The 100,980-nt window shown below is 60.3% G+C and carries 90 protein-coding genes and 2 pseudogenes; 43 read left to right on the top strand and 49 right to left on the bottom strand.

The features are described 5' to 3' along the window. Window positions 1-40: 40 nt before the first annotated feature. Genes HCU66_RS15980 through HCU66_RS15945 form a run of 8 tightly spaced genes read right to left on the bottom strand, consistent with a single transcriptional unit; the run spans window position 41 to window position 9,029 of the window. The gene (locus tag HCU66_RS15980) at window positions 41-1,171 is read right to left on the bottom strand and encodes a glycosyltransferase family 4 protein (RefSeq protein ID WP_205889390.1); all 1,131 of its coding nucleotides are present in this window, start codon (window positions 1,169-1,171) and stop codon (window positions 41-43) included. Beyond that, window positions 1,172-2,302 (bottom strand): glycosyltransferase family 4 protein, encoded by a 1,131-nt coding sequence (locus HCU66_RS15975; RefSeq protein ID WP_205889389.1) that lies wholly within the window; start codon window positions 2,300-2,302, stop codon window positions 1,172-1,174. Next, window positions 2,286-3,653, bottom strand: coding sequence for a glycosyltransferase family 4 protein (locus tag HCU66_RS15970; protein ID WP_205889388.1), 1,368 nt, complete (start codon window positions 3,651-3,653; stop codon window positions 2,286-2,288). Before HCU66_RS15970 ends, HCU66_RS15975 begins: the two co-directional genes overlap by 17 nt. Next, window positions 3,650-4,903, bottom strand: coding sequence for an ABC transporter ATP-binding protein (locus tag HCU66_RS15965; RefSeq protein ID WP_205889387.1), 1,254 nt, complete (start codon window positions 4,901-4,903; stop codon window positions 3,650-3,652). The genes HCU66_RS15970 and HCU66_RS15965 overlap by 4 nt, the downstream gene beginning before the upstream one ends. Then, on the bottom strand, window positions 4,903-5,700 hold the full coding sequence (locus HCU66_RS15960) for an ABC transporter permease (protein ID WP_205889386.1): 798 nt from the start codon (window positions 5,698-5,700) through the stop codon (window positions 4,903-4,905). Before HCU66_RS15960 ends, HCU66_RS15965 begins: the two co-directional genes overlap by 1 nt. Then, a complete protein-coding gene (locus tag HCU66_RS15955; RefSeq protein WP_205889385.1) occupies window positions 5,701-7,143 on the bottom strand; it encodes a mannose-1-phosphate guanylyltransferase/mannose-6-phosphate isomerase in 1,443 nt (480 codons plus the stop codon). A gap of 3 nt (window positions 7,144-7,146) precedes the next feature. Then, on the bottom strand, window positions 7,147-8,118 hold the full coding sequence (gene gmd, locus HCU66_RS15950; RefSeq protein WP_205889384.1) for a GDP-mannose 4,6-dehydratase: 972 nt from the start codon (window positions 8,116-8,118) through the stop codon (window positions 7,147-7,149). Continuing rightward, window positions 8,115-9,029, bottom strand: coding sequence for a GDP-mannose 4,6-dehydratase (locus HCU66_RS15945; protein ID WP_205889383.1), 915 nt, complete (start codon window positions 9,027-9,029; stop codon window positions 8,115-8,117). The genes gmd and HCU66_RS15945 overlap by 4 nt, the downstream gene beginning before the upstream one ends. A 429-nt stretch (window positions 9,030-9,458) precedes the next feature. Here HCU66_RS15945 and HCU66_RS15940 point away from each other — a divergent pair, with 429 nt between their 5' ends. The 7 genes from HCU66_RS15940 (at window position 9,459) to HCU66_RS15910 (ending at window position 18,574) form a co-directional block, all read left to right on the top strand. After that, window positions 9,459-11,024 carry a glycosyltransferase gene (locus tag HCU66_RS15940; protein WP_241015514.1) on the top strand — a complete coding sequence of 522 codons (1,566 nt, stop codon included), beginning with the start codon at window positions 9,459-9,461 and terminating at the stop codon, window positions 11,022-11,024. Next, entirely contained in the window at window positions 11,018-12,322 is a 1,305-nt protein-coding gene (locus HCU66_RS15935; RefSeq protein WP_205889381.1) for a glycosyltransferase, read from the top strand. Before HCU66_RS15940 ends, HCU66_RS15935 begins: the two co-directional genes overlap by 7 nt. Further along, window positions 12,319-13,212: a class I SAM-dependent methyltransferase gene (locus HCU66_RS15930; protein WP_205889380.1), complete on the top strand. Its 894-nt coding sequence runs from the start codon at window positions 12,319-12,321 to the stop codon at window positions 13,210-13,212. The genes HCU66_RS15935 and HCU66_RS15930 overlap by 4 nt, the downstream gene beginning before the upstream one ends. Further along, the gene (locus tag HCU66_RS15925; RefSeq protein ID WP_205889379.1) at window positions 13,209-14,363 is read left to right on the top strand and encodes an acyltransferase family protein; all 1,155 of its coding nucleotides are present in this window, start codon (window positions 13,209-13,211) and stop codon (window positions 14,361-14,363) included. Before HCU66_RS15930 ends, HCU66_RS15925 begins: the two co-directional genes overlap by 4 nt. Next, window positions 14,357-15,196 carry a class I SAM-dependent methyltransferase gene (locus tag HCU66_RS15920; RefSeq protein ID WP_205889378.1) on the top strand — a complete coding sequence of 280 codons (840 nt, stop codon included), beginning with the start codon at window positions 14,357-14,359 and terminating at the stop codon, window positions 15,194-15,196. The genes HCU66_RS15925 and HCU66_RS15920 overlap by 7 nt, the downstream gene beginning before the upstream one ends. A gap of 65 nt (window positions 15,197-15,261) precedes the next feature. Further along, a complete protein-coding gene (locus tag HCU66_RS15915) occupies window positions 15,262-16,455 on the top strand; it encodes a DUF3142 domain-containing protein (RefSeq protein ID WP_205889377.1) in 1,194 nt (397 codons plus the stop codon). Next, the gene (locus tag HCU66_RS15910) at window positions 16,442-18,574 is read left to right on the top strand and encodes a hypothetical protein (RefSeq protein ID WP_205889376.1); all 2,133 of its coding nucleotides are present in this window, start codon (window positions 16,442-16,444) and stop codon (window positions 18,572-18,574) included. The genes HCU66_RS15915 and HCU66_RS15910 overlap by 14 nt, the downstream gene beginning before the upstream one ends. A gap of 3 nt (window positions 18,575-18,577) precedes the next feature. Here the strand turns inward: HCU66_RS15910 and HCU66_RS15905 are convergent, their stop codons facing one another. Then, the gene (locus HCU66_RS15905) at window positions 18,578-19,207 is read right to left on the bottom strand and encodes a LysE family translocator (protein WP_205889375.1); all 630 of its coding nucleotides are present in this window, start codon (window positions 19,205-19,207) and stop codon (window positions 18,578-18,580) included. 144 nt (window positions 19,208-19,351) lie between these two features. On the opposite strand from HCU66_RS15905, the gene HCU66_RS15900 reads away from it, so the two are divergent. Next, window positions 19,352-19,825 (top strand): Lrp/AsnC family transcriptional regulator, encoded by a 474-nt coding sequence (locus HCU66_RS15900; protein ID WP_205889374.1) that lies wholly within the window; start codon window positions 19,352-19,354, stop codon window positions 19,823-19,825. Between the two features lie 25 nt (window positions 19,826-19,850). On the opposite strand, the pseudogene HCU66_RS27520 reads toward HCU66_RS15900, so the two are convergent. After that, window positions 19,851-19,930, bottom strand: a pseudogene (locus HCU66_RS27520) (hypothetical protein); the annotation flags it as partial. 160 nt (window positions 19,931-20,090) lie between these two features. Between HCU66_RS27520 and hflK (HCU66_RS15895) the strand changes: the two are divergent. The 5 genes from hflK (HCU66_RS15895) to cfaB all read left to right on the top strand — a co-directional run bounded on the left by hflK (HCU66_RS15895) (window position 20,091) and on the right by cfaB (window position 27,449). After that, window positions 20,091-22,052: a protease modulator HflK gene (hflK, locus tag HCU66_RS15895; RefSeq protein ID WP_205889393.1), complete on the top strand. Its 1,962-nt coding sequence runs from the start codon at window positions 20,091-20,093 to the stop codon at window positions 22,050-22,052. Then, window positions 22,049-23,104, top strand: coding sequence for a protease modulator HflC (gene hflC, locus HCU66_RS15890; protein ID WP_205889373.1), 1,056 nt, complete (start codon window positions 22,049-22,051; stop codon window positions 23,102-23,104). Before hflK (HCU66_RS15895) ends, hflC begins: the two co-directional genes overlap by 4 nt. After that, entirely contained in the window at window positions 23,101-24,159 is a 1,059-nt protein-coding gene (gene hflK / locus HCU66_RS15885; RefSeq protein ID WP_205889372.1) for a protease modulator HflK, read from the top strand. The genes hflC and hflK (HCU66_RS15885) overlap by 4 nt, the downstream gene beginning before the upstream one ends. Then, window positions 24,156-26,066 (top strand): cation-translocating P-type ATPase, encoded by a 1,911-nt coding sequence (locus HCU66_RS15880; RefSeq protein WP_205889371.1) that lies wholly within the window; start codon window positions 24,156-24,158, stop codon window positions 26,064-26,066. The genes hflK (HCU66_RS15885) and HCU66_RS15880 overlap by 4 nt, the downstream gene beginning before the upstream one ends. Before the next feature lie 201 nt (window positions 26,067-26,267). Next, window positions 26,268-27,449, top strand: a complete 1,182-nt coding sequence (cfaB, locus tag HCU66_RS15875) for a C17 cyclopropane fatty acid synthase CfaB (protein WP_205889370.1) — start codon at window positions 26,268-26,270, stop codon at window positions 27,447-27,449. Here cfaB and cls read toward each other — a convergent pair. Further along, window positions 27,446-28,885, bottom strand: a complete 1,440-nt coding sequence (cls, locus tag HCU66_RS15870; RefSeq protein ID WP_205889369.1) for a cardiolipin synthase — start codon at window positions 28,883-28,885, stop codon at window positions 27,446-27,448. The genes cfaB and cls overlap by 4 nt on opposite strands. Before the next feature lie 133 nt (window positions 28,886-29,018). On the opposite strand from cls, the gene HCU66_RS15865 reads away from it, so the two are divergent. Further along, window positions 29,019-29,540 carry a DUF3617 domain-containing protein gene (locus HCU66_RS15865; protein ID WP_205889368.1) on the top strand — a complete coding sequence of 174 codons (522 nt, stop codon included), beginning with the start codon at window positions 29,019-29,021 and terminating at the stop codon, window positions 29,538-29,540. Window positions 29,541-29,618: 78 nt separating this feature from the next. Here the strand turns inward: HCU66_RS15865 and HCU66_RS15860 are convergent. The 8 genes and pseudogenes from HCU66_RS15860 to HCU66_RS15825 all read right to left on the bottom strand — a co-directional run. Further along, a pseudogene (locus HCU66_RS15860) lies at window positions 29,619-30,132 on the bottom strand (His/Gly/Thr/Pro-type tRNA ligase C-terminal domain-containing protein); the annotation flags it as partial. 68 nt (window positions 30,133-30,200) lie between these two features. After that, on the bottom strand, window positions 30,201-31,538 hold the full coding sequence (locus HCU66_RS15855) for a dihydroorotase (RefSeq protein WP_205889367.1): 1,338 nt from the start codon (window positions 31,536-31,538) through the stop codon (window positions 30,201-30,203). Window positions 31,539-31,540: 2 nt separating this feature from the next. After that, on the bottom strand, window positions 31,541-32,101 hold the full coding sequence (locus tag HCU66_RS15850; RefSeq protein ID WP_205889366.1) for a gamma carbonic anhydrase family protein: 561 nt from the start codon (window positions 32,099-32,101) through the stop codon (window positions 31,541-31,543). Next, entirely contained in the window at window positions 32,098-32,973 is an 876-nt protein-coding gene (locus tag HCU66_RS15845) for a metal ABC transporter substrate-binding protein (RefSeq protein WP_205889365.1), read from the bottom strand. The genes HCU66_RS15850 and HCU66_RS15845 overlap by 4 nt, the downstream gene beginning before the upstream one ends. 11 nt (window positions 32,974-32,984) lie before the next feature. Continuing rightward, window positions 32,985-33,851, bottom strand: a complete 867-nt coding sequence (locus HCU66_RS15840) for a metal ABC transporter permease (RefSeq protein WP_205889364.1) — start codon at window positions 33,849-33,851, stop codon at window positions 32,985-32,987. Continuing rightward, window positions 33,848-34,516 carry a metal ABC transporter ATP-binding protein gene (locus HCU66_RS15835; RefSeq protein WP_205889363.1) on the bottom strand — a complete coding sequence of 223 codons (669 nt, stop codon included), beginning with the start codon at window positions 34,514-34,516 and terminating at the stop codon, window positions 33,848-33,850. Before HCU66_RS15835 ends, HCU66_RS15840 begins: the two co-directional genes overlap by 4 nt. Beyond that, the gene (gene folE2 / locus HCU66_RS15830; RefSeq protein ID WP_205889362.1) at window positions 34,513-35,409 is read right to left on the bottom strand and encodes a GTP cyclohydrolase FolE2; all 897 of its coding nucleotides are present in this window, start codon (window positions 35,407-35,409) and stop codon (window positions 34,513-34,515) included. The genes HCU66_RS15835 and folE2 overlap by 4 nt, the downstream gene beginning before the upstream one ends. A gap of 128 nt (window positions 35,410-35,537) precedes the next feature. Next, window positions 35,538-35,915 (bottom strand): glutamine synthetase, encoded by a 378-nt coding sequence (locus tag HCU66_RS15825; RefSeq protein ID WP_205889361.1) that lies wholly within the window; start codon window positions 35,913-35,915, stop codon window positions 35,538-35,540. Between the two features lie 142 nt (window positions 35,916-36,057). Between HCU66_RS15825 and zigA the strand changes: the two genes are divergently transcribed. Next, on the top strand, window positions 36,058-37,266 hold the full coding sequence (gene zigA, locus HCU66_RS15820) for a zinc metallochaperone GTPase ZigA (protein WP_205889360.1): 1,209 nt from the start codon (window positions 36,058-36,060) through the stop codon (window positions 37,264-37,266). Continuing rightward, window positions 37,266-37,916 carry a DUF1826 domain-containing protein gene (locus tag HCU66_RS15815; protein WP_205889359.1) on the top strand — a complete coding sequence of 217 codons (651 nt, stop codon included), beginning with the start codon at window positions 37,266-37,268 and terminating at the stop codon, window positions 37,914-37,916. Before zigA ends, HCU66_RS15815 begins: the two co-directional genes overlap by 1 nt. Before the next feature lie 4 nt (window positions 37,917-37,920). Here the strand turns inward: HCU66_RS15815 and HCU66_RS15810 are convergent, their stop codons facing one another. Beyond that, the gene (locus tag HCU66_RS15810; RefSeq protein ID WP_205889358.1) at window positions 37,921-38,277 is read right to left on the bottom strand and encodes an NADH:ubiquinone oxidoreductase; all 357 of its coding nucleotides are present in this window, start codon (window positions 38,275-38,277) and stop codon (window positions 37,921-37,923) included. Window positions 38,278-38,304: 27 nt separating this feature from the next. Between HCU66_RS15810 and HCU66_RS15805 the strand changes: the two genes are divergently transcribed. Beyond that, on the top strand, window positions 38,305-39,270 hold the full coding sequence (locus HCU66_RS15805; RefSeq protein ID WP_205889357.1) for a CobW family GTP-binding protein: 966 nt from the start codon (window positions 38,305-38,307) through the stop codon (window positions 39,268-39,270). A 62-nt stretch (window positions 39,271-39,332) separates the two neighbouring features. On the opposite strand, the gene HCU66_RS15800 is transcribed toward HCU66_RS15805, so the two are convergent. Further along, entirely contained in the window at window positions 39,333-39,746 is a 414-nt protein-coding gene (locus tag HCU66_RS15800; protein ID WP_205889356.1) for a DUF3301 domain-containing protein, read from the bottom strand. 119 nt (window positions 39,747-39,865) lie between these two features. Here HCU66_RS15800 and pdxY point away from each other — a divergent pair, with 119 nt between their 5' ends. Next, window positions 39,866-40,738 (top strand): pyridoxal kinase PdxY, encoded by an 873-nt coding sequence (pdxY, locus tag HCU66_RS15795; protein WP_205889355.1) that lies wholly within the window; start codon window positions 39,866-39,868, stop codon window positions 40,736-40,738. A 60-nt stretch (window positions 40,739-40,798) separates the two neighbouring features. Here pdxY and HCU66_RS15790 read toward each other — a convergent pair whose 3' ends face one another. Continuing rightward, window positions 40,799-41,281, bottom strand: coding sequence for an acyl-CoA thioesterase (locus HCU66_RS15790; protein WP_007896533.1), 483 nt, complete (start codon window positions 41,279-41,281; stop codon window positions 40,799-40,801). 204 nt (window positions 41,282-41,485) lie between these two features. On the opposite strand from HCU66_RS15790, the gene HCU66_RS15785 reads away from it, so the two are divergent. Beyond that, window positions 41,486-43,249: a cation:proton antiporter gene (locus tag HCU66_RS15785; protein ID WP_205889354.1), complete on the top strand. Its 1,764-nt coding sequence runs from the start codon at window positions 41,486-41,488 to the stop codon at window positions 43,247-43,249. A 23-nt stretch (window positions 43,250-43,272) separates the two neighbouring features. Here HCU66_RS15785 and HCU66_RS15780 read toward each other — a convergent pair whose 3' ends face one another. The 3 genes from HCU66_RS15780 to uvrD all read right to left on the bottom strand — a co-directional run bounded on the left by HCU66_RS15780 (window position 43,273) and on the right by uvrD (window position 47,112). Further along, window positions 43,273-43,680 carry an SMI1/KNR4 family protein gene (locus HCU66_RS15780; RefSeq protein WP_205889353.1) on the bottom strand — a complete coding sequence of 136 codons (408 nt, stop codon included), beginning with the start codon at window positions 43,678-43,680 and terminating at the stop codon, window positions 43,273-43,275. 136 nt (window positions 43,681-43,816) lie between these two features. Beyond that, the gene (locus HCU66_RS15775) at window positions 43,817-44,692 is read right to left on the bottom strand and encodes a Tim44 domain-containing protein (RefSeq protein WP_205889352.1); all 876 of its coding nucleotides are present in this window, start codon (window positions 44,690-44,692) and stop codon (window positions 43,817-43,819) included. A gap of 236 nt (window positions 44,693-44,928) precedes the next feature. Then, a complete protein-coding gene (gene uvrD / locus HCU66_RS15770; protein ID WP_205889351.1) occupies window positions 44,929-47,112 on the bottom strand; it encodes a DNA helicase II in 2,184 nt (727 codons plus the stop codon). A gap of 259 nt (window positions 47,113-47,371) precedes the next feature. Between uvrD and HCU66_RS15765 the strand changes: the two genes are divergently transcribed. From HCU66_RS15765 to HCU66_RS15755, 3 genes are all read left to right on the top strand, one after another. Next, the gene (locus HCU66_RS15765; protein WP_205889350.1) at window positions 47,372-50,245 is read left to right on the top strand and encodes an EAL domain-containing protein; all 2,874 of its coding nucleotides are present in this window, start codon (window positions 47,372-47,374) and stop codon (window positions 50,243-50,245) included. A 134-nt stretch (window positions 50,246-50,379) separates the two neighbouring features. Then, the gene (gene hexR / locus HCU66_RS15760; protein ID WP_003187110.1) at window positions 50,380-51,246 is read left to right on the top strand and encodes a transcriptional regulator HexR; all 867 of its coding nucleotides are present in this window, start codon (window positions 50,380-50,382) and stop codon (window positions 51,244-51,246) included. 175 nt (window positions 51,247-51,421) lie between these two features. After that, window positions 51,422-51,634 carry a PA3496 family putative envelope integrity protein gene (locus HCU66_RS15755; protein ID WP_007934450.1) on the top strand — a complete coding sequence of 71 codons (213 nt, stop codon included), beginning with the start codon at window positions 51,422-51,424 and terminating at the stop codon, window positions 51,632-51,634. Here the strand turns inward: HCU66_RS15755 and HCU66_RS15750 are convergent. After that, window positions 51,576-52,538: a LysR family transcriptional regulator gene (locus tag HCU66_RS15750; protein ID WP_205889349.1), complete on the bottom strand. Its 963-nt coding sequence runs from the start codon at window positions 52,536-52,538 to the stop codon at window positions 51,576-51,578. The two genes, HCU66_RS15755 and HCU66_RS15750, sit on opposite strands and share 59 nt — an antisense overlap. A gap of 190 nt (window positions 52,539-52,728) precedes the next feature. On the opposite strand from HCU66_RS15750, the gene HCU66_RS15745 reads away from it, so the two are divergent. Further along, on the top strand, window positions 52,729-54,144 hold the full coding sequence (locus tag HCU66_RS15745) for an acetyl-CoA carboxylase biotin carboxylase subunit (RefSeq protein ID WP_205889348.1): 1,416 nt from the start codon (window positions 52,729-52,731) through the stop codon (window positions 54,142-54,144). An 11-nt stretch (window positions 54,145-54,155) separates the two neighbouring features. After that, a complete protein-coding gene (gene oadA / locus HCU66_RS15740) occupies window positions 54,156-55,964 on the top strand; it encodes a sodium-extruding oxaloacetate decarboxylase subunit alpha (RefSeq protein WP_205889347.1) in 1,809 nt (602 codons plus the stop codon). 143 nt (window positions 55,965-56,107) lie between these two features. On the opposite strand, the gene HCU66_RS15735 is transcribed toward oadA, so the two are convergent. The 3 genes from HCU66_RS15735 to HCU66_RS15725 all read right to left on the bottom strand — a co-directional run bounded on the left by HCU66_RS15735 (window position 56,108) and on the right by HCU66_RS15725 (window position 60,123). Continuing rightward, entirely contained in the window at window positions 56,108-58,132 is a 2,025-nt protein-coding gene (locus tag HCU66_RS15735; RefSeq protein WP_338136429.1) for an autotransporter family protein, read from the bottom strand. 312 nt (window positions 58,133-58,444) lie between these two features. Then, window positions 58,445-59,305, bottom strand: coding sequence for an amino acid ABC transporter permease (locus tag HCU66_RS15730; RefSeq protein ID WP_205889346.1), 861 nt, complete (start codon window positions 59,303-59,305; stop codon window positions 58,445-58,447). Further along, window positions 59,302-60,123 carry a transporter substrate-binding domain-containing protein gene (locus tag HCU66_RS15725; protein ID WP_205889345.1) on the bottom strand — a complete coding sequence of 274 codons (822 nt, stop codon included), beginning with the start codon at window positions 60,121-60,123 and terminating at the stop codon, window positions 59,302-59,304. The genes HCU66_RS15730 and HCU66_RS15725 overlap by 4 nt, the downstream gene beginning before the upstream one ends. Before the next feature lie 111 nt (window positions 60,124-60,234). Between HCU66_RS15725 and HCU66_RS15720 the strand changes: the two genes are divergently transcribed. Continuing rightward, entirely contained in the window at window positions 60,235-61,131 is an 897-nt protein-coding gene (locus HCU66_RS15720; RefSeq protein WP_205889344.1) for a homocysteine S-methyltransferase family protein, read from the top strand. Window positions 61,132-61,251: 120 nt separating this feature from the next. Here the strand turns inward: HCU66_RS15720 and HCU66_RS15715 are convergent, their stop codons facing one another. Genes HCU66_RS15715 through HCU66_RS15705 form a run of 3 tightly spaced genes read right to left on the bottom strand, consistent with a single transcriptional unit; the run spans window position 61,252 to window position 63,020 of the window. Continuing rightward, complete coding sequence (locus HCU66_RS15715) at window positions 61,252-61,923, bottom strand: GNAT family N-acetyltransferase (RefSeq protein ID WP_205889343.1); 672 nt, start codon at window positions 61,921-61,923, stop codon at window positions 61,252-61,254. Window positions 61,924-61,940: 17 nt separating this feature from the next. Further along, entirely contained in the window at window positions 61,941-62,387 is a 447-nt protein-coding gene (locus tag HCU66_RS15710) for a GNAT family N-acetyltransferase (protein ID WP_205889342.1), read from the bottom strand. 9 nt (window positions 62,388-62,396) lie between these two features. Continuing rightward, window positions 62,397-63,020 carry an FMN-binding negative transcriptional regulator gene (locus HCU66_RS15705; RefSeq protein WP_205889341.1) on the bottom strand — a complete coding sequence of 208 codons (624 nt, stop codon included), beginning with the start codon at window positions 63,018-63,020 and terminating at the stop codon, window positions 62,397-62,399. Window positions 63,021-63,110: 90 nt separating this feature from the next. Between HCU66_RS15705 and pdxR the strand changes: the two genes are divergently transcribed. Beyond that, complete coding sequence (gene pdxR, locus HCU66_RS15700; RefSeq protein WP_205889340.1) at window positions 63,111-64,661, top strand: MocR-like pyridoxine biosynthesis transcription factor PdxR; 1,551 nt, start codon at window positions 63,111-63,113, stop codon at window positions 64,659-64,661. Between the two features lie 18 nt (window positions 64,662-64,679). Here pdxR and HCU66_RS15695 read toward each other — a convergent pair whose 3' ends face one another. The 6 genes from HCU66_RS15695 to aspA all read right to left on the bottom strand — a co-directional run bounded on the left by HCU66_RS15695 (window position 64,680) and on the right by aspA (window position 72,656). Beyond that, the gene (locus HCU66_RS15695) at window positions 64,680-65,780 is read right to left on the bottom strand and encodes a polyamine ABC transporter substrate-binding protein (RefSeq protein WP_205889339.1); all 1,101 of its coding nucleotides are present in this window, start codon (window positions 65,778-65,780) and stop codon (window positions 64,680-64,682) included. Between the two features lie 11 nt (window positions 65,781-65,791). Next, a complete protein-coding gene (locus HCU66_RS15690) occupies window positions 65,792-66,823 on the bottom strand; it encodes a histone deacetylase family protein (RefSeq protein WP_205889338.1) in 1,032 nt (343 codons plus the stop codon). A gap of 182 nt (window positions 66,824-67,005) precedes the next feature. Then, window positions 67,006-67,998: an AraC family transcriptional regulator gene (locus HCU66_RS15685; RefSeq protein WP_205889337.1), complete on the bottom strand. Its 993-nt coding sequence runs from the start codon at window positions 67,996-67,998 to the stop codon at window positions 67,006-67,008. Between the two features lie 141 nt (window positions 67,999-68,139). Continuing rightward, a complete protein-coding gene (locus HCU66_RS15680) occupies window positions 68,140-69,144 on the bottom strand; it encodes an asparaginase (protein WP_205889336.1) in 1,005 nt (334 codons plus the stop codon). Window positions 69,145-69,293: 149 nt separating this feature from the next. Continuing rightward, the gene (locus HCU66_RS15675) at window positions 69,294-70,745 is read right to left on the bottom strand and encodes an alanine/glycine:cation symporter family protein (protein ID WP_205889335.1); all 1,452 of its coding nucleotides are present in this window, start codon (window positions 70,743-70,745) and stop codon (window positions 69,294-69,296) included. A 486-nt stretch (window positions 70,746-71,231) separates the two neighbouring features. Next, window positions 71,232-72,656, bottom strand: a complete 1,425-nt coding sequence (aspA, locus tag HCU66_RS15670; RefSeq protein ID WP_205889334.1) for an aspartate ammonia-lyase — start codon at window positions 72,654-72,656, stop codon at window positions 71,232-71,234. Between the two features lie 180 nt (window positions 72,657-72,836). On the opposite strand from aspA, the gene HCU66_RS15665 reads away from it, so the two are divergent. The 5 genes from HCU66_RS15665 to HCU66_RS15645 all read left to right on the top strand — a co-directional run bounded on the left by HCU66_RS15665 (window position 72,837) and on the right by HCU66_RS15645 (window position 76,583). Beyond that, window positions 72,837-73,754, top strand: coding sequence for a LysR substrate-binding domain-containing protein (locus HCU66_RS15665; protein WP_205889333.1), 918 nt, complete (start codon window positions 72,837-72,839; stop codon window positions 73,752-73,754). A gap of 268 nt (window positions 73,755-74,022) precedes the next feature. Continuing rightward, complete coding sequence (gene purE, locus HCU66_RS15660; protein WP_003196369.1) at window positions 74,023-74,514, top strand: 5-(carboxyamino)imidazole ribonucleotide mutase; 492 nt, start codon at window positions 74,023-74,025, stop codon at window positions 74,512-74,514. A gap of 11 nt (window positions 74,515-74,525) precedes the next feature. Continuing rightward, complete coding sequence (locus HCU66_RS15655; protein WP_205889332.1) at window positions 74,526-75,608, top strand: 5-(carboxyamino)imidazole ribonucleotide synthase; 1,083 nt, start codon at window positions 74,526-74,528, stop codon at window positions 75,606-75,608. Window positions 75,609-75,709: 101 nt separating this feature from the next. Further along, window positions 75,710-75,958, top strand: a complete 249-nt coding sequence (locus HCU66_RS15650; protein ID WP_205889331.1) for a GlsB/YeaQ/YmgE family stress response membrane protein — start codon at window positions 75,710-75,712, stop codon at window positions 75,956-75,958. Between the two features lie 88 nt (window positions 75,959-76,046). Beyond that, complete coding sequence (locus HCU66_RS15645; RefSeq protein ID WP_205889330.1) at window positions 76,047-76,583, top strand: DUF3299 domain-containing protein; 537 nt, start codon at window positions 76,047-76,049, stop codon at window positions 76,581-76,583. An 83-nt stretch (window positions 76,584-76,666) separates the two neighbouring features. Here the strand turns inward: HCU66_RS15645 and HCU66_RS15640 are convergent, their stop codons facing one another. Together HCU66_RS15640 and HCU66_RS15635 are read right to left on the bottom strand one after the other, a co-directional pair. Then, the gene (locus HCU66_RS15640) at window positions 76,667-77,566 is read right to left on the bottom strand and encodes a D-hexose-6-phosphate mutarotase (protein WP_205889329.1); all 900 of its coding nucleotides are present in this window, start codon (window positions 77,564-77,566) and stop codon (window positions 76,667-76,669) included. A 56-nt stretch (window positions 77,567-77,622) separates the two neighbouring features. After that, the gene (locus tag HCU66_RS15635) at window positions 77,623-78,027 is read right to left on the bottom strand and encodes an acyl-CoA thioesterase (protein WP_003177184.1); all 405 of its coding nucleotides are present in this window, start codon (window positions 78,025-78,027) and stop codon (window positions 77,623-77,625) included. Between the two features lie 364 nt (window positions 78,028-78,391). Between HCU66_RS15635 and HCU66_RS15630 the strand changes: the two genes are divergently transcribed. The 8 genes from HCU66_RS15630 to HCU66_RS15595 all read left to right on the top strand — a co-directional run bounded on the left by HCU66_RS15630 (window position 78,392) and on the right by HCU66_RS15595 (window position 89,074). Beyond that, window positions 78,392-79,690, top strand: coding sequence for an MFS transporter (locus tag HCU66_RS15630; protein WP_205889328.1), 1,299 nt, complete (start codon window positions 78,392-78,394; stop codon window positions 79,688-79,690). Window positions 79,691-79,931: 241 nt separating this feature from the next. Beyond that, complete coding sequence (locus tag HCU66_RS15625) at window positions 79,932-80,930, top strand: phosphate ABC transporter substrate-binding protein PstS (protein WP_205889327.1); 999 nt, start codon at window positions 79,932-79,934, stop codon at window positions 80,928-80,930. A gap of 472 nt (window positions 80,931-81,402) precedes the next feature. Beyond that, window positions 81,403-83,436 (top strand): ABC transporter permease subunit, encoded by a 2,034-nt coding sequence (locus HCU66_RS15620; protein WP_205889391.1) that lies wholly within the window; start codon window positions 81,403-81,405, stop codon window positions 83,434-83,436. Between the two features lie 15 nt (window positions 83,437-83,451). After that, window positions 83,452-85,122: a phosphate ABC transporter permease PstA gene (pstA, locus tag HCU66_RS15615; RefSeq protein WP_205889326.1), complete on the top strand. Its 1,671-nt coding sequence runs from the start codon at window positions 83,452-83,454 to the stop codon at window positions 85,120-85,122. A gap of 158 nt (window positions 85,123-85,280) precedes the next feature. Beyond that, window positions 85,281-86,114: a phosphate ABC transporter ATP-binding protein PstB gene (gene pstB / locus HCU66_RS15610; protein WP_205889325.1), complete on the top strand. Its 834-nt coding sequence runs from the start codon at window positions 85,281-85,283 to the stop codon at window positions 86,112-86,114. A 68-nt stretch (window positions 86,115-86,182) separates the two neighbouring features. Further along, complete coding sequence (gene phoU / locus HCU66_RS15605; protein WP_205889324.1) at window positions 86,183-86,944, top strand: phosphate signaling complex protein PhoU; 762 nt, start codon at window positions 86,183-86,185, stop codon at window positions 86,942-86,944. A 165-nt stretch (window positions 86,945-87,109) separates the two neighbouring features. Next, complete coding sequence (locus HCU66_RS15600) at window positions 87,110-88,030, top strand: response regulator (protein WP_205889323.1); 921 nt, start codon at window positions 87,110-87,112, stop codon at window positions 88,028-88,030. A 123-nt stretch (window positions 88,031-88,153) separates the two neighbouring features. After that, window positions 88,154-89,074: a peptidoglycan DD-metalloendopeptidase family protein gene (locus HCU66_RS15595; RefSeq protein ID WP_205889322.1), complete on the top strand. Its 921-nt coding sequence runs from the start codon at window positions 88,154-88,156 to the stop codon at window positions 89,072-89,074. 66 nt (window positions 89,075-89,140) lie between these two features. On the opposite strand, the gene HCU66_RS15590 is transcribed toward HCU66_RS15595, so the two are convergent. From HCU66_RS15590 to phoB, 3 genes are all read right to left on the bottom strand, one after another. Further along, window positions 89,141-90,481, bottom strand: coding sequence for a hemolysin family protein (locus tag HCU66_RS15590; RefSeq protein ID WP_205889321.1), 1,341 nt, complete (start codon window positions 90,479-90,481; stop codon window positions 89,141-89,143). A gap of 123 nt (window positions 90,482-90,604) precedes the next feature. Then, window positions 90,605-91,891, bottom strand: a complete 1,287-nt coding sequence (phoR, locus tag HCU66_RS15585) for a phosphate regulon sensor histidine kinase PhoR (RefSeq protein WP_241015515.1) — start codon at window positions 91,889-91,891, stop codon at window positions 90,605-90,607. Window positions 91,892-91,966: 75 nt separating this feature from the next. Further along, window positions 91,967-92,656 carry a phosphate regulon transcriptional regulator PhoB gene (phoB, locus tag HCU66_RS15580; protein WP_003229608.1) on the bottom strand — a complete coding sequence of 230 codons (690 nt, stop codon included), beginning with the start codon at window positions 92,654-92,656 and terminating at the stop codon, window positions 91,967-91,969. 152 nt (window positions 92,657-92,808) lie between these two features. Here phoB and HCU66_RS15575 point away from each other — a divergent pair, with 152 nt between their 5' ends. Next, window positions 92,809-93,186, top strand: coding sequence for a COG4315 family predicted lipoprotein (locus HCU66_RS15575; RefSeq protein WP_205889319.1), 378 nt, complete (start codon window positions 92,809-92,811; stop codon window positions 93,184-93,186). A 79-nt stretch (window positions 93,187-93,265) separates the two neighbouring features. Here the strand turns inward: HCU66_RS15575 and ubiA are convergent, their stop codons facing one another. Further along, on the bottom strand, window positions 93,266-94,156 hold the full coding sequence (gene ubiA, locus HCU66_RS15570) for a 4-hydroxybenzoate octaprenyltransferase (RefSeq protein ID WP_205889318.1): 891 nt from the start codon (window positions 94,154-94,156) through the stop codon (window positions 93,266-93,268). Then, on the bottom strand, window positions 94,156-94,692 hold the full coding sequence (locus HCU66_RS15565; RefSeq protein WP_241015512.1) for a chorismate--pyruvate lyase family protein: 537 nt from the start codon (window positions 94,690-94,692) through the stop codon (window positions 94,156-94,158). The genes ubiA and HCU66_RS15565 overlap by 1 nt, the downstream gene beginning before the upstream one ends. Before the next feature lie 226 nt (window positions 94,693-94,918). Here HCU66_RS15565 and HCU66_RS15560 point away from each other — a divergent pair, with 226 nt between their 5' ends. The 3 genes from HCU66_RS15560 (at window position 94,919) to HCU66_RS15550 (ending at window position 96,722) form a co-directional block, all read left to right on the top strand. After that, complete coding sequence (locus tag HCU66_RS15560) at window positions 94,919-95,086, top strand: rubredoxin (protein ID WP_007896465.1); 168 nt, start codon at window positions 94,919-94,921, stop codon at window positions 95,084-95,086. Between the two features lie 19 nt (window positions 95,087-95,105). Then, the gene (locus HCU66_RS15555; protein WP_205889316.1) at window positions 95,106-96,254 is read left to right on the top strand and encodes an NAD(P)/FAD-dependent oxidoreductase; all 1,149 of its coding nucleotides are present in this window, start codon (window positions 95,106-95,108) and stop codon (window positions 96,252-96,254) included. Window positions 96,255-96,446: 192 nt separating this feature from the next. Continuing rightward, the gene (locus tag HCU66_RS15550; RefSeq protein WP_003213368.1) at window positions 96,447-96,722 is read left to right on the top strand and encodes an HU family DNA-binding protein; all 276 of its coding nucleotides are present in this window, start codon (window positions 96,447-96,449) and stop codon (window positions 96,720-96,722) included. 88 nt (window positions 96,723-96,810) lie between these two features. On the opposite strand, the gene HCU66_RS15545 is transcribed toward HCU66_RS15550, so the two are convergent. From HCU66_RS15545 to HCU66_RS15530, 4 genes are all read right to left on the bottom strand, one after another. Then, a complete protein-coding gene (locus tag HCU66_RS15545; protein ID WP_026286521.1) occupies window positions 96,811-97,206 on the bottom strand; it encodes a DUF6124 family protein in 396 nt (131 codons plus the stop codon). A 620-nt stretch (window positions 97,207-97,826) separates the two neighbouring features. Then, window positions 97,827-98,273 (bottom strand): hypothetical protein, encoded by a 447-nt coding sequence (locus tag HCU66_RS15540; protein WP_205889315.1) that lies wholly within the window; start codon window positions 98,271-98,273, stop codon window positions 97,827-97,829. A gap of 103 nt (window positions 98,274-98,376) precedes the next feature. After that, window positions 98,377-98,664: a hypothetical protein gene (locus tag HCU66_RS15535; protein WP_205889314.1), complete on the bottom strand. Its 288-nt coding sequence runs from the start codon at window positions 98,662-98,664 to the stop codon at window positions 98,377-98,379. A 3-nt stretch (window positions 98,665-98,667) separates the two neighbouring features. Then, the coding region (locus HCU66_RS15530) for an RHS repeat-associated core domain-containing protein (RefSeq protein WP_205889313.1) at window positions 98,668-100,980 on the bottom strand (2,313 nt) is incomplete at its 5' end.

Genomic DNA, 100,980 nt, shown 5'->3' with positions numbered 1-100,980 from the left:
TACCGACGTCTTCGCGGGCAAGCCCGCTCCTGCAAAGGTGTTAGGCGTAGGACAGGGATTTCTCTTCCAGCAGGTCCTGATACAACTGCGTCCACTTGCGACCCATTTCGTCAGCCGTGAATAACTGCCGATAACGGGCTTCAGCCTTAACCCCCATTTGCGCCGTCAGCGTCGGGTTTTCCCACAGGGTGCGCATGGCTTCACGAAATGCCTGTGGATGACTCGGCGGCACCACCAGCCCGGTTTCGTTGTGGATGTTGATGTAGCTGGTGCCGGTGCCGATTTCGCTGGAGATCATCGGTTTGCCGTACATCGCGCCTTCGAGCAGCGAGATGCCGAACGCTTCGGAGCGCAAATGCGACGGAAACACGATGGCGTAACTCAGGTGCAGCAGCGCGACTTTGTCTTCGTCCCCCAGACGCCCGAGAAAATGAATATTGCGCAAACCCAACGCCGCGGCCTGGGCGTGCAGTTCGGCTTCCAGCGGTCCGGCGCCGACGATGACCACCGGGTAATCCACGCCTTTCAAGGCATCGAGCAGGATGTGCAGGCCTTTGTAATAGCGCATCACGCCCACGAACAGGAAAAACTTATCCCCAAGGGTTTGCCGCCAATGGGCCATGCGTTCGCTGTCGGCCTGTGGATAACCGGCCTTGTTCAGGCCGTAGGGGATAACTCGGGTCTTGTCCTGAAACTGCTGCAACACATCACTGGTGTGCAGGTAGTTGGGGGAGGCGGCGACGATCCGGTCGGCGCTGGCGAGAAAGCGGTTCATCAGTGGCCGGTAAAGTTTGAGCAGGTGTTTCTGGCGAATGATGTCCGAGTGGTAGGTCACCACGCTCGGCTTGTTCATGCCATTGAGGAAATGCACCAGGTCCATGAATGGCCACGGGAAGTGGTAATTGACCACGTCTGCCTCGGCGGCCATTTCGCGAAACTGCTTGAAGACACTGTAGGAAAAACCCGTGGAAGCGAACTGAATGTCGAGTTTGGCCCGATGGACTTCGTGCTTGCCGAGTTGCACCACCGGCGGCGTTGGATCGGCACTGAGGGTCAGCACCTGGCCTTCAATGCCATGCTCGGCGCCGCTTTCGCATAACTGGAAGATCACTTGTTCGATCCCGCCGACCGAGTCAGGCAGGTACGTCTTGAAGAAATGAAGAACTCGCATTCAACCTCCCATGGCCTGACGGTAGGCGCGGGCCGTGACCTTCGCGCAACGCTTCCAGGAAAAAAGCTTCGCTTGTTGCAACCCGGCATCCGAGCATGCCTGCCAATGCGTTTGATCGTCGATCAGACGGCGCATCGCATCGCGCAAGCCGTCTGGATCGTCAGGTTCAATATAGTTGCCCGCGACGCCTGCGACCTCGGGCATGGCCGAGCGTTGGGTCAGGATCACCGGCGTGCCGCTGGCCATGGCTTCCAGCACGGGGAGGCCGAAGCCTTCATAGAGCGACGGAAAAATCAGCGCTCGAGCGCCGGCCAACATTTGTGCGACCTGCTCGTCAGGCAGATAACCGAGCAAACACACATGACCGCTGGCCAATGCCTGATGCAGCTCCTCGCTGAATTGCTCGCGCTGCCAGCCGGCCATGCCGACGATCAGCAGCGGGAAACGCTGACGTAGCGCTTGAGGTAGTTGGGCATGAGCGCGCAGGGCCAGGGTCAGGTTCTTGCGTGGCTCCAGAGTGCCAACGCAGAGAAAGTACTCCCGCATCTCGACCCCATGGGCCTTGAGTACCGCATCGATGGCCTCGGGTTCGCGCGGGTGGAAACGCGCGGCCACGCCCAGCGGAGCGACCACAAAGCGTTCGGCCGGCAGTGCGAAATAAGCCTGAGCTTCGTCGGCGATGTACTGCGAATCGGTGAGAATCAGCCGCGCCTGTTGCACGCCCTCGGCCAGTCGCCGTTCGATTTCTCGCAGGCGTGCCGGTGGTTGCGTGTCGGGGTAGTGCAGGTGCGTCAGGTCATGCAGGGTGATGACTGTCGGGCCGTCGAACGACAGCGGCCACAGACTGGGTTCGTGATACAGGTCGATCGCCCGGGAGCGGCCTTGATCGAAACGTTTCTGTGTCAGCCAGCGTCGCGCCTGATATGCCCCGGGAATCTGCCGCAGCAATGGCGTCAGTCGTGAGTACCCCGGCATCGCTGCTTCAGGCAGCGATGAACTCCAGCCCCAGCCATGGAACAGCGACAACTCGACGTCCGGCTCATCGACCAGGGCGCTCACCAGCTCGGCGACGTAATGGCCGATGCCGGTGCGCGGGGCCTGGAGGATTCGGGCGTTAAGGGCAATTCGCATGTTGCCTCTCTTGCGCCACGGGTGTTTGCCCAAGGTTGCGCAGGGTCCGTTCGGCCAGTTGCGCGCTGGCTTCACGCCAGCCGATCCAGCGCCAGTCCGCTACATTGCGGGTGGCCGGGAATTGCCCGCTGCTCTCGAATCGAGCAACAAGGTCGGCCAGGCTTTGTGGTTCGGCCAGATCGAAGTACGCCATGAATTCACCGCCTATTTCGCGGAAGACCGGAATATCGCTGCCCATGGCCGGCAAGCCGCGCTGCATGGCTTCCACCAGGGGCAGGCCGAAGCCTTCGACGTAGGACGCAAATACCAGCGCACTGGCGTGGGAGTAGGCATGTTCGAGGCTGGTGTCGCTCAGGTCGTTAAACATGAACAGCCGCCTGTTCAGCTCCGGGTGATTGCGCACCCGGGCGAGCAGGGCATCGCACTTCCAGCCAATGCGCCCGGCGATGCACAGACGGGCGGTGGAACCTGCGGCCCAGGCGAGTTCAAAGGCGTCCAGCAAGTAGTCATGGTTCTTGCGCGGCTCGATGGTGCTGACCATCAGGAACACCGGTTCCGGGGTATCGAACAGCCGTGCCAGGCGCGATTCGACGGCGGCGGTTTCTTCGTGCAGGTCCAGCTCTGAGCCCAGGTGGAAATAGTCGAACCACAAGGTGTCGGCCTTGGCAGGACCCATCCGATGGCACAACTCATCTCGTACCTGATCGCGCACCGTGGCGGAAATCGCTACGTAGCCGTCGGCGGTTTGGGTGATCCAGTCGAACCACTCGTTGAAAATCTGCACCAGTCGCGTGTCGTAGAACTGCGGATGGGTCAGGGGAATCAGGTCGTAGATCACCGAGACAATACCGACGCCTTCGCGTTTGAGTTGCTCCACCAATGGGAAGGTGTCGGCATGCCAGGACGAATCCAGCAGCACTAACTGATCGCCAGGTAGATGTTGCAACGGCGAGCAACGTTTGGGCAGCTGATATTGGTTGATCCGATCGATCAGGCGCAGCGGCACGCTCAAGCCCGCCAGCGTTGTGAGACGGTAGGCCGCATACAGCGCACGCCGGGTCCATTGCGATGTGCAGCGTCTATCGAGGCGCTGGTGCAGTTGCCAGAAACGATGGGCCAAACGCTCCAGCTGCCCACCGAAGGTCATCAATCCATCAAAAAACGGTATGTTCAAAGGGCCCAGCTGCAATACACGGTAGAGCTTGCCCTTGAGCATCACCACAGGAATACACGGTGTGCCGTCGACGTTTTCCGGCAATTCATTGACGACGTTACGCACCACTCGTTGGATGCCCGAATTGACCTTTGGGTGCTGGAACACATGGGTGCATTCCACCAGAAGACGCGTCATGGGGTGTCCTCCGAGACAGTCGATTCGGCCGAACGAGTAATGCTGGTTTTCGCCCCCAGCCATGAGCAGCCGACGAAGTCTTCGTGTCGGTTGTTGATCACATGGAACACCAGGCCGTAGTCGCGCCATTCGAAATTGCGGTCCAGATGCGAGTCCAGTCGCGACAGGCTCAGGGCCACGGAGTAGTTGCCCTTGCCCAGGCCCATGACAAAGGCAAAGCGGTAGGTCACCCGCTCGCCTGCTTGCAGGTCGGTGAGGGCGAGGTCCTGACGATGGGTGTTGATGCCGTACATGGCCTGGCCCAGGCGATCCTTGATCATGAAACCCAGCACCAGCCGTTCGATGTCCTGGCGCACTTGGACTTGCACCTCAAGTACCACCGGCTGGCCGACTTCGGCGGCGTCGATGGCGCGTTCGCGCTCATCCAGCAGACGCACGCTGAGGATCCCGGCTTCACCGGTGCCGGAAACGGTTTGCACCTGGCCGCCGGCGAGCATTTCCTGACGCACCGTCTGGCCCTCACGCTCGGCGAGCAGGGCATTGTAGTAATCCATCACGGCTTCGGGCTTGCCGTGCATGGCCATGCGGCCGTTTTCCAGGAGGATCGCCGAGTCGCAAATCGACTGGATCGCCGAGCGGTCGTGGGACACGATCAGCAAGGTGGTGCCGGCCTTGCGGAAGCAGCGGATGCGGTCGAAGCTCTTGTGCTGGAAGTAGGCGTCACCCACCGACAACGCTTCGTCGACGATCAGAATGTCCGGGCGCCGGGCGGTGGCCACGCTGAACGCCAGGCGCATCTGCATGCCGCTGGAGTAGGTGCGCACCGGGTGGTCGATGGCTTCGCCGATTTCCGCGAAGTGTTCGATTTCCGGCATCAGGTTTTCGATTTCTTCGACCTGCATGCCCAGCAATTGCCCGGCCATGACTGCGTTTTGCCGGCCGGTGAAATCCGGGTGAAAGCCCATGCCCAGTTCCAGCAGTGCGGCGACCCGGCCTTCGAGCTGGATCTGCCCACAGGTGGGTTGGGTGGTGCCGGTGATCATCTTCAGCAAGGTACTTTTGCCAGCGCCGTTGACCCCGACGATGCCCACCGCTTCACCGGGAGCGATCTCGAACGTCACGTCTTGCAGCACCCAGTGCTGGCGATGACGGATCGGCGAAAACGGAATCAGCCACTCGGCCAGTCGGCTCCAGCGCGTGGCGTATTGCTTGTAGGCCTTGCCCAGGCCGGTCACGCGTATATGCCCCATCAGAGTTCATCCACCATTTCGCCGACCCGCTGACGGAACAACCGCAGCCCGATCACGCAGAACAACAGACCGATCACGAAGATCGGCAGCAGGGAACTCCAGACCGGCCATTGGCCGTAGAGGAACAGGTTCTGGTAGCTGCCAATCAGATTGGTCAGCGGGTTGAGTTGCAATAACCGCTGTACCCACTCGGGCAGGATGCTCAGCGGGTACACGATCGGCGTCAGCCAGAACCAGAATTGCAGGCAGATGCCGAAGAGTTGCCCGACATCGCGAAAGAACACGTTCAGCACGCCGAGGATCATCCCCAGCCCGGCGCAGAACATCACCTGTAGCGCCAGCAGCGGCAGCAACGCCAGCAGGGCCATGCCCGGCAGGCGTCCGGTGATCAGCAGAAAGCCCAGGAACAGCCCGATGATGATCGCGAAGTTGATGCCGGCGTTGAACAGTACGATCACCGGCAGGCAGATTCTCGGGAAGCTGATTTTCTTCAGCAGGTTGGCGTTTTCCAGAAACATGTTCTGGCTGCGCAGGGTGATTTCCGAGAACAGGCCCCAGGTCAGCAGCCCGGCGCAGAGGTAGATGCTGTAGGCCATGCCATCGTCCACACCCGGCAAGCGGGCGCGCATGATGTGGGAAAAAATCACCGTGTAGACAACGATCATCGACAGCGGGTTGAGCACGGTCCATAGGGCACCGAACAGCGAATTGCGATAACGCGCTTGAAACTCTCGCTTGACGCTACCGAGGATGAAACCTCGATAGCTCCACAGCGAGCGATACAGGGAAAGCAGCATTCAAACCGTCCTGCCGTATTGGTCTTCGAAGCGGACGATATCGTCCTCCCCCAGGTATTCGCCGCTTTGCACTTCAATGATCACCAGGTCGATCACGCCGGGGTTTTCCAGGCGGTGCTTGTGCCCGGCGGCAATGAACGTCGATTCGTTCTTGGCCACCAGGTGCGAACCGGAGCCGTTGTTGGTGACCTTGGCCATGCCTTCGACCACCACCCAGTGTTCGTTGCGGTGATGGTGCATCTGCAGCGACAACTTGGCGCCGGGTTTGACCACGATGCGTTTGATCTTGAAGCGCGGGCCTTCCTCGAGCACGGTATAGGTGCCCCAGGGGCGGCTGACCGTGCGGTGCAGGCGATAGGCTTCGTGCTTTTCGTCCTTGAGCCGCCGGGCTACCCGGCGTACGTCCTGGGCGCGGTCGGCGTGGGCCACCAGCACCGCATCAGCGGTATCGATGATGATCAGGTTATCCACACCCACCGCCGCGACCAACCGGTCTTCGCTCTGGACGAAGTTGTTGTGGCTGTCGATGAAGACCGCGTCGCCGCTGGCGCGATTGTTCTGTGCATCGGCCGGCACCAGTGCCGCCACCGCGCCCCAGGAACCGATGTCGCTCCAGTCGAAACCGGCCGGCACCACGACCACCTTGTCCGAGCGTTCCATCAGGGCGTAGTCGATGGAGATGTCGGTGATGTCGGCGAAATGCGTGGGCGACAGTTCCTGCTGCAGGCAACCACCGGTTTCCACCGGCGCACTGGCCGCCATGCAGGCACGTGCCTGTTCAAGCAGCTCGGGCGCGTGAAGGTGCAACTCGGCCAACAGCGTGGCCACCGAGAAACAGAACATCCCCGAATTCCACAGGAAATTGCCACTCTCCAGATAATGCGTAGCGGTTTGCACGTCGGGCTTTTCGACGAAACGCTGCACCTTGGCCGCGCCTTTATCGTCCAGCGGGGCACCGGTTTCGATGTAGCCGAAGCCGGTTTCCGGGGCTGTCGGCACGACGCCGAACGTCACCAGATAGCCGGCCTTGGCCAGCGCCACGGCATGTTCGACCGCGCTCTTCAAGGCGTCTTCGTTGAGGATCAGGTGGTCGGCCGGCATCACCACCATGATCGCTTCGTCGCCGTGCAGAGCTTGTAGCGAAAGGGCCGCCGCGGCGATGGCCGGGGCGGTATTGCGGCCCGTCGGCTCGAGCAGGAAGTGCCCGCGATGGCGCTCCAGGCGTGCATCCTGATAGTGATCCTTGCTCTGGAAGTAGTAGTCGCGGTTGGTCACGGTGACGATGTCACCCCAACCATCGAGCAAACCGGCCGCACGCTGGTAGGTCTTGCCCAGCAGCGACTGGCCGTCGGGCAGCACCATGAATGGCTTGGGGTGGCCTTCACGAGACACCGGCCACAAACGGGTCCCGGCACCACCGGAGAGAATCACGGGAATCAGCATGGCCTACTCCTTGGCTACGCGTTTCATGTCCGCATCCATCATCATGCGGATCAAGGTATCCAGATCGGTTTTTGGTTTCCAGCCCAGTACACGCTGGGCCTTGGCCGGGTTGCCAAGCAGCACCTCTACCTCGGCCGGGCGGAAAAACGCCGGGTCGATCTTCACGTAATCGCGGTAGTTGAGGCCGATGTGATCGAAAGCGATCCGGCACATTTCGCGCACGGTGGTGGTCACGCCGGTGGCGACCACGAAATCGTCAGGCTTGTCCTGTTGCAGCATCAGCCACATGGCTTCGACGTAGTCGCCGGCGAAGCCCCAATCACGCTTCGCGTCGATGTTGCCCAGGCGCAGCTCCTGCTGTTTGCCCTGTTTGATGCGGGCGGCGGCGTCGGTGACCTTACGGGTCACGAACTCGATGCCGCGCAGCGGTGATTCGTGGTTGAACAGGATCCCGCTGCTGGCGTGCAGGTTGAAGCTTTCGCGGTAGTTCACGGTGATCCAGTGGCCGTAGAGCTTGGCCACGCCGTAAGGGCTGCGCGGATAAAATGGCGTGTTTTCATCCTGCTGCTCGGCCTGAATCAGGCCGAACATTTCGCTGGTGGACGCTTGATAGAAGCGGGTGTGCGGACTGAACTGGCGGATCGCTTCGAGCAGATGGGTCACGCCCAGGCCGTCGACGATGCCGGTGGTCACCGGTTGATCCCAGGAGGCGGCGACAAAGCTTTGCGCGGCCAGGTTATAGACCTCGTCCGGCGCCGACTTGATCACCGCGCGCTGCACCGAGCAGGCATCGGCCATGTCGCCGTCCAGGTAGACGATATCGCCCTCGATCCCCGTCTCGCGTAGCCGCCAACGCGAATCGCTGCTGCGCCGCGCCACCAGGCCGTGGACTTTGTAACCCTTGTCGAGCAGCAGTTTGGCCAGATACGCGCCGTCTTGACCGGTGATCCCTGTGATCAATGCACTTTTTGTCATTCTTGTCGTACTCGCTTCTCCCAGTCGGACAGGATCGCCCGCAAGGATTGTTGTGTGGTGATTTCAGGCGTCCATCCTGTGGTCTGGGCGAGCCTGGCGTGGCTGCCGCAAACGCGACGCTGATCGGCGCGGCGAAGACGCGCCGGATCCTGAATCAGTTGCAGATCGATCTGGGCGATGTCCCCCAACTGTTCGATCAAACTGCGGATGCTTTGCTCGCGCCCCGAGCAAATGTTGTAGACCTGCCCCGGCGTGCCTTTTTCCAGCAACGCCAGGTAGGCTGACACCACGTCGCCCACATCGAGGAAATCGCGGGTGACATCGATGTCGCCGACTTCCAGTTGTGGTGCTTGCAGGCCTTGCTTGATCCGGTTGATTTGCCGCGCGGCACTGGCGATGACAAAGCTGTCCTTCTGCCCGGTACCAATGTGGTTGAACGGGCGGGCCACCAGCACCGGCCAGTGCTCGCTCAGGCCCCATTGCAGGCTCAGGAATTCCGCCGACAGTTTGCTCACGGCATAAGGATTGCGCGGGCAGGGTGGCTGGAGCTCGGTGATAGGCAGATCGGTTTCATTGACCTGGCCATAGACATCACCGGAGCTGACGTACAGAAAGGTACCGTTGAAGCCGCGGGCCTTGAGCGCTTGAAGCAGGTTGAGGGTGCCGAGCAGGTTGATATTCAGCGTGCGCGCCGGATCACGGAAGGCTTCGGGAACGAAGGTCTGGCCGGCCAGATGAATGACTGCGTCAGGCATTTCTGGCCACAAGCCTTCAAGGCTTTCTGGCTGTCCGAGATCGTACCGGGAAGGGGCAGGCAGGAGTTTCCATTCCGAGGTGTCAGCCTTCAGTCGAGATTGGATATGTTGTCCTACGAATCCACTCAGACCCGTAACGAACAGACGCTTTTTCAAGCCGCGACCCCTTGATGATTAAACTTCGTCCATTCCCCACAGGCTTGACGGAGATGTCTGACAGACCGGGTGGATTACTGGGTCGAAAGACAGGCGAAGTCGTTGTTGTAGTTGTTTGGTAGCCAATCTGTGCCAATTGCGCAGCAATTTCAACAGGTCCCACCGTGACCGGTCAGTTCTCGTTTTTGCAGGCCTATTTATTCTCGCCGGACGGTTCACGAACCCTTGATGGATGTGTTTAGAATGCCCCTCGTCACGATCGCCCAGGGTTCGGCAGGGTAGTTCTGAAACTCCGCGAAACTGACCATTAAAACAAGAACGTAGACGGGTACGAAGACGATGGACGAGGACGGGCAACCGCCGACTCGATCCGTGGCTGTGCCGTCATAGAGTGGGGCTGCCGGGATGGCGGCTTCATCGTGGGATGCCATGAATTTCATTCTTTACTCGGACGTCAACGACAGTTCCATCAGCCAGAGCCTCGGTCGTCCCGAATACAGCTACTACTTCGTGCTCAAGGCTTATCGGCCGGTGCTCGAAAGCCTGGGGCGGGTGCATGTGGTGTCCTCCACCGCCGAGGTCGATCCCCTCTACAGGCAACTGCTTGCCGCCGGCGAAGACAGCTTGTTCCTGTCCTTCACGCCACCGCAGAAAACCCCGAACGACCTTGAGTGCCCGACGATCTGCGTGGTGGCCTGGGAGTTCGATTCGATTCCCGACGAGCAGTGGGACAACGATCCACGGCAGGACTGGACACGCATGCTGGCGAGCCAGGGCCGGGTGATTACGCTCTCCAGTCATACCGCCCGGGCGATTCGTCGGGCCATGGGCGAAGACTTTCCGGTGTTGGTATTGCCGACGCCGTTGTGGGAAAACTTCGCGGCCATTCGTAGCCGCCATGCCAGCGTGCCGGTCAATGCCGGTTCGACCCTCGACATCAAGGGTTGCCTCCTCGATACCCGCACGCTCGGGCTGTCCGCTGACTCGCTGATTCCACCGCCGTTGACCCCCGAACAGCAGGCCGAACTCGATGCCCTGCGACCGCCGCCGCTGACCCTCAAACGCCGCTTTGTCATCGCCAGGCATTACCTGCGCCTGTGGGCGCTGGACCTGGGCAAGGCGCAACCCATACCGGTCCATCGCACTCATTTTCTGAGCCAGTGGTACTGGGAAGGCATTCACGATCTATTCTCGGACCCCGCCCGATCCTGGCTCGCCAAACACCTGCCGACCATCGCCGGACCGCAGTCGTTGCCGGTCCATGTACCGGCGCCGGTGGATCTGCCAGACACTACGCAACAGGTGCAGACCCAAGTCGACGGCGTGGTCTACGTCACCGTGTTCAACCCCCGGGACGGGCGCAAGAACTGGCATCAACTGGTTACCGCATTCTGCTGGGCGTTCCGGGAAACCGCGGACGCTACGCTGGTATTGAAGATTACCCAGAGCGATCTGTCGTCCTACTACACCGAGCTGATGACCTTGTTGGCGCAACTGTCACCGTTCGCCTGTCGGGTGGTGGTGATGCACGGTTACCTGGACGATCCGCAATATGCGCGGCTCTACGAGGCGGCGAGTTATTACGTCAACGCCTCGCGCTGCGAGGGCCTGTGCCTGCCGCTGATGGAGTTCATGGCCAGCGGCAAACCGGTGATCGCCCCGGACCATACGGCCATGGAGGATTACATCGATGAGCGCGTGGCGTTTGTGGTCAAGTCCAGCGAAGAGCTGACCATTTGGCCTCAGGACACTCGCATCATCTACCGCACCCTGCGCTACCGACCGGACTGGGGGTCGTTGAAATCAGCCTACGAAAACAGTTACCGGATCGCCAAGGAGCAGCCGGCGGAGTACCAGCGCATGTCCCGCGCCGCGGTCGAGCGCATGCACGATTACTGCGCCTTCGCCCCGGTGCAACAGCACCTGGCGGATTTTTTCGGGCTGGCGCCGCAGGTGTTGCCCGCCGCTGTCGTGACGGATAACGCCTCATGCTGATCATCATTCATTCGGAAACCAACCAGCACACCATTGCCCAGAACCTGGGCCGTTCGGAGTACAGCTACTACTTCGTGCTCAAGGAGTATTGGCCGGTGCTGGAGCGACTGGGTCGGGTGGTGGAAGTCAGCGACCCGCAGACCGAAGTCGACCCGCTGTACCTCGACTGCCTGTCCCGTGGCGAAGACTGTGTGTTCCTGTCGTTCTCGCCGCCCCATCGCACACCGGTGCACTTCGCCTGTCCGACCCTGGCGGTGTTTGCCTGGGAATTCAGCACCATTCCCAACGAACCGTTCGCCGGCGAGCCGCGTAATGACTGGCGCACGGTGTTGCGTGCGTGCGGTGCGGCGATCACCCATTCCAGCTACACCGTCAATGCCGTGCGCGAAGCCATGGGCGCCGACTACCCGATCGTCGCGGTACCGGCACCGGTGTGGGATCGCTTTGCCGAGCGCGGTGCACAGTTGCAGCGCCAGCCGTTAGCCAATCAAGTGCGATTGAAGATCAAAGGCTTGCTGGCGGACAGTCGCCAACTTGATTTGCGGGCTTTCGGTCCTGCACATTTGCGAGCCGGCAAGGGCATCGACTTTCAGGCGCCTGCTCGTGAACAGGAGCTGGTACTCGACGGTGTGATCTACACCTCGGTGTTCAACCCCGGCGACGGGCGCAAGAATTGGGAAGACATGCTCAGTGCCTTCTGCATAACCTTCCGCGAGGTAGAAGACGCCACGCTGGTGCTCAAACTGACGCACCACGATGCCGAAGAAGCGCTGACCGATATCCTTCATCACTTGTACAAAAACCAGCCCTATCGCTGCCGCATCGTGCTGATTTACGGCTACCTCGCGGATGCGGACTACGAGCGTCTGGTGCAGGCCACGAGTTACGTGGTGAACACGTCCTACGGCGAAGGGCAGTGTCTGCCGCTGATGGAGTTCATGTCGTGCGGCAAACCGGCAGTGGCACCGCGCACCACAGCCATGATCGATTACCTGGACGCCGACAATGCGTTCCTCATCGACTCCACCGATGAGCTGACGGCCTGGCCCCATGACCCGCGCAAGGCATTCCGCACCCTGCGTTACATCACCAACTGGGCCTCGCTGTGCACGGCCTATCGGGCCAGCTATGACGTAGCCAGGGACGACCCGCAACGCTATGCAAGGATGTCTGCCCACGCGGTGGCCAGCCTGCAAGCCTTCTGCAGCCAGGCGATCGCCGAACAGCGCCTGAAAGGATTTTTCGCCCGCTTGCTTGAAGCTCGCGCCACCTCTGCCGTGGAAACCCCCGAGGCATGATCCGCGCATTGATGGGGTGGCTGCGTCCGGTGGCGAAACCCGAACCGGTGCCGGTAGCGATGGCGCAATCCCCTGTGTCGCCGCGAGATGTCGGCCTGCACGACGCCATACTCGATGGCTGGTTTTGCGGCGACAGCGGTGAATTGCTCAAGGGCTTTGCGATCACCGCGCACGACACCTTGCTGGATGTCGGTTGCGGCGAGGGCGTTGCGACGCTGTTTGCGGTGCGTCAGGGGGCGTCGGTGATTTTCACTGACAGTGAACACGACAAGGTCCGCGACCTGGCCCGGCAAGTGGAAGCGCAGACGGACAAGCCCGGCCTGGGGCTGGTGAGCAATAGCCTGCCGTTGCCGCTGGCCGATGGCTGCGCGAGCAAAGTCGTGTGCATGGAAGTGCTCGAACACATCGACCGGCCCGAGCCGTTCATGGCCGAACTGGTGCGCATGGGTCGTCCCGGTGCGCAGTATTTGCTCAGCGTGCCGGCACCGGTGGGCGAGCATTTGCAGCAGGGCATCGCCCCGGCCAGTTATTTTCAGTCGCCCAATCACGTACAGATTTTTACCCCGGAACGCTTCGCCGCGCTGGTGGAGGACGCCGGTCTGGTGATCGAACATCGACAGGCCAGCGGTTTTTTCTGGGTGATGGGCATGATCTTTTTCTGGGCCAGTGAGCGCGCGGCCGGGCGCGACCTGGGCGGTGCGGTGCGTGACCGGATTCAGGCGCCGTATCCGCCACTGATGGAGAGCTGGGCGAGGACCTGGCAAGACCTGCTGGCGCAACCCAATGGCTTGGCGATCAAGCAGATGCTCGATCAGTTCATGCCCAAGAGCCAGGTGATCATTGCGCGTAAACCGCTGACGACCGGTTCGAAGGCCGGGACTGCGTCATGAGTGGTCGACGGATTCTCGACATCGAATTGTTGCGCGGAATCGCCGTGCTCGGCGTGCTGGTGCATCACCTGCAAAGCATGCCGTTTCCGGGAGGGCTGCCAGGCTTCGAGTCGGGCATGGACCACGGGCAATTCTGGTGGGGCGTGGACCTGTTTTTCGTGATCTCGGGATTTGTGATCGCCCGTGGCCTGATTCCGCTGTTGCGCGGATGCCTGACACCGCAGGCGTTCTGGCAGGAAACCCGCGACTTCTGGATTCGCCGGGCCTTTCGTCTGTTGCCGTCGGCCTGGTTGTGGTTGCTGCTGATGTTGTCGGGTGCGCTGTGGTTCAACCATTCGGGCGCCTTTGGCACGGTGCAGGCCAATCTGCAGGCGACGCTGGCGGGCTTTCTGCAGTTTGCCAATTTGCGCTTTGCCGAAAGCTTCATGCGCTTTGAATACGGCGCCAGTTTCGTTTACTGGAGCCTGTCCCTTGAAGAGCAGTTCTACCTGTTGTTGCCGCTACTGATCCTCGTCTGTCGCAGGCGATTGGTGTGGGTGTTGCTGGCCTTGGTCGCCGTGCAGCTGTTTACCTGGCGCTCGGCCTTGTTGATGAGCATCAGGACCGACGCCCTGGCACTGGGCGTGTTGCTGGCGATGTGGAGCGCAAGGCCAAGTTATCTGGTTTGGGAGCCGCGGTTGCTGAGCCGCCGCTGGTCAGGCCCATTGATGCTGATCGGTGTGGCGGCGGTGTTGAGCGTGATGGCGGGTCCACTGTTCAATCTGGCGAGTTATCGGACGGGAGCGCTTGCCTTGCTGTGCGCGGTGCTGGTGTGGATCGCTTCCTACAATCGCGATTACCTGCTGCCCAAGGGCAAGCTCAAACAACTACTGGTGTGGTTGGGCGCCCGGTCTTACGGTATCTACCTGATTCACATCCCGGCGTTTTTTGCCGTGCGCGAAGGCTGGTTTCGTTTCGCGCCCGGCGGTTCGCAGGACGTGGCGACACAGCCGGCACTGGCGCTGTTTTGCGCCCTGACCCTGATCGTGCTGCTGAGTGAACTCAACTACCGATTCATCGAGCTGCCCATGCGCAACCGGGGTGCCCGGCTGGTGCAACGCTTGCGCGTGTCCCGAACACTCCTTCCATCCTCTGGAGTCACCTCATGCTGAGCCTTTTGAAGAAACTCACGGCGGGTACGCCCGCTGCCGCGCAGCCGCCGACGTCAGCACCTTCGACCTCGGACAAGGTCGACCCGTACATGCTCGGCCTGCACGACGCGATGCTCAGTGGCTGGTTCAACCAGCAAACCGGCGAGCTGTTCACCGGCTTCCCGGTCAGCCCCGAGGACACGCTGCTGGACGTGGGCTGCGGCGACGGGGGCAATGTGCATTTTTGCGGCATGCGCGGGGCGAAGATCATCATCGCCGACATTGACGCGGCCAAGGTCGAAGCGACTCGTCAGCGCCTGAGCGACACACCGGCGCGGGGCGTCGAGTGCCACGTTACGGACTGCAACCCGCTGCCGATTGCCGATGCGACCGCGACCCGGGTGGTGTCCACCGAAGTCATCGAACATGTGGACGATCCGGCGCAGTTTCTCGCCGAACTGGTGCGGGTCGGCAAGCCCGGGGCGCTGTATTTGCTCAGCGTTCCGCACCCCAGTTCCGAAGACCTGCAAAAAGACATCGCCGCGCCGGAGTATTTCCAGAAGCCCAACCACATTCGCATCATCAGCGAAGAGCAGTTCAAGGCGATGGTCAGCGACGCCGGCCTGGAAATCATCAGCCACAGCCAGTACGGGTTCTATTGGTCGATGTGGATGCTGTTGTTCTGGGAAGCCAAAGTCGATTTCAGCAACGCCGACCATCCGCTGCTCAATCATTGGGCCGACACCTGGCAAGCCGTTCTGTCCTCGCCACGGGGCGCACAGATCAAACAGGCGCTGGATGCGGTGGTGGCGAAAAGTCAGGTGATCATTGCCCGCAAGCCAATGGCTGAGTAGGGTAACGAGCGGAGCGAAAAAGGGCCTTGGGAGGCCCTTTCTGCATTTCAGGGATTGGGTTTTTCATGGTTTTTTTCACACGATTGATCGTTTTGCTGGCCGCGGTGCTGCTCAACGGTTGCGAGCAATCGGACGCGCCACCGCTCGATCAGCAACTCTATGTCTGGCAACGGCAATGGACGCCGGCCCATGAGGCCGCGCTGCGCGACAGCCGCGCCGATTTCTCGACCTTGCGCGTGCTGGCCTTGCAGGCGTTTCCTCAGGCCGGTTGGAGTCGCGCGCGGATCGATCCGGCGCTGCTCAAGCGTGATGGTCGACCGCTGATTGCGGTGGTTCGTCTGGATGGCCAGCTCAACGGGCTGGATCGGGACGAGATCACGGCGCAGATCCAGCAGATGCTCAGCGATTGGCAAGGGCAGGGGCTGACCCTTTCCGGCGTGGAAATCGACCACGATGCGGGCAACGCCCGGCTACCGGCCTACCGCGAATTTCTCACCCATTTACGTGCTGTTCTGCCGGCTTCCGTGCCACTGAGCATCACCGCGTTGCCGGCCTGGCTCGACAGCTCCGAATTGCCGGCGTTGCTGGCGACGGTCGATAGCAGCGTGTTGCAGGTGCACGCGGTGAGCGATCCGAGGCGTGGGCTGTTCGACCCGAATCAGGCACGGCAATGGGCCAGGGCCTGGAGCCGCATCACGTCGAAACCATTTTATTTGGCGCTGCCGGCTTATGGCGTGGCGTTGTTGCCGGAGGCTGGTGGCGCGCCGGTCGTGGAAAGCGAAGTGCCCATCGAGCGGGGCGGCAATCGCCGGGAGTTGATGGCGGATCCGCTGCAACTGAGCAAACTCGGCGCCGAGTTGCGCGCCGATCCACCGGCCCATCTGGCGGGGCTGATCTGGTTTCGCCTCCCCCTGGCCAATGATCGCAGAGCCTGGAGCCTGACGACGCTGATCGCAGTGGCACGCGGCGATACGCTCGGCAGTCGTCTGGGGTTGAAGCTCTCGGCGCGGGACGGCCTCTACGACATCAGCGTCGGCAACCCAGGCAACCTCGACAGCGCCTGGCCCGAACGCCTGACGCTGGCGGTGCAGGGCTGCGAGGGCGCCGATGCGTTGGCCGGTTATACGTTGCAACAGCGCCCGGATCTGCTTACCTTCACTCGCCTGCGCGACGGTCGAATCCCGGCCGGCGGGCAGCGCGCCATCGGTTGGGCACGCTGCGCACACATTGATCAAGGAGGTTCGAATGTTCACCCGTAACTGGCCGCGCCATGTGCTTTGTCTGAGCCTCAGCCTGCCGCTGGGGTCGGCGTTGGCCTGCGGGCCGGACTTCCCCATGCGCCTGCTGGATAACCGTGGCCAGTCGCTGGCGGAGCTGCCGGAAGGCAACTTCAACCTTGAGATCAACCGCCTCGGACATGCCGTCGCGGGACTGAAAAACGTCACGGCTGCTACCCATAATCCGGACAACGGTTACGGCGACGCACCCGATTTCACCGATCAGCGGGACACTGCTGAACAGACTGGTTTGACGCCTGAGCAGCAAGCGCTGGTGAAACAGCTGCGCAGCCTGACCGATGCCCGTCAGGTTGAGGAGCAAGGCGTGAGCCTGCCGGCCGAACACACGTTCTATCTGGCGGGTGCTGTGGCGTTCAACGCCGGTGACCATGGCCTGGCCGTCGACTATTTCCAAAAAGTGCTGGCGCTGCCGGCGGATCAACGCCCGTTGCGCAGTACCTGGGCGGCGTACTCGTTGGGCCGGGCACTGTTCGCGATGAGTTCAGAGGCGGGTGCCGGACCGGACCTGTCGGCTCAGTCCCGCAAGGCCTTCGAGCTGACCCGTCAACTGAGCATCGACGGCTTCAGCGACCCATTGGAATTGGGTGTTGCCAGCCTCGGCGAAGAAGCGCGAGTGGCCCGCACCGCGGGCGACTGGGACAAGGCCATCGAACTCTACGCCACGCAGAACCTTCACGGTTCGGCGGTGGGCTACACCTCTTTGAAGCTGTTGATGGCGGATCTGGCGGCGATGCCTGACGATCAACTGGCCGGGTTGCTTAAGGGCAAAGCGGTGCAGCAACTGGTGACGGCATCCTTGATCAGTCGGCTGGGCTGGTCATTCGGTGATCAACCGCCAAACGAACAGAAATTGATCAAACTGCTGCAAACCAGCACCCGTGGCAGCCTGGATAACGCCGATCGCCTGGCGGCGATGAATTATCAACAGGGCGATTACGCCAGCGCCAAAGCCTTCCTCGAACAGGCCGGTGATGGCGGCCTTGCGTGGTGGCTGCGGGCGAAGCTGGCATTGCGTGATGGCGACAAAAGCGCTGCCGCGGCGGCCTATGCCAAGGCCGCCCAGGCGTTCCCGCAGAATGAGTCCTGGGGCGGGCGGCGGACGCCCGACTGGGATTACGAAACGCTCCAGCCCAAGTGCCGGGTCGAGGGGGAAAGCGCGATCCTGGCCCTGCAACGCGGCGATTACCTGCAAGCCTTCGATCAGCTCTATCGCAGCCAGGGCATCTACTGGTACGACGCGGCCACCGTTGCCGAGCGGGTGCTGACCCTCGATGAACTCAAGCAGTACATCGACACTCAAGTGCCGGCACCGGCGCCGCTCAGCCAGCAGGATCGCGACAATTATGTGCCGTTGCCGGTGGCTGCAAGTCTGCGCAATCTGCTGGGGCGGCGTTTGTTGCGTGAAGAACGTTACGATGAGGCGCCGGCTTACTTCGACAACCCGGAATTGCAGGCCAAGGCCAAATGGTATGGGCAATTGCGCAAGGAGGCCGAATCCAAATGGTGGCCGACCTCCAAGGCATTCGCTTACTACTACGCCGCGACACTGGCCCGCTATGATGGGATGGAGCTGTTGGGCTACGAGATGTCCCCGGATTACGTGACCTTCGGCGGCAATTACAGTCTGGAAGCTCCGGAGCTCAAGGTTGGACCGCTGATGACCGAGGGCGAAGTGCAGCGTCAGCAAGCCACAGTGGCGCAACCTGATGAGCGTTTCCATTACCGTTATGTCGCCACGGCTTTGGCGAGCAAGGCTGCCGATCATTTGCCCCACAGCAGTCAGGCGTTTGCTTCGGTGCTATGCAAGGCCTCAGGGTGGGGCACCAGCCTGCAAGAGCAAAGCGCGTTCTATCGTCGTTATGTCGAGGAGGGGCCCTATGTGGTCTGGGCCGGTGATTTCGGTCATCAATGCCAGGACCCGGACTTCCAGAATGCCGACAAACGCTATGTGACCCAGGTCATCGACGCGATGCGGTCCACTCTGCGGCCCTACAAAAAACCATTGCAGATCGGCGCTGTGTTAGCCGTTACGGCAGCGGCGCTGTTGTTGATCAGTCGCCGCCGTCGGAACGCGCGATAACGCTCAAGCCTGCTGCACAAAGGTCAGCCGCACCGCAAAACCAATCAGCAGGCTGCCGAACAACCACTGTTGTACCCGCTGGGCCGATGGACTGCGTTGCAGCCAACGGCCCAGCGCCGCGCCGACCAGCGCGTAGGCACTGTCGAACAACAAACCGACGCCGACCAGCAGCATGCCCAGCGTCGCAAATTGCGCGAGCACCGGCCCTGCTTGAGGGTTGATGAACTGGGGCATCAGCACCGAGCAGAACAGCAACGCCTTGGGGTTGAGCAGGTTGGTCAGCAAACCGCGCTGGATCGCCTCCGGCCACCGTGGTTTATCGGTCGTTGCGTTTGCGCCGTTCAGGCTCGGCAGCATCGTGGTGCGCAGGCACTGAATGCCTATCCACAACAGGTACGTTGCGCCGGCCAGGCGCACCAAGTCGAAGGTCCAGGGCGCAGTCCTGAACAGCGTCGCCAAACCCAACGCCGCCAATGCCACATGACAACCGCGCGCCACGCCCAGCCCCAACGCCGTGGCCAGTGCCGCGCCTTTGCCCTGACGCGCGCCGGTCTGCAACAACAGAATCATGTCCGGGCCGGGCAACAGATACACCACTGCCAACGCCATGAAAAACAGCCAGAGTTCTGTCATGTTGCCCCCGTTCGTTGTCGATTTGGTGGCATCAGTCTAAGTCCGAGACGCAGGGCAGGTGGTTGCGTAGTCAGCTTCTAAAGCTTCGATATTTGGCATAACCTGCCATTTTTTGATGATCGAACCATCAGGATCTGCCAAACCATGAAACTGGACGCCTACGACCGCAAAATCCTCACGGCACTGCAACGGGACGGTCGCCTGAGCAACGTTCAACTGGCTGACGAGATCGGCCTGTCCGCTTCGCCTTGTTTGCGTCGGGTACGGATGCTGGAAGAGGCGGGCGTGATTCGCGGCTATCAGGCCAATCTGGACCGCGATGAGGTAGGCCTTGGGCTGACGGTGTTTGTCGGGGTCAAGGTCGAACGACATAACGATGAACAAGCCGAAGCGTTTCGCCTGGCCGTGACGGCATTGCCCGAAGTGATTTCGGCGTTCCTGGTGTCAGGGGAGTCGGATTTTCTGTTGCAGGTGGTGGTACCGGATTTGCGCGCCTATGACCGTTTTCTCACTGGGCGACTGCTGAAGTTGCCCGGTGTGAGTGACATTCGCAGCAATTTTGCGATTCACACGGTAAAGACGCCGGGGGCGTTGCCGTTGGGGCATTTGCCGCTTTAGACCGACTTGCTCCAAACCATCGGCTCTACATCTGCGTCGCCATTCCCTCCACATCCATCGCCGCCTGGCGCAATGCCTCGGAGCGGGTCGGGCAGGATGGCAGGTGTAAAAATTACGAACGTAATATGTGCGTTTCTCACCATTTCGGTGAAGGCTTCAGCATGGCGACAGGTTTAGCGCTTTTAGATGGAGCGATTAAGGACGAAAATTTCACCATTTTCGTTATATCGTAACGAATTGTGATGTGAGCAATGGCTGGGGTGGTATGCAAGTCGATCTCGATGGCGATGGAGCACAGATAGCAGGGCTGCCGCGCTTTCAGCAGGCGGGTGCTCAAGGACGTCGATTGCGCCAGTGGGCAATCAGTTTGGGTGCCCTGTCGGCTACAGGGCTGGTGCTGGCGTTTTTTGTCGGGCTGTTTGCACCGCAGTCGCTCTGGCCTGCGTTGCTGGTCAATCAGAGCGCCGGTTTGCTGGTGTTGGTCGCCGGTCTGCAATCGACCTGGTGGGTGACGCAGTGGCGCGCACGGGCGATGAATCCGGCCGTAATGGTGCCGGTGACTATTGCTGACGAAGCCGTTGCCGCCGAAGGCTGGTACGAACGGTTGCTGGACCGCATCAGTCAGCGTTGGCTGCGCTTGTTGGGGCAGATCGGCGCACCGACGCTCTGGCTTGGCGGCTGGGCGTTGTTGACGTTGTACAGCATCGAGCAAGTCTGGAATTTGGCCCTACCGCCCGCCGCATTAGGGTTGGCGGCCAGCGTCGGCGCTGCGCTGTCGTTGCTGCTGGCTTTCGGCTTGCTGGTGCTGGAGCGGCAACTGGCGCAGGAAAATGTTGCCCAATGGCCCGAAGCCGGGGCGTTGGCGCAGCTGACGCGGGTCGCGATTATTGGCCTGGTGCTCAGCGCCTTGTGTCTGTTGTTCGGCAGCGAAGCATCGGTCTGGCCGGTGCGTGTGGCGGTGCTGATCGGCTTGCTGCCGGGGCTGGTCGCCGCCGAGTTGCTGCTGCGCGCCGTGCTGTCGCTGTTCAGCCCTCGTCGTGAACAGCTTGAACCCGCCTTGCTGGCGCGAAGCTTCGTCGCCGACATGTTGCGCTGGCCGCCACAACCCTTGCTGGCATTGCAGCACGAATTGCACAACCGCTTCGGTATCGACTTGCGTCAAATCTGGGCTTTCGCCTACATGCGCCGGGCATTTTTGCCGGTGCTGGCGGTGGTAGCAATCGTGGGTTGGTCGCTCACTGGCATTCATGAAATACCGCTGCAAGGGCGGGGCATCTACGAGCGTTTCGGCAAACCGGTGGAAGTGTTCGGCCCCGGTTTACACGCCGGTTTACCGTGGCCGCTGGGGCGCGTGCTGAGCGTCGAGAATGGCGTGGTCCACGAGTTGGCCACCAGCGTGGGCGAAACGTCGGCACCGGTTGTGGCCGAACCTGCCGAAGGCCCGGCACCGACCATTGCCAATCGCTTGTGGGACGCCAGCCATGTGAATGATAAATCCCAGGTCATCGCCAGTAGCCGTGCCGACAAGCAGAGCTTCCAGATCGTCAATATGGACGTGCGTTTCGTCTATCGCATCGGCCTGAGCGATCAAGCGGCGCTGGCCGCGACATACAACAGCGCCGACGTGCCGACGCTGATTCGCAGCACCGCCAGCCGGATTCTGGTTCACGATTTTGCCTCGCGAACCCTCGACGGTTTGCTTGGTGAGGATAGGGTAGGGCTCGCCGAAGAAATCGGTCGCGCCGTGCAGGCTGACCTGCAAACACTCGACAGCGGCGTGGAAATTCTCGCCACGGTGGTTGAGGCCATTCATCCGCCAGCGGGGGCGGCCAACGCCTATCATGGCGTGCAAGCGGCGCAGATTGGTGCCCAGGCATTGATCTCCCGCGAACGTGGTGCAGCAGCGGAGGCAACCAACCAGGCGCAACTGCAAGCCAGCATCGCTCGCGATCAAGCCGCGGCCAGTGCGCATGAAATTAACGCGACCGCTCAGGCTGCCGACCTGAAATTCGCCGCCGAGCGAAAGGCTTATACCAGCGCCGGTCAGGCCTTCGTGCTGGAGCAATACCTCAGCCAACTGACCCAGGGCCTGGCCAACGCCAAGTTGCTGGTTCTCGATCATCGTCTGGGCGGCAGCAGCAATGCACCGACCATCGACCTACGTACATTCACGCTGCCGGCTGACCCTGCGCCGCGTAATACCGCTCAGCCAGGAGCCATCCATTGAGCCAGTCGACGACGCCCACTCACGATCATCACGACCACGATGACCACACCGGCCACGATCACGGCCATGGCGGACATCACCACGGCCATCATCACCATCATCACGGCGATCCACACGAAGCGGGCCCATTCCCGTGGCGGCGGATGGGGTGGGCGGCGCTATTGGTGGCGTTTGCCATAGCGGCAGCAAGCCTGGTGCAAGTGCGCTCGGGTGAGGCCACGGTGATCACCCGCTTCGGCAATCCATCGCGGGTGTTGCTGGAGCCGGGTCTAGGCTGGCGCTGGCCGGCACCGTTCGAGGCGGCGATTCCGGTGGATCTGCGGCTGCGCACCACCTCCAGCGGTTTGCAGGATGTGGGCACGCGCGATGGTTTACGCATCATCGTGCAAGCCTACGTGGCCTGGCAGGTACAGGACGACCCTGACAACGTGCAACGCTTTATGCGTGCCGTACAGAATCAGCCGGACGAAGCGGCGCGGCAGATTCGCACCTTTGTCGGCTCGGCGCTGGAAACCACGGCCAGCAGTTTCGATCTGGCCAACCTGGTGAACACCGATGCGAACCAGGTGCACATCGCCGACTTCGAAGCGCAGTTGCGTCAGCAGATCGATCAGCAGTTGCTCACCACTTATGGCGTGCGAGTGCTGCAAGTCGGCATCGAGCGTTTGACCCTGCCGTCGGTGACGCTCACCGCGACGGTCGATCGCATGCGCGCCGAGCGTGAAACAATCGCCACTGAACGCACGGCCATCGGCAAACGTGAAGCTGCGCAAATCCGCTCCGCGGCCGAGCGTGACGCGCGAATCGTGCAAGCCGATGCGACGGTGAAAGCCGCGGACATCGAAGCCCAATCCCGCGTCGAAGCCGCGCAGATTTACGGCCGGGCCTACGCTGGCTCACCGCAGCTCTACAATTTGCTGCGTTCGCTCGACACCTTGGGCACCATCGTCACGCCGGGCACCAAACTGATTTTGCGTACTGATGCGGCGCCGTTCCGGGTGTTGGTTGACGGCCCGCCGACCCTCGATAACAAGTCCGGGTCGCAGCCATGAGTTTGGTTCCACGTGGAACAAATGAGCTGAGCAGCCCCTGGATTCAGGCTGGGCGCTTGGCTTTTTTGGCGCTGTACGCCGTGACCATTCTGGCTGCCTTGGCGTGGGCATTTTCCAATGTGCGGCAGATCGACCCGCAGAATCGAGCCGTGGTGCTGCATTTCGGCGCTCTGGATCGCATTCAAAATGCCGGTTTGCTGTTGGCGTGGCCGCGACCGTTTGAGCAGGTGATCTTGTTGCCGGCAGCGGATCGGGTGATCGAGCGGCGGGTGGAAAATCTGCTGCGCACCGATGCCGCATTGCAGGCCGACCGGGTGGCGAGTTTCGCCACACCCATCAGCGATGCGCTCGCCGGTTCGGGTTATCTGCTGACCGGTGACGCGGGCGTGGTGCAGCTGGATGTGCGGGTGTTCTACAAGGTCACCGAACCCTATGCCTTCGTTCTTCAGGGTGAACATGTGCTGCCGGCCTTGGATCGAGTGGTGACGCGCAGTGCCTTGGCCCTCACCGCCGCGCGCGACCTGGACACCATTCTGGTGGCTCGACCGGAGCTGATCGGTGCCGACAAGCAAGCTGCGGAGCGTCGCGAACGTCTACGTGGCGACCTGGTGCGGGGCATCAATCAACGTTTGGCCGAACTGACCGCGACCGGGCAGGGCTTGGGTATCGAAGTGGCGCGGGTCGATGTGCAATCGAGTTTGCCCGGCCCGGCGGTGAGCGCGTTCAATGCCGTGTTAACCGCCAGCCAGCAAGCGGACAAAGCTGTGGCCAATGCACGCACGGAAGCGGAGAAGCTGACTCAGTCCGCTAACGAACAGGCCGATCGCACGCTGCAAGTGGCCCACGCCCAAGCCAGCGAACGCCTGGCCAAAGCCTCCGCCGACACCGCCACGGTGCTGAGTCTGGCCAAGGCGCAACAGCAGGGCACCGACCCGCAAATGCTGCTGCGTATTTACCGTGAGCGGATGCCGAAGATTCTTGGGCCGGCCGGTTCGGTGACCACGGTCGATCCGAAAGACGATTCCCGCCTGATCATTCAGGGAGCTGCGCAATGACTGCCCAAACCGCCGCCGCGCCGAGCATGTTGTCCTCGGCTGAACAACGTAGCGCCGCGCGCCAGTTGACCCTGGCCATGCTTGCGCTCGGGTTGCTTGCGCTCGGCCTGATCTGGCGCTGGTTGTCGCCGGAGCAGACCGGGGTCAGCCAATTGCTGCTGGGCTTTGCCTCGTTGCTGGTGGCCGTGCCGGTCATGCGTTCGGCGTGGTACAGCCTGCGTTATCCGAGCCTGCACGGGATTACCGATCAGTTGATCGCCTTGGCCATGCTTGGCGCCTGGGCGACTGGAGATCTGCTCACCGCGGCGCTGCTACCGATCATCATGATCTTCGGCCATGTGCTGGAAGAGCGCAGCGTAATCGGTTCTCAGGAAGCGATTCATGCCCTCGGCAAACTGACGCGCAGCCATGCGCGCAAGATTCAGGCGGACGGCGCCATCGTCGAAGTCGATAACAGCACACTCAAGGCTGGCGACCTCGTGGAGGTGCGCGCCGGAGATCGCGTACCGGCGGATGGTCGAGTGCTGTCTGGTCAAGCAAGCCTCGACACCGCCTCGATCACCGGTGAGTCGGTGCCGATAGAGGCCGTTGTGGGCATGCCGGTGTTCGGCGGAGCGATCAACCTCGATGGCCTGCTGCGCATTGAAGTGACCCGCACCGGTCACGAGTCGACGCTGGGTAAAGTCATCGCGCTGATGCAAAGCGCCGAACGTTCCAAGCCGCCGATTACGCGTTTGCTCGAACGTTATGCCGGCAGTTACATGGTGCTGGTGTTGCTGCTGGCCGCCGTGACCTGGTTCGTCACCAACGATGCCCAGGCGATGCTCGCGGTGTTGGTGGCGGCCTGTCCTTGCGCGCTGGTGTTGTCGGCACCGGCCACGGCGATTGCCGGGGTGGCGGTGGCGGCCCGGCACGGAATTCTGATTCGCAGCTCGGCATTCCTCGAAGAGTTGGCTGACCTGACGTCGTTGGTGGTCGACAAGACCGGAACCCTGACCTTCGGCACCTTGCGCCTGCAATCGATCGACAGTCCGCTGGAAGATCGCAGTCACCTACTGAAACTCGCCGCCAGCCTCGGTTCCGCCAGCAGCCATCCGGTCAGCCGCGCGTTGGCCGGGTTGGTCAGTCAGGAACATTTTCTGCTGCTCTCTGACATTCGCGAGCGTCAGGGGCTGGGCGTCGTGGCGATGACTGAGCAGGGTGAAGCGGCCCTCGGTCGTCCGGAGCTGTTCGCGCAACTGGGCATCGCCACTTCAACTGTACCCGAACACGATGGCCCGATTGCCGGTCTGGCACTCGACGGCGAGTTTCTCGCTTGGCTGTTGCTCGCCGACAGCGTCAAACCCGAGGCGCGGTTTGCCCTGAGCGAGTTGCGTGAATTGGGCCTGGGTCGTCAGTTGTTGCTGACCGGGGATCGGCACAGCGTGGCCCACACACTGGCCCGGGATGTGGGCATTAGTGATGTCGAAGCCCAGGCGTTGCCCGAGGACAAACTCAATCGCGTGCTCAAAGAAATCGGCAGCGGTTTCCGGCCGATGGTGGTGGGAGACGGCATCAACGATTCTCTGGCGCTCAAGGCCGGTGTGGTCGGTGTGGCCATGGGCGCGGGCGGTGCGGACATCGCCCTGGCTTCGGCCGATATCGTACTGATCGGCAGCGACCTGCGCCGCCTGGGAACCTGTGTGCGCCTGAGTCGCCAATGTCGGCAGACTTTGCAGGTCAACGTGATCATCGGTCTGGGCTGGACCCTGGCTATTGTCGCTTTCGCTGCATTCGGCTGGCTGGGTGTGGCGGGGGCGATGATTGCCGCGCTGTTGCACAACCTGAGTACGTTGTTGGTGCTCGGCAATGCCGGACGTTTGCTACGCTTTCAGGAACCCCTACTCAAGCTTAAGGATGAGGCGTGAGCGACTACTCAACTTTTCAGAACTGTGTGCCGGGTTTGTAGTCTTTTGGGTGAGAGGCGGGCCTTTTCAAGGCTTGCCCGTGGCTGGTTTCACTGTTGGTGGTAACACCAGGAATAGAAAGAGGCTGTTAAATCGATAGCCTGCTATTTTTCAGGGATGGTCTACCCTCAGATTTGACGTCTGAAACAAGGGGGACTTTTCATGCTCGCGCAACTTCCACCGGCCTTACAGAATCTGCAATTACCGCTTCGCTTGCGACTCTGGGACGGCCATGAATTCAATCTGGGGCCGACGCCGAGCGTCACCATTGTGGTCAAGGACCCACACGTGGTTACCCAGCTCACTCATCCGAGCCTCGACGCGCTGGGGGCGGCGTTCGTCGAAGGCAAGCTGGAGCTGGAAGGCTCCATCAGCGAGGTGATTCGTGTCTGCGATGAATGGAGTCAGGCGCTGATTGAAGAAGAAGACGCACAACCGGTGCGCTCGGTTCACGACAAGGAAACCGACGCCAAAGCCATCTCCTACCACTACGACCTTTCCAACGAGTTTTATCAGCTGTGGCTCGACAGCGATATGGCGTATTCCTGCGCCTACTTCGAGACCGGCAGTGAAACCCTTGAGCAAGCCCAACAGGCCAAATTTCGCCACTTGTGCCGCAAGCTGCGGTTACAGCCAGGGGAATATCTGCTGGATGTCGGTTGTGGCTGGGGCGGGCTGGCGCGTTATGCCGCACGGGAGTTCGGCGCGAAGGTGTTCGGGATCACGCTCAGTCAAGCGCAATTGGCTTTGGCTCGTGAACGGGTGAAAGCCGAAGGTCTGGAAGACCAGATCGAACTGCAATTGCTCGATTACCGCGATTTGCCTCAGGACGGGCGGTTCGACAAAGTGGTCAGCGTTGGTATGTTCGAACATGTTGGCCATGCGAACCTGGCCGAATACTGCAAAATTCTGTTCGGTGCGGTGAAAGAGGGTGGCCTGGTGATGAATCACGGGATCACTGCCAAGCACACCGACGGTCGTCCGGTAGGGCGCGGTGCCGGTGAATTTATCGAGAAATACGTGTTCCCCAACGGCGAGCTGCCACACCTGGCGATGATTTCGGCCGAAATCAGCGAAGCGGGGCTGGAGATCGTCGATGTCGAGAGCCTGCGCCTGCATTACGCCCGCACCCTGGACCACTGGAGCGAGCGCCTGGAAGACAACCTGGAAGCCGCCGCCAAATTGGTGCCGGAGCAAGCGCTACGGATCTGGCGGCTGTACCTGGCGGGATGCGCCTATGCCTTCGCCAGAGGCTGGATCAACCTGCATCAAATCCTCGCGGTGAAAGCCCATCCCGATGGCAGCCATGAACTGCCATGGACCCGCGACGACATCTACAACTAGAGAATCGGTGAAATAAGCCGGGCGATCCGCATACCGACCTGTTGCAGGCGGTGGGTTTCCCGGCTTTCTTCTTTGGCGATTTCGTGAGCCTGGGCGAAGTCGTTGTTGAGCATCTGCTCCACTTCGGCGGCAAACCCGCTGTCGACCGTCAGCAGCATCACTTCGAAATTCAGCCGGAACGAACGGTTGTCCATGTTGGCGCTGCCGATGGCGCTGATCTCGTTGTCGATCAACACCACTTTCTGATGCAGGAATCCAGGTTGATAGCGGAACATGCGCACCCCGGCGCGTACTGCTTCGAAGGCATAAAGGCTGGAAGCGGCGTAGACGATTCGGTGATCTGCTCGCGACGGTAGCAGGATCCGTACATCCACACCGCGCAACACTGCCAGTCGCAACGCGGCAAACACGGCTTCGTCAGGGATGAAGTAAGGCGTGGTGATCCATGCCCGTTCCGTCGCCGCGTGGATGGCTTCGACGAAGAACAACGAACAGGTTTCATAGGAGTCCGCCGGACCGCTGGCCAGTAATTGGCAGAGCACGCCGTCGTCAGGATAAACCTCCGGCAGGATCAATGGCGGCAGTGAACGGGCCGCCCAGAACCAGTCTTCGGCGAAGGATTCCTGCATGCAGGCCACCACTGGCCCGCGTACTTGCACATGGGTGTCGCGCCAGGGCGCCAGGGGTGGTTTCTCGCCCATGTATTCATCGCCGACATTCAGCCCGCCGACAAAACCGATAATCCCGTCGACTACTACGATCTTGCGGTGGTTGCGGAAGTTGACTTGAAAACGGTTGAGCCAGCCGCTGCGGGTGGCGAAGGCTTTGACCTCGATACCGGCATCGCGCAACGGTTGCACATAACCGTGGGGCAGGGAGTGGCTGCCGATGCGATCGTAGAGCAAGTAAATGGCTACACCCTCGGCCGCTTTTTTCCTCAGCAAGGTGTGCAGGCGTTGGCCGAGGCGGTCATCGTGGATGATGAAAAACTGGATCAGCACCGCTTGCCGGGCGTTGCTGATGGCGTCGAAAATCGCCTCGAAAGTGGCTTGGCCATCAATCAACAAACGCACATCGTTATTTGCCAGGCACGGCATGTGGCCCAGTTTCGGCATGGCCCGCAAAGACGCGTAAGCACTGGAGGCGCGCGCAGCCAGAGCCTCTTCCACCCAGGGGCGCCAGTTCAGTTCGGAGATGGCCTTGCGCATTTCCTCGTTGGCTTGCCGTCGGGCCTTGATGTAGCCATCGAAGGTGCTGCGACCGAAAACCAGATAAGGGATCAGCGTGAGGTAGGGAATGAACAGCAGCGACAGCGCCCAGGCGATCGAGCCTTGAGCCGTCCGCACGGTCAACACGGCATGGATGGCGGCGATCGAGCCCAGCGTGTGCAATAGCACGATCAGATAACCGAAAACATGCGGTCCAAAATAATCCATAGGGGGCAGCCTTGCTCCTGAAGATTCAATGCTTAACAGACCATGTTCCGGGCAGAATGTCGCTATTTAATTGGCCCATGAACCGAAGCCCGTGGCCGACGTCTAACGGCCACTAATGATCAGGAGTTACTCGATGAACGTTCGTCTGCTGGGTTTGGCCATGGCGCTTGGTTTGGCACTTCCTGTGGCCGCCCAGGCACAGATGCTGCAACCGGGTTTGTGGGAATTGACCTCAAGCAACATGAAGGTCGATGACCAGAACCTGCCCGACCTGCAACTGATCCTCGGCCAGATACAGAACCAGATCACCCCGCAACAGCGTGCGATGCTGGAAAAGCAGGGCATCACCATGGGCGGCAAAGGGATTCGGGCTTGTCTGACGCCTGAGCAGGTGAAGACCGACAACATTCCACTGACAGATCCTCAATCGGGCTGCACACAGCAAATCACCGAGCGCACCGGTAACCAGTGGAAATTCCGTTTCAGCTGTCCGAAAGCCCAGGGCAGCGGAGTGGCCACGTTTATGAGCGATCGTGAGTTCACCACCAAGGTCAACGGCACTTTCAATGCCACTGGCATTCAGCAGAAGGGTAGCCTCGATACCCGCGCTGTGTGGTTGGGTCAGGATTGCGGGACCGTTAAACCAAGAGCTTAAAAGCTTTGCGAGCGAGCCCGCTCCCACAAGGTCATACGCGATTCCTGTGGGAGCGAGCCTGCTCGCGAAGGCATTCGTTCAGACGCCTTTAGTCTTCGGTTGACTCAACAATTCACACACCGCCTCAATCCCTTTCTCCCCGAAATCCTCCCCGCTGCCGCTGCGCAGGCTGACAAATCCACCGGTCTTTTCCTTTTCTCCGACCACCAAAAGATACGGCACGTTTTGGCTGTGCTGGCGAATTTTATGGCTGATTTTCTCGTTGCGCAGGTCCGAGTTGGCGTGCAATCCACGGCGGCGTAATGCTTCGGTCACCGAGTGTGCATAACCACCCTGACGCTCATCGATATTCACGACCATCACCTGCGGCGACGCTCGCCAGGTGTCCAATTCTTGTTGGCTGGACCAGCACGTACCATAAATCCGTTGCTGCGACGTGCCGCTGATGGGATCCAGAGCGAAGGCCCGCAATACTTTGGTGGTCGGAACATGCGGGCCTTGCGCGAAACCCTCGAAGTCCCCCGAGGCGATACAGCGATAGCCTTTCGGTTGGCGTTTGCTCCCTCCGGATCGAATGGTTGGTCGTACTCACGCAATGAACCATCAGGCAGGGTGATGTGGATCATGATCGGTGTTCTCGAACGTTATCGATAACGTGCGTCAGCGCATAAACCGTAGCGGTAATCCCTGACAGTTGTCATTTAGACGTTTGTCGTGCCAGGCAATTTGCCCCGACACGACGGTGGTGCTGACACTGTGGCGAAAGCAGTGACGGGCGAAGGGCGTCCAGCCGCATTGCGAGAGGACCGGTTGACGGGAAACAGCAACGCCACCGGGCTCGGGTTTGATCAACACCAGGTCGGCCCAATAGCCTTCGCGCAGGTAGCCACGGTCGGGAATTGCAAACAGATCGGCGACCCGGTGACTGGTTTTGGCCACGAGAGTCGTGATTGGCAAGACCCCATCGGCCACCAGTTCCAGGAGCGCGGGCAGGGCATGTTGCACCAACGGCAAACCGGATGGCGACTGGCTGTAGGGCCGCTGTTTTTCGGCCCAGGTGTGGGGTGCGTGATCGCTGCCGATCACGTCCAGTCGATTGCTCAACAATGCTTTGCGCAAGGCATCGCGGTCGGCCCGGGTCTTGATCGCCGGGTTGCACTTGATCAGGTTGCCGAGGTTCGGGTAGTCGCGGTCGTCGAACAGCAAATGGTGCAGACAAACCTCGGCGGTGATGTGTTTCTGCGCCAGCGGCTTGTCTTCGAACAGCGCCAGTTCGCGGGCGGTAGTCAGATGTAAAACGTGCAAGCGAGTGCCGTGTCGCCGGGCCAGATCGACGGCCATCGAGGAGGAGCGAAAGCACGCCTCGGCGTTGCGGATCAGCGGATGAGCGGCGGGGGGAAGGTGCTCGCCGAACAGCTCTCGCAGGTTCGCAGCGTTGGCCTCGATGCTGGGCGTGTGTTCGCAGTGGGCCAACAAAAGAGTCGGCACCTCGGCGAATAACCGCTCAAGAATTCGCGGATCGTCTACCAGCATATTGCCCGTGGAGGCGCCCATGAACACTTTGATCCCAGCCACTTCACAAGGATTGAGCGAGGTGATGGTGTCGAGATTGTCGTTGCTCACGCCGAAATGAAAACCATAATTGGCCACTGAACTCGTCGCGGCTCGACGTTTCTTGTCGGCCAGTACGGCGAGGGTCAGGGTGGCCGGGGAGGTGTTGGGCATGTCCATGAAGCTGGTGATGCCGCCGGCCACCGCCGCTCGAGACTCGGTATGGAAGCTGCCCTTGTCTGGCGCTCCGGGGTCGCGGAAATGCACCTGGTCATCGATCATGCCCGGCAGTAGCCATTGGCCGTTGGCGTCGATTTCCACGGTGGCCGTTTCACCTTCGATGCTGCTGGCGATCTTGACGATGCGACCGTGGCTTACCAGCAAATCACCGTCGAACTCACGACCGTCATTGACCAGCCGGGCATTGCGAATCAGCACGCTGCTCATGGTCAGAACTCGTTTTGCAGGGCTTTGTAGCCCCGCACCAGATCAACGTTGGTGCGCGCCACGTCTTCGGAAAACTCCGAGGCGCTGACGCTCACCGGTGGGAACTGCGACAGGTCAGTATTGGGGCCGATGCGCGTGGTGGAGGGCACGTAGAAGGCTTCAGGCAAATCACGACCATCGACCACCGAGTTGTGCCGAACCACGCAGCCATCACCCACCACACAGTTGAACAACACACTGTTGAAACCGATGAACACGCGATTACCGACGGTGCAGGGACCATGAACGATGGAGCGGTGGGCGATGGAGCTGAACTCGCCGATGGTCACTGCCGCGCCGGACTTGGAGTGGATCACCACGCCGTCCTGGATGTTCGAATTGGCGCCGATGGTGATCGGCTCCATCTCGCCCGAGTCATCCACTTCATCGGCGCGTATTACGGCGTAGGGACCGACGAAGACGTTCTCGCCGATCACCACTTTGCCGCAGATGATGGCGGTTTTATCCACGTACGCCGACTCTGCAATCGACGGCAAATCACCTGAAGGATTCTTGCGGATCATGGTTTGCTCAGTGCGTTGTACAAGGTGTTGAGGTTGTATTCGAACAGCCCGGTGAAGGTGCTGGCCGGGCCGGTTGCTGCGAGGGCGTCGGAGTACAGCGTGCCGCCGATGCGCGCGCCGCTTTCATCGGCGATTTGCTTGAGCAGGCGCGCGTCCTTGATGTTTTCCATGAACACCGCTTTGACCTTCGCCTGACGGATCTGCGTGATCAGCGCAGCGACTTCGGCGGCCGAAGGTTCGCGCTCGGTGGACAGACCTTGCGGCGCCATGAAATCGATACCGTAAGCCTGGCCGAGATAACCGAAGGCGTCATGGGAGGTCACGACTTTGCGATTACCCACCGGCAGCGAACCGAGCTTGGTTTTGGCTTCGGCAAGCAGGGCATAGATCTTTTTCAGGTAGGCCTGGCTGTTGTGTTCGTAATCGGTTTTGTTGGCAGGGTCGGCGGCGATCAGCGCTTTGGTGATGTTGCTGATGTACAACTCGATGTTCGCCAGGTTGTGCCAGGCATGCGGGTCCGGGATGGTTTCACCGTCTTCATCGAGCGAGCGCGGAATGACACCGTGACTGGCGCTGACCACTGGGGCTTTGGTCTCGGTGCTGGTCACCAGACGGTCCAGCCATGGCTCGAAGCCCAGGCCGTTCTTGATGATCAGTCTGGCATTGAGTAATGCCTTTGCATCGTCCGGAGTCGGCTCGTAAGTATGGGCATCGGCGTCCGGGCCGACCATATTGGTGACCTGAATATGGTCGCCGCCGACTTGATGGGTCATGTCGGCGAGGATGCTGAAGCTGGTGACCACCTGGAGTTTTTCCGCGGCAGACAGCGACATCGACAGCATCAAACTGAACAGCACAAGTAAAGCGCGCATCGAGTAACACCTCATTGGGATGTGAGCAAAGGCGGGCGGCGCAGCAAGCCATGCACCGGACCGAACACCACGGACAGCAGATACAAACCACCAGCCACCAGCACGATCGCCGGGCCGCTGGGCAGCGAGTAGTAGAACGACAGCAACAATCCGAACCAGACCGAGAGGCTGCCGAGCAAGGCGGCGATGGTGATAAGCACTGGCAAGCGCCGACTCCAGAAGCGGGAAGCGGCGGCCGGCAACATCATCAGACCGACCACCATCAACGCGCCGATTGCCTGGAAACCGATCACCAGGTTCAGCACCACCAGCGTCAGAAATACCCCGTGAGCCATTGGCCCGAGGCGGCTGACGGTTTGTAGAAAGAGCGGGTCGAGGGTGTCCAGCAACAGGGGTTTGTAGATGAGGGCCATGGCGATCAGGCTGAAGCCCGAGACCCAGAGCATGCCGGTCAAGGTCGGGCCATCGACCGCCAGCGCTGAGCCAAACAGCAGGTGCAACAGGTCCAGACGCTTGCCGGCGATGCCAAGGATCAGCACGCCACTGGCCAACGAGATCGGGTAGATCGCGGCCAGGCTCGCGTCCTCCCGCAGGCCGGTGCGGCGGGTGATCCAGGCGGCCAGTCCGGCCATGCTCAGGCCGGCACCGAGGCCGCCGATGGTCAGCGCGGGCAGGCTCAGTCCGGCGAACCAGAAGCCCAATGCAGCACCGGGCAAGATGCCGTGAGCCACCGCGTCGCCGATCAGGCTCATGCGCCGCAAGATCAGAAACACCCCAAGCGGAGCGGTGCTGCACGCCAGAACGAGACCACCGAGCAGCGCCCGGCGCATGAACACGAACTCGTGGAACGGTTGCCAAAGGTGGGCGGCGATCATCAAGCCACCTGCGTCTGGGGTTGTTGGCTAATCAGCTCGGTACTGGCACCCAGGACGCAGCCGCTGCTTTTGATCAGCAGAGCCTGTGGAATATGTTGGCGCACGGCGGCCAAGTCATGACACACCACCACAAGCGTTCGGCCTTCGGCATGCCAGGCGTGGATGTGTTTCCAAAGCAGCGCCTGACCGAGTTCGTCGAGGGCGGCATGGGGTTCGTCGAGCAGCAGCAAGGGCGCTTCGGCGAGGCTCAGTCGGGCGAGCAGGGCACGCTGCAGTTCGCCTCCGGAGAGCGCCATCAACGGACGATGGTCCAGACCGATCAGGCACCAGTCTTCCAGCGCAGACTTGAGGCGTTGGCTGCGTATCTCCGGCGCCTGTTTGCTGCCCCAGAAACCTGCGGCCACCAACTCTTGCAGACTGATGGGGAATTGCCGGTCCAGGTGTTGTTGCTGAGGCAGGAACGAGAGGCCGCCTTTGCGTGGAACATCAATGATGACTTTTCCGGCCAGTGGCTTTTGCAGGCCGGCGATGACTTTCAGCAGACTGCTTTTACCCGAACCGTTAGCACCGATGACAGCGGTCAGACTTCCTTTGGGTAACTGGAAGTCCACCGACGGAGTGAGCGGTTGACCGGGTGCGCCCCAGCGCAAGGCTTGGCATTGAATCATGCGGCCTCCCAGTTCCAGCGGCTTTCGGCGACGGCGTCGTGGGCGTGAAGACTTTCGGCGTGGACGACTCGCACGTGAAAGGCATTGATGCCCGGTGAGCGTTTCAGGGCCAGGTTCAAGCGTCGGGCAGCGTCTTCGCAGAACATCAGGTTCTGACCGTTGGCGAGGGCGAAAGCTTGCTCGTCGGCGCGTTTTACGGCGGTTTGCACAGCAGTGCCAAGGGCGGCTTCCGCGTCATTGATTGCGGTGATCAGCGGCAGGTCATCCAGATAGTCGTGCAGACGCAGCTGCAATTGCGCGTTGCTGCGTTGGCTATGTGGCGTCGCGACGATGCCTTTCGTGGAGCCAAGCCAAGCCAGAACGTCGGCGTGTTGCAGTGGTTGATTGGCGAAGTCATCAACGAATTGCTGCTGAATCAACTGCCTCGAAAGGGCTGCTGAGCACGGACAAGTTGAGGAATAAGGAATGTCGATTTTTAGTTCCACGTGGAACATCGTGTTTTTCAAACTCGCTTCGATGCTCACCGGATAAGTTTTCCAACCGGCCAGTGGGCTGACGAGCGCAGGTCTTTTGAGCAGCAGATCGGTATGAATTTTCAGGTAAGCATTCCGGGAAAGCCCTTCGTGGGTCTCGAGAAAACTCTGCAGGACTCGCCGCAACAAAGCAGGTGAAAGGCATTCCTGCTCAAGCATTTCCAGCGCCAGATACAGCCGCGACATGTGGATACCGCGCGCCTCTCCATCGTCGAGGCTAACGCCAGCGTCGGCCTTTGCACTCAGTCGCTGGCCATCGAATAAAACAGGAAGAGCAATGCCGCACATGCCCACCCAATCGAGTGGCAGGGCTTGGCGTGAGGCCTGCGCGGCGATATCCGGCAGAGTCAGCGCATTCATGAGCAGGTCCATCATGGGAGTTGATTTGGCATGTTATATTATAACAATCAAATCGACGATGCTTTTCCATGAACAGACTTTCATCATGCGCAGGCGTCACTTGCTCTATCTCACCTTTAGCGCCAGGCCTAGCAGCCGGTTATCCGGCTACACGTGAATTTGCCGCTGCTGCCACCGGAACTGGAGAACCGATTGAGGGTTGTCCAGCCAACCCGGCGGTTGTAGCCGACCCAGGCTTCGCCATCGGACGCGATGCCGGTAAAGAACGTCAGTTGCCCGTAGCGGCTGTTGGTTTGCGCCCAATAGCGTTTGCCAACCACTTCAAAGCCGCGCAAATAGATCGTGCTACCGACAGTGTTGACGCTGTAGGCATTGCCGTCGGCATCCACGCAGGCCAGCAGATTGGCGCTGCGGGTACAGTTGGCCAGGCTCGGGATTTGTCCCCAGGCATCGACCGCAATCAGCAGCCAAAGGCTCAACAGCGAGAATTTCAGAGCGTTTCCCATGGCATTTCTCCAGGGGCGGACGGGCTTTCGCATCGTGCCCTTTGTCGTCGTGGGCAAGAGGGGAGTGGTCTGATTTAGTTGTTATACTATAACATAAATTAAGCCCGACATTGCGACCGGGCATCCCTGTGAGGAATACCTGATGCCCAATCGTCTCCCCGTGACCGTCCTGTCGGGCTTTCTCGGCGCCGGAAAAAGTACACTTCTTAATTACGTACTACGTAATCGCGATAATTTGCGGGTCGCAGTGATCGTCAACGACATGAGCGAGATCAATATCGATGGCAGTGAAGTTCAGCGCGATGTCAGCCTGAACCGTGCCGAAGAAAAACTCGTGGAAATGAGCAACGGCTGCATCTGCTGCACCTTGCGTGAAGATTTGCTCGAGGAAGTCAGCAAACTCGCCAGGGACGGTCGTTTCGATTACCTGCTGATCGAGTCCACCGGGATTTCCGAGCCGTTGCCCGTGGCGGAAACCTTCACGTTCCGCGATGAAGAAGGGCAGAGCCTGACTGACATTGCGCGACTCGATACCATGGTCACCGTGGTCGACGGCATGAACTTCCTGCTCGACTACCAGGCCGCCGAAAGCCTCGCTTCTCGTGGCGAAACCCTGGGCGAGGAGGACGAGCGCTCGATCACTGACCTGTTGATCGAGCAGATCGAATTCGCCGACGTGATCCTGATCAGCAAGATCGATTTGATCAGCAGTCAAGAGCGCCAGGAGCTGATCGCGATCCTCGAGCGGCTCAATGCCCAGGCCGAAATCATTCCGATGGTCATGGGCGAAGTGCCGCTCAAGAAAATCCTCAACACTGGGCGTTTCGACTTCGAAAAGGCCGCCCAGGCGCCAGGATGGCTACAGGAATTACGCGGTGAACACGTGCCGGAAACCGAGGAGTACGGCATCGCCTCCTCGGCTTATCGGGCGCGACGACCGTTTCATCCCCAACGCTTTTTCAGCTTCATCGACCGCCCGTGGGTGAACGGCAAACTGCTGCGTTCCAAAGGCTTTTTCTGGCTGGCCAGCAAACACATGGACGCAGGCAGTTGGTCCCAGGCCGGCGGCTTGATGCGTCATGGGTTTGCTGGGCGCTGGTGGCGTTTCGTGCCGAAAAATCAGTGGCCTCAGGACGAAGAAAGCACCGCCGGGATCATGGAAAATTGGACGGCCGCTACCGGCGATTGCCGCCAGGAACTGGTGTTTATCGGCCAGAACATCGACTTCGCGCAACTCACCGCCGAACTCGATAACTGCCTGCTGACAGATGCTGAAATGGCTATGGGCGTGGAGGAATGGCGGTTGTTGCCCGATCCGTTCGGCCCTTGGCACGAAGAGGCGGCCGCCTGATGTTGGCGCCCAATCTGAAGTTGCGACCGGTCATTGGTCAGGTTCGAGGTGATACGCCAAAAGTGTTGACTGGGATTCTGGACGACGGCGTAAATCTCGCCCTCTGGCAACGTCAACTCCCGGCGCACATTGCCGATTTCGGTCGCTTGCTGTTGTCCTTGAACGAGCCGCTGGCCGAGTCGCTGTCCCTGGAAATGGCCGACGATGACGCCGAACCCAATCTCCACGGTTTAGCCTCAGGCTTCAGTGACCTGGAAGGCTACGAAGGCTTTATCGCCGACGTTTCCTGGCTGGTCAGTGCCTTCGCCTGTTTGTTGGGCGCTCAGCGCATCGGCCTGCGCCTGCGGGTTCTGGATAAAGCCATGTGCCCGCGTTTTCACGTCGATCATGTGCCGGTGCGGTTGATCACCACCTACGCAGGGATCGGCAGCCAATGGCTGAAAGAAGGGGCGATGGATCGTCGGCAGTTAGGCAAACCCGAAGCTGAACCGCAGGACGATTCGCTGATCCAGCAAATGACCAGCGGTGAAGTGGCGTTGCTCAAAGGAGAGAAGTGGCGCGGCAACGAAGGCTTCGGCCTGATCCACCGCTCGCCGCAGCCGGCACCGGGGGAGCGTCGTTTGATCCTGACCCTCGATTGGCTGAGCTAGCGGCTCAAGGTTTGAGCCAGGTTCCCTGGCTCTGGGCTTCGCAAAACGGCTTCAAATACGCCGCATCGGTGGCCACGCCGTAATAGTGAATATCCTGCCGGTAGGGCATATTGGCGACTTGTGCGTTGCTGCACACCCCGAACGCGCCGGCGGGGCATTGGTCGACGTACTGCACCTCGACTTTCTGCCCGGCCAGATTCGGCTGGCAGAAACCGTCGGCGAACAGTTTTTCCGGGATGTTGCGGTTCTGCTGGCAGACCTTCACGTCGAGCCGCTCAGCCGTGCTGTGCACCACGCAGGCCTGGGCCAGCGCTTCGCTCGACGTAAGTACCAGAAGTAACGACCATCCCATCAACCGCATCCCTTACCTCCTCAGAAAACCTCGACCATGTTGCAGAACATTCCCACCCACGTCATTGCCGGTCCGCTGGGTGCTGGCAAGACCAGCCTGATCAAGCACCTGCTGGCGCAGCGGCCGGCCGGTGAGCGCTGGGCGGTGCTGATCAACGAATTTGGCCAGATCGGCCTGGATGCTGCGCTGTTGACCCGGGACGCCGATGGTATCGCACTGGGGGAAGTGGCCGGGGGCTGTTTGTGTTGCGTCAATGGTGCGCCGTTTCAGATCGGCCTCGGGCGGTTGTTGCGCAAGGCACAACCGGATCGACTGTTTATCGAGCCCTCCGGGCTGGGGCATCCGGCGCAGTTGCTCAGGCAATTGAGCGAGGCGCCGTGGCAAGGCGTCCTGACGGTGCAGCCTTGCGTGCTGGTGCTGGACGCCCAGGCGCTCGCGGCCGGAAAACCGCTGCCTGCAGCGCAACAGCAAGCCCTGGACAGTGCCGGGTTGCTGTTGCTGAACAAGGCGGAAAACCTCGATGACAGTGATCGCCAGCGAATCGTCGCACAATTGCCGCCACGTCCTTTGTACTGGACGCAGCAGGCTGTCTTGCCGCTGAGCGAGTTACCGGGTCTCGAGGCTCAGGCTGTCGCGGGTGTGGATAACTTCATCATGCCCAAGGGATTGGCGCAGATGCCGGCGATCTGGAGCGATCCCACGCTGCCGATTTGCTTGAGTCAGGCGCAAGAGGGGGGCTGGAGCGTCGGCTGGCGCTGGCATCCGAGTCAGACATTCGATGCCGTGTTGATCGGAAAATGGCTCGAGGGCCTCGAATGGCGGCGGGCGAAACTGGTTATCCACAGCGTCGAGGGGTGGGTGTCGGCCAATGGGCTGGATAACTCGTTACTGGATTGGCAACCCAGCGAATGGCGACGGGATTCGCGCATCGAATTGATTTTCAGTGAGGTGCAGGATGTTGAGTCGCTGCAAAGAGGTCTGGCTGATTGCCGGTTGGGTTGAATATCAAAAAATCGGTTGAACGCGGCCCGAGCCTGCGGCAGTTCCAGGTGCGATCTTTTGATTTATGGACGCCACTTGGTGTGTTCTTGCCGCCACTGGCTCAACTCGATCACCTGGGCGCCGGGCTTCGCGACATCGACCACCGGAGGTGTGTCGTCGAATGGCATCGGGTAGGGCGCGAGCTCTATCTGTGCGCTATGGGCGCCGAACTGGGTGATGGTGCCGGTGTGGCGGGTTTCGCCGGTCACGGTGAATTCGAAGTTGTACACACGGGCCAGGCGCCGACGGCCGTTGGCGTCTTTAATGAAAGCGATCTTTTTCAAGGCTACGTTGCCGTCCAGCAGCTCGATCCGCAGCTTGGCGCAATGCTGCTGAACCCGCTCCAGTGCGCGTTCGCGCAAGCCGTGGTTGTGCCACAACCACGCGCCACCAGTGGCGAGCAGCATCAGCACGAAGATATTTCCGAGGGTCAGCATCAACAGGGTGCTCCAACAAGATAGCGTCAGCTTAACTGCGTCTCTGGTCTGTCGTACAGGCTGCGTTTAGTCGCATACTGCGTGGCTCGAATTTCAATCGGTTACGGAAAACTCACCGCATGAAACGTACGCCTCATCTGCTCGCCATCCAGTCCCACGTGGTGTTCGGCCATGCTGGCAACAGCGCCGCGGTTTTCCCGATGCAGCGGGTCGGGGTGAACGTCTGGCCGCTCAATACCGTGCAGTTCTCCAACCACACGCAATATGGCCAGTGGGCCGGGGAAGTGCTGTCCCCGCATCAGATTCCGGAATTGGTGGAAGGGATCGCGGCAATTGGCGAGCTGGGTAATTGCGATGCCATCTTGTCCGGCTACCTCGGCAGCGCGGCCCAGGGCCGGGCGATTCTCGCGGGAGTGGAGCGAATCAAATCGATCAATCCCAAAGCCTTATACCTGTGCGACCCGGTGATGGGCCATCCGGAGAAGGGCTGCAGCGTGCCGGCCGAAGTCAGCGATTTCCTGCTGGAAGAGGCGGCGGCGGTAGCGGACTTCATGTGTCCGAACCAGCTGGAGCTGAACAGCTTCGCGGGGCGTAAGGCGCAGTCGTTGTTCGATTGCCTGGCCATGGCGCGGGCGCTGCTGGCACGCGGTCCGAAGGCGGTGCTGGTCAAGCATCTCGACTATCCCGGCAAACTGGCGGATGGCTTCGAGATGTTGCTGGTGACCGCTGAAGGCAGTTGGCACCTGCGTCGGCCGCTGCTGGCATTTGCGCGCCAACCGGTGGGCGTTGGCGACCTGACTGCCGGGCTGTTCCTGGCGCGGGTGCTGCTGGGTGACAGTCTGGTGAGCGCCTTCGAATTCACCGCGGCGGCGGTGCATGAGGTTTTGCTGGAAACCCAGGCATGTGCCAGCTATGAGCTGGAACTGGTGCGGGCACAGGACCGAATCGCCCATCCCCGGGTGCGGTTCGAGGCGATCGCGATCAGCCTTTAAAAGCTTCGCGGGCAAGTCGGATCCGACTTGCCCGCGAAAGCGACCTAAAGACCGAACACGTCAGGCGTCGCCCTTGATGTCCTGATAACGCTTTTCCAGTTCCTGACGAATCTGCCGACGCTGCTGGGCCTGCATGTAGCGTCGCTTGTCTTCACTGTTCTGCGGTTGCAGCGGCGGGACCGCAGCCGGTTTGCGCTGGTCATCCACTGCGACCATGGTGAAGAAGCAGCTGTTGGTGTGACGCACCGAGCGCTCGCGGATGTTCTCGGTCACGACCTTGATGCCCACCTCCATCGAGGTATTGCCGGTGTAGTTGACCGAGGCCAGAAAGGTCACCAGTTCGCCGACATGAATCGGCTCGCGGAAGATCACCTGATCCACCGACAGGGTCACCACGTAGCGACCGGCATAGCGGCTGGCGCAGGCGTAGGCCACTTCATCGAGGTATTTGAGCAGGGTGCCGCCGTGGACATTGCCAGAGAAGTTGGCCATGTCGGGGGTCATCAATACCGTCATCGACAGCTGGGCGTTTCCGGGTTCCATAACGTACTCACGGGTTCAAGGCAGCGTTTCGGGGTTGCACCTCTGTGGGTGCTTGTCGGTGTTTTTCAAACCAACAGTTATCGGGACGCCGGGCGGGGGGCTGCCGTCACGCCCGGATCGATCTGTTTCCATATATTGCACCGTCCTCCCGCTGGAAGTCGCGGTGTTACCCTTCAAAAGCCCGTCTCCAAGGAGCCACACACCATGCATGCCATCAGTTTCATTCAGGATCTGGCAGTGATCATGTTGATCGCGGGTGTGGTGACCGTGCTCTTTCATCGTCTCAAACAGCCGGTGGTGCTCGGCTACATCGTCGCCGGTTTCATCATTGGCCCGCACACGCCGCCGTTCGGCCTGATCCACGACGAAGAGACCATCAAGACCCTCGCCGAACTCGGGGTGATTTTCCTGATGTTCTGCCTGGGCCTGGAATTCAGCCTGCGCAAGCTGTTCAAGGTCGGCGCCACGGCGTTCATCGCGGCCTTCCTGGAAATCGTCCTGATGATCTGGATCGGCTACGAAATCGGCCGCTGGTTCGACTGGAATACCATGGACTCGCTATTCCTCGGCGCGATCCTGGCGATTTCCTCGACCACCATCATCGTCAAGGCGCTCAATGACCTGAAGATGAAGAACGAGCGTTTTGCGCAGTTGATCTTCGGCGTACTGATCGTCGAAGACATCCTAGGTATTGGCATCATCGCCTTGCTATCGAGCATTGCGGTCAGCGGCACGGTCAGCTCCGGCGAGGTCTTTTCCACAGTCGGCAAGCTTTCACTGTTCATGATTGTCGCACTGGTCATCGGCATTCTGCTGGTGCCGCGACTGCTGGCTTACGTGGCCAGATTCGACAGCAACGAGATGCTGCTGATCACCGTGCTGGGCCTGTGTTTCGGCTTTTGTTTGCTGGTGGTCAAACTTGAATACAGCATGGTCCTCGGTGCGTTCCTGATCGGCGCGATCATGGCCGAGTCGCGCCAGTTGCTGAAGATCGAGCAGTTGATCGAGCCGGTTCGCGACCTGTTCAGTGCCATCTTCTTCGTCGCCATCGGCCTGATGCTCGACCCTATGATCCTGCTGCAATACGCCTGGCCGATCGCGGTGATCACCGTGGCGGTGGTGCTGGGCAAGATGCTGTCCTGCGGCCTCGGCGCCTTTATCGCCGGCAATGACGGACGCACCTCACTGCGCGTGGGGATGGGGCTTTCGCAGATTGGCGAATTCTCCTTCATCATCGCGGCGTTGGGCATGACACTGCAGGTCACCAGCAACTTTCTCTATCCGGTGGCGGTGGCTGTCTCGGTGATCACCACACTGTTGACGCCGTATCTGATCCGCGCGGCCGATCCGTTGTCGATCAAGCTTGCCGCGGTGATGCCGCAGCGTCTGGCCCGTGTGCTGGGGATGTATGCCGAATGGCTGCGCAGCATCCAGCCGCAGGGCGAGGGCGCGCTGTTGGCATCAATGATTCGGCGGATTCTGTTGCAGGTGGGGGTCAATCTGGCGCTGGTGATTGCGATCTTTTTGTCGGGCGCCTTCTTCGCCGAGCGCATATCCATTTACCTTCAGGGCTGGATCAGCAACCCGAGCTGGCAGAAAGCGTTGATCTGGGGCGGGGCATTGCTGCTGTCGCTGCCGTTCCTGATCGCTGCTTATCGCAAGCTCAAGGCATTGTCGATGTTGCTGGCAGAAATGGGTGTGAAGCCGGAGATGGCTGGCCGCCACACACAGCGAGTGCGTCGGGTGATCGCCGAAGTGATCCCGATCCTCTCGCTGCTGGTGATTTTCCTGCTGCTGGCGGCCTTGTCGGCCAGTATTCTGCCGACCAACAAGTTGCTGGTGCTAATTGTTGTGGTCGCGGCCGCGGTGGCGGCGCTGCTCTGGCGCTGGTTCATCCGGGTGCATACGCGGATGCAGGTGGCCTTGCTGGAAACCCTGGATAACCACAAGGAGTCGTCCGGGCATTGACCACGCGGCGCAACAGGGGCGGATCAGCTTTCCAGCCAGACGTCCCGCGCCCAGTGCCAGACCGACTCCCAGGTTTCTTCGGCGAGCAACTCTTCCTCGGCCAGCCACAGCACCACGGTGCCGTCCTCTTCGACACAGTAGTAGTTGTCGCCGTCCTGGCAGATCGGGATCAGGCTGCGATCAACGCCAGCGTCCCAGGCGTTGGCGGCAACGTCCGGCAGGTAGGTGTGGGACTGCGGGTCGGTGACGGTCACCGGCTCCAGGCTGCCATAAACCACATCGCTGACGGTCAGCAGGAACTCTTTGAATACGAATGGAATGTCGATGAACAGCTGTTCTTCGATTTCTACCAGCAGATCTTCGTCGGGCAACTCCAAGGGGACCGGTACCGGTTCGTTGGCTTCACGCAGTTGTTCGATGATTTCTTCCACGTCCGGGATCCTCTTGCTTGATGGCGCGGTTTAGTTGGGGCGGTTTATACAGTAGCTCGCTATAGATGCAACCGTGAAATAGAAAACCCCAGCCGAGGCTGGGGTTTTATTACAGCAGATGAAGCGCGGAAGGTGCTCAGCCGTTCTGGCGGATACCCGCTACCAGCCAAGGCTGGTTTTCGCCCTGTGCACGTTCCATGTTCCAGCTTTCGCTGAACACTTCGCCCTGGTCGAAACGCGAGTTCTTCGACACGCCGCTGAAGGTCAGGGTGGCGATGGTCTTGTCCGCACGATCATCGACGCCGTCCAGTTGTACCTGGAGGTTGTCGATATAGGTCGACTGGAAGCCGTCGCCCAGGTCGGCACGTTCGCGCTTGAGGAACTCCAGCAGTTGTGGCGTCACGAACTCGGCGATCTTGTCCATTTCGTTGGCGTCCCAGTGCTGTTGCAAGGACTGGAAATGGTTGCGGGCGGCTTCGACGAAGCGCTCTTCGTTGAACCAGGCCGGAGCGTTGATCACCGGACGAGCGGCAGCAGGTGCAGCCGAACCGCCGAAGATCGAACCCATGGCAGGCTTCTGCTCGAAAGCTTCACGTTGCATCGGCGCGCCGGCCGGAGCCAGGTGCTCCTGCTGCTTGCGACGACGAGCGGCAATGAAGCGGAAGACCAGGAAGGCGATGACCGCCATAATCAGGATGTCGAAGATCTGCATGCCCTGGAAGCCGTCGCCCATGAACATGGAGGCCAGCAGGCCACCGGCCGCGATACCGGCCAGAGGGCCGAGCCAGCGCGAAGCACCGCCGGCCTTGGCGGCAGCGCCAGCGGCACCGGCCGCGCCGGCAGTGGCGGCAGCACCGCCCACGCCCGGAGAAGAAGGAGCCATTTGGCTGGTCTGGTGAGTCGGCGCAGCGCCGGAGCTTTTGCCGCCACCAAAGCGCTTGGCCGCATTGGCGTCGAGGCTCATCGTCAGGCCGATGCACAACGCCATGGCGATGCTAAGAAAACGTTTCATAAAGGGAATTCCCATTTGTGGATGGCACGCGCGCCATGTTGCACAGCTGAAGTGTTGCTGGCTAGCGGCAGAGTGTTTCGGGCTTTTGCCTGACAGGTTCTGTTCAGCTTCAATCAGCGCAATCAGGCTTATTAACGTTGGTCTGTAGGATGAGTGGATAAGTTCTGTAGGAATGCCCGCAGCGGGCGCAGCGCAGATAGATCGTTCCCACGTAGCGTGGGAACGATCAGGTCGTACTAAATGGCTTCCAGCTTGGCATAGCCCAGCATCAACCACTTGCTGCCTTCGCTGAAGTTCACCTGCACCCGAGCCTGAGCACCGGCCCCTTCGAAATTCAGGATCACACCATCGCCAAACACCGAATGCCGCACAGTCTGGCCTAGGCTGAACCCGGTTTGCGGGATCTCGCTGCCGCCGAACAGGCTGCTGGAACTCTGCTGCTGGCCACCACCGAATGGGCGGCTGACGCTGTTGGACAGCCGCACTTCCTGGACCAGGCCTTTGGGCACTTCACGTACGAACCGCGACACCTTGTTGTAGGTCTCGCTGCCGTACAGGCGCCGTGTTTCCGCATACGTCAGCACCAGGTTCTGCATTGCCCGGGTGATGCCGACGTAGGCCAGACGCCGCTCTTCTTCAAGGCGCCCGGGTTCTTCCAGGCTCATCTTGTGCGGAAACAGACCTTCTTCCATGCCCACCAGGAACACGTAAGGGAATTCCAGACCCTTGGCGCTGTGCAAGGTCATCAACTGAATGCTGTCTTCGTGTTCGTCGGCTTGGGTGTCTCCGGCCTCCAGTGAGGCGTGACCGAGGAACGCCGCCAATGGCGACAGCTCTTCGTCTTCTTCGCTGTTTTCGAAGTTACGCGCGGCGCTGACCAGTTCCTCAAGGTTTTCTACCCGGGCCTGGCCTTTTTCGCCTTTTTCCGCCTGGTGATAGGCGATCAGCCCCGATTGCTCGATGACGGTCTGGGTCATCAGATGCAGCGGCATTTCCAGGCATTTGGCGGCGAGGTTCTCGATCAGCTCCATAAACGCCCCAAGGGCGCTGGCGGCACGACCGGTCAGGCCCTTGTTGGCCACCAATTGACGCATGGCTTCCCACATCGACACATCGCTATGGCGCGCATGATCGCGGATGGCTTCGACGGTTTTTTCGCCAATGCCACGGGCCGGAACGTTGATCACCCGCTCCAGGGCCGCATCGTTGCCACGGCCTTCCAGCAAACGCATGTACGCCATGGCGTTCTTGATTTCTGCCCGTTCGAAGAAGCGCTGGCCGCCATAAATGCGGTACGGAATGCGCTCACGGAGCAAGGCTTCTTCCAAAACGCGGGATTGGGCGTTGGAGCGGTACAAAATCGCGATATCACTGCGAGCCAAGCCGGTTTTCAGCGCACTTTCAATGGTTTCAACCACGTAGCGTGCTTCATCGTGTTCGTTGAACGCGGCGTACAGATTGATCGCTTCGCCTTCGCCGCCATCGGTCCACAGCTCTTTGCCCATGCGCCCGGTATTGTTGGCGATCAGGGCGTTGGCCGCCTTGAGGATCCCGGCGGTGGAGCGGTAGTTCTGCTCCAGACGAATGATCTCGGCATCCGGGAAGTCGTCGGAATACTGATAAATGTTCTCGATTTTTGCGCCACGCCAGCCGTAGATCGACTGATCGTCGTCGCCAACCACCATCAGGCTATCGCCGCCCTTGGCCAACAGACGCAACCAGGCGTACTGCACGGCGTTGGTGTCCTGGAACTCGTCCACCAGAATGTGCCGGAAGCGTTTCTGATAATGGGCGAGCAGGCCGGGATGGTCGCGCCACAGGTCGAGGGCGCGCAGCAGCAGTTCGGAAAAGTCGATGACGCCGGCGCGCAGGCACGCGGCCTCGTAGGCTTCATAAATGCTGCGCATGGTCGCCAGGAACAGATCGCCGCTGGCTTGAATATGTTGCGGGCGCAGACCTTCGTCCTTCTGCCCGTTGATGAACCACTGGGCCTGCCGGGCCGGCCAACGTTGTTCGTCCAGGCCCAGCTCGCGGATCACCCGCTTGACCAGCCGTTGCTGGTCGTCGCTGTCGAGAATCTGGAAGGTCTGGCTCAGCCCTGCCTCCTGCCAGTGCGCCCGCAACAAGCGGTGCGCCAGGCCGTGGAAGGTACCGACCCACATACCGGCCGGGTTGATACCCATCAGCTGTTCGATGCGATGACGCATCTCGGCAGCAGCCTTATTGGTGAAGGTCACCGACAGAATGGAGTGGGGCGAGGCGTTTTCGACCTGGATCAACCAGGCGATACGGTGCACCAGCACTCGGGTTTTACCGGAGCCAGCACCGGCCAGGACCAACTGACGACCCACGGAGGCCGCTACGGCCTGGCGTTGGGCATCGTTGAGGGAGTTCAGCAGAAGGGAGAGATCATCGCGCATCGGGGCATTCTAGGGTGCGCCGTCACACCGGGCAAACCGAGCTTTGCATTAGCCGATGAAAGAAGCACTGATGACGACCGGTCGGTCACTGGCTGCAAGCGGAGGCGGGGCCCGTCTGGCTGCTTTTGGCGTCGATGCGGGTGGCCGATATTTTTGTCTATTTTTTGACCTGAGGCAGTTTGGTCCGGGCATTTGCTTGTGTATGCTCCGTTCACAATTCGGGCTCGCATGCTCAACTATAAGAACAAGAACATTGCCTATGACCCTCAGTTCCGACCTGTCGGGCCCCTCTGTGGAGCCTCGGGTTATCCGCAAACAGTACGCCATGGAGATGGCGGTCGAACGCACGCGTCTGCTGTATCAGGGTTCACTGCTGCCGACGCTGTTCATGCTGATCAACGGTCTGGTGTGCGCCGGGTTGCTCTGGAGCCCGCAGCGATACTTCGTGGTCAGCGTCTGGCTGATCTGGTTGTTGTCGCTGGTGGCGTTGCGAGTGATTCAGGTCGCGGCCTTCGATTCGGCGATCCCCCACCGTCAGGCCCATCCGATCTGGCGTCGCATGTTTCTGCTCGGCTCGGCCATGACTGGTCTGACCCTGGCCGGTGCCGGCATCGCGCTGGTGCCCGCTGACAATTTCATGCAGCAAGCCTGGGTGTTCGGTCTGATTGGTGCCGCTACCCTCTCGGCGAGTGTCGCGTATGCGGTCAGCCTGCCGGCCTTTCTATCCTTTACCTTGCCCTGTCTGTTACCGGCCATCGGCTACCTGTTCTGGGGTGGCGACGAGCAGGAGCAGGGCTGGGGCTGGTTCGGGCTGATTTTGCTGGGGGCATTGAGCGTGGTCGCCTGGCAAGTCAATCGGCTGATCGACCAGGGGTTGCTGCGGCGCTTTCAGAATCAGGCGCTGATCGAGCACTTGCAGCAAGCGCAAAGTCGCAGCGACCAGCTCAATCATGAACTGGCCAAGGAAATCGACCAGCGCCGCCGCGCCGAAGAAGAATTGCGCCAAACCCAGGTCGACCTCGAACACCGGGTCGCCCAACGCAGTCTGGAGCTGGACGCGGCCAATCAGGCTTTGAGCAAGAGCGAAGCGCGGTTGGCGCTGGCGTTGAAGGCGAGTGAGCTCGGTTTGTGGGACTGGAACCTGCAAACCGACGAAGTCCATCACACCCAGCTTCAGGAGTTGTTCGGGCTGGAGCCGGAATACGTGACGGCGATGCTGCGTCACCTCAAGCCGAGGCTGCACCCCGACGACTTGCCAGCGCTGAAGCGGGCGCTGGTCGAGCATTTGAAGGGCCGCACCGAGGATTATCAGATCGAGTACCGGGTGCGGCATGGCGATGGCCATTGGGTCTGGATCGAGGACCGTGGTCGAGCAGTGGAGCGCAGCGAAAACGGCCGGGTGATCCGCATGGTCGGCACCCGCCGCGATATCAGCGCCAGCAAGCACCTGGAAGAGCAGCGTCAACTGGCGGCGACAGTGTTCGAGGCGGCCAGTGAAGGTATCGTGATTTTCGACCCGAATTACGCGCTGATCGCCGTCAATCAAGCCTTCAGCCAGGTGACTGGCTATGGCATCGACGACATGCTCGGACGCAATGTGGTCGATTTGCCCTGCAGTCGCGACGCCCGCCGGCATTACGCGGCGATTCGTCAGGCGCTGGAACAGCACGGTAGCTGGCAGGGCGAGCTGGTCGAAACGCGCAAGAATGGCGAGTTGTATCCGCAATGGCTGCAACTGAACGCCGTGCGCGATCCCCGGGGAAACGTGAGTCATATTGTCGGCTTTTTCGCCGATCTGTCCGCTCGGCGTGAATCCGAAGAGCGTATGCGCTACCTCACCCATTACGACGAACTCACTGGGCTGGCCAACCGTTCGTTGTTCCGTGAGCGACTGAGCGAGGCTCATCAGCGGGTGCGCCAGGGCGGGCGGCGCAGCCTGGCGTTGCTGCACATCAATCTGGATCGTTTCAAGCTGCTCAACGACAGCCTCGGTCACGAAATTGCCGATCAACTGTTACAGAAAATCGCCCGGCGGTTGGTCAATGCGTTGCCCGAAGCGGACACCATCGCCCGCTTGTCCGGCGATGAATTTGCGGTGCTGTTCGATACCTACGGCAACCTGTCGAGCCTGGCGCGCGTGGCGACCCGATTGTCGGCCAAACTGCGTTTACCGATCACCGTCGAGGGGCATGAACTGGTGGTGAGCGCGTCCATGGGCATCAGCCTGTTGCCGGACACCGCGCGAGAGATTTCCGCGTTGGTCAGCCAGTCGAACATGGCCATGCAACATGCCAAACACTTGGGCGGCAACAACTTCCAGTTTTACACCGACAGCCTGCAAGCCAGCACCCTCGAGCGTTTGCAGCTTGAGAACCAGCTGCGCAAAGCCATCGAAGAAAAGCAACTGAGGGTGTTCTACCAACCGAAGCTCTGCCTCGCCACCGGCCGGCTGAATGCCGCCGAGGCGCTGGTGCGCTGGAATCACCCGACCCTGGGCCAGGTACCGCCGGGGGATTTCATCGGTCTGGCCGAGGAAACCGGGCTGATCGGCGCTATCGACGAGTTCGTATTGCGTCAGGCCTGTTGGCAAGCCTGCGAGTGGCAGCGGCAGGGGCTTGAGCCAATTCGAGTGTCGGTCAACCTGTCGGTGCATCAACTGCGTCAGGGGAAACTCGTCAGCCTGGTGCGCCAGTTGCTGGAAGAAACCGGCCTGGCGCCGCACTACCTCGAACTGGAACTCACTGAAAGCCAATTGCTGGACAGCGTCGAGCACATCATCGCGACCTTCCAGCAATTGCGTGATCTGGGGGTGAAGCTGGCGATCGACGATTTTGGTACCGGTTATTCGTCTCTGAGTTATCTGAAACGGATTCCGGTGGATTACGTGAAAATCGATCAGGCATTTATCCGCGGGTTGGGGGAGAGCAGCGAGGACACGGCGATCACCCGGGCGATCATTGCCATGGCCCACGGGTTGTCGTTGAAAGTGGTGGCTGAAGGCGTCGAACGACCGGAGCAGCTGGAGTTTCTGAGGGTTGAGCGTTGTGATGAAGTGCAGGGTTATTGGATCAGCCGTCCGGTTGAGGCTGCTGACTTGGCCGAGCTGTTGCGCGCGGACGCAAAAACCTCGTAGGTGCTACATGGAGCATATGTCGCGTGATACGGGGACATTGAGTTACGCATTGAGCAGGCAAAAAGCCGATTCATGTAGTATAACTACAAGCGTGCTACATCCCGGCGCCTGCCAATAACAAAGAGTCCTGCCCCTTGAATCTGCTGCAACACATCGCCCAGTCACGCCACCTGTTACGTAAGTCGGAGCTCAAGGTCGCCGACCACGTGCTGCTTGATCCTGCGGCGGTGATGCACAGTTCCATGGCCGACCTGGCCCACAGCGTGGGCATCAGCGAGCCGACCATCGTGCGGTTTTGCCGCGCCATCGGGTGTTCCGGGTTTCAGGACTTGAAACTGAAGCTGGCGCAGAGCCTGGCAGCCGGTGCGAGCTTCGGGCAATTCGCGATCCATGAAGATGATTCGGTTGCCGACTACAGCCTGAAAATCTTCGACACCACCCTGCACACCCTGATGGAGGTTCGCGAAAAGCTCGATCCGGTGGCGTTGCAGAAAGCCGTGACCGCGATGTCCCAGGCCCAGCGTGTCGAGTTCTACGGTTTCGGCGCCTCCGGTGCGGTGGCGGCGGATGCCCAGCACAAGTTCTTCCGTTTGCTGCTGACCGCAGCGGCGTATTCCGACCCGCACATGCAGGCGATGTCGGCGGTGACGTTGAAGCCGACCGATGTGGCGATCTGCATTTCCCAGTCCGGGCGTTCGAAAGACCTGTTGATCACCGCCAACCTGGTGCGCGAAAGCGGCGCCTCGCTTATCACCTTGTGCCCGAGTCAGACACCATTGGCCGAGCTGTCGACCGTCAACCTGGCGATCGACGTGCACGAAGACACCGAAATCTATACGCCGTTGACGTCGCGTATCGCCCACCTGGTGGTGATCGATGTGCTGGCGATGGGCGTGGCCATGGCTCGCGGTCCGAGCCTGGTCAATCACCTGAAAAGCGTCAAACGCAGTCTTCGCAGCTTGCGGTTGTCGCCCAAGTCAGTAAAAGCGCTGGACGATTGATTCGTCGTTTGTCTTGATGACGCCCTTCGTTGTAGGAGCGATGCTTGCCCGCGAAGGCGTCATCAAATTCATCACATCAAATGACATTTTTCATCTCCCTGTAACCCTCCCGCCGCCAAACCGTCATCCCTCGCGCCTATCGTGAAACTCCCGTACTCGCCTTGGGAGACTCGAAATGGCCCAGCCCTACGAAGAACGCAACAGCGCCGTCAAAACCCGTCGTCAGCAAGAAGACCAGCGCCGCATGGAATTTCGCCGCGCTATCGAAGATCGCTGCGAACGCCGCCAGCTTCTGGCCGAAATTGGCGAATTTCCTGACGGCCTCGAACTCAACTACTGGCAGGCAGCGCCGGCAACTTCCCGTCGAAACGCTCAACCAGCGCGCTGATCTGCGCCCGTTCGCTGCGGATAAACGCAAGGAATGCGTGGGCCACTGGCGATAGCCGTTTGGCTTTGGCCTGCACCAGGCACCAGCTACGCAGCAGCGGCAGCTCTTCGACCGGCAGTTCGATAAGGGCGCCGGTCGCCAACTCAAGGTTCAGGGCATGGCGCGTTAACAGCGCCAGGCCCAGACCCGCCAGCACGCATTCACGCTGAGCTTCCGCCGAGGCGACCTCCTGGGTCTGCGTGAAGTGCACGCGCTTCTCTTTGAAATACTCTTCGCAGGCCAGTCGCGTGCCGGAACCGGGTTCGCGCAACAGCAGCGTGTAGGGCTCCAAATCCTGCAAGCGCAGCGGGCCCATGTGGCACAGCGGATGATCCGGTGGCGCCACGGCGACAATCGGGTTGTTGAGGAACGGCAGAAACTCCAGCCCCATGTCTTGGGGGACCATCGACATGATCACCAGATCATCACGGTTATCCGACAGACGCCGGATGACCTGGCCACGGTTGACCACCGTCAGGTGCAGGTTCACTTCGGGATGCTGGCGTTTGAACGCGGCAAACAAGTGCGGCACGAAATATTTGGCGCTGGATTCCACCGCCAGCTTCAGTTGGCCCTGCAATGAGCCTTGCATGTCCGACAGCTGCATATCGAGGTTTTCCAGGCGCCCGAAAATGTCCCGGCTGGCGCGCTGCAGGGCTTCGGCTGCCTCGGTCATGTAGAGCTTTTTGCCGACATAATCGAACAAGGGCTGACCGATCAGCTCTTCGAGTTGACGAATCTGTAGGCTCACGGCAGGTTGTGTGAGAGACATTTCGTCGGCAGCACGGCTGTAGGACCTGAGATCGCACACCTCATTGAAGATCTGCAATTGACGCAATGTCATACGCATCAATGACTTACGCATTTTCTATACATCCCGAGCGAAGGCCGATGACTCAACTATAAGTCTTTGCTTATGCGTGACCCAATTATTATTCATTTTTGTTAATCCCTTGCGAGCGCTAGTGTGGAGCTGCGACTGAATTGAAACATTTAGTCACGCGTCGACCTGGTTTAACAGGTCGTGGGTACCACCGGCTCAAGGGAACCTCCAAGTGATAAAAAAGATCCTGATCGCCAACCGTGGTGAGATTGCCGTACGAATCGTGCGCGCCTGCGCTGAGATGGGCATTCGCTCGGTCGCGATCTATTCCGACGCCGACCGTCATGCCTTGCATGTAAAGCGTGCGGACGAGGCCCACAGCATCGGTGCCGAGCCACTGGCCGGCTACCTGAACCCGCGCAAGCTGGTGAACCTGGCGGTGGAAACCGGTTGCGATGCGTTGCACCCTGGCTACGGCTTCCTTTCGGAAAATGCCGAGCTGGCAGACATCTGCGCTGAACGCGGGATCAAATTCATTGGCCCATCGGCTGAAGTGATTCGCCGCATGGGCGACAAGACCGAAGCGCGCCGCAGCATGATCAAGGCGGGCGTACCGGTCACCCCGGGCACCGAAGGCAACGTGTCGGGCATCGAAGAAGCCCTGAGCGAAGGCGACCGCATCGGTTACCCGGTGATGCTCAAGGCCACGTCCGGTGGCGGCGGCCGCGGCATTCGTCGTTGCAACAGCCGCGAAGAACTCGAACAGGCTTTTCCGCGAGTGATTTCCGAAGCCACCAAGGCGTTCGGTTCGGCGGAAGTGTTCCTGGAAAAATGCATCGTCAACCCGAAACACATTGAAGCGCAAATTCTCGGCGACAGTTTCGGCAACGTGGTGCACCTGTTCGAGCGCGACTGCTCGATCCAGCGCCGTAACCAGAAGCTGATCGAGATCGCTCCGAGCCCGCAACTGACCCCGGAACAGCGCGCCTACATCGGCGATCTGTCGGTGCGTGCAGCCAAGGCCGTGGGTTACGAGAACGCCGGCACCGTAGAGTTCCTGCTCGCCGAGGGCGAGGTGTACTTCATGGAGATGAACACCCGGGTGCAGGTGGAACACACCATCACCGAAGAAATCACCGGCATCGACATTGTTCGCGAGCAGATCCGCATTGCCTCCGGCCTGCCGCTCTCGGTGAAACAGGAAGACATCGTGCACCGCGGTTTCGCGCTGCAGTTCCGGATTAACGCCGAAGACCCGAAAAACAACTTCCTGCCCAGCTTCGGCAAGATCACCCGTTACTACGCGCCCGGCGGTCCCGGCGTGCGCACCGATACGGCGATCTATACCGGCTACACCATTCCGCCGTTCTACGATTCCATGTGCCTGAAACTGGTGGTCTGGGCGCTGACCTGGGAAGAGGCGATGGACCGTGGCTTGCGAGCGCTGGACGACATGCGCGTGCAAGGGGTCAAGACCACCGCCGCGTATTACCAGGAAATCCTGCGTAACCCGGAATTCCGTAGCGGCCAGTTCAACACCAGCTTCGTTGAAAGCCACCCTGAACTGACCAACTACTCGATCAAGCGCAAACCCGAAGAGCTGGCCCTGGCCATCGCCGCCGCCATCGCCGCCCACGCAGGCCTGTGAGGAATAGAACAATGAGCAAACAAATCCACGTTACCGACACAATCCTGCGCGACGCCCACCAATCGCTGCTCGCCACCCGCATGCGCACCGAAGACATGCTGCCGATCTGCGACAAGCTCGACAAAGTGGGCTACTGGTCGCTGGAGTGCTGGGGCGGCGCGACTTTCGACGCCTGCGTACGCTTCCTGAAAGAAGACCCATGGGAGCGCCTGCGCCAACTGCGCGCGGCGTTGCCTAACACCCGTCTGCAAATGCTCCTGCGTGGCCAGAACCTGCTGGGCTACCGCCATTACAGTGACGACGTGGTCAAAGCCTTCGTCGCCAAAGCCGCGGTAAACGGCATCGACGTGTTCCGCATCTTCGACGCGATGAATGACGTGCGTAACCTGCGCGTGGCCATCGAAGCGGTGAAAGCTGCTGGCAAACACGCCCAGGGCACCATCGCCTACACCACCAGCCCGGTGCACACCATCGAGGCCTTCGTGGCGCAAGCCAAGCAAATGGAAGCCATGGGCTGCGACTCGGTGGCGATCAAGGACATGGCTGGCCTGCTGACTCCGTACGCCACGGGTGAACTGGTCAAGGCACTGAAGGCCGAGCAATCGCTGCCGGTGTTCATCCACTCCCACGACACCGCCGGCCTGGCTGCGATGTGCCAACTCAAGGCCATCGAAAACGGCGCCGACCATATCGACACCGCGATCTCCAGCTTCGCCTGGGGCACCAGCCACCCGGGCACCGAATCGATGGTCGCCGCCCTTAAAGGCAGCGAGTTCGACACCGGTCTGAACCTGGAGCTGCTGCAAGAAATCGGCCTGTACTTCTACGCCGTACGCAAGAAGTACCACCAGTTCGAAAGCGAATTCACCGCCGTCGACACCCGTGTGCAGGTCAACCAGGTTCCGGGCGGGATGATTTCCAACCTGGCCAACCAGTTGAAAGAGCAGGGCGCCCTGAACCGCATGAGCGAAGTACTGGCGGAGATCCCGCGCGTTCGCGAAGACCTCGGCTTCCCGCCGCTGGTGACCCCGACCTCGCAGATCGTCGGCACCCAGGCGTTCTTCAACGTGCTGGCCGGCGAGCGCTACAAAACCATCACCAACGAAGTGAAGCTCTACCTGCAAGGCGGCTACGGCAAGGCGCCGGGCACGGTGAACGAAGAACTGCGTCGCCAGGCCATCGGCAGCGAAGAGGTGATCGACGTGCGTCCGGCCGATCTGCTCAAGCCGGAAATGACCAAGCTGCGTGCCGAAATCGGCGCCGTGGCCAAGTCTGAAGAAGACGTGCTGACCTACGCCATGTTCCCGGACATCGGCCGCAAGTTCCTCGAAGAACGCGCAGCCGGCACCCTGACCCCAGAAGTGCTGCTGCCGATTCCGGAAGCAGGCGGTGTGGCTTCGGCAGGCGGCGAAGGCGTACCGACCGAGTTCGTCATCGACGTTCACGGCGAAACCTACCGCGTCGACATCACGGGTGTCGGCGTCAAGGCCGAAGGCAAGCGCCACTTCTACCTGTCCATCGACGGCATGCCGGAAGAAGTGGTGTTCGAACCGCTCAACGAATTCGTCAGCGGCGGCAGCAGCAAGCGCAAGCAAGCTTCGGCACCAGGCCACGTCAGCACCACCATGCCGGGCAACATCGTCGACGTGCTGGTCAAGGAAGGCGACACCGTGAAAGCCGGCCAGGCCGTGCTGATCACCGAGGCGATGAAGATGGAAACCGAAGTCCAGGCAGCCATCGCCGGCAAAGTCGCCGCCATCCATGTGGCCAAGGGCGATCGGGTGAATCCGGGCGAGGTACTGATCGAGATCGAAGGCTGAGTTAACAGCCTCGATATACCGCTTTAAACCTCGGGGGGGCATGTGCTCCCCTTTTTTTTTGCGCGAGATTCGGGAGGTCACCAGAAATGCATGTGGGAGCAGGCTTGCTCCCACACGTACTCAGCGAGGCTGAGGTGACTGGATCAAAACGCCATCTGCCACTGCCCCATCACGCCATGATTGCGACTGTCACTGCCGATCTCCCCAGTGACGCTCACACCCAGGGTGTGGTTGGCCGAGAGCCCCAGGTCGAGCCCGGCATCGAGCGCCAGGCTGTCGCGATCCAACGCTGCGCCGGCGATGTCGAAGCGTTTCCCGCCCTTGACCAACTGTTGGCGCGTTTCGCTGTCGAGCTCGCCGTAAGTATGTTTCCAACCGGCGCTGAGTCGCGGTGTCAGGCGCATGCCGTTGTCCAGTGTGTTCAGCTTCGCCGCGCGCAGGCCGAAGGTGGTGCTGAAGTTGTCCTGGGTTTGCCCATAGACTTTCAACGCTGCATCCCCACCTTTTTCGGTGTGGCTGTCACGCTGGTAGCGTTGATAGCCGAGGCTTGCGAATGGCTCGATGGTCACATTGTTGCGTCCCAGGTTGAAGCCCGCTTCGGCGAAGGCTTGTTGGGTGTTGGCGTCGTAACTGCCTTTGAGGCGGTCGCTGAATCCGTTGAACGCTACCCGACGTTTACTGCTGCCTTCATGGTTGGCGTAGGTAGCACCGAGACGCAGTGCCAATGGGCCGTCCTGGCGCACCGCATAAGCACCCAGGTGCCAACTGTCGAGATCGCCGTCGAATTGCCGGGCATCGAGTTTCGTCTGAGACTTGCCACCCATCACCCCGACATGCCATTGCTCGTCGAGCCGCCAGTCGGCGCCCAGAACCAGGCCTTGGGTGGAATGTTTCAGAGTCCCGTGGAAATCGCTCTCGGCTTTGCCGCCATTGCCCAATGCCTGAAGCCAGACGCGACTGCTGTTTTCATTACCGGCGGCAAGGCGTGGAGCTTTGTCGGAGACAGTGCCCGTGCCGTTATCCAACTGGCGCATGGCTGAGAGCATGCTGGCGTTGACGGGGCTGACGCTGCTTAAGGTCGCTTTTGCGAGGTTGGCGTTGCTGCTGGCGGCCAATTGTTCAATGGCGACGGAGGCATTGGCCTTGTTGCTGGCCAGCAAAGCGCCGATGGCGGCGTTGGCGATCACGGTTTTGGGGGTGTCCACACTGCGGGCCAGAGCCTGCCCGCTGGCAGAGGTGGCAACCGTCTCGAGTGGCACGTCGTTGCGCGTATAGGTCAGGACCACCTGAGTGTCACTGTAGGAAACCTTCGGTGTCATGAATGCCAGGCTGCTGGTGACTTGTCCGAACTCACCTTCAATCATTCCGGCATTCAGTACGGTGTGGACGGTGCTTTGGGCGTAGTTACCGGGAAGACCAATAACGTTCAAACCTGCGTTGCTTAGTATGGCCGTACCTTCGACCGAAAGTGCTGAAGCGCCTTCGGTGGCCGACACGATGTAGTCGATAGCCGCGTCTTCGGATAACTCCAGGTTGCCCCTGATGATGGGGGCGCTAGCTTTTCTGACAAGCAGCCTGCCGCCCACGAACAAATTTGCGACGTCGCCCTTACCACCATAGGTTGCACTTTGGTCGACATAGGCATCACCCTTTATCGAGCCGTTGTTCAAGAGGGCCGCCCCGGCCTTGACCTCGGCGGTGCCGTTGAAGTCATGGCTTAGCGTCCAGACGCCTCGGGCTACGCGTACATCTTCAAAGTTACTTGTTTCACCAATCTCACCGCCTTCGGTGGCGTTCAGCAGCAGGGCGTTTTTCCCTGCCCCCCCGTCTATGCGGCCGTCCCATCGGGTGCCGTTGTTGATCGCGAGCAGGTCGTCGGCCTCATCCAACTGCAAGGAAACACCATCGATGTTTTCGAGGGGCTTTGAAAGGATGGTGTGCTGAGCATTCTGGACGTCGTCGAAAGGGTTCTCTTGGGCTGCAACGACTGCTTGTTCTGTTGCGGAGGACTCGGGGAACACAAGGGCTTCGTAGAAGGCATCGTCGAACTCGATTGCAGCGCTGACAGGTTTTGTCGCGGTCGGCAGAGTTGTCTGAACTTCGCTCGGTGGGGCAGATGGTCGGGCTGTGAATTCAAGTGGGCCGATGGGCTCGATGTCTTCAAACACAATGCCAGTGGGGGCTACAGGTTTTTTGGCGTTTTTTTTTCGGGTTTTGGCGGGTTTTGCGTCGGCCTCGACTTGAGGTTCCAGTTGCTGGGCCAGGGAGAACTCTGCACAACCCACTGCAATCGCAATGGCCAGGACAAGGTAGTGGGGTTTGTATTTGTGTTGAACGGGCATCGAGTACGGCCTCTTTTGACAGGAGGCCAAACTCTAAGAGGGAGGCTATAGGTGCCGATGTCAGCTGCTTCCGGCGAGCTTGCGGGGGGTGTCAGCAGGTTGTGGCGAAAATTGCCAGCCGCTTGAGGATGGCTGTTTTTACCTGCCCGAGCTCGACGCTTTTTCTGACAAGCTCAAATACGCCTTCCCATAATGCCGCTCCATCCGCGCCTGAATCAGCTCCAGTCCAATCGACATCAGCCAGTAAATGACCGCCGCCGTCGTCAGCATTTCGATATAGCGATAGCTCGAGCGTCCATACGATTGCGCCAGGAACATCACTTCCCAAACGCCCATCACCGAGATCAGTGACGAGTCCTTGAGCATGGAGATGAACTGGTTGGTGGTAGGCGGGATGATGGTGCGCATGGCCTGGGGCAGGGTGACGCGCCAGAAGATCACGGTTTCGCGCATGCCCAGGGCCAGCGATGCTTCGCGTTGGCCATGGGGGACGCCGAGGATGCCGGCGCGGAAGATTTCGCTCAGGTAGGCGCCGTAGTTCAGCGACAGGGCGATGATGCCGGCGGCGATGGCGCCGGGCACGATGCCGAGTTGTGGCAGGCCGAGGTAGATCAGCAATATCTGGATCAGCAGCGGCGTGCCGCGAAAGAACGAGGCATAGAAACTCGCGATGCCGAACGCCACGGCGCTTTTCGACAACCGAGCCAGAGCGGTGATGAAGCCCAGCAGCGACGAAGCCACAATCGAGCACAGACACAAGAACAGCGTCAGCGCCGCGCCCTGCAGAAAGCCGTTGGGCGCCAGATGCAGGCCGATCAGGTTCGGCAGTTTGTCGAGGATGATCGAGAACTTCAGGTCGAAGCTGAGGAAGAAACTCGCGAACAAGCCGAACATCGCCGCCCAGGTCAGATACAGCCGAGTACGGAAGCCGAAGACCCGTTGCAGTAATGACTCCGCCACTGGTTGCGGCGGCTGAGGTGGTTTGGGGAAAGAAGTCATTGGCTGATGTCGGCGCCGATCCATTTTTGCGACAGCTTGCTCAAGGTGCCGTCCTGTTTCAATTGGGCAAACACATCACGTACTTTGGCGTCCCACTGGGCGTCGCCTTTTTCGATGGCCACCGAGTTTGGCTCCGAGTACAGCGGCTCGCCAGCGAGCTTGAAGCGTTTGTCTTCGTTCAGGCGTGGTTGCGCGGTCACCAGGTTGGTGAGGATCGCGTCCAGACGCACGCCAGCGCCCAGGCCCAGATCCTGGAACGCGACGTTGTCGGTGTCGTACGGGGCGATCTGCACGTTCTCGAATGGATATTGCAATTGGGTGTCTTCGGCGCCTTCGATCACCAGGTTTTTGTTCAGGTAGCTTTCATAGCTGGAGGCGCTGGTGAGACCGACTTTTTTACCGCTCAGGTCCTTGGCGCTGTGGATGCTGTCGTCTTTGGCATTGACCACGATCACGGCTGGGGAGGCGTAGTACTCCACCGGGAAGTCGAAGACTTCGGCGCGGGCCTTGCTCGGGGTCATGGAGCAGATGCAGATGTCGTAACGCCCGCTCCAGCGGCCGGCGGCGATCACATCCCAGGACGGCGTTTCGAGGCGCAGCTTGACGCCCAGTTTGTCCGCCACGGCCTTGGCCACGTCGACGTCGAAACCATCGAGCTGGTTCTGATCGTTGAGGAACGAGAAGGGTGGATAGCTTTCCATCAGCACGCCGACCAGTTCTTTCTTTTGCTCGATGCGATCCAGGGTGGCACCCGCAAAGGCTTGGGAGGAGGCAGCCAAAATCGTCAGGCCCAGGGCCAGCAGCGGTTGAAGTTTCACAGTTGGATCCCTGAAAAAAGAGGTTGTTATTAACCGGGTGGTGCGTATTAAATAGTTATAAGAACGACTCTGATAGTGAGTTATTTTCATAAGCTTATGAGTGAAAAGCATATGGGCGCAAGCACGGTAATTCTGGATGGCGGCATGGGTCGTGAGCTGCAACGCCGAGGGGCACCGTTCAGGCAGCCCGAGTGGTCGGCGCTGGCCTTGAGCGAAGCGCCGCAAGCCGTGGAGGCCGTGCATGCGGCTTATATCGCAAGCGGTGCCAACGTGATCACCAGCAACAGTTACGCGGTGGTGCCGTTCCACATTGGCGAAGAACGTTTTGCCGCTGAAGGCCAGGCCCTCGCGGCATTGGCCGGTGAGCTGGCGCGGCGTGCGGTCGAGGCTTCGGGCCAACCGGTGCGCGTGGCCGGTTCATTGCCGCCGTTATTTGGCTCCTACCGTCCGGATTTGTTCGATGCTGCCCGGGCGACTGAACTGCTGACGCCTCTGGTCAAAGGCCTGGCGCCGCATGTCGACCTGTGGCTGGCCGAAACCCAGAGCTCGATCGTCGAGGCGCGGGCGATCCATGCCGGTCTGCCGAAGGACGGCAAGCCGTTCTGGCTGTCGTTTACCTTGAAGGATGAAGACACCGACGAAGTGCCGCGATTGCGTTCCGGTGAGCCGGTAGCTGAGGCCGCCGCGGTGGCGGCTGAGTTGGGCGTCGAGACCTTGCTGTTCAATTGCAGCCAGCCGGAAGTGATCGGCGCGGCGATCGATGCGGCGCGGGAAACCTTCGAGCGCTTGGGGGTGAAGATTCACATCGGCGCGTATGCCAATGCCTTCCCGCCGCAACCGAAAGAGGCCACGGCCAACGACGGTCTGGACCCGTTGCGCGACGATCTCGACCCGCCGGGTTATCTGGTTTGGGCGGCTGACTGGCACAAGCGGGGAGCCAGCCATTTGGGTGGGTGCTGCGGGATTGGGCCGGAGCATATTGCGGTGTTGGCCCAGAAATTAGCGTGATGCCATTCGCGGGCAAGCCTCGCTCCTACAGGTTTTCGGTTGACCATAAAATGGTGATCGACACAGAACCCCTGTAGGAGCGAGGCTTGCCCGCGAAGGCGTCCTGCCTGACGCCGAAGATTACTGGCGGCACTCCACCAACGTTTTCACCTGCCCCGATTCCGTCTGGTTCTCATCGGACAGCCACCGCTCGAACCCCGCGCCAATCGCCGGCCATTCCGAATCCAGAATCGAATACCACGCCGTGTCACGGTTCTGACCCTTGACCACCATGTGTTGGCGAAACACTCCCTCAAAACTGAACCCCAGCCGCTCGGCCGCGTACTTGGAGCGAGCATTGTCGTTGTTGCACTTCCACTCCAGGCGCCGGTAACCCAGTGCGAAGGACTCCCTGGCCAGCAGGTAAACCGCCTCGGTACTTTTCGGCGAGCGCTGCATCGGTGCGCCGAAGGTCACATGGCCGATCTCGATGCGACCCTGGGTCGGGACAATCGACATCAAGCTGAGCAGGCCTTGCACCTCGCCGCTGGCGCGATCGATCACGCAGAAAAAATACGGATCGCTGTTGGCCGCGTGGTTGTTCAGCCAGTCGTTGAACGCGCTGCGCTCCGGGAAAGGACCGTAGGGCAAATAATCCCAGAGCTTCGGATCCGCGCCCGGGCCTTCCAGGGCTTTCCACAAACCGTCGGCGTGACGCGCCGGGTCAAGTTTTTCCAAGCGAATGAAACGTCCTTCGATCAGTTGGACCGAGGGCGGAGGAACGCCTTTCCAGTGCGCGAGTGAAGTCGACATGCTGTTCTCCTCGAACCTTAAAGGTCTTTGCGAAACTGGATGAAACCCGGGCGTTCGGCGATGCGCTCATAGAGCTGGATGGCCGTGGCGTTGGTTTCGTGGGTCAGCCAATGGACATCGCAGCAACCGTCCGCCTTGGCGGCGCTGTAGACAAACTCGATGAGCTGCCGGCCGACACCGGTGCCGCGGGTTTCGGGCGTCACCAGCAAGTCTTGCAGATAGCAGGCGTTTTCAATGCTCCAGTTGGAGCGCTGGTAGATGAAGTGCACCAGGCCCACTGCCTTGCCATCGAGCCAGGCAAGGGCGCCGTTGGTCGGTTCGTTCGGGTCGAGCAAACGTTGCCAGGTGCTCCGATAAACAGTGTCCGGCAGTTCGGTGTCGTAGAAGCGCAGGTAGGCTTGCCACAATGGTCGCCAGGCGGCGTGGTCGTCGGCGGTGACGGGGCGAATCTGGATCGGGCTCATGGGTTTTCCTTAACGCATCAAGTGGGCGAGGGCCTGGTCATGCGCATCAGGGCTGGCGGCCAGCCCCTCGCGCACACCGGCGATGTCTGCAGCATTGCGGTTCTGGCTGAGCTTGCGTTTGCCTTCCAGGCGCTGGATCGGCAAGGCAAAACCGACGATGGCCTTGAGCATGCCGTCAATGTAGTCGGCGGGGGCGTCGGCAACTTTCCACGGGCTGGCGCGGCCCGACTCATGACGATCGGTGAGGGCGCTGACCAGATCGCGTAGACGGTCGGCATCACTGAACACTTCGGCGGTGCCGTAGGCATGCACAGCGACGTAGTTCCAGGTCGGCACGACTTTGCCGTGTTCGGTTTTGCTCGGGTAAAACCCCGGGCTGACATACGCGTCGGCCCCGGCAAAAATCACCAACGCCTGGGCGCCGTTCTGCAGTTCCTTCCACTGCGGATTGGCCCAGGCGAGGTGGCCATAGAGGGTGCCATGCGGGCCGTCATTTACATTCAGCAGGAGCGGCAGATGGCTGGCTTGCAGGCCTTGCTCACCGTGAGTGACCAGGATCGCAAGGCGAGTGCCGAGGATCTGCTGGTGCAGTTCATTCAAGTCATTGATGGCGAAGGCGTTGGGCGTATACATGGAAATATTCCTTGGCGAATGCCTGCATCCTAGGCAGGCTATTGGTCTGTTGTAAGAGCCATTAATGACCAATTTTGTGGGTCCATTGTGATGTCGAATACGCCGCTTCCTTCGTCATTCAACCCGGCAGGTATTGAGCTCGACCGTCGTCAGGGCCTGAGCCGTCAGCTCTATCAAGCGCTGCGGGTGCGAGTGCTCGACGGACGATTGGCCAGCGGCACACGCCTGCCGGCCAGTCGCGATCTGGCGGCGGCGCTGTCGATTTCCCGTAACAGCGTGGTCCGTGCCTATGATCAGCTTTACGCTGAAGGCTTCATCGAGGGACGTGTCGGCGACGGCACTTACGTCGCGCAATTGCCTCAAACCGCATGGCCGGCGAAAAAATTATCCACAAAAGTATCCACAGGGTTTTCAACAGGCTTATCCACAACCTTATCCACAAATCGGCTGGATTTGCCTGGGGTTTCATCCAGTAAAGTTATCCACAGCGGCGCTTTGGGGCGCGTTGAACAGAACCATTTGCCCTTGCCTCCCAGCGGTCCACCTCGCGCCTTCAGGGTCGGGGTTCCGGCGTTCGATCTGTTTCCTTTCGAGGTTTGGGCCAAGCTGAATGCGGCTTTCTGGCGTAAACCGGATTTACAGCAACTGTGTTATGGCGACCCTGCGGGCGATGCGCGATTGCGTGGGCTGATTGCTGCGTATTTGCGCAGTTCGCGGGGGATGCAGTGCACCGCTGAGCAAATTGTGATCACCAGTGGTGCGCAGCAGGGGATCAGCCTTTGTGCACAGTTGCTGGTGGGGCCTGGCGATGGGGTGGGGATCGAAAATCCGGGGTATCGCGCCGCCGGTCATGCCTTTGCAGTCGCCGGTGCCCGGTTGCACGGGGTGCCGGTGGACGAGGAGGGGATCGATTGCAGCACGCTGGCGCAATTGAACGATTGTCGGCTGGCTTATGTCACGCCTTCCCATCAGTACCCGACCGGTGTGGTCATGAGCCTGGCCCGGCGTCTGGAACTGCTCGGCTGGGCCGAGCGCAACCAGGGCTGGATCATCGAGGACGACTACGATGGCGAGTACCGTTACAGCGGCGCACCGCTGGCGCCGTTGGCGGCACTCGATCGGCATGGGCGGGTGCTGTACGTCGGCACCTTCGGCAAGGTCGCTTTTCCGGCGTTGCGTCTGGGTTATCTGGTGTTGCCGCCGGGGCTGGTGGAAGCATTTGCGCAACGTCGTGCGGTGGACGTGCGGCACTCCGAGGTGAGTACTCAAGCGGTCATGGCCGAGTTCATGGCCGCCGGGCATTTCCAGCGCCATATCCGCCGCATGCGTCGCGCTGCTCTGAATCGGCGCAATTGTCTGTTGGCCCATTGGCCGGAGCACATCGAAGGCGTTGGCGCTATGCCCGGTGTGGCGGCTGGCCTGCATGTGACGGTATCGGTGAACAGCATCGAGCGCGAGCGCGAGTTGGTTGCCCAGGCGCAAAGCGTGGGCATCGAGATCAATGGCTTGAGCAATTATTGGTTGCCCGACTCGCAGACCCCGCTGGATCAGCGAGCCGGGTTGGTGTTGGGTTTTGCTGCGGTGCCAGAGCCGGCCATTGAATCGGCGCTGGCCCGGTTGCGGCAGGTCTGGCGTGGGTGAGCCCGCCAGACCTTATATTCAAGTACCCGACTTGATCTTGGTCCAGGCTCGGGTCCGCGCCCGTTCGGCATCGCGAGGCAAGGGTTGCAGGGTGTAAAGCGTGCTCATCGCCGTTTCGGTCGGGTACAGGTTCGGGTTGTTGCGGATCGCCGGGTCGACCATTTCCGTGGCGTCCTTGTTCGGGTTCGGGTAGCCGACGAAGTCGCTGACCGGCGCGATCACCTGCGGTTGCAGCAGGTAGTTGATGAAGGTGTAGGCGTCTTCCGGGTTTTTCGCGCCTTTGGGGATCGCGAGCATGTCGAACCAGATTGGCGCGCCTTCCTTGGGCAGGCGCATGTCGACGATCACGCCATTCTTGGCTTCCTTGGCGCGGTTGGCGGCCTGGGAGAAGCTGCCGGAGTAACCGACCGCGACGCAGATGTCACCGTTGGCGATGTCGGCCATGTACTTGGACGAGTGGAAGTAGGTGATGTACGGACGGATCTTCATCAGCAGCGCTTCAGCCTTGGCGTAGTCCGCCGGCTGCTTGCTGTTGGGGTCCAGGCCCAGGTGTTGCAGGGCCAGTGGCAGGATCTCCGACGGTGAATCGAGCAGGGCCACGCCGCACTGCTTGAGTTTGCTGATGTTCTCTTCCTTGAAGATCAGGTCCCAGCTGTCCACCGGCGCGTTATCGCCCAAAGCGGTCTTGACCTTGGCCGGGTTGAAGCCGATCAGGATGGTGCCGTACATGTACGGCACGGCGAATTTGTTGCCCGGGTCGTTGGCTTCGATCAGCTTCATCAGCTTGGGATCGAGGTGATTCCAGTTCGCCAGTTTGCTGCGGTCCAGCGGCTGGAACACCCCGGCTTCGATCTGCTTGGCCAGGAACACATTGGACGGCACCACCACGTCGTAGCCGGAATTGCCGGTCAGCAGCTTGGCTTCCAGTGCTTCGTTGGTGTCGAAAATGTCATAGACCAGTTGGGTCTGGGTGTTCTGAGCCTTGAAATCTTCCAGTGCTTTGGGAGTGATGTAGTCGAACCAGTTGTACACCCGCAACGTGCGCTCTTCAGCGTGAACGGCGCCACTGAGCAGCGTGGCGCATAGCGCTGGAGCGATAAGACGCTTGAGTCGGTTCATCGTCTGATTCCTCATTGGGCGCTTTCAAAACCTTCGAGAACGTTCACGGCATTGATGCCGATTTCTTCCACCGCGTAACCGCCTTCCATCACGAACAGCGTCGGCTTGCCGAGGCCCGCGATGCGCGTGCCCATCGCCAGGTAATCCGGGCTGTCGAGTTTGAATTGGGAGATCGGGTCGTCCTTGAACGTATCGACGCCCAAGGACACGACGATGATGTCGGCACCGTACTTTTCGATCTCTTTGCAGGCCTGCTCCAGCGCCGCGCTCCAACGGTCCCAGCCTGAACCGGCGGGCAAAGGGTAGTTGAAGTTGAACCCTTCGCCTGCGCCTTCACCGTGTTCGTCTTCGTAGCCGAGGAAGAACGGAAACTCGGCTTCCGGATGGCCATGGATCGAGGCGAACAGTACGTCGCTGCGCTCGTAGAAAATCGATTGGGTGCCGTTGCCGTGGTGGTAATCGACGTCGAGGATCGCGACCTTTTTGTGGCCCTGATCGAGGAAGGCCTGAGCGGCGATGGCGGCGTTGTTGAGGTAGCAATAACCCCCCATCAAATCGCTGGCGGCATGGTGTCCCGGTGGACGGCACAGGGCGAAGGCACTGCGGGCACCGCGCTGGATCACCGCTTGAGCGGTCAACGCCACTTGCGCCGCGCTATACGCCGCTTGCCAGGTGCCGGCGGTAATCGGTGCGCCGCCGTCGAAGCTGTAATAGCCGAGCTGGCCGTGCAGGCTGGTGGGCATGACCCGGCGCAGGGTGCGGGCCGGCCAGGTGTAAGGCAGCAAGTCGCCGTCGGTATTGAATTCGGTCCAGCGCGCCCAGGCGCCTTGGAAGAAGTCGAGGTAGTCGCGGCTGTGGATGCGCGCGATTGGATCAAGGCCGAAGTCTTTCGGCGCTTCGACCGGGCCGAGGTTCTGGTCCTTGACCCGTTGCAATACGTGATCGGCGCGCGAGGGCATTTCGAAGCAGGGCATCAGCTGCCCGTCCATCAATTCACAACGGCCGTGGTGCAGGTGGTGATCGTCCGAGTAGATCGTCAGCATTCTTGTTCTCCGCAGGGCTGATTCGGTTGCTCACAGTCTTGCGGCGGGCGGCGTTCGGGAGAATGGCAGGAAAGGCCAAAAGGGGATCGATAGGGCCAAAATATTTGACCGAAATTCGCCCCTTATTGGCGCGACGGTGCCCCAGCGTTGGGCGCATGCCTCGCTCCTACGGGATCGGGTTGTTATGGGCGAAAATGACTCGGCGCCACGCCACTCCAGCGCACAAACGCATGCCGGAAGCTCGCGGTTTCGCTGAATCCCAGCGCTTCGGCGATTTGATAGATCGGCAATTGATCCTCGCAAAGCATTCGCTTGGCCTGCTCGAAGCGCAGTTCATCGAGCAGTTCCTGATAGCTGCATCCCAGGTCTTTCAAATGTCGCCGCAAAGTGCGCGACGAGCAGTTCAGCTGTTCGGCCAGCCCGTCCAGCCCCGGCGCCGCGCTCAGTTGCGCGGCGAGCAGTTGGCGGATGCGCCCCAGCCAGGCCTGGCGCCCGGTGAACTCGGTGTTTTGCTTGCGACAGCGCTCGGCCATGGCCTGGTGGGTGATGGCGTCGGCCAGAGGCAGGGGTTGTTCGAGCCAGCGCTTGTCGAAGGCAAAGGCGTTGGATGCCGCATCGAACTGCAAGGGACAGTCAAAACGCTCGCTGTAGCGCGCTTGATAGTCCGGCGCCGGGTGTTCGAAGCGAGCGCCGAGCAGAGGCAGAGGGTGGCCGAGCAGGTCTTCGCAGGTGACTTTCATCGAGACCAGGCAAAACTCGACATTGAACGGTGCCAGCGCGGGGTTTTCCCGATAGTCGCCCGCCGTGAGCCAGATGCGCTCGCCATCTTCTTCCAGGCTCAACTCGAACAGTGTTCCCAATAGCGCCGGATAGTGCAGCGCCAGTTGCAAGGCGTCACCTAAAGTGGCGCTGGTGAGTAAGGCGTACCCGAGCATGCCGTAGGAAGAAACGTGCATCCGCCGGCCCAACTCCAGGCCGATATCGCGGCGTAGCGCGACAGCGTTGGCGCACACCAGCATCTCTTGATTGGTGGTAATGCGCGTGTCCGCCCGGCTCAGATCCGCCGCGCTGATGCCGCTGCCGGCCAATAACGCCTCGCTGGACAGGCCTTCGGCCTTGAAGGTGTTAAGCACCAGGGAGACGGCGTTGAGGGTGGTGAGGTGGGAGTGGAGCATGAAGTGTTCCGGCGTTGGGATGCTGGAACAGGAGCAATTTGTATGCCCAATGACTCTGTAGGAGCAGGCTTGCCTGCGAAGCTTTTGGCGTATTTGAGGACGCCTTCGCAGGCAAGCCTGCTCCTACAGGTTTTTTTTGTGTCAGATGAGTTCGCCACACAGGTCGAGTTCGACCAGTCGCCGAACTTCAGCGGTTTCAAGGCCTGCACCCAGCAGTCCATGCAACTTGCCGAACGCCGCCTCGCGAGTCATGCCGCCACCGGACAACAGACCGGCGTCACGCAAGCGGCTCCCCGCCTCGTACACGTCGAGCTTCACGCCACCTTCATGACATTGCGTGACCGCGACCACCACCACACCGTTGTCCCGCGCCCGTTCCAGGCTGGCGAGAAACCCGGGGTTGTCGCTGGGTCCGGTGCCGCTACCGTAGCACTCCAGCACCAGACCCTGAATGCCGCTGTCGAGCAGGCCGTCCAGTTGCTCGGCGCCGATGCCGGGGAACAGCGGCAGTACCGCGACCTTCGCCAGCTGTTTAGGCTGGTTGTAGTTCAGTTGCGCAGGTATCGAGGACGCTTTCACGCCGCCGCCCTGACGCTCCAGCCGCTTGAACGGATGACGACCGAAGCTGCGAACCTTGGCGCAGCGGGTCGGGTCCAGCAGTTCACCGTGGAAGTACAGATGCACGCCCGGTGCCAGGCCTTGGCCAAGGGCACCCAGTGCGCCGCTGATGTTTTCCCAGGCATCGCTGTCGGTCACGCCGGCCGGCAGCATGGAGCCGGTGAAACATACGTGGGCGTTCAGGCCGAGCAACTGGAAGCTCATGGCCGCGGCGCTGTAGGCCAGGGTGTCGGTGCCGTGCAGGATCAGCACGCTGTCGCAGCCTTGAACGTCGACGGCATCGACCACCGCTTCACGCAGTTGCTGCCAGTACGCGGGGGTCATGTTGGCGCTGTCGATCAGCGGCGCCATCTCGCGAAAGCGCCACTGCGGCACCACCAGCTCGGGTTGGCTGTGCAGGTAATCGCGCATCCGCGCTTCGAAACCGGACGCCGGGGCCAGGCCATGGGCGCTGGCTTGCATACCGATGGTGCCACCGGTGTAGAGCACCATGACGTGTTGGGCGGCAGGATAGGTCGAGGCATTCATGGAGACTCTCCGAAAACGATGACTTGTGGGAGCGAGCCTGCTCGCGATTGGACTTCAGGCTCGACACCGAAACAACGTACAACCGAGCATGACGCCGGTCATACGCTGTGTCACGCCGGGTGCAGGGGATGCGCCCGGTTTTTTACCGATCAGCGTTGCGCTGCGGTAACGCCTTCCGGCTGACGCTGTGTCTGAGGCGCAGCAGCTGGCGGATTGGCCGGCCAGGCTTTCAGGTCCAGGTCCAGATCCGGGAATTTGCTCGAATCGAACACCGGGGTCTTGATGCCGGCGGCACGCTGGTCATCGTAGTCACGCAGGATGCGCATGCCGACCTTGAACAGCAGGAACAGGGCGATCAGGTTCACGAATGCCAGCAGGGTCATGGTGATGTCGGCGAATGCGAACACCGTGCTCAGGTTCTCGATGGCGCCCCAGAAGATCAGTACCAGTACCAGCGTGCGATAGCCGATCAGCGCCTTGCGGTTTTCACCAACCAGGAAACGCAGGTTGTTCTCGCCCAGGTAGTAGTTGTAGAGGATCGAGGTGAACACGAACAACGCCAAGGCCACGGAGATGAACATCCGGCCCCAGTCACCGACCACGGCAGCCAGGGAGTTCTGGGTCAGGGCAATGCCGTCGCCTTCGAAGCCCGGGGTGTAGAAGCCCGACAGCAGGATCAGCAACGCGGTGCAGGTGCAGATCACGAAGGTATCGAGGAACACGCTGAACGCCTGAACCACGCCTTGCGAAACCGGGTGCTCGACCGAGGCCACAGCGGCCACGTTCGGCGCACTGCCCAGGCCCGCTTCGTTGGCGAACACGCCGCGCTTCACGCCCATGACGATGGCGCTGCCGATCAGGCCGCCGAACGCCTGATCCAGACCGAAGGCGCTTTTGACGATGGTCATCAACATGCCCGGAACGTGATCGAACTGCAGCACGATCACATAGATGGTTACGCCGATGTACACCAGGGTTTTCACCGGCACCAGCAGGTCAGCGACCTTGGCGATCCGCTTGATACCGCCGATGAACACCAGGCCCAGCAGTACCGCCAGGGCCAGGCCGGTGTATGTGGTGTCGAGGCCGAAAGCGTTGTTCAGCGAGTGGGTCACGGCGTGGGCTTGCAGGCCGTTGAAGGCGAAGCCGAAAGTGATCAGCAGCAGGAACGCCATGATCATGCCCAGCCAGCGTTTCTGCAGGCCGTGCTGAATGTAGAAGGATGGGCCGCCACGGAACTGGCCTTCGGAGTCGCAGCGCTTGTAGAGCTGGCCGAGGGAGCATTCGAAGAAGCTGCTGGACATGCCGACCAGCGCGGTCACCCACATCCAGAACACGGCACCGGGGCCACCGAGGGTCACGGCGATGCCGACACCGGCGATGTTGCCCGCACCGACGCGACCGGCGAGGCTGAGCATCAGGGCCTGGAAGGAACTGAGCTGGCCGGCGCTGCTTTTGAGGCTGTCACGGAACACCGCGAACATGTGAAAGAAATGACGGAACTGAACGAAACGCGAGCGGATCGTGAAGTAGCTACCGAGCCCGACAATGAGCACGATCAGTACTTTCCCTGAGAGGAAGTCGTTGATGACTTCGAGCATGGATTATTCCTCGCTATTTTTTGTGGTGCGAATACTGGGTGGTCGACACATCGCGTTACACCGGGTTGTGCGTTGCACAACAGGTGGGTCGAAGGGGCGTCCCTGTTCCATTTCGCGGGTTGTTATTAGTTCGGGTTTCGCATGGGTTTGGGTCTCGTTATCGACGACCGCTCACGCGAAGAGGGCCGGCACTATACATAGGAGCGCGCCGTCCGTCTGCACGGTTGTGGTGCAAGCGACGAAACGAGGTAGCTGCAAGATCAAAAAAATCGCAGCCTTCGAAAGCTTCTACAGGTACATCAAACCCGGTAGGAGCTGCCGAAGGCTGCGATCTTGGCGGCACTGAAAACATTCAACATGTTCGGAAAATCCGCAAAAGGGTTAAAAAAAAGGGCTTGAGGGAACAAATCCCCAAGCCCTCAAAAGGTGAGAGGTGTCTAGTCCCTCGACCTGGTGAGCGTGCTCTTCAAAAGAGCCAGCGTTTGGTTAAGCCTTCAAAGGCACCAGACGCGGAGCAATCATGTTTTCCGGGCGCAGGATGTCGGCGAGCATTTCTTCGTCGAGCAAGCGTTCTTCGCGCACCAGTTCCAGCACGCCGCGGCCGCTTTCAAGGGCGACACGGGCTATGCGGGTGGCGTTTTCATAGCCGATGTACGGGTTCAGCGCGGTGACCAGGCCGATCGAGTGTTCGACCAGCTCACGGCAGCGCTCTTCGTTGGCGGTGATGCCGACGATGCAGTGCTCGCGCAGCATGTCCATGGCGCGTTGCAGCAGGCGGATCGAGTCGAAGATCTTGAAGGCGATCAGCGGCTCCATCACGTTCAGTTGCAGTTGGCCGCCTTCGGCCGCGATGGTCAGGGCCAAGTCGTTGCCGATGATCTGGAATGCCACCTGGTTCACGGCTTCAGGGATAACCGGGTTGACCTTGCCTGGCATGATCGAGCTGCCTGGCTGACGCGCTGGCAGGTTGATTTCGTTGATGCCGGTACGTGGGCCGCTGGACAGCAGGCGCAGGTCGTTGCAGATCTTCGACAGTTTGACCGCGGTGCGCTTGAGCATGCCGGAGAACAGCACGAAGGCGCCCATGTCGGAGGTGGCTTCGATCAGGTCGGCGGCTGGGACCAGCGGTTGACCGCTGATCAGGGCCAGACGCTGAACGGCCAGGGCTTGGTAGCGCGGGTCGGCGTTGATGCCGGTGCCGATCGCGGTGCCGCCCAGGTTCACTTCAGTCAGCAACTCGGGTGCCAGGGATTTCAGACGCGCCAGGTCTTCGCTCAGGGTGGTGGCGAAGGCGCGGAATTCTTGCCCCAGGGTCATCGGCACGGCGTCTTGCAGCTGGGTACGACCCATCTTCAGAACGTGGCTGAATTCTTCACCTTTGGCGGAGAACGACTGGATCAGGCTGTCGAGGCTGGCCAGCAACGCGTCGTGACCCAGCAGCAGACCCAGACGGATCGCGGTTGGATAGGCGTCGTTGGTCGACTGCGCCATGTTCACGTCGTTGTTCGGGTGCAGGTACTGGTATTCGCCCTTGCTGTGGCCCATGGCCTCCAGCGCGATGTTGGCGATGACTTCGTTGGCATTCATGTTGGTCGAAGTGCCAGCGCCGCCTTGAATCATGTCCACCACGAACTCTTCGTGGAAATCGCCGCGGATCAATCGGGCACAGGCTTCGCTGATGGCAGCGTGCTTGGCTTCGCTCAGGTGACCCAGCTCGCGGTTGGCGTCAGCGGCGGCCTGTTTGACCATCGCCAGGCCAACAACCAGTTTCGGGTAATGCGAAATCGGAACGCCGGAGAGACGGAAGTTATTCACCGCTCGCAGGGTCTGGATGCCGTAATACGCTTGAGCAGGTACTTCGAGTACGCCAAGCAGGTCTTTTTCTGTGCGGAAAGATGCAGCGGAGGACATGATAGAAATCATCTCGATAGGGACCCGGTCTGTGCCGGAACACTGCAAATGCTAGGCTTGTGAAGAATTTTGGGCCAATGCTGTTAAACACTGGCCTATGCATATTCGGCATAATGCCCGTGTGACGCCGCGTGCGCGGCGAACGTGTGACCTAAATTGGTGCATGTCCGGGAGGGCGTGATGAATCTGGAAAGCAAATGGCTTGAGGACTTTAGTGCTCTGGCCGCCACCCGCAGCTTCTCCCAAGCGGCCGAAAGACGCTTCGTGACCCAGCCTGCCTTCAGCCGGCGGATCCGCAGCCTTGAAGCCGCGCTGGGGCTGACCCTGGTCAACCGTTCTCGCACACCGGTCGAGTTGACGGCGGCGGGGCAGCTGTTTCTCGTCACCGCACGGACCGTGGTCGAACAGCTGGGTGAAGTGCTGCGCCACCTTCATCACCTGGAAGGCGGGCAGGGCGAAGTAATACAAGTCGCCGCCGCCCACTCCCTGGCGCTGGGCTTTTTTCCGCGCTGGATCGCACAATTGCGCAACGAAGGACTGAACATCGCCACGCGGCTGGTGGCCACTAACGTTGGCGATGCGGTGCATGCGCTGCGTGAAGGCGGCTGCGATCTGATGCTGGCGTTCTATGATCCGGACTCGGCGATGCAAATGGATCCGGAGATTTTCCCGTCACTGCATCTGGGGGACACCGAAATGCTCCCGGTCTGCGCCGCGGACGCTGACGGCAAGCCGTTGTTCGACCTGGAAGGCGAGACCAGCGTGCCTTTGCTGGCCTACAGCGCCGGGGCATTTCTCGGGCGGTCGGTGAATGGTTTGCTGCGTCAGCGTGCCTTGCGTTTCACCACGATCTACGAAACCGCCATGGCCGACAGCCTGAAAAGCATGGCTCTTGAAGGTCTCGGCATCGCCTGGGTGCCGCAGTTGAGCGTGCGTGCCGAGCTTGCCCGGGGCGAACTGGTGATTTGCGGCGGCCCGCAATGGCATGTGCCGCTGGAAATTCGTCTGTATCGCTGCGCGCTGGTGCGCAAGGCGAATGTGCGGTTGCTCTGGCGCAAACTGGAAGGCGGCGCAGCCCAAGGCACAACCGGATCCTGAATCCAATGAAGAACCTTGTGGGAACGGGTTTGCCCACTCCCACAGGTTTTTGTGTGGTTCGTTGGCTGACCCTGAAGTCAATAAAACCGGCACTTTGCGCCGTATGACAGATGGTCGTATAGGGGGCTGTTTATCTGCTTCATTGAGGTATACTGCGCGGCCTTCGGCCGGTTTGACTGGCCATAATTCGTACAATCAAGCCACGCATTTTGCGTGGCTTGTTGTTTTTTGACGCGCCTGCGGGCGCCCAGAGAGAAGAGGCACGACGATGAGTGCACTGGTTGGCGTGATCATGGGCTCCAAGTCCGATTGGTCCACCCTTAGCCACACCGCCGATATGCTGGAAAAGCTCGGCATCCCTTACGAGGTGAAAGTGGTCTCTGCCCACCGCACCCCGGACCTGCTGTTCCAGTACGCCGAAGAGGCTGAGGCGCGCGGCATCGAGGTGATCATCGCCGGTGCCGGTGGCGCGGCCCACCTGCCAGGCATGTGTGCGGCCAAGACCCACCTGCCGGTGCTGGGCGTGCCGGTGCAGTCGTCGATGCTCTCGGGCGTCGATTCGCTGCTCTCTATCGTGCAGATGCCCGCGGGCATTCCGGTCGCCACCCTGGCCATCGGCAAGGCCGGTGCGATCAACGCAGCCCTGCTCTCGGCGAGCATCCTGGGCGCCAAGCATCCGCAATTTCATACCGTGTTGAAGAAATTCCGCGCTGAGCAGACAGACAGCGTCCTGGACAATCCAGACCCACGCATCGCCTGAGGTTGTTGACGATGAAAATCGGTGTAATCGGTGGCGGCCAGTTGGGTCGCATGTTGGCGCTGGCGGGCACTCCGCTGGGCATGAATTTCGCTTTCCTCGACCCTGCGCCGGACGCCTGTGCCGCTGCGCTGGGTGAACATCTGCGGGCCGATTACGGCGATCAGGATCACCTGCGTCAGCTGGCCGATGAAGTCGATCTGGTGACCTTCGAATTCGAAAGCGTCCCGGCCGAAACCGTGGCCTTCCTGTCGCAATTCGTCCCGGTGTACCCGAGTGCCGAAGCCCTGCGCATCGCTCGCGATCGCTGGTTCGAGAAGAGCCTGTTCAAGGACCTGGGGATTCCGACTCCCGCGTTCGCCGACATCCAGTCCCAAGCCGATCTGGAGGCCGCCGTGGCGTCCATCGGTTTGCCGGCCGTGCTGAAAACCCGCACCCTGGGTTACGACGGCAAGGGCCAGAAAGTCCTGCGCAAGCCTGAAGATGTGGCCGGTACCTTCGCCGAGCTGGGTAGTGTCGCTTGCCTGCTGGAAGGCTTCGTGCCGTTCACCGGCGAAGTTTCGCTGATCGCCGTGCGTGCTCGCGATGGCGAAACCAAGTTCTATCCGCTGGTGCACAACACCCATGACAGCGGCATCCTCAAACTGTCCGTGGCCAGCACCGACCACCCGCTGCAAGCGTTGGCTGAAGATTATTCCAGCCGGGTGCTCAAGCAGCTGGAGTATGTCGGCGTGATGGCGTTCGAGTTCTTCGAAGTCGACGGTGGCCTCAAAGCCAACGAAATCGCCCCGCGCGTGCACAACTCCGGGCACTGGACCACCGAAGGCGCCGAGTGCAGCCAGTTCGAAAACCACCTGCGGGCTGTCGCCGGTCTGCCGCTGGGTTCGACGGCCAAGGTCGGCGAAAGCGCAATGCTCAACTTCATTGGTGTCGTGCCGCCAGTAGAGAAAGTGATCGCGATTGCCGACTGCCACCTGCACCACTACGGCAAGGCTTTCAAGGTCGGTCGCAAGGTCGGTCACGCCAATCTGCGTTGTGCAGACCGTGAGACGTTGGCCGCGCAGATCCTCAAGGTCGAAGCGCTCATCGCCGAATAGTTTCATGTGGCAGCGGCGGAACCTTCAGTGGCCGCCGTTCTCTGATGGCTGGATGCCAAAGTCTGTCTAGGCTATAGCCAACTAAATCAGAGGGAAATGCCATGGGAATTATCGGAACCATCTTTATCGGCTTGATCGTCGGCCTGCTGGCCCGGTTTCTGAAACCGGGCGATGACAGCATGGGCTGGATCATGACCATCCTGCTCGGTATCGGCGGTTCGCTGGCGGCCACCTATGGCGGTCAGGCATTACACATTTATGAGCCTGGTCAAACGGCGAATTTCTTAGGTGCACTAGTGGGCGCCATCGTCCTGCTGGTGATCTACGGCCTGATCAAAAAAAAGAACTGATTGAAGCGACAAAGCCCGCTCTGCGCCAACACCGGAGAGGGCTAGAATGCCCGGCGTCATACCGTCCTTTCCTTTGCCGAGCACCTTCATGCGCCGTCTTCTGTTGACTCTTCTCTTCCTGGGCAGTGGCTTGGCCCATGCCGGCGAACTGCCGGAAACCGACTGGCTCGAACTGATGCCCAAGTCGGACCAGAAAGCCCTCGAGGCCATGCCCGAAATCGATCACAACTCCCCGGAAGCCAGCGGCACCTTTACCCAAAAGGGTGGCATGAAGCAGAGCAAGGGCTTGCCGGCGGTGATGTATTCGACCAAGACCGTGCCGTCGATGAACGACAAGCACATCCGCATCGGCGGTTACCCGGTGCCGCTGGAATCCGACGCCAAGGGCCGCAGCACGTTGTTCTTCCTCGTGCCGTACCCGGGCGCCTGCATCCACGTGCCGCCACCACCGCCTAACCAATTGGTGCTGGTGCGTTATCCCAAAGGCTTGAAATTGAATGACATCTACACGCCGCTGTGGGTGACCGGCACGTTGAAGATCGAGAAGGTCAACAATGACTTGGCTGATGCGGCGTATGCGCTGGATGCGGCGCAGGTGCGGGTGGTTAAAGAGTCGGATTTGTAAGCACGGTTACCGTAAAAAAATTCCCAGCCTTCGGCAGCTCTTACATAGATCGGTGAGCTGCCGAAGGCTGCAATCTTTTGATCTTAAAGTGGCTTGCTGGCGATGCTCACGCCCAGGGTATGACTCGCCCCCGGCGCCAGCGTCACCACATCATCCATCACATTCGCCGTTTCAATGCACAGCATGCGCTGCCAGCCATCGTCGGCCATGTCGCTGAACGCGGCGGCGCGGTCGATCCACGGGTTCCAGATCACCGCCGAACGTGAACCGCTGGCGGTCAGTTCGATGCGTCGTTCCCAGTGCGGGTCAACGATGCTCAGCTTTGGCGGAGTATTCAGATAGATGCGGTCGGTTTCGCCGATAAAACGCAGATCACCGGTCTGGGTGACGGTTTTCCAGTCCTCCAGCGTCTCGATGTAATTCAAGCCATCCAGCCCTTCGACATGCACGTTGCGCACATCGCTGACCGCGAAATAGCTGTGCAGTGCCTGGCTGATCGTTACTTGCTCGGCGCCCTTGTTCTGGCTCGTCAGGTTGATGTGCAGCTGCTCATCCAGACGAATGCCCAGCTTCAAGTCCACCTGATGCGGCCAGCCCGGCAGGCCGCCTTCGAGGTAGGGCAGGACGAATTCAACCTTCAGGCTTTCGCCCTCGACTTCGATGCCAGCCAATTCCCAGTCCATCGCCCGCACCAGCCCGTGAGCGGGCGGCGGCTCCTGGCTGACGCGCATGGCCTGGACACTCTGCGGGTTGCGCGACAGATTGCCGAACCACGGCCAGCACACCGGCACGCCGGCACGAATAGCTTTGTCGGTCTTGAACACCGCCTCGTCGTTCAGCCAGATCAACGGCGGTTGGCCGGTCAGTTGATAACTGAGGATGTGCGCGCCTTGCTGGGCCACCAGCAATTCGGCCTGACCATGGCGGATGCGCCAGCAGTTCAGTTCATCCAGTTTCACGGCTTCAACGTTGGGCGTGCTCATGGGGCGACTCTCAATCAGGAACAGGACTGCAATGGACCGCAAAATGGTCGCCGGGTTTAACGCGCTCTGGGCGGAACCGAACGAGTGCGGCCGCTGCCGTCGATGGCGACGAACACAAAGACGGCTTCGGTCACTTTGCGCCACTCGCTGGACAGTGGATCGTCGCTCCAGACCTCGACCATCATCTGGATCGAGCTGCGACCGATTTCCAGGGCCTGGGTATAGAAGGAGAGCTGAGCGCCCACCGCCACCGGCACCAGAAACGCCATGCGATCGATCGCCACGGTGGCCACGCGCCCACCGGCAACCTTGCTGGCCATGGCGGTGCCGGCCAAATCCATCTGCGACACCAGCCAACCGCCGAAAATATCGCCAAAGCCATTGGTTTCACGCGGAAGCGCGGTAATTTGCAGGGCCAGGTCGCCTTGCGGGATTGGATCTTCTTGTTCGAGCTCTATCATGCCGGGGGTGCCTCTGACCCGTGACTCTTCGTAGGTGTAGCGGGTGGATAGCCGTCTCGGAAAAACGATTCATCCCCGAACATACTACGTTCGTCACGTTTTTCGTAAGGCGCCTAAAGGGAAACTCTGCGAAATCGGCTGACGGGTGCCAACGACGGTTTCGCACAGCAACCCCTTACAAGCCGTTGCAATATTGCGAGTATATCGGTCGGTAGACTCCGAGACGACCGCCCGGTTCTCATTTCGACCGTCAAATACGCGCCTCTATGTGCTTTTTCGAACAATTTGCTATCGTGCCGAACCTGCCCAAGCCTCCGCCAGCGTTGTTGAGGTTGCAGATCCGACTATAAGAGAAGCCCTTGCCATGACCACAGCGCCCTCGAGCATCGCGCAGCCAGCCCAACCCGCACGTCCGCTGACCCGTAACGACTACAAGACCTTGTCGCTGTCTGCCTTGGGCGGCGCGCTGGAGTTTTACGACTTCATCATCTTTGTGTTCTTCGCCACCGTGGTCGGCAAACTGTTCTTCCCCGCCGACATGCCCGAGTGGCTGCGCCTGATGCAGACATTCGGCATCTTCGCCGCCGGCTATCTGGCGCGGCCGCTGGGCGGCATCGTCATGGCGCACTTCGGTGACCTGCTGGGACGCAAGAAGATGTTCACCCTGAGCATTTTCATGATGGCGGTGCCGACCCTGATCATGGGCCTGCTGCCGACTTATGCGCAGATAGGTATGTGGGCGCCGATCCTGTTGCTGCTGATGCGGGTGATCCAGGGGGCGGCGATTGGTGGTGAAGTACCGGGGGCGTGGGTATTCGTTTCCGAACACGTGCCGCAGCGGCACATCGGTTATGCCTGCGGCACGCTGACCAGCGGTCTGACCGCCGGCATTCTGTTGGGCTCGCTGGTCGCCACCGCGATCAACAGCATCTATACGCCGGTGGAAGTGTCGGATTACGCCTGGCGGATCCCGTTCCTGCTGGGCGGTGTATTTGGCCTGTTCTCGGTCTACCTGCGCCGCTGGCTCCACGAAACCCCGGTGTTCGCCGAACTGCAATTGCGCAAGGCCTTGGCCGAGGAAGTGCCGCTGCGAGCTGTGTTGCGTGACCATCGCGGTGCAATTCTGACTTCCATGCTGCTGACCTGGCTGCTGTCCGCCGGCATCATCGTGGTCATCCTCATGACCCCGACCGTGCTGCAGACCGTCTACCACTTCCCGCCAACCACCGCGTTGCAGGCCAACAGCCTGGCCATCGTGTTCCTGAGCCTGGGCTGTGTGGCCTCCGGCGCATTGGCTGACCGCTTCGGCGCCGGTCGGGTGTTCGTGTTCGGTAGCGCTTTGTTGCTGCTGACCTCGTGGATCTTCTATCACAGCCTGTTCAATCACCCCGACTGGCTGTTCCCGATGTACGCCCTGACCGGTTTGCTGGTCGGCACCATCGGTGCGGTGCCCTACGTGATGGTCAAGGCCTTCCCGGCTGTGGTGCGCTTCAGCGGGCTGTCGTTCTCCTACAACCTGGCCTACGCCATTTTCGGCGGCCTGACCCCGATGGTCGTCACCCTGCTGCTCAAGGAAAGCCCGATGGGGCCGGCCTATTACGTGGCGATCATTTGTGGGGTCGGGATTCTGGTGGGTGGGTATCTCTGGAAGAAGGGTCGCTAAGCGGGCTTTTCGTATCGTCTGGACCGACGCCTTCGCGGGCAAGCCCGCTCCTACATAGGTTTGTGTTCATCGCAAATCCCCTGTGGGAGCGGGCTTGCTCGCGAAGAACGATAACGCGGTATTCCTTCAAAAAACCAAATACTGGCCTTTCATCCAATTGTCATATTTCAGCCATAGAGTGTTCACACGGCCTGCTGATACTTGGCCCCGACTTAACACACCTATCTGCTAGGAGTAAGGCATGAAACTGAAGCGTTTGATGGCGGCAATGACTTTTGTCGCTGCTGGCGTTGCGACTGCCAACGCGGTTGCCGCTGTTGACCCTGCTATCCCGAGCTACACCAAGACCACTGGTGTGTCGGGCAACCTGTCCAGCGTCGGCTCCGATACCCTGGCCAACCTCATGACCCTGTGGGCTGAGAACTACAAAAAAGAATACCCGAACGTAAACATCCAGATTCAGGCCGCCGGTTCTTCCACCGCGCCACCTGCGCTGACTGAAGGCACCGCTAACCTGGGCCCGATGAGCCGCAAGATGAAGGATAACGAGCTGCAAGCCTTCGAAACCAAATACGGCTACAAGCCAACCGCGATTCCGGTTGCCGTGGATGCCCTGGCTGTCTTCGTACACAAAGACAACCCGATCCAGCACCTGACCATGGAACAGGTCGACGCGATCTTCTCTTCGACGCGTCTGTGCGGCGCTAAAACCGACGTGAAAACCTGGGGCGACCTGGGTGTGACCGGCGACCTGGCCAACAAGCCAGTGCAACTGTTCGGTCGTAACTCGGTATCCGGCACCTATGGCTACTTCAAGGAAGAAGCCCTGTGCAAAGGCGACTTCAAGCCAAACGTCAACGAACAACCAGGTTCGGCTTCGGTTGTGCAGTCGATCAGCTCTTCGCTCAACGGCGTCGGTTACTCGGGCATCGGCTACAAGACCGCCAGCGTGAAAACCGTGGCCCTGGCCAAGAAAGGCAGCACCGAGTTCGTTGAAGACACCGAAGAAAACGCCCTGAACGGCAAGTATCCGCTGTCGCGTTTCCTCTACGTTTACGTCAACAAGGCCCCGAACAAGCCTCTGGCCCCGCTGGAAGCCGAGTTCGTGAAACTGGTTCTGTCCAAACAGGGCCAGGAAGTGGTCGTGAAAGACGGCTACATCCCACTGCCAGCCAAGGTTGCTGCCAAAGCACTGGCTGACCTGGGTCTGCAAGAAGGCGGCAACGTCGCAAAAAAGTAAAACCCTGAATCCGGGGTAATCCCGGATTCCAGTGTGGGAGCGGGCTTGCTCGCGAAGGGGTCATCACATTCAACATCCAAGTTGACTGACCCAGTGCTTTCGCGAGCAAGCCCGCTCCCACACACCTCGAATTTTTGCTCCGCTGCCAGTTCCCACAGGCGGCGGATTTGTTGCGTCACTGCATTGTCATCTTTCTGTCATACAGGATCGCTAGGGTGTGCGAATGAATGATCTGGCCAACTCCACCATGACTACAAATCCCCCCAAGCGAATTGACTTCAATACGCCTGAGCTGCACCGCAAGCGCCGTATTCGTGCGCTGAAAGATCGCCTGACCCGCTGGTACGTCCTCGTCGGCGGCCTCGCCGTCCTCGGCGCGATCACCCTGATCTTCTTCTTCCTCGGTTACGTTGTCGCGCCACTGTTCCAGGGCGCCGATCTGACTGCCAAAGACGCCATCACGCCCGCCTGGATGCAAGACGCCGGCAAGCCGCTGATGATCTCCCTCGAAGAACAGAACCAGGTCGCCATGCGGGTTTCCGACAAGGGCCAGGCGCTGTTCTTTGATATCGACACCGGCGCCGAACTGCGCCGCGTTGATCTGCCAATCCCGGCGGGCAGCAGCGTAACCGCTATCGGCGAAGACCAGCCAGGTCAGCCACTGGTCGCGGTGGGCTTGTCCAACGGTCAGGCTTTGGTGTTCCGTCACACCTATAAAGTCAGCTACCCGGATGGCAAGAAAACCATCTCGCCAGCCATTGAATACCCATACGGCGAAACGCCAATCGCGCTGAACGAGACCGGTGGTGCGCTGGAGCACGTCAGCCTCAACGCGACCGATTCGACCCTGCTGCTGGCCGGCTCCAGCGGTGCGCAACTGCATGTCATCTCGCTGACCAGCGAAGAAAACATGATGACCGGCGAAGTCACCAACGAGCAGAAGCGCATCGACCTGCCGCAAATGACCGAGCCGGTGAAGAACATCTTCGTCGACCCGCGTCAGCAGTGGCTGTACGTGGTCAACGGTCGTGCTCAGGCCGATGTCTTCAGCCTGCGCGACAAGAGCCTCAACGGTCGCTATAAATTGCTTGAAGACGGCAATGCCGAAGTGACCGCCAGTACCCAGTTGCTGGGCGGCATCTCGCTGATCGTCGGTGATTCCAAGGGCGGTCTGGCCCAGTGGTTCATGGCTCGCGATCAGGATGGCGAACAACGCCTCAAGCAGATCCGTACCTTCCAGATGGGCACCTCGCCGATCATCGAGATTACCGCCGAAGAGCGCCGCAAAGGCTTCGTTGCCCTCGACGCGTCCGGCAAACTCGGCGTATTCCACAGCACCGCTCACCGCACTCTGCTGGTGGACCAGGTGGTCGAGGGCCAAGGTCTTTTCGGCCTGTCGCCACGGGCCAACCGCGTGATCGTGGAGCAGGGCGGCAAGCTGCAACCGCTGCTGCTCGACAACCCGCACCCGGAAGTCTCGTGGAGCGCGTTGTGGAGCAAGGTCTGGTACGAGAACTACGACGAGCCTAAATACGTCTGGCAATCGACCGCCGCCAACACCGACTTCGAACCCAAGCTGAGCCTCTCGCCGCTGACCTTCGGTACCCTGAAAGCCGCGTTCTACGCCATGCTGCTGGCCGCGCCGCTGGCCGTCGCTGCGGCGATCTACACCGCGTACTTCATGGCCCCGGGCATGCGTCGCAAGGTCAAACCGGTGATCGAGCTGATGGAAGCGATGCCGACGGTGATCCTCGGCTTCTTCGCCGGCCTGTTCCTGGCGCCGTATGTGGAAGGGCACCTGCCGGGGATTTTCAGTCTGCTGCTGTTGATGCCGATTGGCATCCTGGTCGCCGGTTTCACCTTCAGTCGCCTGCCTGAGTCCATCCGCCTGAAAGTGCCGGACGGCTGGGAAAGCGCGATCCTGATTCCGGTGATCATGTTTGTGGGCTGGCTGTCGCTGTACATGAGCCCGTACATGGAAACCTGGTTCTTCGGCGGCGACATGCGCATGTGGATCTCCCACGACTTGGGGATCACCTATGACCAACGCAACGCCCTGGTGGTCGGCCTGGCGATGGGCTTCGCGGTCATTCCGAACATCTACTCCATCGCCGAAGACGCCGTGTTCAGCGTACCCCGTGGCCTGACCCTCGGTTCCCTGGCCCTTGGCGCCACGCCGTGGCAGACCATGACGCGCGTGGTGATCCTCACCGCCAGCCCGGGCATTTTCTCGGCGCTGATGATCGGCATGGGCCGTGCGGTCGGTGAAACCATGATCGTGCTGATGGCCACCGGTAACACCCCGGTTATGGAAATGAACCTGTTCGAAGGCCTGCGCACGTTGGCGGCCAACGTCGCGGTGGAAATGCCCGAATCGGAAGTCGGCGGCAGCCACTACCGCGTGCTGTTCCTCTCGGCGCTGGTGCTGCTGTTGTTCACCTTCATCATGAACACCCTCGCGGAACTGATTCGTCAGCGTCTGCGCAAGAAATACTCGTCGCTTTAACAAAGGTAGAAGTCTGTGAAACAGAACTCCCTGAATGGATGGTTCAAGAGCGGCGCCCCCGGCGTCTGGATCAGCGGTGGCGCGGTGTCCATTGCGGTCATCATGACCATTGGCCTGCTGGCGGTGATTGCCGTGCGCGGTCTGGGTCACTTCTGGCCGGCGGATCTGATCCACGCCAGTTACGACGTACCGGGCCAGGCCAATCACCTGGTCATCGGCGAAGTGGTGCAGAAGGAAGAAGTGCCCCGCGCGCGCCTGAAAAGCGCTGGCCTGCCGGTGCCCGATCAGGGCCCGGAGTTCATGACCCGCGAGCTGATCAAGGTCGGCAACCGTGATCTGAACGGCACTGATTTCACCTGGATTGTCGGCGAGTGGCTGACCAATCAGAAGACTCCGCCAGAGCTGATGGCCATCGAGCGTCGCGAGTGGGGCAACTTCTACGGCTACCTGGTCAACGTCAAGCAGGACGGCAAGGTCATCGCTGAAGGCGAGGCCGCATGGCCTGAGTTGCAGGCCCGTGTCGAGCGCGTCAACCAGCTCGCCGCGCAGCTCAAGACCCTGGAAAAGGTCGATATCGGTGCGATCAACGCCGGTCTCGAACGTATTCGTCTGCACGGTCGCAAACTGGAGCTGGACGGCCGTCTCGACGCTGCCGCGCAAGCGGACCTGGAGTCCGAGCGCGCCGAGCTGAACGCCCGTTACCAGGAAGTCGAAGCGCGTCTGAACGACCTGCATGCGCAGTTCAACCGCGATAGCCTGACGGCCCGCGATGCCAACGGTAAAGAGGTCGAAATCGGCATCGGCAAAGTGGTTCACGCCTACCAGCCCAATGGCATGGGCACGTTCACCAAGATCGGCTTCTACTTCAGCAAGGTCTGGGAATTCCTCAGTGATGACCCGCGTGAAGCCAACACCGAAGGCGGGATCTTCCCGGCGATTTTCGGCACCGTGATGATGACCCTGATCATGGCGATGATCGTGACGCCGTTCGGCGTGCTGGCGGCGGTCTACCTGCGTGAATATGCGCGACAGAACACCATGACGCGCTTGATCCGCATCGCGGTGAACAACCTGGCGGGTGTGCCGGCGATTGTTTACGGCGTGTTCGGCCTGGGCTTCTTCGTCTATGTGCTGGGTGGCTCGCTCGACCGGCTATTCTTCCCTGAAGCACTACCGGCGCCGACCTTCGGTACGCCGGGCCTGCTCTGGGCGTCGCTGACCCTGGCGCTGCTGGCGGTGCCAGTGGTGATCGTGGCCACCGAAGAAGGCCTGGCGCGGATTCCTCGCACCGTGCGCGAAGGCTCGTTGGCCCTCGGCGCGACCAAGGCCGAAACCTTGTGGAAGATCGTGCTGCCGATGGCCAGCCCGGCCATGATGACCGGCATGATCCTCGCCGTGGCTCGCGCCGCCGGTGAAGTGGCGCCGCTGATGCTGGTGGGTGTGGTGAAACTGGCGCCGTCGCTGCCGGTGGATGGCAACTACCCGTACCTGCACCTGGATCAGAAGATCATGCACCTGGGCTTCCACATTTATGACGTCGGTTTCCAGAGCCCGAACGTCGAAGCCGCGCGACCGCTGGTGTACGCCACCGCATTGCTGCTGGTGCTGGTGATCGCCACGTTGAACCTGTCGGCCGTTTATATCCGTAACCACCTGCGCGAGAAGTACAAGGCGCTGGATAGTTAATCACCGCCACTCCCTGTAGGAGCCAGGCTTGCCGGCGAAGGCGATTTCAAGGACGCCTTCGCCGGCAAGCCTGGCTCCTACAGAACGGCGGCACCGCTGGCCCAGCTTGTGAGGCCAGCGGCTCACTGAACCGAATTTGTTAGCACAGGGAGCCTCCCATGCAACACGAAGCACACACTCACGGCATCAACATGTCGGCCCTGGGCCGCGACAAACAGAGCCTGAGTCTCGAGCAGGAAACCGTGGCCATCGAAGTGCCGGGCCTGAGCCTGTACTACGGCGAGAAACAAGCGCTGTTCGATGTCAGCATGAACATCCCGAAACAGCGCGTGACCGCCTTCATCGGCCCGTCCGGTTGCGGCAAGTCCACGCTGCTGCGCACTTTCAACCGCATGAACGATCTGGTGGATGGCTGCCGCGTCGACGGCGCAATCAACCTCTACGGCAACAACATCTACCGCAAGGGCGAGGACGTGGCCGAGCTGCGTCGCCGGGTCGGCATGGTGTTCCAGAAGCCTAACCCGTTCCCGAAAACCATCTACGAAAACGTGGTTTACGGTTTGCGCATCCAGGGCATCAACAAAAAGCGCGTCCTCGACGAAGCCGTCGAGTGGGCGTTGAAAGGCGCGGCGCTGTGGGATGAAGTCAAGGATCGCCTGCATGAGTCGGCACTCGGTCTGTCCGGTGGTCAGCAGCAACGTCTGGTGATTGCCCGCACCATCGCCGTGGAGCCGGAAGTACTGCTGCTCGACGAGCCGTGCTCGGCACTCGACCCGATCTCCACGCTGAAAGTCGAAGAGCTGATCTACGAACTGAAATCCAAGTTCACCATTGTGATCGTGACCCACAACATGCAACAGGCCGCGCGGGTTTCCGACTACACGGCGTTCATGTACATGGGCAAACTGGTGGAATTCGGTGACACCGATACCCTGTTCACCAATCCGGCGAAGAAGCAGACCGAAGACTACATCACCGGTCGTTACGGCTAGGAAGCTGTATTGCACTGAACTGACGCTGCGGTCCACCGCACCTTACCGGACGCTCCAAGGACGCCAACATGATTAGTAAAGAAGGCCTTACCCATCACATCTCCGCGCAGTTCAACGCTGAGCTGGAGGAAGTTCGCAGCCACCTCCTGGCCATGGGCGGGCTGGTCGAAAAGCAGGTCAACGACGCAGTCACCGCGCTGATCGAGGCCGATTCCGGCCTGGCCCAGCAAGTGCGCGAAATCGACGACCAGATCAACCAGATGGAACGCAACATCGACGAAGAATGCCTGCGCATTCTGGCTCGTCGTCAGCCGGCGGCGTCGGACTTGCGTCTGATCATCAGCATCTCCAAGTCGGTGATCGATCTTGAGCGTATCGGCGACGAAGCCACCAAGATCGCCCGTCGCGCCATTCAGTTGTGCGAAGAAGGCGAAGCGCCGCGCGGTTACGTCGAGGTTCGCCACATCGGCGACCAGGTGCGCAATATGGTCCGCGATGCACTGGACGCGTTTGCCCGCTTCGACGCCGACCTGGCGTTGTCGGTGGCGCAGTACGACAAGATCATCGACCGTGAATACAAGACCGCCTTGCGTGAGTTGGCCACTTACATGATGGAAGATCCGCGCTCTATTTCGCGGGTCTTGAGCATTATCTGGGTGCTGCGTTCCCTGGAGCGGATCGGCGACCACGCGCGCAACATCTCGGAGCTGGTGATTTACCTGGTGCGCGGCACCGACGTGCGTCACCTGGGCCTCAAGCGCATGAAGGAAGAAGTGGAAGGCACCAGTGCCGAAACCGCTAATGTTCCGGATAAAGCTGACGATAAGTAAGGTTGCCCAAGAAAAGCGCCCGGCCCCTTGGCCGGGCGTTTTTGTTTGCGGCCTTCGAATCGAAAAGCAGCACCCGCGAACGAAAAGTCCCGGCGTGACTGAAGAGTTTTGGCAAAGTGCCATCAGCCAGCGTTATGCTTGCCGGGATTTTTAAAGGGGTGTTGGATGAGCAAGATCAGTGTGTTGGTCGTGGACGATGCGTCGTTCATTCGTGACCTGGTAAAGAAGTGCCTGCGCAACTACTTCCCGGGGATCCGGACCGAAGATGCCGTCAACGGCAAAAAGGCCCAGGCCATGCTGGCCAAGGAAGCATTCGACCTGGTCCTGTGTGACTGGGAAATGCCGGAAATGTCTGGCCTGGAGCTGCTGACCTGGTGCCGCGAGCAGGACAACCTCAAAACCATGCCGTTCATCATGGTGACCAGCCGTGGCGACAAAGAGAACGTGGTCCAGGCGATCCAGGCCGGGGTTTCCGGCTACGTCAGCAAGCCGTTCACCAACGAGCAGTTGCTGACCAAGGTCAAGCAGGCGCTGAACAAGATCGGCAAGCTCGACACCCTGATGAACAGCGCGCCGACCAAAATGAACTCGGCGTTCGGCAACGATTCCTTGAGCGCGTTGACCGGCGGCAAAGCGGCGGTGGTCGCCCCCTCGGCTGCGCCGACCCCGGCTGCCGCACCGTCTCGCGGTCTGCTCAACAGCCCGCCGGTCAAGGCACCTGCTGCTGCCTCCGCCTCCGCCTCCGCTGGCGGTCGTGGCCAAGGCCAACTGCGCCTGTCGAGCGGCACTCAGCAATGCGTGATCAAGGCCTTGAGCATCAAGGAAGCGCTGCTGGTGGTGAAACGCACCGACACCTTGCCGCAAGTCCTCGACAACGCCGTACTCGACCTGGAGCAGGGTGACAACGCCGAAATTGCCCGCCTCAACGGCTACCTGCACGCCATCGTCGCCCACGAGCCGAAGCCTGACAGCGAGTGGCTGCAACTGACCTTCCGCTTTATCGACCAGGACGCGCAGAAGCTCGACTACATCTCCCGCCTGATCGCCCGTGGCACCGCGCAGAAGCATTTCGTGCCGGGTGCGTAACGTGTACCGCGGATCGTTCCCACGCAGCGCGTGGGAACGATTCATTTGAAACATCTGCCGACTACACGGGTCCATTTCTGCTGCTAGGCTACTTCCCAGGCCTTACTCGACAGAATTTTGCCCATGTTCGCGCGCCTGCTGTTTTTCTGTGGTCTTTTAATGGTCTCCGCCTCCGCTGTGGCCATGACGATCTACAGGTCCACCGACGCCAGTGGCGTAGTCTCTTACAGCGACCGCCCCACCAAAGGCGCGAAGGTGTTCGTTTTTCGCGACCGGATGGTCGAGCGCCTTGAGCGGCAGGTATACCTCGACATCAAGAAGCTGAAGGGCATGGACAGTGTGTTCGTGCGCAACGACCTGTATGCGCCGGTCGAGATCGAGCTGAGTTTCGACGGGCTGCAGAACGTCAGCGGCGCGCCGAGCCGACCGATCCGTCGGGTGATGCCGGCGCGCAGTAACCTTCGTCTGGCACTGCTCAAGGCGACGAAGGCCGGAAGGCCGCTGGTGTATACCCCAAGGTTCGAATATTCCCTGGGCGATCCCTCAGGGGCTGCCATGGCCTATCGATATCCGCTGCCCTGGCGTGGCGGGCCGTTTCGGTTGAGCCAGGGCGCCAATGGCCAATACAGCCACTACGGGCCGAAGAACCGTTATGCGATGGACATCGCCATGCCCGAAGGCACACCGATCATCGCGGCGCGCGGCGGGGTGGTGGTGAAAACCGAGAATCGCCAGACCGGGCGCGGCAACGACCCGTCGGGCAATTTCGTGCGAGTGCTGCACGATGACGGGACCATGGGCGTATACCTGCACCTCAAGAAAGGCTCGGTCTGCGTACGGGAAGGTCAGCGAGTGGTGGTGGGCAGTGCGCTGGCGCTGTCGGGCAACACCGGCAACAGCAGCGGCCCGCACCTGCATTTCGTGGTGCAGCGCAATACGGGGTTGGGGCTGGTGTCGATTCCGTACCAGTTCAATCAACCGGTGGGGGCGTTGCCCAACTTTGCGTTGGGCAGTAGGAGCCGGCTTGCTGGCGATGAACGATAACGCGGTGTAACAGAGACACCGCGGCGCTCCTGATCGCCAGCAAGCCGGCTCCTGCAGGAGCATGGCTCAGTCGAGCATCAACACCTTGGCCAATATGATCTTCGGCCCCTTCATCTTTTTGATGATGATCCGCAAACCTTCGACCTCCAGCACTTCCTCCTCTTCCGGCACCCGTTTCAGGGTTTCGTAGACCAGCCCGGCGAGGGTTTCCGCTTCAATGTGGTCCAGGTCAATGCCCAGCAGGCGTTCCACCTTGAACAGCGGCGTATCGCCGCGCACCAGCAGCTTGCCTGGCTGATACGCGAGGATCCCGCGTTCGGCCTTGCGGTGTTCGTCCTGAATGTCGCCTACCAGCACTTCCAGCACGTCTTCCATGGTCAGATAGCCGATGATGTTGCCGTCGGCTTCCTCGACCAGGGCGAAATGCGAGCCGCCCTTGCGGAACTGTTCCAGCAACTGCGACAGCGGCATGTGCCGCGATACGCGCTCCAGCGGTCGGGTCAGTTCGGCGAGGTTGAACGACTCGGGAATGTGATCCAGGGCTGCCAGTTCCAGCAGCAGATCCTTGATGTGCAGCAGGCCGACGAACTCCTGGCGCTCGCTGTCATACACCGGGTAGCGGCTGAACTTGTGGCGACGGAACAACGCCAGGATTTCCTTGAGCGGTGCATTGAACTCGAGGGTGACCAGGTCTTCCCGGGAGTTGGCCCAGTCGACCACTTCCAGCTCGCCCATTTCCACCGCCGAGGCTAATACGCGCATGCCTTGGTCGCTCGGGTCCTGGCCACGGCTGGAGTGCAGGATCAGTTTCAGTTCTTCACGGCTGTAATGGTGTTCGTGATGCGGGCCGGGTTCACCCTGGCCGGCGATGCGCAGGATCTGGTTGGCGCTGGCGTTGAGCAGGTAGATGGCCGGGTACATGACCCAGTAGAACAAGTACAGCGGCACCGCCGTCCACAGCGACAGCAATTCGGGTTTGCGGATGGCCCAGGATTTCGGGGCCAGTTCACCGACCACGATGTGCAGGTACGAAATGATGAAGAACGCCGTGAAGAACGAAACCGCCTTGACCACTTCAGCGGAATCTACGCCCACGGCACTCAGTACGGGCGCCAGAAGGTGCGCGAACGCCGGTTCACCGACCCAGCCAAGGCCCAGGGAGGCGAGGGTGATACCCAATTGGCAAGCCGACAGGTAGGCATCGAGCTGACTGTGAACGGTGCGCAGGATGTGTCCGCGCCAGCCGTGTTTATCAGCGATGGCTTCGACCCGGGTCGAGCGCAATTTGACCATGGCAAATTCCGCCGCAACGAAAAAGCCGTTGAGCAAAACCAGAATCAGAGCAAAAAGAATCATGCCGAAGTCGGCGAATATTGTTGCGAGGGTCAAGCCAGGGGAAGGGTCCATGATGGAGTTTTGCGGGTTCCGTGTATTCAAAAAAGGGGGAAATGCAGTGCCTGAAGGGCAGGCACAAGTCAGCCAATGTAGCGGCTGACTGGGCGATTGCCTAGTGGCGAGTGCTGGCCGGTATCAGTCGGCGGCGCTGATGACCCGGGATTTGCTGACCTGGGCCGGCGCAAAATGGCAGGTAAACGTGCTGCCATGCCCTGGCACGCTGCTGATTTCCATGCGGGCCCGGTGGCGCAGCAGCACATGTTTGACGATGGCAAGTCCGAGCCCGGTGCCGCCGGTGTTGGAGTTGCGGCTGGAGTCGACACGATAGAAACGTTCGGTCAGGCGCGGCAGGTGTTTGCTGTCGATGCCGATCCCCGAATCCTGCACGCTCAGGTGTGCGCCTTGATCGTCGCCCCACCAGCGAATGCGGATCTTGCCCTCGGCCGGGGTGTATTTCACGGCGTTGAACACCAGGTTGGAAAACGCGCTGCGCAATTCGGCTTCGCTGCCCTTGAGCAGAATCGTCGGGTCGGCTTCCAGGGTGATGTGCTGATTTTTCTGCCCCGACAGCTGCTGAGCATCGCTCTTGATCGATTGCAGCAGGCTGTCGATGGAAACCGGCTGGTTGTCCGAGGGGTAATCGGTGGCTTCCAGCTTGGCCAGCAGTAGCAAATCGTTGAGCAAGGTCTGCATGCGCCCGCCTTGCTGCTGCATTTGCTGCAGGGCACGGGTCCAGCGCGGGTTCACTTCCTCGACATTGTCGAGCAGGGTTTCCAGGTAGCCGCAAATCACCGTCAGGGGCGTACGCAGCTCGTGGGACACGTTGGCGATGAAGTCTTTGCGCATCTGCTCCAGCTGATGGATACGTGTCACGTCGCGCACCAGCATCAAGTGCTCGTTGTTGCCGTAGCGGGTGATGTACAGCTGAATGCGCAGGCGATCATTGATCGGCGACGGAATTTCCAACGGCTCGGCGTAGTTGTCCTGCTCGAAGTATTCCTTGAAGCGCGGATGGCGCACCAGGTTGGTCACGGGCTGGCCGCTGTCTTGAGGGGTCTTGAGGCCGAGCAGGGTTTCGGCGGCGCGGTTCCACCATTCCAGGTTGCCGTCGCTGTCGAGCATGATCACCGCGTCTTTCAGCGCGGCAGTGGATTCCTGGACCCGGTCGATCACCGCTTGCAGGCGCCCGCGCACCCGTTGATCGCGGCGTTGCAGGTGATAGATGCTGTCAAACACTTCGCCCCACAGGCCATAGCCGTCGGGCGGTGCTTCATCGGGTTGGTGCAGACGTAGCCATTCGTGCAGGCGCAGTAGCTGTTTGAGGGTCCAGGCCAGGTAAACACCCAGGCCCACGGCGAGGCTCCAGCCGTAGTAGCCGGAAATCAGGCCGATCACCAGGCAGGCGGTGACCAGCAACAGCATGTGGCGAATCAGGGTGCCATGCCAGTTTTGGTTCACGGAAAATATGCGTCCTTGTCAGCGAGTCTGGCGGCCGGCTCAGGCCTTGGTGGAAAACCGGTAGCCGGTGCCGCGCACGGTTTGTACCAGATTTTCGTAGGCATCGCCGAGGGCTTTGCGCAGGCGACGGATGTGTACGTCGACGGTGCGCTCTTCGACGTAGACATTGCCGCCCCAGACCTGATCCAGCAACTGGCCGCGGGTGTAGGCACGTTCCTGGTGGGTCATGAAAAATTGCAGCAAACGGTATTCGGTCGGGCCCATCTCAGCGGGTCTGCCGTCGATGGTCACGCGGTGGCTGATCGGGTCCAGCAGCAGGCCGCCGACTTCGATCGGCGCTTCGCCATCGGTCGGACCGGCGCGGCGCAGCACGGCTTTGAGGCGCGCAACCAGCTCACGGGGGGAAAACGGTTTGGTGATGTAGTCGTCGGCGCCGACTTCCAGGCCCTGGATCTTGTTGTCCTCTTCGCCCTTGGCGGTGAGCATGATGATCGGGATATCCCCGGTCAGTTCATCGCGCTTGAGGCGGCGGGCCAGTTCGATGCCGGAGGTGCCGGGCAGCATCCAGTCGAGCAGGATCAGGTCCGGTTTGCGGTCGACGATAATGGCATGGGCCTGCTGGGAGTTTTCCGCTTCCAGACAGTCATAGCCGGCCATTTCCAACGCAACGGCGATCATTTCGCGAATGGGCGCTTCGTCGTCGACGATCAGAATGCTCCTGCCAACCATGCCTTAATCCTCTTGTCATTTAACTGTCTTGCGCCGCATTAGATAACGGAATTATTGCAGTCGTGTGACAGTATTTTAGCCGCCCTGCGATTGTCGCGATCCTGAACTAAGCTCTAAGTCCGAATCCTGACAACCACAAAAGGAAGGTTTCCATGAATCACATTGTTCAATCCTGGAAGGCCCTGCTGGTCACGGCTGCGCTAACGCTGCCGTCCCTGGCCTTTGCCGCCGATCCGGCCATGATGAAAGACGGCATGATGGTCGACCAGAAGGGTATGACCTTGTACACGTTTGACAAGGACAAGGATGGCAAGTCGATGTGCACGGGTGAGTGTGCGATGATGTGGCCGCCATTGATGGCGCCGATGGATGCCAAGCCCACCGGGAAATGGATGCCGATCAAACGTGATGACGGCACGATGCAATGGGCGTATGAAGGCAAGCCAATGTATGGCTACAAAATGGACACGAAACCCGGGGATACCGCGGGTGACGGTAAAGGCGGCTTCTGGCACATGTATCGGCACTGATTGACTGCAAAAAGATTGCACCCGTAGCAGCTGGCGAAGCCTGCGTTCGGCTGCGGCAGCTGCTACAGATCAATCGCAGTCAACGCGACGCGTAATCCAGCACAATCCCGACGAAAATCGCCAACCCCGCCCAGTGATTGTGCAAAAACGCCTGGAAGCAACGCATCCGCTCCTTGCTGCGGGTGTACCAGAACTCCCACGCAAAACAGCCTGCCGCCGCCAGCAGCCCGAGGTGGAACCAGCCGCCGAGCTGGAATTTCGAACCCGCCAGCAGCAAGCACCCCAACGCCAAGCCCTGCAGGGTCAGAATGATCACCCTGTCGGCGTCGCCAAACAGAATCGCCGTGGATTTCACCCCGATCTTCAAGTCGTCGTCACGGTCGGTCATGGCGTAATAGGTGTCGTAGCCTACGGTCCACAGCAGGTTGGCGATCCACAGTAACCAGGCCGTCGCCGGCAGTTCACCGGTCTCGGCGGTGAACGCCATGGGCATGCCCCAGGAGAACGCCGCGCCCAGCACCACTTGCGGGTAATAGGTGTAGCGCTTCATGAATGGATAACTGGACGCCAGGGCCAAGCCGCCCAGCGACAGCCAGACAGTCGCCGCGTTGGTGCACAACACCAGCAAAAAGCTCACGCCCATCAGCACCGCGAAGAACACCAGGGCTTCTTTGGAGCTGATCTTGCCGCTCACCAGCGGCCGCTGTTCGGTGCGTTTGACGTGGCCATCGACCTTGCGGTCCGCCCAATCGTTGATCACGCAACCGCCGGCACGGGTCAGCACTACGCCGAGCACGAAAATCACGATGTTGGCCAGTGACGGCGAACCTTCACCGGCAATCCACAGTGCCCACAGCGTCGGCCACAACAGCAGATAAATGCCGATCGGCTTGTCCATGCGGGTCAGCTGAATGAAATCCCAGGCCCGAGGATTGAAGCGGTTCAGGGACTTGAGCAGGGTCTGATACATCAGCAATTCTCCGGATGCGCGCGGGCGGCGCTCCACAGGGTCGGCAGGAAAATCTCGGCCACCAGCACGCTCAGAGCACCACGGTCGAAACGCGAGCGGCGGCCCCACAGTTCAGGTGCTTGAGCCTCCACCGGCAACCATGCTTGAGGATAATGACAAACCTCGATGGCCCGACGCTGAAAGGCCTGGTCGCAAAACAGCAACTCGCCCAGGGAACGGCTGCCCAGTTCGTCCATGTGCAATCCGTCGCCCTGCAACGCGCTACGCGCCGCCACGCTGCGGGCAAACACCCAGGCTTCACCGTGGCCGCGCAAATACACCTCGCGCACCCAGCCTTCGCTGCCTTCGGCCAGTTCCAGCGCGGCACATTCGTCGGCGCGCAGCGGTTGCCAGCCTTCGAACAGCGGCGTGACGCTGAAACCGTCATTCGACAAACGGGTCAGGCGTCGGGTCAGCGATCCTTCATCGAACAGCCAATTGAGCGTAGACGTATCGGGGAGGGGCGTCAGTTGGCTTTGAGAAAGCCAGAGCGGCATCGTGGAGGGGGCTTTTGAGTGCGGCACAGTGAGTCATTATTGGCAGCAAATGAGGCGGCGAGCTTACCATGTCAGGCGGCGAGTTTGATTGATCCGGCCTGCCGTTGCGCCGAACAGGCTTGCATCTGCCGGGCCCGATCAGTACAAAACGCCCAGAGCCGGACGGCAGCGCTTCATCCATCGACCGTTTGCGCCGGCAAAAGCCTGAATCTGAGGAAGTACCTGAATGAAAAAGTGGCAATGTGTGGTCTGCGGCCTGATCTATAACGAAGCCGAGGGCTGGCCGGACGACGGTATTGCGGCGGGCACACCGTGGCAGGACGTACCGGAAGACTGGCTGTGCCCGGACTGCGGCGTGGGCAAAATGGATTTCGAAATGATTGAAATCAACTAAAACAAGCAAGGAGCAAGGAATGAACGCACCTGTCGTGATCGTCGGCACTGGGCTGGCTGGCTACAACCTGGCCCGGGAGTTTCGCAAACTCGATGGCGAAACCCCGCTGCTGTTGATTACCGCAGATGACGGACGCTCCTACTCCAAGCCGATGCTCTCCACCGGCTTTGGCAAGAACAAAGACGCCGATGGCCTGAGCATGGCCGAACCGGGCGCCATGGCCGAGCAATTGAAGGCCGAAGTGCGCACCCACACGCGCATCAGCGGTATCGATCCGGGCCACAAGCGCCTGTGGATCGGCGAAGAAGCGGTGATCTACCGTGACCTGATTCTGGCCTGGGGCGCGGAAACCGTGCGGGTGCCGATCGAAGGCGACGCGGCCGATGCCGTTTTCCCGATCAACGACCTTGAAGACTACGCCCGCTTTCGCGCGGCGGCGGCCGGCAAGCATCGGGTGTTGCTGCTGGGCGCCGGTCTGATCGGCTGCGAATTCGCCAACGACCTGATTCTCGGGGGCTACGAAGTGCAACTGGTTGCACCCTGCGAACAAGTCATGCCGACCTTGCTGCACCCGGCGGCGGCCGCTGCGGTCCAAGCCGGGCTGGAAAGCCTGGGCGCGCGCTTCCACCTCGGGCCGGTGCTCAATCGCTTGCAGCGAGTGGCTGACGGCCTGGAAGCACATCTGTCCGACGGCCAGATCATCCCTTGCGATGTGGTGGTGTCGGCCATCGGTCTGCGTCCGCGCATCGACCTGGCGGCTGCTGCCGGGGTGCAGGTCAATCGCGGCGTAGTGGTCGACCGTCACCTGAAAACTTCTCACGCCAACATCTACGCTCTGGGCGACTGCGCCGAGGTCGATGGGCTGAATTTGTTGTACGTCATGCCCCTCATGAGCTGTGCGAGAGCGCTGGCTCAGACCCTCGCCGGAAACCCCACCGCTGTGAGTTATGGCCCGATGCCGATCACCGTGAAAACCCCGGTCTGCCCATTGGTGGTTTCCCCGCCACCACGGGGCGCGGAGGGCGTCTGGACGGTCGAAGGGCAGGGCGCGGACATCAAGGTGTTGTGCCGCGACAGCGCCGGCAAATTGCTGGGCTATGCCCTGACAGGCACGGCGGTGATGGAAAAACTCGCCCTGAACAAAGAGCTTCCGCCCCTGTTGGCGTAAACACCGGTCGTTCTGTCGGAATCACCCCCTTTTTGTCTCTACAAAGGTCGCGGGGAGACTGGCGCGGCTCTTAAGCGCGTGCCATCCTCACTCCCGTCTGCCGCAGAGTAGAGCACCTGCGGCGCCTTGGGCGCTGTTCCAACGAGAACAGCACGGACATAACAACAAAAAACCGTCAAAGGGGCTTCACTCATGCGTAAACCAGAACTCGCCGCTGCCATCGCGGAAAAAGCAGACCTCACCAAAGAACAGGCCAATCGCGTTCTCAACGCCGTTCTCGAAGAAATCACCGGCGCTCTGCATCGCAAGGATAGCGTCACGCTGGTGGGCTTCGGCACCTTCCTGCAACGCCATCGCGGTGCCCGCACCGGCAAAAACCCGCAAACCGGTGAGCCAGTCAAAATCAAGGCCAGCAACACTGTTGCGTTCAAGCCAGGCAAGTCGTTGAAAGACAGCGTTAATCCGTAACACGCACCGACTTCCCGCGCAGCGGGCGAGCGGGATAAAAAATGGGCACGCCAACGAGGTTGGGTGCCCATTTTTTCTGTCTGGCGGATCAGCCGACTCGGCTTTGTTTCCTGGCGAGAATCGCTGCTATTTCCGGCTCATTCAGGTGATCCAGCGCGCGCTCTACCAACAAATGCACCCCGTCGGCCATGCGGCTGAGCGCCAGGGCTACGGAGCGGCGTGAACCGTCCACGTCGTCGGCGAGGTCGGCGGCGATGGCGCTGATGGACAAGATATCTTCCGAGGCATTGGCGAGGAGGGCTTCAGTGTTGATGCCCGGGCAGACGCTGAAGAGCTGGCCTTTGCGTTTCGGTGGCTTTGGTTCGGCTGGCGGGAAGTGGTGGTCGAGGGCGCGTTCGGCGGCGTCGTTGAGTTTTTTTGAATCGGGGCTTTCGTATGGGGAGACCGGATCGGTGTCCGGTGGGTTAGGTGTAACTTTGAACATGATCTTCAATTCCTTGAGTGATGCTGACACCACTTCGCCGACTAAACGAAGGGGAGGCAGCTGTACGCAGGTTAGTCGGACCGGGGAATTGAAGAAGCCGGCGCACCCAAAGGTGCCCTACGCACAGCTACCATCAAATGCAGGTAGGAAATACCTGTCTGACGGACGCTTGTACAACTTCAATTACCAGCGGGCGACTAAACCCGACCACTGACGATCAGTGACACGAATCAAGGTACCGACCGGCCCCAAAGCGCACAAGCCAGCGGATTCTGGCGTAGCCGTAGGCAACGACGCAAGGTGTTGTAGCTTTCACGACGTTACCTACAAGGCTTTTAAACAAGCACTGTCAGGCATTGGCGTGGGACCGACTGGAAAACCATTTTTGATCAGGATTGGGGGGCTGAATCAGGTTGCCGAGTTCGTCGTAATGGTGCTGCAGGCTGCTGGCCGCACTGTGTTCGGCAGCACCTGACGGCCCTAGAGTCCTCGGCCTTGCTCAGGCTTTTTTCTCTAAATAGAACTTCAGATATTTTTTTGGTCTTTCTTGAAAGGCTCGTGCCTTACCGAAGCTATAAGCATCGTCAAAGTATTTATAAGCCTGTGAATAATCTTCCAGTTCACTCTAGGATTTCCGCTGCAGTCTCTCCTTCAAAGGTTTGGACGGCCGTTCGATAAATGACCGTCCAACTTTCCTCTGATGATCTTTTAAGAATATGTTTTGAGCCAAACACGTATAGGGTGTCGCCAAGTGAAATTTTTTCTTTTATATGCTGTGCTGAGTGTGAGACTAAAAATTGATGTAGGAAGACCATGGGTAGGCCCTGATGATATAACCAGGCTGGTTCGCCCACCCATACAGGTTTTTCATTCAAACACAGGAACTCATTTTCTAGACGTTCTGTTAGCCATTTCTTTTTATTTTTTGGGGCGCTTTGCTCGACGTATTCGTTGTAAAGACCCCTTGCAAAATCTTCTGCACCTTCGGCTTCCATCGACGCGGATTGCTTTTCTGCGATCTCCATCGCAGCGCCCCAGAAAATGTGAAAATCGGTCAACCCGCTCATGTTTTCTCCTATACAGCCTGCTTTACCATTGTCCGGTGGTTTTTATAACTTTTACCAAGTCCCATCCCGCATGGCTTTCGCAAGCTAGCCTTTGATCTTTTTTTTAGAAGGGCAAGGAGTTTTTTATTGCTGCGAATTTTTCTAACGCAGCACCTTTATTTCTTAAATGGTTCAATGCGGCTTCTAAAGTTGAAAATTCTTTGATTTCTTCATTTTCATCATCTTCAAGTAAGTCCATACGAGATTCGTCGGTTGAAAAATAATATGTGTAATAAATATTGTTTTGTTTTTTTATGGCGTATTGGAATAGAAAAGAAACGCCATCGATCAAGCGACTTTCCTCGTAGCCTCGCCGTTTACCGGTGTTGAGTGCATCTATGAGTTTATTCATTTTCTAACCTGTGATGTCGATACGGACCATTGTTCCGTCGGCGCGCTTAATGTTGACGTGTGGTAGTTCGCCATGACCCGTACCTTTCGGGTCATCGTGACCATAAACGCGTCCTGTTTCTTTATTGATGGGGTAGTCTTTTCTGTATCTGACTTTTCCGTCTCTCTTTTTAAACTGATCCATTTTGTTTTTCTTTCTGATGCCCGTGGCATCTTGCGACCCAATGCCTCTGACTTTTTGGGCCTTAGGAAATGCCTCGGCCAATAATTCGTTCGCTTCTTTTTTTGTTTTCACCTTCACGACTGTTTTTTGAGGGCCATTACGCAAGGCGTCCACTTTCTTTGAACAGGCTGCCAGACCAAGTGGATCTGACCACATAAATGGATTGGGTGAGTAGGCGTATGTATTCAATCCCCCCATCAACCCAATCGGATCCGGCGTCGTAAACCGCCCCACATCCGGATCATAAAACCTGAACGTATTGAAATGCAGCCCGGTCTCCCGGTCCAGGTACTGCCCCTGAAACCGCAGGTTTTGCTCTTCAATGTAATACGGCTCGCGCACCTCTTCTAACGTATTGCCCCACACCCGATAACTCGCCTGCCAGACGTTGTGGCCGTCCGCCTCGGTGAGCTGTTCCGGCAGGCCGTTGAGGTCGTTGTGGTAGTAGCGGATTTTTTGCAGCGGGCCGGTGCCGTCGACGCGGGCCAGAGGGGCGTAACCTTCGTCTTCGTAGAGGTAGAGGCTGGTCTGCTGATGGCGATGCTCCTGCAACAGGCGCAGGCCGTCCCAGGTGAAGCGGGTCTCTCCCAGTGGATAACCCTTGCTGTCGTGCTCGGTTTTTTCGATGCGCCGGCCCAGTGGGTCGTAGGTCATCCTGACCACGCTGCCGTTTTCATTGCGCACTTCAATCAACCGGCTTTCGGCGTCGTAGGCGAAACGTTGCAGGCCCCGTTGAGCGCTGCGTTTTTCGATCATCCGACCAAACGCGTCATAGCGGTAACGCTTGTCCTGGTAGGTCAGCAGTTTGTTGTGCACCACCAGCCCGGCGCCGGGTTGCGGGCCGTCCAGCAGATTGGCGGCGGCGTCGTAGGCGAAGGTTTCGCGCTGGCCGTGCAGGCTGTCCTGGCTGGCGATGATGCGGCCGGTGGCGTCGTAGTGCAGCAGTTGGCGGTGTTGCGCGGCGGGTTGCTGGTCGAGTTTGCCGATCAGGTTATCGGCGGGGTCGTACTCGAAATGTTTCTGCACCGCTGCCGGCATCAGCGATGGCTGGCTGCTGTGTCGGCGTTGGCGTGAGCGTAAGCGCCCGCTGCGGTCGTATTCGCTTCGGGTGCTGATCTGGCCCTGGGTGCGCAGCACTTCGCGGTGCAGGCGGTCGCGTTCGAAGTCGCTGATGACTTGGCCGTCGAGGTTGATCTGGTGCAGGTGGCCGCTGCCGTAGTACAGGCGATTGAGCCAGCGGTCGTCGGGCAGTTGGGTCTGGATCAGATTGCCGAGTTCGTCGTAGTGGTGTTGCAGGCTGCCGGCGGCGCTGTGTTCGGCGAGCAACTGGCCGAGGGCGTCGTAGGCGAAGCTCAGGGTTTGTGCGTTGCCCTGGTGGTCGGTGAAGGTGACGGCGGTGAGTTGGTCCAGTGGGTCGTAGGAGTAGTCGGTGCGGCCATCGTCGGTGACTTTGGCGATCAGCCGGCCGACGGCGTCGCGTTCCAGTCGGTGAACGATGGGAGCGGGGGGCGACTCGGGGACGACGGCCAGGCCGTTGCCGTATGGCGCCGGAACAGCCGTGACCGCCGCGACGTTATCCAGCAGGTCATAGCTGTAGCGCTTGGCACTGCCATCCAGATCCTGTTGTTCGGTCAGCCGATCCCCTGCATCCCAGGCGAACCGATAACTTTCACCGTTCTCATTGGTCAGCGCTTGCAGCCGCCCGTAGCGGTCGTACCCGAACTGCACCTGCCGGCCATGGGCGTCGGTACGCTGACGCACCTGGCCGCGGCGGTTGTGTTGATACAGCGTGGTGTGCCCGGCCGGGTCGGTATAACCGGTCAACTGGCCGCTGACGTCGCGCTGATACTGCTCGGTGCGGCCGTCCGGCAATTGGCTGCTGAGCAACCGTCCCTGGGCGTCGTAACTGAATTGGGTGCGTTCGCCGAGGGCATCGGTGATCGTTTGCAGATAGCCCCGGTTGTCGTAGCTGAACCGCGTCGGATAACCCGAGCAATCGATGTGTTCGATCAATTGGCCGAACGGGTTCCAGCGCAGCTTTTTGCTTTTATCGGTGGCGTCGATGATCTCGACGACCTGGCCGTGGGCGTCGTA

The organism is Pseudomonas frederiksbergensis, from assembly GCF_017114915.1.
Taxonomy (GTDB): domain Bacteria; phylum Pseudomonadota; class Gammaproteobacteria; order Pseudomonadales; family Pseudomonadaceae; genus Aquipseudomonas; species Aquipseudomonas frederiksbergensis_I.
Note: the sequence above shows the minus strand (reverse complement) of the source record. Positions and strands in the feature narration are given on the sequence as shown.

Excerpts from the sequence above, each read along its gene's own strand:
- HCU66_RS15640 (WP_205889329.1), bottom strand. The coding sequence starts at position 77,566 with ATGAGCACGCCCAACGTTGAAGCCGTGAAACTGGATGAACTGAACTGC.
- HCU66_RS15540 (WP_205889315.1), bottom strand. The coding sequence starts at position 98,273 with ATGAGCGGGTTGACCGATTTTCACATTTTCTGGGGCGCTGCGATGGAG.
- HCU66_RS15535 (WP_205889314.1), bottom strand. The coding sequence starts at position 98,664 with ATGAATAAACTCATAGATGCACTCAACACCGGTAAACGGCGAGGCTAC.
- HCU66_RS15695 (WP_205889339.1), bottom strand. The coding sequence starts at position 65,780 with ATGAACCGACTCAAGCGTCTTATCGCTCCAGCGCTATGCGCCACGCTG.
- HCU66_RS15755 (WP_007934450.1), top strand. The coding sequence starts at position 51,422 with ATGGCCCAGCCCTACGAAGAACGCAACAGCGCCGTCAAAACCCGTCGT.
- HCU66_RS15810 (WP_205889358.1), bottom strand. The coding sequence starts at position 38,277 with ATGCGGTTGATGGGATGGTCGTTACTTCTGGTACTTACGTCGAGCGAA.
- HCU66_RS15825 (WP_205889361.1), bottom strand. The coding sequence starts at position 35,915 with ATGGGAAACGCTCTGAAATTCTCGCTGTTGAGCCTTTGGCTGCTGATT.
- oadA (WP_205889347.1), top strand. The coding sequence starts at position 54,156 with ATGAGCAAACAAATCCACGTTACCGACACAATCCTGCGCGACGCCCAC.
- HCU66_RS15910 (WP_205889376.1), top strand. The coding sequence starts at position 16,442 with ATGTTCACCCGTAACTGGCCGCGCCATGTGCTTTGTCTGAGCCTCAGC.
- HCU66_RS15960 (WP_205889386.1), bottom strand. The coding sequence starts at position 5,700 with ATGCTGCTTTCCCTGTATCGCTCGCTGTGGAGCTATCGAGGTTTCATC.
- HCU66_RS15765 (WP_205889350.1), top strand. The coding sequence starts at position 47,372 with ATGACCCTCAGTTCCGACCTGTCGGGCCCCTCTGTGGAGCCTCGGGTT.
- HCU66_RS15560 (WP_007896465.1), top strand. The coding sequence starts at position 94,919 with ATGAAAAAGTGGCAATGTGTGGTCTGCGGCCTGATCTATAACGAAGCC.
- HCU66_RS15550 (WP_003213368.1), top strand. The coding sequence starts at position 96,447 with ATGCGTAAACCAGAACTCGCCGCTGCCATCGCGGAAAAAGCAGACCTC.
- HCU66_RS15800 (WP_205889356.1), bottom strand. The coding sequence starts at position 39,746 with ATGCTGACCCTCGGAAATATCTTCGTGCTGATGCTGCTCGCCACTGGT.
- folE2 (WP_205889362.1), bottom strand. The coding sequence starts at position 35,409 with ATGAATGCGCTGACTCTGCCGGATATCGCCGCGCAGGCCTCACGCCAA.
- HCU66_RS15785 (WP_205889354.1), top strand. The coding sequence starts at position 41,486 with ATGCATGCCATCAGTTTCATTCAGGATCTGGCAGTGATCATGTTGATC.
- HCU66_RS15940 (WP_241015514.1), top strand. The coding sequence starts at position 9,459 with ATGAATTTCATTCTTTACTCGGACGTCAACGACAGTTCCATCAGCCAG.
- HCU66_RS15590 (WP_205889321.1), bottom strand. The coding sequence starts at position 90,481 with ATGGACCCTTCCCCTGGCTTGACCCTCGCAACAATATTCGCCGACTTC.
- phoR (WP_241015515.1), bottom strand. The coding sequence starts at position 91,891 with ATGCTGTTGCTGGTCACCGCCTGCCTGGTGATCGGCCTGATTTCCGGC.
- HCU66_RS15905 (WP_205889375.1), bottom strand. The coding sequence starts at position 19,207 with ATGACAGAACTCTGGCTGTTTTTCATGGCGTTGGCAGTGGTGTATCTG.
- HCU66_RS15680 (WP_205889336.1), bottom strand. The coding sequence starts at position 69,144 with ATGAATGCCTCGACCTATCCTGCCGCCCAACACGTCATGGTGCTCTAC.
- HCU66_RS15900 (WP_205889374.1), top strand. The coding sequence starts at position 19,352 with ATGAAACTGGACGCCTACGACCGCAAAATCCTCACGGCACTGCAACGG.
- phoB (WP_003229608.1), bottom strand. The coding sequence starts at position 92,656 with ATGGTTGGCAGGAGCATTCTGATCGTCGACGACGAAGCGCCCATTCGC.
- HCU66_RS15625 (WP_205889327.1), top strand. The coding sequence starts at position 79,932 with ATGAAACTGAAGCGTTTGATGGCGGCAATGACTTTTGTCGCTGCTGGC.
- HCU66_RS15665 (WP_205889333.1), top strand. The coding sequence starts at position 72,837 with ATGAATCTGGAAAGCAAATGGCTTGAGGACTTTAGTGCTCTGGCCGCC.
- aspA (WP_205889334.1), bottom strand. The coding sequence starts at position 72,656 with ATGTCCTCCGCTGCATCTTTCCGCACAGAAAAAGACCTGCTTGGCGTA.
- HCU66_RS15730 (WP_205889346.1), bottom strand. The coding sequence starts at position 59,305 with ATGACTTCTTTCCCCAAACCACCTCAGCCGCCGCAACCAGTGGCGGAG.
- HCU66_RS15880 (WP_205889371.1), top strand. The coding sequence starts at position 24,156 with ATGACTGCCCAAACCGCCGCCGCGCCGAGCATGTTGTCCTCGGCTGAA.
- HCU66_RS15955 (WP_205889385.1), bottom strand. The coding sequence starts at position 7,143 with ATGCTGATTCCCGTGATTCTCTCCGGTGGTGCCGGGACCCGTTTGTGG.
- HCU66_RS15970 (WP_205889388.1), bottom strand. The coding sequence starts at position 3,653 with ATGACGCGTCTTCTGGTGGAATGCACCCATGTGTTCCAGCACCCAAAG.
- HCU66_RS15720 (WP_205889344.1), top strand. The coding sequence starts at position 60,235 with ATGGGCGCAAGCACGGTAATTCTGGATGGCGGCATGGGTCGTGAGCTG.
- HCU66_RS15750 (WP_205889349.1), bottom strand. The coding sequence starts at position 52,538 with ATGCGTAAGTCATTGATGCGTATGACATTGCGTCAATTGCAGATCTTC.
- HCU66_RS15655 (WP_205889332.1), top strand. The coding sequence starts at position 74,526 with ATGAAAATCGGTGTAATCGGTGGCGGCCAGTTGGGTCGCATGTTGGCG.
- ubiA (WP_205889318.1), bottom strand. The coding sequence starts at position 94,156 with ATGTATCAGACCCTGCTCAAGTCCCTGAACCGCTTCAATCCTCGGGCC.
- HCU66_RS15645 (WP_205889330.1), top strand. The coding sequence starts at position 76,047 with ATGCGCCGTCTTCTGTTGACTCTTCTCTTCCTGGGCAGTGGCTTGGCC.
- hflK (WP_205889372.1), top strand. The coding sequence starts at position 23,101 with ATGAGTTTGGTTCCACGTGGAACAAATGAGCTGAGCAGCCCCTGGATT.
- HCU66_RS15975 (WP_205889389.1), bottom strand. The coding sequence starts at position 2,302 with ATGCGAATTGCCCTTAACGCCCGAATCCTCCAGGCCCCGCGCACCGGC.
- HCU66_RS15545 (WP_026286521.1), bottom strand. The coding sequence starts at position 97,206 with ATGTTCAAAGTTACACCTAACCCACCGGACACCGATCCGGTCTCCCCA.
- HCU66_RS15575 (WP_205889319.1), top strand. The coding sequence starts at position 92,809 with ATGAATCACATTGTTCAATCCTGGAAGGCCCTGCTGGTCACGGCTGCG.
- HCU66_RS15635 (WP_003177184.1), bottom strand. The coding sequence starts at position 78,027 with ATGATAGAGCTCGAACAAGAAGATCCAATCCCGCAAGGCGACCTGGCC.
- gmd (WP_205889384.1), bottom strand. The coding sequence starts at position 8,118 with ATGACAAAAAGTGCATTGATCACAGGGATCACCGGTCAAGACGGCGCG.
- HCU66_RS15675 (WP_205889335.1), bottom strand. The coding sequence starts at position 70,745 with ATGCTCGAAGTCATCAACGACTTCCTCTCAGGGAAAGTACTGATCGTG.
- purE (WP_003196369.1), top strand. The coding sequence starts at position 74,023 with ATGAGTGCACTGGTTGGCGTGATCATGGGCTCCAAGTCCGATTGGTCC.
- pstB (WP_205889325.1), top strand. The coding sequence starts at position 85,281 with ATGCAACACGAAGCACACACTCACGGCATCAACATGTCGGCCCTGGGC.
- HCU66_RS15935 (WP_205889381.1), top strand. The coding sequence starts at position 11,018 with ATGCTGATCATCATTCATTCGGAAACCAACCAGCACACCATTGCCCAG.
- hflK (WP_205889393.1), top strand. The coding sequence starts at position 20,091 with ATGCAAGTCGATCTCGATGGCGATGGAGCACAGATAGCAGGGCTGCCG.
- HCU66_RS15855 (WP_205889367.1), bottom strand. The coding sequence starts at position 31,538 with ATGAGCAGCGTGCTGATTCGCAATGCCCGGCTGGTCAATGACGGTCGT.
- HCU66_RS15835 (WP_205889363.1), bottom strand. The coding sequence starts at position 34,516 with ATGATTCAATGCCAAGCCTTGCGCTGGGGCGCACCCGGTCAACCGCTC.
- HCU66_RS15595 (WP_205889322.1), top strand. The coding sequence starts at position 88,154 with ATGTTCGCGCGCCTGCTGTTTTTCTGTGGTCTTTTAATGGTCTCCGCC.
- HCU66_RS15775 (WP_205889352.1), bottom strand. The coding sequence starts at position 44,692 with ATGAAACGTTTTCTTAGCATCGCCATGGCGTTGTGCATCGGCCTGACG.
- HCU66_RS15865 (WP_205889368.1), top strand. The coding sequence starts at position 29,019 with ATGAACGTTCGTCTGCTGGGTTTGGCCATGGCGCTTGGTTTGGCACTT.
- HCU66_RS15815 (WP_205889359.1), top strand. The coding sequence starts at position 37,266 with ATGTTGGCGCCCAATCTGAAGTTGCGACCGGTCATTGGTCAGGTTCGA.
- HCU66_RS15710 (WP_205889342.1), bottom strand. The coding sequence starts at position 62,387 with ATGAGCCCGATCCAGATTCGCCCCGTCACCGCCGACGACCACGCCGCC.
- HCU66_RS15790 (WP_007896533.1), bottom strand. The coding sequence starts at position 41,281 with ATGGAACCCGGAAACGCCCAGCTGTCGATGACGGTATTGATGACCCCC.
- HCU66_RS15920 (WP_205889378.1), top strand. The coding sequence starts at position 14,357 with ATGCTGAGCCTTTTGAAGAAACTCACGGCGGGTACGCCCGCTGCCGCG.
- HCU66_RS15705 (WP_205889341.1), bottom strand. The coding sequence starts at position 63,020 with ATGTATACGCCCAACGCCTTCGCCATCAATGACTTGAATGAACTGCAC.
- HCU66_RS15715 (WP_205889343.1), bottom strand. The coding sequence starts at position 61,923 with ATGTCGACTTCACTCGCGCACTGGAAAGGCGTTCCTCCGCCCTCGGTC.
- HCU66_RS15650 (WP_205889331.1), top strand. The coding sequence starts at position 75,710 with ATGGGAATTATCGGAACCATCTTTATCGGCTTGATCGTCGGCCTGCTG.
- HCU66_RS15685 (WP_205889337.1), bottom strand. The coding sequence starts at position 67,998 with ATGCTCCACTCCCACCTCACCACCCTCAACGCCGTCTCCCTGGTGCTT.
- HCU66_RS15925 (WP_205889379.1), top strand. The coding sequence starts at position 13,209 with ATGAGTGGTCGACGGATTCTCGACATCGAATTGTTGCGCGGAATCGCC.
- HCU66_RS15600 (WP_205889323.1), top strand. The coding sequence starts at position 87,110 with ATGAGCAAGATCAGTGTGTTGGTCGTGGACGATGCGTCGTTCATTCGT.
- HCU66_RS15980 (WP_205889390.1), bottom strand. The coding sequence starts at position 1,171 with ATGCGAGTTCTTCATTTCTTCAAGACGTACCTGCCTGACTCGGTCGGC.
- phoU (WP_205889324.1), top strand. The coding sequence starts at position 86,183 with ATGATTAGTAAAGAAGGCCTTACCCATCACATCTCCGCGCAGTTCAAC.
- HCU66_RS15845 (WP_205889365.1), bottom strand. The coding sequence starts at position 32,973 with ATGCGCGCTTTACTTGTGCTGTTCAGTTTGATGCTGTCGATGTCGCTG.
- zigA (WP_205889360.1), top strand. The coding sequence starts at position 36,058 with ATGCCCAATCGTCTCCCCGTGACCGTCCTGTCGGGCTTTCTCGGCGCC.
- HCU66_RS15915 (WP_205889377.1), top strand. The coding sequence starts at position 15,262 with ATGGTTTTTTTCACACGATTGATCGTTTTGCTGGCCGCGGTGCTGCTC.
- pdxR (WP_205889340.1), top strand. The coding sequence starts at position 63,111 with ATGTCGAATACGCCGCTTCCTTCGTCATTCAACCCGGCAGGTATTGAG.
- HCU66_RS15805 (WP_205889357.1), top strand. The coding sequence starts at position 38,305 with ATGTTGCAGAACATTCCCACCCACGTCATTGCCGGTCCGCTGGGTGCT.
- HCU66_RS15620 (WP_205889391.1), top strand. The coding sequence starts at position 81,403 with ATGCAAGACGCCGGCAAGCCGCTGATGATCTCCCTCGAAGAACAGAAC.
- HCU66_RS15850 (WP_205889366.1), bottom strand. The coding sequence starts at position 32,101 with ATGATCCGCAAGAATCCTTCAGGTGATTTGCCGTCGATTGCAGAGTCG.
- pdxY (WP_205889355.1), top strand. The coding sequence starts at position 39,866 with ATGAAACGTACGCCTCATCTGCTCGCCATCCAGTCCCACGTGGTGTTC.
- HCU66_RS15555 (WP_205889316.1), top strand. The coding sequence starts at position 95,106 with ATGAACGCACCTGTCGTGATCGTCGGCACTGGGCTGGCTGGCTACAAC.
- HCU66_RS15690 (WP_205889338.1), bottom strand. The coding sequence starts at position 66,823 with ATGCTGACGATCTACTCGGACGATCACCACCTGCACCACGGCCGTTGT.
- uvrD (WP_205889351.1), bottom strand. The coding sequence starts at position 47,112 with ATGCGCGATGATCTCTCCCTTCTGCTGAACTCCCTCAACGATGCCCAA.
- HCU66_RS15930 (WP_205889380.1), top strand. The coding sequence starts at position 12,319 with ATGATCCGCGCATTGATGGGGTGGCTGCGTCCGGTGGCGAAACCCGAA.
- cfaB (WP_205889370.1), top strand. The coding sequence starts at position 26,268 with ATGCTCGCGCAACTTCCACCGGCCTTACAGAATCTGCAATTACCGCTT.
- HCU66_RS15965 (WP_205889387.1), bottom strand. The coding sequence starts at position 4,903 with ATGGGGCATATACGCGTGACCGGCCTGGGCAAGGCCTACAAGCAATAC.
- HCU66_RS15565 (WP_241015512.1), bottom strand. The coding sequence starts at position 94,692 with ATGCCGCTCTGGCTTTCTCAAAGCCAACTGACGCCCCTCCCCGATACG.
- cls (WP_205889369.1), bottom strand. The coding sequence starts at position 28,885 with ATGGATTATTTTGGACCGCATGTTTTCGGTTATCTGATCGTGCTATTG.
- HCU66_RS15630 (WP_205889328.1), top strand. The coding sequence starts at position 78,392 with ATGACCACAGCGCCCTCGAGCATCGCGCAGCCAGCCCAACCCGCACGT.